Annotated in this window: 79 protein-coding genes and 1 other annotated feature; of the genes, 30 read left to right on the forward strand and 49 right to left on the reverse strand. The window is 47.0% G+C overall.

The genetic code is table 11. The features are described 5' to 3' along the window. Nucleotides 1-314: 314 nt before the first annotated feature. The 3 genes from clpB to rluD form a co-directional block, all read right to left on the reverse strand. Nucleotides 315-2,888: an ATP-dependent chaperone ClpB gene (gene clpB / locus AKJ31_RS16545; protein ID WP_053410199.1), complete on the reverse strand. Its 2,574-nt coding sequence runs from the start codon at nt 2,886-2,888 to the stop codon at nt 315-317. A gap of 112 nt (nt 2,889-3,000) precedes the next feature. After that, nucleotides 3,001-3,729, reverse strand: a complete 729-nt coding sequence (gene pgeF, locus AKJ31_RS16550; protein ID WP_053410200.1) for a peptidoglycan editing factor PgeF — start codon at nt 3,727-3,729, stop codon at nt 3,001-3,003. Between the two features lie 2 nt (nt 3,730-3,731). Next, nucleotides 3,732-4,709, reverse strand: coding sequence for a 23S rRNA pseudouridine(1911/1915/1917) synthase RluD (rluD, locus tag AKJ31_RS16555; protein ID WP_053410201.1), 978 nt, complete (start codon nt 4,707-4,709; stop codon nt 3,732-3,734). 134 nt (nt 4,710-4,843) lie between these two features. Between rluD and AKJ31_RS16560 the strand changes: the two genes are divergently transcribed. The 6 genes from AKJ31_RS16560 to yjjX all read left to right on the forward strand — a co-directional run bounded on the left by AKJ31_RS16560 (nt 4,844) and on the right by yjjX (nt 12,040). Next, entirely contained in the window at nt 4,844-5,569 is a 726-nt protein-coding gene (locus AKJ31_RS16560; protein ID WP_053410202.1) for an outer membrane protein assembly factor BamD, read from the forward strand. Between the two features lie 490 nt (nt 5,570-6,059). After that, the gene (gene hpf / locus AKJ31_RS16565; protein WP_053410203.1) at nt 6,060-6,389 is read left to right on the forward strand and encodes a ribosome hibernation-promoting factor, HPF/YfiA family; all 330 of its coding nucleotides are present in this window, start codon (nt 6,060-6,062) and stop codon (nt 6,387-6,389) included. 127 nt (nt 6,390-6,516) lie between these two features. After that, nucleotides 6,517-6,638, forward strand: a sequence feature (Phe leader region). A 14-nt stretch (nt 6,639-6,652) separates the two neighbouring features. Further along, nucleotides 6,653-7,831, forward strand: a complete 1,179-nt coding sequence (gene pheA / locus AKJ31_RS16570) for a prephenate dehydratase (RefSeq protein WP_053410204.1) — start codon at nt 6,653-6,655, stop codon at nt 7,829-7,831. A 340-nt stretch (nt 7,832-8,171) separates the two neighbouring features. Beyond that, nucleotides 8,172-9,212: a polyamine ABC transporter substrate-binding protein gene (locus tag AKJ31_RS16580; RefSeq protein ID WP_053410206.1), complete on the forward strand. Its 1,041-nt coding sequence runs from the start codon at nt 8,172-8,174 to the stop codon at nt 9,210-9,212. Next, nucleotides 9,196-11,541, forward strand: coding sequence for a putative bifunctional diguanylate cyclase/phosphodiesterase (locus tag AKJ31_RS16585; RefSeq protein ID WP_053410207.1), 2,346 nt, complete (start codon nt 9,196-9,198; stop codon nt 11,539-11,541). Before AKJ31_RS16580 ends, AKJ31_RS16585 begins: the two co-directional genes overlap by 17 nt. Beyond that, nucleotides 11,507-12,040: an inosine/xanthosine triphosphatase gene (yjjX, locus tag AKJ31_RS16590; protein WP_053410208.1), complete on the forward strand. Its 534-nt coding sequence runs from the start codon at nt 11,507-11,509 to the stop codon at nt 12,038-12,040. The genes AKJ31_RS16585 and yjjX overlap by 35 nt, the downstream gene beginning before the upstream one ends. Before the next feature lie 29 nt (nt 12,041-12,069). Here the strand turns inward: yjjX and trpR are convergent, their stop codons facing one another. Then, nucleotides 12,070-12,366: a trp operon repressor gene (gene trpR, locus AKJ31_RS16595; protein WP_053410209.1), complete on the reverse strand. Its 297-nt coding sequence runs from the start codon at nt 12,364-12,366 to the stop codon at nt 12,070-12,072. Nucleotides 12,367-12,385: 19 nt separating this feature from the next. After that, a complete protein-coding gene (gene sltY, locus AKJ31_RS16600) occupies nt 12,386-14,341 on the reverse strand; it encodes a murein transglycosylase (protein ID WP_053410210.1) in 1,956 nt (651 codons plus the stop codon). A gap of 255 nt (nt 14,342-14,596) precedes the next feature. On the opposite strand from sltY, the gene ettA reads away from it, so the two are divergent. The 3 genes from ettA to AKJ31_RS16615 all read left to right on the forward strand — a co-directional run bounded on the left by ettA (nt 14,597) and on the right by AKJ31_RS16615 (nt 17,828). Further along, nucleotides 14,597-16,264, forward strand: a complete 1,668-nt coding sequence (gene ettA / locus AKJ31_RS16605; protein WP_053410211.1) for an energy-dependent translational throttle protein EttA — start codon at nt 14,597-14,599, stop codon at nt 16,262-16,264. A 165-nt stretch (nt 16,265-16,429) separates the two neighbouring features. After that, a complete protein-coding gene (locus AKJ31_RS16610; protein ID WP_053410212.1) occupies nt 16,430-16,801 on the forward strand; it encodes a PilZ domain-containing protein in 372 nt (123 codons plus the stop codon). A gap of 10 nt (nt 16,802-16,811) precedes the next feature. Next, on the forward strand, nt 16,812-17,828 hold the full coding sequence (locus AKJ31_RS16615; protein WP_053410213.1) for a M23 family metallopeptidase: 1,017 nt from the start codon (nt 16,812-16,814) through the stop codon (nt 17,826-17,828). A gap of 53 nt (nt 17,829-17,881) precedes the next feature. On the opposite strand, the gene tyrA is transcribed toward AKJ31_RS16615, so the two are convergent. Then, on the reverse strand, nt 17,882-19,009 hold the full coding sequence (gene tyrA / locus AKJ31_RS16620) for a bifunctional chorismate mutase/prephenate dehydrogenase (RefSeq protein WP_053410214.1): 1,128 nt from the start codon (nt 19,007-19,009) through the stop codon (nt 17,882-17,884). A gap of 26 nt (nt 19,010-19,035) precedes the next feature. Next, a complete protein-coding gene (locus tag AKJ31_RS16625; protein WP_053410215.1) occupies nt 19,036-20,109 on the reverse strand; it encodes a 3-deoxy-7-phosphoheptulonate synthase in 1,074 nt (357 codons plus the stop codon). Nucleotides 20,110-20,346: 237 nt separating this feature from the next. Here AKJ31_RS16625 and AKJ31_RS16630 point away from each other — a divergent pair, with 237 nt between their 5' ends. Together AKJ31_RS16630 and btsR are read left to right on the forward strand one after the other, a co-directional pair. Next, entirely contained in the window at nt 20,347-22,023 is a 1,677-nt protein-coding gene (locus AKJ31_RS16630) for a sensor histidine kinase (RefSeq protein ID WP_053410216.1), read from the forward strand. A gap of 9 nt (nt 22,024-22,032) precedes the next feature. After that, complete coding sequence (gene btsR / locus AKJ31_RS16635; RefSeq protein WP_053410217.1) at nt 22,033-22,752, forward strand: two-component system response regulator BtsR; 720 nt, start codon at nt 22,033-22,035, stop codon at nt 22,750-22,752. 69 nt (nt 22,753-22,821) lie between these two features. Here btsR and nagZ read toward each other — a convergent pair whose 3' ends face one another. Further along, nucleotides 22,822-23,805 (reverse strand): beta-N-acetylhexosaminidase, encoded by a 984-nt coding sequence (gene nagZ, locus AKJ31_RS16640; RefSeq protein ID WP_053410218.1) that lies wholly within the window; start codon nt 23,803-23,805, stop codon nt 22,822-22,824. Nucleotides 23,806-23,829: 24 nt separating this feature from the next. After that, nucleotides 23,830-24,678, reverse strand: a complete 849-nt coding sequence (locus AKJ31_RS16645; RefSeq protein ID WP_053410219.1) for a MurR/RpiR family transcriptional regulator — start codon at nt 24,676-24,678, stop codon at nt 23,830-23,832. Nucleotides 24,679-24,925: 247 nt separating this feature from the next. Here AKJ31_RS16645 and AKJ31_RS16650 point away from each other — a divergent pair, with 247 nt between their 5' ends. Genes AKJ31_RS16650 through murQ form a run of 4 tightly spaced genes read left to right on the forward strand, consistent with a single transcriptional unit; the run spans nt 24,926 to nt 29,440 of the window. Further along, a complete protein-coding gene (locus AKJ31_RS16650; protein WP_053410220.1) occupies nt 24,926-26,524 on the forward strand; it encodes a sodium:solute symporter in 1,599 nt (532 codons plus the stop codon). Further along, on the forward strand, nt 26,521-27,390 hold the full coding sequence (locus AKJ31_RS16655; protein WP_053410221.1) for a glucosamine kinase nucleotide-binding domain-containing protein: 870 nt from the start codon (nt 26,521-26,523) through the stop codon (nt 27,388-27,390). Before AKJ31_RS16650 ends, AKJ31_RS16655 begins: the two co-directional genes overlap by 4 nt. A gap of 2 nt (nt 27,391-27,392) precedes the next feature. Then, entirely contained in the window at nt 27,393-28,505 is a 1,113-nt protein-coding gene (locus AKJ31_RS16660; protein ID WP_416340963.1) for an anhydro-N-acetylmuramic acid kinase, read from the forward strand. Between the two features lie 8 nt (nt 28,506-28,513). Further along, entirely contained in the window at nt 28,514-29,440 is a 927-nt protein-coding gene (murQ, locus tag AKJ31_RS16665; RefSeq protein ID WP_053410223.1) for an N-acetylmuramic acid 6-phosphate etherase, read from the forward strand. Between the two features lie 54 nt (nt 29,441-29,494). On the opposite strand, the gene AKJ31_RS16670 is transcribed toward murQ, so the two are convergent. Then, nucleotides 29,495-29,842 (reverse strand): DUF2799 domain-containing protein, encoded by a 348-nt coding sequence (locus AKJ31_RS16670; RefSeq protein WP_053410224.1) that lies wholly within the window; start codon nt 29,840-29,842, stop codon nt 29,495-29,497. 204 nt (nt 29,843-30,046) lie between these two features. Between AKJ31_RS16670 and AKJ31_RS16675 the strand changes: the two genes are divergently transcribed. Then, nucleotides 30,047-31,531, forward strand: a complete 1,485-nt coding sequence (locus AKJ31_RS16675) for a carbon starvation CstA family protein (protein ID WP_053410225.1) — start codon at nt 30,047-30,049, stop codon at nt 31,529-31,531. Nucleotides 31,532-31,679: 148 nt separating this feature from the next. Here the strand turns inward: AKJ31_RS16675 and ispH are convergent, their stop codons facing one another. The 6 genes from ispH to murJ all read right to left on the reverse strand — a co-directional run bounded on the left by ispH (nt 31,680) and on the right by murJ (nt 39,264). Continuing rightward, the gene (gene ispH, locus AKJ31_RS16680) at nt 31,680-32,645 is read right to left on the reverse strand and encodes a 4-hydroxy-3-methylbut-2-enyl diphosphate reductase (RefSeq protein WP_053410226.1); all 966 of its coding nucleotides are present in this window, start codon (nt 32,643-32,645) and stop codon (nt 31,680-31,682) included. A 23-nt stretch (nt 32,646-32,668) separates the two neighbouring features. Next, entirely contained in the window at nt 32,669-33,100 is a 432-nt protein-coding gene (fkpB, locus tag AKJ31_RS16685; protein WP_053410227.1) for an FKBP-type peptidyl-prolyl cis-trans isomerase, read from the reverse strand. A gap of 122 nt (nt 33,101-33,222) precedes the next feature. Continuing rightward, the gene (gene lspA, locus AKJ31_RS16690; protein ID WP_053410228.1) at nt 33,223-33,732 is read right to left on the reverse strand and encodes a signal peptidase II; all 510 of its coding nucleotides are present in this window, start codon (nt 33,730-33,732) and stop codon (nt 33,223-33,225) included. Nucleotides 33,733-33,796: 64 nt separating this feature from the next. Further along, the gene (gene ileS, locus AKJ31_RS16695; protein ID WP_053410229.1) at nt 33,797-36,628 is read right to left on the reverse strand and encodes an isoleucine--tRNA ligase; all 2,832 of its coding nucleotides are present in this window, start codon (nt 36,626-36,628) and stop codon (nt 33,797-33,799) included. Nucleotides 36,629-36,693: 65 nt separating this feature from the next. Continuing rightward, nucleotides 36,694-37,629 carry a bifunctional riboflavin kinase/FAD synthetase gene (gene ribF, locus AKJ31_RS16700; protein ID WP_053410230.1) on the reverse strand — a complete coding sequence of 312 codons (936 nt, stop codon included), beginning with the start codon at nt 37,627-37,629 and terminating at the stop codon, nt 36,694-36,696. A gap of 72 nt (nt 37,630-37,701) precedes the next feature. Beyond that, entirely contained in the window at nt 37,702-39,264 is a 1,563-nt protein-coding gene (gene murJ / locus AKJ31_RS16705) for a murein biosynthesis integral membrane protein MurJ (protein ID WP_053410231.1), read from the reverse strand. 260 nt (nt 39,265-39,524) lie between these two features. Here murJ and rpsT point away from each other — a divergent pair, with 260 nt between their 5' ends. Further along, on the forward strand, nt 39,525-39,785 hold the full coding sequence (rpsT, locus tag AKJ31_RS16710; RefSeq protein WP_021705632.1) for a 30S ribosomal protein S20: 261 nt from the start codon (nt 39,525-39,527) through the stop codon (nt 39,783-39,785). A 103-nt stretch (nt 39,786-39,888) separates the two neighbouring features. On the opposite strand, the gene AKJ31_RS16715 is transcribed toward rpsT, so the two are convergent. Together AKJ31_RS16715 and nhaR are read right to left on the reverse strand one after the other, a co-directional pair. Beyond that, entirely contained in the window at nt 39,889-40,182 is a 294-nt protein-coding gene (locus AKJ31_RS16715; RefSeq protein WP_053410232.1) for an ArsR/SmtB family transcription factor, read from the reverse strand. 182 nt (nt 40,183-40,364) lie between these two features. Then, nucleotides 40,365-41,255, reverse strand: a complete 891-nt coding sequence (nhaR, locus tag AKJ31_RS16720) for a transcriptional activator NhaR (RefSeq protein WP_053410254.1) — start codon at nt 41,253-41,255, stop codon at nt 40,365-40,367. Nucleotides 41,256-41,665: 410 nt separating this feature from the next. Here nhaR and AKJ31_RS16725 point away from each other — a divergent pair, with 410 nt between their 5' ends. Beyond that, nucleotides 41,666-42,811, forward strand: coding sequence for a Na/Pi symporter (locus AKJ31_RS16725; RefSeq protein ID WP_053410233.1), 1,146 nt, complete (start codon nt 41,666-41,668; stop codon nt 42,809-42,811). Between the two features lie 201 nt (nt 42,812-43,012). Here AKJ31_RS16725 and AKJ31_RS16730 read toward each other — a convergent pair whose 3' ends face one another. Genes AKJ31_RS16730 through rppH form a run of 5 tightly spaced genes read right to left on the reverse strand, consistent with a single transcriptional unit; the run spans nt 43,013 to nt 48,317 of the window. After that, entirely contained in the window at nt 43,013-43,864 is an 852-nt protein-coding gene (locus AKJ31_RS16730; protein WP_053410234.1) for a thymidylate synthase, read from the reverse strand. A gap of 9 nt (nt 43,865-43,873) precedes the next feature. After that, a complete protein-coding gene (gene lgt, locus AKJ31_RS16735) occupies nt 43,874-44,695 on the reverse strand; it encodes a prolipoprotein diacylglyceryl transferase (RefSeq protein WP_053410235.1) in 822 nt (273 codons plus the stop codon). Nucleotides 44,696-44,749: 54 nt separating this feature from the next. After that, entirely contained in the window at nt 44,750-45,541 is a 792-nt protein-coding gene (locus tag AKJ31_RS16740) for a sulfite exporter TauE/SafE family protein (RefSeq protein ID WP_053410236.1), read from the reverse strand. A gap of 8 nt (nt 45,542-45,549) precedes the next feature. Further along, nucleotides 45,550-47,796 (reverse strand): phosphoenolpyruvate--protein phosphotransferase, encoded by a 2,247-nt coding sequence (ptsP, locus tag AKJ31_RS16745; protein WP_053410237.1) that lies wholly within the window; start codon nt 47,794-47,796, stop codon nt 45,550-45,552. A gap of 2 nt (nt 47,797-47,798) precedes the next feature. Then, a complete protein-coding gene (gene rppH / locus AKJ31_RS16750; protein WP_053410255.1) occupies nt 47,799-48,317 on the reverse strand; it encodes an RNA pyrophosphohydrolase in 519 nt (172 codons plus the stop codon). 622 nt (nt 48,318-48,939) lie between these two features. Here rppH and mutH point away from each other — a divergent pair. After that, nucleotides 48,940-49,605, forward strand: a complete 666-nt coding sequence (gene mutH, locus AKJ31_RS16755; RefSeq protein WP_053410238.1) for a DNA mismatch repair endonuclease MutH — start codon at nt 48,940-48,942, stop codon at nt 49,603-49,605. Here the strand turns inward: mutH and AKJ31_RS16760 are convergent. Beyond that, nucleotides 49,602-49,913 carry a DUF6482 family protein gene (locus tag AKJ31_RS16760; RefSeq protein WP_053410239.1) on the reverse strand — a complete coding sequence of 104 codons (312 nt, stop codon included), beginning with the start codon at nt 49,911-49,913 and terminating at the stop codon, nt 49,602-49,604. The genes mutH and AKJ31_RS16760 overlap by 4 nt on opposite strands. 127 nt (nt 49,914-50,040) lie before the next feature. On the opposite strand from AKJ31_RS16760, the gene AKJ31_RS16765 reads away from it, so the two are divergent. Continuing rightward, nucleotides 50,041-51,075 (forward strand): NADP(H)-dependent aldo-keto reductase, encoded by a 1,035-nt coding sequence (locus tag AKJ31_RS16765; RefSeq protein WP_053410240.1) that lies wholly within the window; start codon nt 50,041-50,043, stop codon nt 51,073-51,075. A 67-nt stretch (nt 51,076-51,142) separates the two neighbouring features. On the opposite strand, the gene AKJ31_RS16770 is transcribed toward AKJ31_RS16765, so the two are convergent. From AKJ31_RS16770 to brnQ, 6 genes are all read right to left on the reverse strand, one after another. Further along, nucleotides 51,143-51,394, reverse strand: a complete 252-nt coding sequence (locus AKJ31_RS16770; RefSeq protein ID WP_053410241.1) for a hypothetical protein — start codon at nt 51,392-51,394, stop codon at nt 51,143-51,145. Nucleotides 51,395-51,509: 115 nt separating this feature from the next. Then, a complete protein-coding gene (locus AKJ31_RS23540) occupies nt 51,510-51,635 on the reverse strand; it encodes a hypothetical protein (protein ID WP_281173362.1) in 126 nt (41 codons plus the stop codon). 268 nt (nt 51,636-51,903) lie between these two features. Beyond that, the gene (gene vpsR, locus AKJ31_RS16775; RefSeq protein ID WP_053410242.1) at nt 51,904-53,238 is read right to left on the reverse strand and encodes a cyclic-di-GMP-binding transcriptional regulator VpsR; all 1,335 of its coding nucleotides are present in this window, start codon (nt 53,236-53,238) and stop codon (nt 51,904-51,906) included. A 299-nt stretch (nt 53,239-53,537) separates the two neighbouring features. Continuing rightward, nucleotides 53,538-55,055 carry a lysine--tRNA ligase gene (gene lysS, locus AKJ31_RS16780; protein WP_053410243.1) on the reverse strand — a complete coding sequence of 506 codons (1,518 nt, stop codon included), beginning with the start codon at nt 55,053-55,055 and terminating at the stop codon, nt 53,538-53,540. Between the two features lie 42 nt (nt 55,056-55,097). Then, a protein-coding gene (gene prfB / locus AKJ31_RS16785; RefSeq protein ID WP_157052379.1) for a peptide chain release factor 2 occupies nt 55,098-56,196 on the reverse strand; the annotation gives its coding sequence in 2 pieces (ribosomal slippage) (nt 55,098-56,120 and nt 56,122-56,196; 1,098 coding nt in all). A 161-nt stretch (nt 56,197-56,357) separates the two neighbouring features. Continuing rightward, on the reverse strand, nt 56,358-57,671 hold the full coding sequence (gene brnQ, locus AKJ31_RS16790) for a branched-chain amino acid transport system II carrier protein (protein ID WP_053410245.1): 1,314 nt from the start codon (nt 57,669-57,671) through the stop codon (nt 56,358-56,360). Nucleotides 57,672-57,981: 310 nt separating this feature from the next. On the opposite strand from brnQ, the gene AKJ31_RS16795 reads away from it, so the two are divergent. Then, a complete protein-coding gene (locus AKJ31_RS16795) occupies nt 57,982-58,701 on the forward strand; it encodes a tRNA1(Val) (adenine(37)-N6)-methyltransferase (RefSeq protein WP_053410246.1) in 720 nt (239 codons plus the stop codon). A 79-nt stretch (nt 58,702-58,780) separates the two neighbouring features. Further along, the gene (srmB, locus tag AKJ31_RS16800) at nt 58,781-60,013 is read left to right on the forward strand and encodes an ATP-dependent RNA helicase SrmB (protein WP_053410247.1); all 1,233 of its coding nucleotides are present in this window, start codon (nt 58,781-58,783) and stop codon (nt 60,011-60,013) included. A 290-nt stretch (nt 60,014-60,303) separates the two neighbouring features. On the opposite strand, the gene prfC is transcribed toward srmB, so the two are convergent. After that, nucleotides 60,304-61,893: a peptide chain release factor 3 gene (gene prfC, locus AKJ31_RS16805; protein WP_053410248.1), complete on the reverse strand. Its 1,590-nt coding sequence runs from the start codon at nt 61,891-61,893 to the stop codon at nt 60,304-60,306. A 256-nt stretch (nt 61,894-62,149) separates the two neighbouring features. Beyond that, complete coding sequence (locus AKJ31_RS16810; RefSeq protein WP_000854920.1) at nt 62,150-62,797, reverse strand: LexA family protein; 648 nt, start codon at nt 62,795-62,797, stop codon at nt 62,150-62,152. 117 nt (nt 62,798-62,914) lie between these two features. Here AKJ31_RS16810 and AKJ31_RS16815 point away from each other — a divergent pair, with 117 nt between their 5' ends. The 7 genes from AKJ31_RS16815 to eexS are packed head-to-tail and all read left to right on the forward strand — an operon-like array spanning nt 62,915 to nt 66,590. Then, nucleotides 62,915-63,166, forward strand: coding sequence for a helix-turn-helix domain-containing protein (locus AKJ31_RS16815; RefSeq protein WP_024015942.1), 252 nt, complete (start codon nt 62,915-62,917; stop codon nt 63,164-63,166). Between the two features lie 55 nt (nt 63,167-63,221). Next, a complete protein-coding gene (locus tag AKJ31_RS16820; protein ID WP_024015941.1) occupies nt 63,222-64,091 on the forward strand; it encodes a hypothetical protein in 870 nt (289 codons plus the stop codon). Beyond that, nucleotides 64,078-64,740: a DUF6475 domain-containing protein gene (locus tag AKJ31_RS16825; protein WP_024015940.1), complete on the forward strand. Its 663-nt coding sequence runs from the start codon at nt 64,078-64,080 to the stop codon at nt 64,738-64,740. The genes AKJ31_RS16820 and AKJ31_RS16825 overlap by 14 nt, the downstream gene beginning before the upstream one ends. After that, the gene (locus AKJ31_RS16830) at nt 64,727-65,275 is read left to right on the forward strand and encodes a lytic transglycosylase domain-containing protein (protein ID WP_024015939.1); all 549 of its coding nucleotides are present in this window, start codon (nt 64,727-64,729) and stop codon (nt 65,273-65,275) included. Before AKJ31_RS16825 ends, AKJ31_RS16830 begins: the two co-directional genes overlap by 14 nt. Next, on the forward strand, nt 65,272-65,571 hold the full coding sequence (locus AKJ31_RS16835; protein WP_000210563.1) for a flagellar transcriptional regulator FlhD: 300 nt from the start codon (nt 65,272-65,274) through the stop codon (nt 65,569-65,571). Before AKJ31_RS16830 ends, AKJ31_RS16835 begins: the two co-directional genes overlap by 4 nt. Next, nucleotides 65,568-66,101 carry a FlhC family transcriptional regulator gene (locus tag AKJ31_RS16840; RefSeq protein WP_000566755.1) on the forward strand — a complete coding sequence of 178 codons (534 nt, stop codon included), beginning with the start codon at nt 65,568-65,570 and terminating at the stop codon, nt 66,099-66,101. Before AKJ31_RS16835 ends, AKJ31_RS16840 begins: the two co-directional genes overlap by 4 nt. A 57-nt stretch (nt 66,102-66,158) precedes the next feature. Further along, on the forward strand, nt 66,159-66,590 hold the full coding sequence (gene eexS, locus AKJ31_RS22660) for an entry exclusion protein EexS (RefSeq protein WP_024015938.1): 432 nt from the start codon (nt 66,159-66,161) through the stop codon (nt 66,588-66,590). A 32-nt stretch (nt 66,591-66,622) separates the two neighbouring features. Here eexS and AKJ31_RS16850 read toward each other — a convergent pair whose 3' ends face one another. The 17 genes from AKJ31_RS16850 to AKJ31_RS16925 all read right to left on the reverse strand — a co-directional run bounded on the left by AKJ31_RS16850 (nt 66,623) and on the right by AKJ31_RS16925 (nt 83,681). After that, complete coding sequence (locus AKJ31_RS16850; RefSeq protein WP_053410250.1) at nt 66,623-70,192, reverse strand: conjugal transfer protein TraG N-terminal domain-containing protein; 3,570 nt, start codon at nt 70,190-70,192, stop codon at nt 66,623-66,625. 3 nt (nt 70,193-70,195) lie between these two features. Further along, nucleotides 70,196-71,584 (reverse strand): conjugal transfer protein TraH, encoded by a 1,389-nt coding sequence (locus AKJ31_RS16855; protein WP_025587948.1) that lies wholly within the window; start codon nt 71,582-71,584, stop codon nt 70,196-70,198. Between the two features lie 2 nt (nt 71,585-71,586). Next, a complete protein-coding gene (locus AKJ31_RS16860) occupies nt 71,587-72,531 on the reverse strand; it encodes a thioredoxin family protein (RefSeq protein WP_053410251.1) in 945 nt (314 codons plus the stop codon). Between the two features lie 92 nt (nt 72,532-72,623). Beyond that, on the reverse strand, nt 72,624-73,328 hold the full coding sequence (locus tag AKJ31_RS16865) for a hypothetical protein (protein WP_024023022.1): 705 nt from the start codon (nt 73,326-73,328) through the stop codon (nt 72,624-72,626). An 89-nt stretch (nt 73,329-73,417) separates the two neighbouring features. Next, nucleotides 73,418-74,491, reverse strand: a complete 1,074-nt coding sequence (locus tag AKJ31_RS16870; protein ID WP_024023024.1) for a DUF7146 domain-containing protein — start codon at nt 74,489-74,491, stop codon at nt 73,418-73,420. 91 nt (nt 74,492-74,582) lie between these two features. After that, nucleotides 74,583-74,924 (reverse strand): hypothetical protein, encoded by a 342-nt coding sequence (locus AKJ31_RS16875; protein WP_024023025.1) that lies wholly within the window; start codon nt 74,922-74,924, stop codon nt 74,583-74,585. Further along, complete coding sequence (radC, locus tag AKJ31_RS16880; protein ID WP_425425097.1) at nt 74,924-75,454, reverse strand: RadC family protein; 531 nt, start codon at nt 75,452-75,454, stop codon at nt 74,924-74,926. The genes AKJ31_RS16875 and radC overlap by 1 nt, the downstream gene beginning before the upstream one ends. A 49-nt stretch (nt 75,455-75,503) precedes the next feature. Continuing rightward, the gene (locus AKJ31_RS16885; protein ID WP_053410252.1) at nt 75,504-77,159 is read right to left on the reverse strand and encodes a VWA domain-containing protein; all 1,656 of its coding nucleotides are present in this window, start codon (nt 77,157-77,159) and stop codon (nt 75,504-75,506) included. 69 nt (nt 77,160-77,228) lie between these two features. Further along, the gene (locus AKJ31_RS16890; protein WP_024023027.1) at nt 77,229-77,669 is read right to left on the reverse strand and encodes a hypothetical protein; all 441 of its coding nucleotides are present in this window, start codon (nt 77,667-77,669) and stop codon (nt 77,229-77,231) included. A gap of 61 nt (nt 77,670-77,730) precedes the next feature. Next, a complete protein-coding gene (locus AKJ31_RS16895) occupies nt 77,731-78,684 on the reverse strand; it encodes a DUF3150 domain-containing protein (RefSeq protein WP_000027441.1) in 954 nt (317 codons plus the stop codon). A gap of 98 nt (nt 78,685-78,782) precedes the next feature. After that, nucleotides 78,783-79,550 carry a hypothetical protein gene (locus tag AKJ31_RS16900; protein WP_053410253.1) on the reverse strand — a complete coding sequence of 256 codons (768 nt, stop codon included), beginning with the start codon at nt 79,548-79,550 and terminating at the stop codon, nt 78,783-78,785. Next, complete coding sequence (locus AKJ31_RS16905; RefSeq protein WP_024015927.1) at nt 79,550-80,509, reverse strand: AAA family ATPase; 960 nt, start codon at nt 80,507-80,509, stop codon at nt 79,550-79,552. The genes AKJ31_RS16900 and AKJ31_RS16905 overlap by 1 nt, the downstream gene beginning before the upstream one ends. A gap of 209 nt (nt 80,510-80,718) precedes the next feature. Beyond that, a complete protein-coding gene (locus tag AKJ31_RS16910) occupies nt 80,719-81,735 on the reverse strand; it encodes a YqaJ viral recombinase family nuclease (protein WP_024015926.1) in 1,017 nt (338 codons plus the stop codon). Nucleotides 81,736-81,795: 60 nt separating this feature from the next. Beyond that, complete coding sequence (locus AKJ31_RS23260) at nt 81,796-81,939, reverse strand: hypothetical protein (protein ID WP_015066581.1); 144 nt, start codon at nt 81,937-81,939, stop codon at nt 81,796-81,798. Nucleotides 81,940-82,021: 82 nt separating this feature from the next. Continuing rightward, a complete protein-coding gene (bet, locus tag AKJ31_RS16915; RefSeq protein WP_000414662.1) occupies nt 82,022-82,840 on the reverse strand; it encodes a phage recombination protein Bet in 819 nt (272 codons plus the stop codon). A gap of 79 nt (nt 82,841-82,919) precedes the next feature. Then, nucleotides 82,920-83,339: a single-stranded DNA-binding protein gene (locus tag AKJ31_RS16920; RefSeq protein WP_012368368.1), complete on the reverse strand. Its 420-nt coding sequence runs from the start codon at nt 83,337-83,339 to the stop codon at nt 82,920-82,922. Between the two features lie 15 nt (nt 83,340-83,354). Then, the gene (locus AKJ31_RS16925; RefSeq protein WP_048608521.1) at nt 83,355-83,681 is read right to left on the reverse strand and encodes a hypothetical protein; all 327 of its coding nucleotides are present in this window, start codon (nt 83,679-83,681) and stop codon (nt 83,355-83,357) included. 366 nt (nt 83,682-84,047) lie between these two features. Between AKJ31_RS16925 and AKJ31_RS16930 the strand changes: the two genes are divergently transcribed. Next, nucleotides 84,048-84,650, forward strand: coding sequence for a hypothetical protein (locus AKJ31_RS16930; protein WP_048608523.1), 603 nt, complete (start codon nt 84,048-84,050; stop codon nt 84,648-84,650). Nucleotides 84,651-84,812 lie beyond the last annotated feature (162 nt).

The following is an 84,812-nucleotide window of genomic DNA, read 5'->3' on the forward strand; positions in this document are numbered from 1 at the left end:
GTTTATATTGTTAAAGAGCTTTGCTATGAGACTTACTCAAAGCGGACGGTCATTTTAGCGAGATAACTTATTGTGTCAAACACTTTTTTCGTTATTTCTTTGAAAGTAACTTTGGTTAACTTTCACCGTCTTGCTGCCTTGCTTTTCAGCTCGGTTTCCCGTGACAACGGAGGCGCATTATAGGGAGGAATTCAAAAGGCGCAATAGAAAATATGGAAAAAACTCGCATTTTGGATTCGTTCGTTCACATTTCAACCAAACTGTATTAAAGACAAACAAAAAGGGCCTATCAAGGCCCTTTTTAGTTAACTTAATTACTGATGCGCAATGATCTGGTCGTTGCTAACTACCAACTTAATTGGCTTATCTGGAACTACATTCCCCGCCAATATTTCTTTGGCTAGTGGGTTTTCGACACTTTGTTGGATCGCACGCTTCAACGGACGCGCACCGTATACTGGGTCGAAACCGACTTGAGCAATATGTTCGAGCGCTTTGTCTGACACCTCAAGCACAAAGCCTTTCTCTTCCATTCGTGACGCTAAGCGTTGCAACTGAATAGAAGCAATCGACTTGATATGGTCTTGTCCGAGTGGATGGAACACGACACTCTCATCAACACGGTTAAGAAACTCAGGACGGAAGTGTTTGCTAACAACATCCATCACCTGCTCTTTCATACCTTCGTAATCCAGCGAGCCGAAATTCTCTTGAATACGTGTTGAACCCAAGTTAGATGTCATGATAACCACAGTATTACGGAAATCTACCGTTCTACCCTGCCCGTCAGTGAGTCTACCATCATCCAATACTTGCAGCAGAATATTAAACACGTCCGGATGCGCTTTCTCTACTTCATCAAGTAGGATGACAGAATAAGGTTTACGCCTTACCGCTTCGGTTAGGTAACCACCTTCTTCATACCCCACATAACCTGGAGGTGCACCGACCAATCGCGCCACAGAGTGCTTCTCCATGAACTCAGACATATCGATACGAACCATCGCATCTTCACTGTCGAACATAAAGCTCGCCAGTGTTTTACAAAGTTCGGTTTTACCAACCCCGGTTGGACCTAAGAATAGGAACGAACCAATTGGTCGATTTGGATCAGACAATCCAGCTCGACTACGACGAATCGCATTCGATACCACTTCCACCGCTTCGACTTGACCAATCACACGTTTGTGTAACACGTCTTCCATGCGCAGCAGTTTCTCTTTTTCTGCTTCCAGCATTTTGGATACTGGAATCCCCGTTTGTTTCGAGAGTACTTCGGCGATTTCGTTGTCTGTAACCTTATTGCGTAGCAAGGTCATCTCTTGCATTTCAGCCTGTGTCGCAAGATCGAGTTGTTTCTCTAACTCAGGGATACGACCGTACTGAAGCTCAGACATTCTGTTTAAATCGCCCGCTCGACGTGCGAACTCCATATCCATACGCGCTTGCTCAAGCTCAGACTTGATATGCTGCGTACCAGAGAGGGCTGCTTTCTCTGCGTTCCAAACTTCTTCTAACTCAGCAAACTCTCGCTCTTTCTCCGCCAACTCTTCGTTGAGCATGTTTAAGCGTTTTTCACTCGCGTCATCATGCTCGTTGTTTAGCGCTTGCTGCTCAATTTTAAGCTGGATGATTTTACGCTCCAACTTATCCAGAGCTTCTGGTTTCGAGTCTATTTGCATTCTGATGCTAGACGCTGCCTCGTCGATCAAGTCAATTGCTTTATCCGGCAACTGACGGTCAGAAATATAACGGTGCGACAAGCTTGCCGCTGCAACGATAGCAGGGTCAGTAATTTCTACGTGGTGGTGTAATTCGTAACGCTCTTTCAAACCACGCAAAATCGCTACTGTATCTTCAACCGACGGTTCATCCACCAGCACTTTTTGGAAACGACGTTCTAACGCTGGATCCTTTTCAATATATTGGCGGTACTCATCTAATGTCGTCGCACCAACACAATGTAGCTCACCACGAGCAAGCGCAGGCTTGAGCATATTACCTGCATCCATAGAGCCTTCGCCTTTACCCGCACCGACCATAGTGTGCACTTCGTCTATAAAGAGGATGACGTTGCCCTCTTCTTTCGCCAGTTCGTTAAGAACTGATTTCAAGCGCTCTTCGAACTCACCACGGTATTTGGCACCAGCCACTAACGCGCCCATATCCAACGCCAGTACGCGGCGGCCGCGAAGGCCTTCCGGAACTTCGTTATTAATGATGCGTTGAGCAAGCCCTTCAACAATGGCCGTTTTACCCACACCAGGCTCACCGATGATCACTGGGTTGTTTTTGGTACGACGCTGCAACACCTGGATAGTGCGGCGGATTTCATCGTCACGGCCGATCACCGGATCCAATTTACCTTGCTCAGCGCGTTCGGTCAGGTCAATGGTGAACTTCTCAAGTGCTTGGCGAAGCTCTTCCGCATTTGGATCATTAACTTTCTGTCCGCCACGCACTTTATCGATCGCTTCGCTGATCTTTGCTTCGGTTAGACCTTGCTCTTTTAGCAATGCGCCTAATGGACCACGATCTTCAATCGCCGCCAGCAAAAAGATCTCTGACGAGATATAGGTATCTTGGCGCTTTTGCGCGACCTTATCACACAGGTTAAAAAGAGTGCCCATTGAGCTAGAAAGCTGCACATCCCCACCAATACCACTCACTTTCGGTAGTCGGTCAAGGATTTCGCTCAATTTAGAACGCAGTTGAGTCACATCGACATTAAGCATGGTTAGCAATGGACGGATCGGACTACCGTCTTGATCCATTAATGCCACCATCAGGTGTACCGGTTCGATGTATTGATGGTCGCGGCCTAACGCCAACGATTGAGCGTCAGATATCGCGATTTGAAATTTACTTGTGAATCTGTCAAGACGCATATCTACCTTCCTAACCTCAAATAGAAGAATTCTTTAGTCAGTTAGAAAGATGGTTACGTCAGCGAAGATTTTCAAGGGGAATAGATCGCTTCCCCTAAAATTTAGGTGGGTATTATTGCTCGATCCAGATAAAACTCGCTTGGCGGCCAGTTTTACCGTCTCGGCGGTAAGAGTAAAAACGCTCTGCGTCGTTGTAGGTACATAAATCGCTGTAGTAAACCGCCATCACTCCCGCTTTATTCAAACGTTGAGTCACCAGCATATTCATATCAGCATGCCATTTGCCCTCAATGTTTTTGGGCGTAAACGCTTTTTCGGCTTGAGAGTCAAACGTGCAAAACGCATCCAGTACATCTTTACCGACTTCAAATGCGCTTTGACCAATCGCAGGACCAATCCACGCCAACACCTCACCGTCAAACTTTTGCAGCGCTTGTTCAACGATGCCACCCGCTAAACCTCGCCAGCCCGCATGCACCGCCGCAACTTGGGTCCCTGTGGTGTTGGTGAGCAACACAGGTAAACAATCAGCGGTCATAGCACTACAAACCACATTCGCAGATTGTGTAAACAAACCATCTGCATCCAGAACCTCGTCGGTCGGAGAGCTGACTTCCAATACAAGCGTAGAATGAGTTTGATTAAGCCAAATTGGTCGTGATGGCATATTGGCATGTTCGAACAACCATTGGCGGTTACTCGCAACGACTGCGGCATCATCCCCAACATGGCTACCAAGGTTTAAACCTTGGTAAGGCGCATGAGAAAACCCGCCAATGCGAGTCGACGCAAAAGCTTTAATATTGCTCGGTGCTGGCCAGTTAGGGACGATCATTTCCATGCTTAGTAATCTTCTTCCAAGCCATGTTCTTGCGTATCTTGACGAAGCGCTTCTGCCATTTCAACCATGTCATCAGGTACATCAGCATGAAACTCTAATTGTTCGCCAGTAACTGGATGTTCAAACCTTAGCATCACCGCATGGAGTGCCTGACGGTCGAAACTACGGATCTTCTCCGCCAATTCCTGAGTCGCACCAGATGGAATACGCGCGCGACCACCATAGGCAGTATCGCCCAACAGCGGATGTTGCAAGTAAGCCATGTGTACACGAATTTGGTGTGTACGACCAGTTTCCAAACGTAGACGAATACGAGTATGTTCGCGGAAATGCTCCGCTACTCGGTAATGCGTCACCGCTGGCTTGCCCATTGGGCTGACTGCCATCAGAGTACGTTTGGTAGAATGGCGACCAATGGGTTGTTCAACCTTACCACCTGCAGTCATACGACCAATCGCAATTGCTTCGTACTCACGAGTGATATTGCGTTTTTGTAGCGCACGAACCAAACGCGTTTGCGCTGGTACCGTTTTCGCTACCACCATAAGACCCGTGGTATCTTTATCTAGACGATGGACAATACCTGCGCGCGGCACTTCTGCAATCGCTGGGTAATGATGCAACAATGCATTCAATACTGTGCCATCCGGTGTGCCAGCACCTGGATGAACCACGAAGTCACGTGGCTTGTTGATCACAATAATGTCGTCATCTTCGTAGACGATATCCAAAGGAATATCTTGCGCTTCCCAGCGCTCTTCATCTTCAAGTTCCGCTTGCAGTGTAATGACCTCACCGCCCATCACCTTAGTACGGGGTTTCTTGACAACTTCACCATCGACTTGGACTTTACCTTCCAAAAGCCACTCTTTTAAACGAGAGCGAGAGAAGTCGGCGAATAATTCGGCGATAGCTTGGTCAAGACGCTGACCTAATTGGCTATCTTTAATTGTGTTGGTTAATTCAATCTGCTGAGCCATGTCGAACTTTTTTAAAAACTGAGAGACTAATCGTCACTACTGTGGAAAAATATAATATTTGGACATTGTATCTGTTACCGTCCAGAAAGTAACGGAAGCAACGAAATATTTATCTGAAGGAACCGAATCCTGACATGAAAAAGCATACCTTATCTGGCTTATTGGCGTTATCAGTACTGGTTGGCTGCTCAAGCAGCGACGAGGTCGTCCCAGATGTTCCTCCATCAGAGCTTTACTCTGAAGCTCAAGTTGCACTGCAAAGTGGCAATTGGCTGTCGGCAATCAGTCAGCTAGAAGCTTTGGACTCTCGTTATCCATTTGGTGCTTATTCAGATCAAGTTCAACTCGACCTTATCTACGCTTACTACAAAAATGACGATTTAGCGCTGGGGCTGGCGACTATTGAGCGCTTCACACGCTTAAACCCTACTCACGAAAAGTTAGACTGGGTGTTATACATGCGTGGTCTGACTCACATGGCACAAGATCGCAACTTTATGCACGACCTATTTAACATTGACCGTGCTGACCGCGACCCTGAACCCGTTAAAAAAGCGTTTGCAGACTTCAAACGCTTACTGGAGCGTTACCCAACCAGTCCATATGCAGAAGATGCGCAGAAACGCATGTACGCGCTTAAAAACCGTCTTGCGGAATACGATTTAGCCACAGCAGATTTCTACTTACGACGTGAAGCTTGGATCGCGGCAATTAACCGTGCTCAAGAATTACAAAAGACTTATCCGGATACAGAAGCGGCGCGTAAATCGTTAGACATCCAACTGGAAGCTTACAAAGAGCTTGGGTTGACAGACGCTATTGAACGCACAGAGAAGCTGATGGAACTCAATCCGCGTTAAGCTTGCAAAATTGATAGTCTGAAGCCGCCTACTTAAAGGCGGCTTTTTTTGTGCTTTAGCGAAACAAGCACGTGGTGAATTCGATGAATCCAAGCACTGCACTGTATCAATGCGGCTAAACATATCGCACAACATTCATCGGCATAAATTGCTTAAGAAGACACTGGAATAAAGAGGGGAAATGAAACGGGAGAAGTTCTGGAAGATAATTCACATTTTGAGTTGTTCAATCTTCACGCAATGACTTTTATTGAGCCGAACCCCGCCCCTAAAAAGTAGAAGATTTTTAGTAACTTACTCTTCTCAATCTAATGAGTTTTTTCTTCAAAACAAGCTTTTTTATGCATAAACACAACTACTCTTTGAGTTGGATCACGTTTAAATTTAGTCGGTAAAGCACCCCATAAAATAATGATCTATGTCACATTATTTTGTGATGGGATGGGTAATCTGGAGTTAACCCATGAGGGATTACACAGAGGAAACATATATGAAAGTAAACATCACTGGTAAAAACATCGACATCACCTCTGCAATCCGTGCTCACATTGAGAGCAAGTTTAAAAAACTAGAAAAGTGGCAAGTAGACATCATCGGTTGTCAGGCAAGCTTCAGCGAGGAGCCAAATAAGCAGAAGAAATTTGAAGCTGTCATCACCGTACCAAAAGGCAAACTTGTTGCTTCAGCAGTACATGAAGATTTATACGCTGCCGTTAATGAGGTAGAACAGAAACTAGAACGTCAGCTAAACAAACTACGCCATAAACCAGAAGCTCGCCGAGCAGATAAGCCGGAGCTGGAAGAGGCTGAAACAGAGTAATCCTTGTAAGAATGCTCAATTCGCAGAGGAATCAAGAAGTAGCGCCGAAAGGCGCTATTTTTTTGCTTGACGCTCCATGAGCGGTTGCTTATTGTGTTTGCAGCTTAATTGAAAAGTAACGCATTATGACACCAACTATTCTGTTCTTTTTTGACTTCTTTTTTCTCCACTAACACTGGAGGCTCTCTCGTTTTCGAAAGATAAGTCAAGAACGAACAGAAGGCCTCCCAAACGGGAGGCTTTTTTATTTTAAGGAATACAGGATGACTGAACAAAAATACTCTCTTGAAGAGATACGCTTGAGACTTAATGAGCTTGATGACCAGCTATTAAAGCTGCTCTCTGAGCGCAGAAAGATGAGTATTGAAGTCGCCAAAAGTAAAGTGGAAACCTCTAAGCCTGTGCGTGACGCCTCTCGCGAACAGCAGTTGCTGGTCAAGCTGATCAACGCTGGTCGTGATAAATACGAGCTAGACGCGCAGTACATCACCAAGCTGTTCCACACCATCATTGAAGATTCAGTTCTACTCCAGCAGTCGTACCTACAAAACCTTGCTAACCCAGAACTCAGCCGTAAGCCTTTGGCGCGCGTCGCTTTCTTGGGCTCGAAAGGCTCTTACTCTCACCTCGCGAGCCGTGAATTCTTTAGCCGTAAGAACACCGAGCTTATCGAGCTCAACTGCGAACAATTTAAGGAAGTCGCGAATACGGTTGAATCGGGTCACGCCGACTACGGTGTACTGCCGATTGAGAACACCAGCTCGGGCTCAATCAACGAAGTGTACGATTTGCTACAGCACACCACGTTATACATCGTCGGTGAACTGACACTACCGATCGAACATTGCTTGGTGGCTACCTCAGACATCCGCTTGGAAGAGATTAAAACCCTCTACTCTCACCCTCAGCCTTATCAGCAATGCAGTGAGTTTTTAAGCAAATTAAAAGGCGTGAAGCTTGAGTCATGCGCCAGCACTGCAGATGCGATGCGTAAAGTCCAAGAATTAAACCGTAGCGATGTCGCGGCGATTGGAAACTCTTCGAGTGGCAAGCTATACGGTTTGCAAGCGATCCAAAACAACATTGCCAACCAAACCGAAAACCACACTCGCTTTATCGTGGTTGCCCGTAAACCGGTCGAAGTGTCGGCACAAATACCAGCGAAAACCACATTAATCATGTCAACAGCACAAGACGCAGGCTCACTGGTTGAGACACTGCTGGTGCTTCAACGCTACGGAATCAACATGACGAAACTTGAGTCTCGTCCAATTATGGGCAATCCATGGGAAGAAATGTTTTATGTTGATCTGGAGTCTCACCTGGACTCCGAAGAGATGCAACAAGCCCTAAATGGACTAACCAAGATCACAAAACATCTGAAAGTTCTTGGCTGCTACCCGAGTGAAAATGTGAAACCGACCCAAATCAAGTTGCAGTAAAATAACTCTACCGAGTTCAAATAATTCTATTCTTTAGCTGACACCTCTAATCGATGCTCTTACTATTCATGGCTTAAGTTGCATATTAGTTGTGTGTCAGCCTAATAACTGACGCTGATAAGCATTGATCGACGTAATTGTTTTACCAATCACAGTAAGTAAACGGCCAGAGACAGCACGATAAAAACGCATGAGAACAAGGCGAATTTTTTCGATAAGTAGTGATTCTTCAATCAGCTTACTTTGAAACGAAAAAGTCGACGACGTTAACGAGTGTTTTAACAAGCTAAAATGAACAGTTACTTACTCAGGTTGGTATAAAAGGTGCCAAACAGTCAGTATGAAAACCTCATTCCCACTTATTCTTCTCTTTGTTTCATTCTTTAGCGTTGCCGGAAGAACACCGCTCAACGTTTATTTGTGGGAAGACACACTTTCTCCTCAAGTCGTCGAACTGTGGGAACGCAACAATAACTACCAAATTCAACGCTCTCATTTCGACAATGATGACGAACGCAGTTTGTTGATGATGAAAAGCGTCCAGTTACCTTTTGATATCGTGGTACTGGATAACGTTTCAGCACAAATCTATGGCCGACAAGGCATCTTCGAAGATCTATCTAAACTGCCGAATAGAAAACACAACGCGGCCAAATGGAACCAAGCGTGCGGCACTCACGCCGTACCCTACTTTTGGGGCTCAGTAGGAATCGCATATCGTAAAGACCTGATTGCCAACCCACCTAAAACATGGGATGAGTTTGTCCACCCACCCGCTGAGCTAGAAGGCCGAATCGGCATGATCAACGACAGCGTGGAAACCTTCTTGCCGCTGTTTTATAGCTTAGGCATTGCCCCAACCACTGAAGATGTCTCCCAGATCCAGTCTAGTTATGAGGCTCTCCAACGCTTTAGCGAAAAAGTCCTGACTTTCGATTACATCCTAAGCTACATCCGCAGCCAGAAAAATTACGACAAGTTACAAATGGCACTGGCATACAGCGGCGACCAACATTCGTTGAATCGCTTTTTTACTGGCAACAATTGGGATTTTTCGGTCCCAGATGGTGAGCTTTACATCTGGGTCGATTGTCTGGCCGTCAGCAGTCATTCAGAAAACAAACGCGCCGCGCTCTCGTTTTTGAATCATCTTTCAGATCCCGAAAACGCTGCAAAGAATGCAATCCATATCAAAGCTGCAACGCCCAATTTAAGTGCACTAAAACTAATGCCAGATTGGTACCTAAATGATGCATCATTGTTCCCGGGTGAAGAAAGAGTCGCCAACGCTCATATCGACAGCGAACTTTCGGCACAAAATATTAGCCTAAGAACAAAAATAATTAATCGTATTCTTAAACGTCATGAAGCTCAGTACTAGAGTTCTGTTACTAGTCACGCCAGTCATTCTCCTTAGTGCTGCTGTTTCTAGCTACAGCATATACTCGAACCAAAAAGAAACTCTGATCAAGCGCGAAAACAGTTACTTACAACTGACAATGGAAAAGCTTGCGGGGCACTTTCGTCAGTCAGTTTCCTTAATCAATAGTTACTCATTAACGCTCATTAAAAGCGACATCATCCGCCATTACTTTGGTCAGCCAGAAAATCCCTACCGAGAAATGAAGCTGATCGAGAGCCTGCAAACTACGATTGATGACTTACAACCCAACCAACAAGATGCACTCGCAGTCGCCATTGTCGACAGCAACGAAGAAGTGAAATTCTTTGCTGATAATCAAAGTGACCCTTTTGGTACTTTAGATGAAAACGTCCTGACTTACGTAAAGTACATGTATAAGCACACCGGAGAGCTCTCTCACACGGGCTTTGCACACAATTATCAGGGGCAGAGCATTTTGATCCGCTACGATATTCTGGACAAAAACACCCTAACCTCTCCGCTGAGTTACAACAAAGACCAAATTTTTTTCGTCATCGTTTCGTTGTCGCTGGAAAAGTTTGACGAGATAAAACACGTTCTCGAATTTGATAACGACAGCAGCATCTACTTTTCTCTTGAACCGGTGAAAAAACCCGGTTTAACGCAGTCTGTCGAATTGAAACCCAACCTGTATGCGGTACTTGACCCTGCGCAGTACTTGTTGGATGAGCAATTGAGTAAGATTGAAAACAAACTCCTGATAGCTTTCGGTGCATCAGCGCTCACGACCGTCATTATTTTATTGCTACTGCTTTACCAGCATGTCATCAAACCAATCACCCGTTTGGACGACCAACTGAGAGAAGTCGAGCAACAGCGCCGCACGAATATCGACCGCCTGCCAAACGACAACGAAATCGGCCGTCTGTCGGTGCGCTTCTACGATATGTACCGTGAGCTCAACTCAAGCTACCAAAAAACTAAAGCGATGGCCGAAAATGACCATCTGACCCAGCTGGCGAACCGCTATCAATTCCAAACCTTTGCCAGCCGGAACATCGCCAATAAAATGCTTAACACCCGTGCTTGGATTCTCTATATCGACCTAGACAACTTTAAGTACGTTAACGACAAATACGGCCATAATGTCGGTGACAAGCTGCTAGTTAGCTTTGCCGAGCACATCAAACAAAGCTGTCACGAGTTCGAACGTAACTTCGGCATTAAGTGTCTTGCGGCGCGTTTATCGGGTGACGAGTTTGCTATTTTTGTTTCTTCTTCTCATCGTTCTAATTACGCCGAGCAGATGGCGAATGAAGTGCTCGACCCAATCCAAAATAGCGCTAACTCGCCGCTTGGCAACTTACCCATTACCGCCAGTATCGGCATTGCGTCTTACCCAAAAGATGGCCATGACCTCACCACTCTACTATCCAACGCCGATACCGCGATGTATCAAGCCAAGCGCGCAGGTAAGAACCAAGTCGCGCATTACTCTAAAGAGCTAGACCAAGTGGTTAAACGCCGGACGCAAATCGAGCGAGCGCTGCGTAACGGTGACCTTGATAAAGAATTTACCCTGATGTATCAACCTTACTTCGACCGTAGCGGTAAGGAAGTCAAAGGGTTGGAAGCCCTGTTACGTTGGGAGTCGAAAAAACTAGGTAATATTCCTCCAAGTGAGTTCATCCCTATTTCGGAGCAGATTGGCTTATTTGGCTCTATTGACCGTTGGGTGGTTAAACAAGCTTTCCTCGATTTTGAAGCTATCCAAGCGTGCTTTAATCAACCAGTGCAGATTTCAATTAACCTCTCCTCAGCAGAGCTGGATTCTTTGCAGCTCGCCCAAGACATTATGGCGTTGTCGCGACAATACAAAGTCCAGCCGTATTTGATTGATTTTGAGATCACCGAAACCTTCGCGTCTGACTCGCAAAGTTTCTTGCTGCTGCATAAATTATCCCAAGCAGGTTTTAAGCTGACGATTGATGACTTCGGCTCTGGTTACACCTCTATCACCCAACTGGTCGAATACCCGGTACAAAAAATCAAGTTCGACCGCGAGTTTTTAGGCACCTTAATCAAGACCAATAATCAGGCCGTCGTCAAACCTCTGGTTGACCTTTGTCATTCACAATCTATGCTAGTAACCGCAGAAGGGATCGAGTCTCATGAGATGCACACATGGTTGGCCGAAAACCAATGTGATTACATGCAGGGCTACTATTTATCCGCCCCGTTGTCACTCGAGCAACTGCAAGCCAATAGCCCAAAGATGAAAGGAATGATTGATGTCAGTGAAGAAAGTCGTCGTCGCTTCGCTTAACCCAGCCAAAATCAACGCGGTTAAGAGCGCGTTTCAATCTGCATTTCCACACCAAGCTTTTGAATTTATTGGTATGAGCGTCGAAAGTGAAGTCGACGATCAACCAATGAGTAATGAAGAAACCCGAGACGGTGCGCTTAATCGTGTTAGAAATGCCAAAATCTCGCAACCAGACGCTGACTATTACGTCGGTTTAGAAGCAGGGATCGAAGACAACGTTACCTTTGCCTGGATGATTATTGAGTCAGATACCCACCGAGGAGAATCGCGTTCAGCAAGTTTGATGCTGCCGCCGTTGGTGATTGAAAAGCTCGATCACGCCAATGAACTAGGCGATGTGATGGATGAGGTGTTTGGCACTGAAAACATCAAACAAAAAGGTGGAGCAATTAGCCTGCTCACTCAAGACTTGCTCACTCGCAGCAGTGTCTATCATCAGGCATTGATTTTGGCGTTAATTCCTTTTACCAACCCAGAGCACTTTCCTGCCAACTTATAAAAAAAGGTGCCGATTTGGCACCTTTCTATTTACTTACGTTCCAGCAGTTGAGTGATCACACTCTTTTCTTGCTCAGACTTTGATTTTAATTCATTCGAGCCGCGTGTGATGGTTGCAATCCCGACGCCGAGTAGCTGACTAATCTGTCTTTGCGAAAGCTCACCTTTCAGCAGCTCACGAAAGATGTTAACCCTTGAAATCAGAGACTCTCGCTCATCAGGGCTAAGCAACATAGTTAACAACATTTCATGCTGATTGGTTGCCGTGCTTTCTTTGACTAAATCTAATATTTCCTGCCACTCAGTGTACTCAGGTTGTGTTGCCATCTTTTCTCCGCCTAGGAATTTAATACCTGGTATCGACCTCATTCTGGTTCAAAAACGCGCCATCGACATTCAAGAGATCACGATAGTAGGTTTCGAACATCAAAATGTTTTGCACGTAACCACGGGTTTCATTGAACGGTATCGCCTCAATGAAAGCATAGGCATCCAACTTGCCTTGTGTACGTTCGCGCCAGGTTTTGACTCGATGTGGACCCGCATTATACGCAGCAAACGCAAAAATTCGATTGTTATCGTATTGCTCCAACAAACCTTTTAGGTAGTGGCTGCCAATCTCGATATTTTTGCCGACTTCGTACAAGTCATTACTGCTATCGTAGCTTAGTTCGTATTTACGCGCGGTATATTTCGCCGTTGAAGGCATGATTTGCATGATACCACGAGCGCCAACCGGAGACTTCGCTTCGATGTCCATCGCGCTTTCCTGACGAGCTAACGACATCAAAGTAATCGGGTCAATGCTGTGCTTTTCGCCATAGAAATTAAACCACCAGCGGTGAGCAATTGGGAAACGCAGCTTCAGGTTATCCCACATTTTCGCCTTGATACTGGCAGTAACCGTTAAATGGTGCCAACGCTTGTAGGAAGCATACGCGGCCAACATCTCTTTCTGCTCTTCATTCGCTCGTGCCAGCAACCAGTACCATTCACTTTTTGCCGCAGCAATTTTATCGCGCTCGATCAGCTCTTCAATTCGCACCAAAGACGAGTTAAACGGCTTGATGAGCGCCTTGTTTAACGTCACCGTCGACACAGGGTAATCGATAGAGCGCTTGATCTCTTTCGCCGCGGCAACGCTGTAGAAGTTACGTTGACCGACCAGTTTTTCAAGTCGTTGATGGCCTTTCTGTTTCTCGCCAGTTGCCACTTCACTTCTGCCTAGCCAGTACTGCCAGCGCAATGAGTTCTGCAGCTCAGGAGGCATACGCGCAATCCAGTCCATAACACCTTGCCAGTCCATTTCTTGGATTGCCAAACGCGTTCTGCGCTCCAGTAGCGATGAGTTAGCAGAACCAGCAATCGCGCCATCTCGCCATTGTGCTAGCTCGGCAGAGTCGGTGTTGATCAGACGAATCGCCAGATAATCGGCAATGGATTGACTCTGTTCCTTTGTTAGCTTCTGCGCTTTAACTGCACTGTCAAAGACAGCCTGAGCTTGTTTCACATCTTTACGCGCCAGCTTTTTCAAACCGAGTATGGTTTGCTGCTGATAAAATTCACTCGCGTCATGTTGGCGAGCGAATTCAAGCACACTCTCTGGTTTGGTGAACAACGCTTTCATATCTGTAGCTTGCTGCTTGGCTTGGTCTGATTTGAGTAGCTTTTGCAGGTAATTCATCAAAGCGCCATTACGCGCCTCAAATGCGAGTAGCATACGCTCCATCACTTGCGCGTCGGTTCTTAAGCCCGCTTCGCTCCAAGCGTTAAATAGCGGGTCGCAGGCACCTGAAACACTGCTACCGGACAACCAGAGTTTCTCGGCACCTTTAAACGCTGCGTCGTGCTTGCCTTGCTGATATAGCGCATTGTAGTAATGGCACTGGTAAGTCTCTCCTGCCGGCTCGTGCTGTTGAAACTCGAGTAGCCTTGCCCATTGTTCTTGACTGGCTAGCTGGCTAAGGTATGGCGCACTGATTCGTCTGGAAAACGGAAAGGCCTTATGCGACTCGATAAACTGTTCGACTTCCGCTGGAGAGCGCTCGCCAATATCGACTAAAAACGCACGGTAATCCACGTAAGGCGTTAGCGGGTAATCTTTAATTTGATTGCGAATTGTCTGGTACTTCGCAACATCTCTCGCATCTAAGAGCTCTTGCGCTTGATCGTAAATATCACGTTGTTGCTGAAGAGTCATAGCCACAGCAGAGGTGGCATAACTTGCGCTGCAAACCATCGATGTCATAACCAACAGCGATGAAGGAATGCGATGCAGCGACTTTGAAAGCGTCGACACCATGTTTCTCTTCCCATTGAGAGTAGTGAAATGAATCCCTAATTAAGCTCATTGTAAGCCGTGCTGTAAAGTGAGATGGCGAAAATAAAAATAATTTCACATTACTGTGACATTCGACGAGCCTCATTAAATATTTACTGCCTGAATCATCAACTAAATTAATGATTTTTGTCGTAACCGTTTTCAGGGTAACAAACGCTATCATCTTGGTATAAAATGTCGGTTTACCGTGAATTGAAATGTTAGGAACGATCGGCAATGGCTGAATACGTATATACGATGTCGCGCGTGAGCAAAATTGTGCCACCAAAGCGACAAATTCTTAAAGACATCTCTCTGAGCTTCTTCCCTGGCGCAAAAATTGGTGTGTTAGGTCTAAACGGTGCAGGTAAATCGACGCTACTACGCATCATGGCGGGTATCGATACTGACATCGATGGTGAAGCACGTCCACAACCTGGATTGAACGTGGGTTACCTACCACAGGAGCCGGTACTGGATGAATCAAAGACCGTTCGTGAAATCGTTGAAGAAGCAGTCTCTGACGTAGCTGGTGCACTTAAACGCCTTGATGCGGTATATGCTGCATACGCAGAACCAGATGCCGATTTCGATGCGCTGGCAAAAGAGCAAGGCGAGCTTGAAGCGCTGATTCAGGCGAAAGATGGTCACAACCTTGATAACGCGTTAGAGCGCGCTGCTGACGCTCTTCGTCTTCCAGAGTGGGACCAAAGAATTGCACACCTATCAGGTGGTGAGCGCCGCCGTGTTGCCATTTGTCGCCTGCTACTCGAAAAGCCAGACATGCTGCTGCTCGACGAACCAACCAACCACTTGGACGCAGAATCTGTTGCATGGCTTGAGCGTTTCCTAGTCGATTACTCAGGTACTGTTGTGGCGATCACCCACGACCGTTACTTCCTAGATAACGCAGCGGGTTGGATTCTTGAGCTTGACCGTGGTGAAGGTATTCCATGGGAAGGCAACTACACCTCTTGGCTAGAGCAGAAAGATGCGCGTCTACAACAGGAAGCATCGCAAGAAAGCGCTCGTCAAAAGACCATCGAGAAAGAGCTTGAATGGGTACGTAAGAACCCTAAAGGTCGTCAGGCAAAATCTAAAGCGCGTATGGCTCGCTTCGAAGAACTGCAAAGTACTGACCACCAGAAACGTAACGAAACTAACGAACTGTTTATCCCGCCAGGTGAGCGTTTGGGTGACAAGGTTATCGAAGTGAATAACCTAACCAAGTCATTCGACGGTCGCGTACTGATTGATGACCTATCATTCAGCATCCCTAAAGGTGCGATCGTCGGTATCATCGGTGCCAACGGTGCAGGTAAATCGACGCTGTTTAAGATGCTTAGCGGCACTGAACAACCAGACTCAGGTACGATTGAGATGGGTGATACTGTGAAACTGGCGTCTGTTGAGCAGTTCCGTGACTCGATGAACGATAAGAACACCGTGTTCCAAGAGATCTCTGAAGGCGCTGATATCATTAAGATCAACAACTTCGAAATCCCAGCACGTGCTTACTGTTCACGTTTCAACTTCAAAGGCTCTGACCAACAGAAGATCATCGGCGAACTGTCTGGTGGTGAGCGTAACCGTGTCCACCTAGCAAAACTGCTTAAAGCGGGCGGTAACGTATTGCTACTCGATGAACCGACCAACGACCTTGACGTAGAAACACTGCGTGCGCTTGAGGAAGCACTGCTTGAGTTCCCAGGCTGTGCCATGGTTATCTCGCACGACCGTTGGTTCCTTGACCGTATTGCGACGCACATCATCGACTACCGCGATGAAGGCCAAGTTAACTTCTACGAAGGTAACTACACGGAATACATGGAATGGCTGAAGAAGACCCTTGGTCCAGAAGCAGCAGAGCCACACCGCATCAAATACAAGCGTATCGCAAAATAATACGCTTGAATTATGTGCAAAGGCCGCTTAAATTAGCGGCCTTTATTATTTGCCTCGCATAACCGAGAATTTCGCTGTCGAGTACAAATAATTATTGCGAAGCACTCAGCATAGCGACTAACCTTATTTTGATAATCCAATAATTTCGAGATAAGAGAGATATCTATGCCAGAACGTCGCCATTTTTCGCGCATTGTCTATCGCACTCCTGCCATCCTTGTACAAGGTGAGCAAACGATCAATGCGTCGATTAGAGATCTGTCATTGCACGGTTTACTTATCAAAAGCGATCAAGCCAGCGAGCTTAATCTCGACAAGCAAATTGATGTGGAATTTGCGCTTTTAGGTAGTGATATCACTATCCAGCTTACCGGCAACATCGTCGAAATTAATAATAATATGATTCGTCTTAGCATTGATCATATTGATATTGAAAGTATTGGATACCTGAAGCGTTTAGTTGAACTCAATGTCGGTGACGACGAGTTGCTCTACAGGGATATAGAGCACTTATCCGAACTGGGTGAACATACTTAACGAACAACTTATGTCTAGAAAAATTACTATCTCCATTCCCGGCTCCAACGGTGAAACACGCTTTTATCTTTCGCGCCCCGTTTTCGCCGTTTCTCTTACCGCTTTACTCGCGTCAATTATTTCAGGGGCAGTCTATGTCCATGGCAATATTGAAAAAGACCAAATCGCGCAAGCGAAATACGACGCGCTGATTGATAAACTCAGCCAAGTTGAAAAAGAGAAAGACGATCTTGAACAGCTCTATACCGCGCAAGTGGGTGAAACTCATTCACTCTCGCAAGAGCTAGAAGATAAAAACAACATGATCAACATCTTAGGCCGACGAGTTTACGACGTTGAATCCGCGCTTGGCCTCGCTGACCCATTCGCGAATGAAGAGAGCAGTCTCGAAAACCGTCTCGATGCCGCCGCGGTGGATTCTGCGGTACGTGCAACGCTATTTCGCATGATCCCTAACGATACGCCGATCGATTATCAGCGCATCTCATCCTCTTATGGCAGACGCACTAACCCAATCACTGGCAAACGTCATACCCATACCGGTATCGATTTAACTTGTGACCGTGGTGACCCGATTTACGCGCCGGCTGACGCTGTCGTAGAGACGGTTCGCCCAAGCTCCAAAGGCTTCGGTAACTTCCTGACGCTAAGACACTCTTTTGGCTTTATGAGCTCATACGCGCACCTGTCCAAATTCAAGGTACGCAGCGGGCAATTTGTCAGTAAAGGGGATTTGATCGCGACCTGTGGCAACTCAGGTAACTCTACCGGCCCTCACCTTCATTACGAAGTACGCTTTTTAGGCCGTCCGTTGAACCCGCGCTACACCATGGAGTGGACGCCAGAGAACTTCAACTATCTGTTTGAAAAAGAGAAGACGGTGAAATGGGCACCATTGGTGGACTTGATTGATAATACAGTGCGACTACAGATCAACTTGACCAATAACCCATACGTTGAAAACAACGTGAATACGGTTAAAAACGAAGAAACGCCCGCGAAAGCTGAAATTACCAGCGTGCAATAATCCAAAAAAGAGCTGCCATTGGCAGCTCTTTTTATTTTTCGATGAGCGATAGGTTATGCTCGGTGAATCGAATCGTTGGCCTGCTTCAGCAAATTCTGGCTCTCATGCATAAACTGCTGAGAGTAATCACCAAACCAATCACTCACTTTGTTGAAGTTCTCAACGAATGCCTGCTTATCTTTACCATCCAGAATCGTTAACGCTTCACCAAAGCATTGGTGGAAACGCTTGATCATCTCGATGTTCTCTTCGGAAGAGAGAATAATGTCACCGTAAAGGTTCGGGTCTTGTCCAAACAAACGTCCAACCATCGCCAGCTCTAGTCGATAAATTGGCGAGCTAAGCTGCAGCAACTTATCGATACTTGGGTTTTCTCGGCTTAAATGTAGACCGTAAGCAAACGAGGTAAAGTGACGTAAGGCTTGAATCAAAGTCATGCCATGGTCGTGCTCTGCCGCATCGATATGGCATAAGCTCGCTCCCCAGATCGAGAACTGCTTGAGCAGCCATTCGTACTGCTCTTGACCACGACCATCACAGTAAACAATCACCTGTTTCGCTAAGCTTGGTACATCTGGACCAAACATCGGGTGTAACCCCACTACTGGCCCTTGATGCACCGCCATCATCGCTTGTAGCGGCTTAGATTTAATCGACGTCAAATCACACAAAATGCAGTCTTGTGGCAAGTTAGCGAGCTTTTCAATCACACCCTGAGTGAGATGAATCGGCACAGTCACGACGACTAATCCCGCATCCGCCAAGATCTCATCAGCATGGTCCCAATCTTGGCTACCCAACACTTTTACTTGGTAACCAGACAGTTTAAACATGCGGCCAAACAATCCACCCAGTTGGCCGTTACCCCCGACGATAACCACCGATCGAAGTTCAGGGTTAAGGCACTTAAAGCCCGAGTCTTTTTCACTCGCGTAAGACTCACGCATCGTACGACGCAAAATGTCTTCAATCAGTTGCGGAGGAACGCCCTTTTTCTCAGCTTCTTCTCGGCGAGAGGCCAACATGGCTGCTTCTCTATCTGGGGCATAAATCGGCAAGCCATGCTCGCTTTTAACCTCACCCACTTTCTCTACAAGCGCTAAACGCTGCGCCAGTAGGTCTAAGATCTGCTTATCTACTGCGTCTATTTGGTCGCGCAGCTCGTTCAGTTCAACAGCCATCGATATTCCCTGCTAAATTCTACTTCTTACCCTTTCAGGCGGTCTTCCAAGAATGGCACTAGCTCTTCGTGTGCATGACGCAATAGTGCCTCAGTTGTATCCCAATTAATACAAGCATCGGTGATAGATACGCCATATTGCATTTCTTTTAAAGGAATATCAGACGATTGATTGCCTTCATTGATGTGGCTCTCAATCATCAGGCCAATCACTGACTTGTTACCTTCACGAATTTGATGGATAACATCTTCGGCCACCAGCGGCTGACGACGGTAATCTTTACGCGAGTTCGCGTGGCTGCAGTCAACCATTAACGATGCATCTAAGCCCGCTTTCGCCATTTCTTCTTCACACTCAGCAACAGAAACTGAATCGTAGTTTGTCTGTTTACCACCACGCAGAATCACGTGACCGTTTGGGTTACCTTGTGTGGTGAGTAGCGCTACCTGACCTTCGCGGTTGATACCCATGAAACGGTGACTAGATGACGCCGCTTGCATCGCGTTTATCGCCGTAGCCAAGCTACCATCGGTGCCGTTTTTGAAGCCGATAGGCATAGATAGACCACTCGCCATTTCACGGTGAGTCTGAGATTCCGTCGTACGTGCGCCAATCGCTGCCCAACTGAATGTATCGGCCAAGTACTGCGGACTGATCGGATCCAGCGCTTCTGTCGCAAGTGGGATTTCCATTTCTGCCAGTTCAACCAGCAGCTTACGCCCAACATGCAGGCCATGCTCGATATCAAACGTACCATCTAGATGCGGATCGTTAATCAGGCCTTTCCAGCCAACGGTAGTTCGAGGCTTTTCAAAGTAAACACGCATAACAATATACAGTTGGTCATTAAGTTGAGCCGACAGCTCTTTAAGGCGACGCGCGTATTCCTTCGCCGCGTCCACATCGTGAATAGAACATGGACCACAAACCACAAGTAGGCGGTGATCTTTCTTATGAATAATATTGGCGATCGTCTGTCGGGATTCTTGGATAAAACGACGCGCTTGGTCACTCAACGGGATTTTGGCTTTTAGCTCATCGGGAGTAACTAAAACCTGTTCATCACTGATATTGATATTGCTTAATTCACTTCTTTGCATGACTCTTAACCTGTATATTTTATTTTACACCTAGATAACCCATCTATCTTTATCGGTGAATAACCACACCTTAACAGCCTAAATTTAAATTTCAACCGTAAACTTTAAAAAACACTTAGTGTAAAATTAAATTTACAACACTAAATAAACTCAGCTTTATCCGAAAATAGTAAGATAAACATACTTTCTCTACTCGAAGTTATCTAAAATAAGCCAAAACCACTGACTGAAATCGTTATGGATCTCGTCCTCTCCTTACTACAACAGATGTGTGTCTATCTTGTCTTAGCCTATATGCTGAGCAAGACGCCGATCTTTCTCCCTTTGCTGAACATTTCCAATCGGCGTAGCCATAAACTCAGCGTTTATGTGTTGTTCTCTCTATTTTGTATTATGGGGACCTATTTTGGTCTGCAGATTAACGACGCGATTGCCAACACTCGAGCAATGGGCGCGGTCATGGGCGGCTTGTTTGGTGGACCGGTGGTGGGATTCTTCGTCGGCCTAACTGGCGGGATACACAGATATACCTTGGGTGGTTTTACTGACTTAGCTTGCGCGATCTCGACCACTGCAGAAGGCCTTATCGGTGGTTTACTGCACAGCTACTTACTGCGAAAAGGCAAACGCGAGCAACTGTTTAATCCTAGCGTAGTATTCAGTATCACCTTGGTTGCCGAAGTGATTCAGATGGCGATCATCCTTGTGGTCGCTAAACCGTTCGACCAAGCTTACACGCTAGTGTCGGCAATCTCAGCGCCAATGATCATCACCAACTCGGTCGGTGCTGCGCTGTTTATGAGCATTCTGCAAGACCGCAAAACCATTTTTGAAGAATACTCTGCGACATTCTCACGCCGAGCACTCAATATCGCAGAGCGCTCTGTGGGGATACTGATCTCAGGGTTTAACACCGAAAATGCCGAGAAGATTGCGCGTATCGTTTACGAAGAAACTAACGTTGGCGCGGTTTCGATCACTGACGATGAAAAAATCCTCGCGTTTGTTGGTATTGGCGACGACCACCACCGACCTGAAACCCCAATATCTTCACAAAGTACGTTAGACGCGATCAGCCAAAACGACATCATTTACCTCGACGGCAAAGAGAAAGCGTATCAATGCTCGATTTCTCCGGACTGCAAACTGGGTAGCGCGCTGATCATTCCTTTGCGCGCCGGCGATAAGGTGATCGGTACCATCAAACTCTACGAACCAAAGCGCAAACTGTTCTCAACGATCAACATGTCGATGGCCGAAGGGATCGCGCAATTGCTGTCGAGTCAAATCTTGTTCGGCGATTACCAACAAAAGCGTACGCTGCTTTCTCAAGCCGAGATTAAGCTGCTGCAGGCGCAGGTTAACCCACACTTCCTGTTCAACGCGTTAAACACCATCAGTGCTGTGATTCGTCGTGACCCAGCCAAAGCGCGTGAGTTAATCCAACATCTATCGCACTTTTTCCGCAGTAACCTCAAACAAGATATCGACACCGTTACACTGAAAGAAGAGCTGGCGCATGTAAACGCGTATTTGACGATAGAGAAAGCGCGCTTTACCGATAGACTTGAGGTCAATATCGATATCGACGACGCCTTACTCAATCGCAAACTGCCGACCTTTACCTTGCAGCCTTTGGTCGAGAACGCCATTAAGCACGGAATCTCGAACTTACTGGAAGGTGGTCATGTCCACATCTACAGTCAGAATGTGGTCGGCGGTTATCAGCTGGTGGTTGAAGATGACGCAGGCAGTTATGTCGCACCGCAGGACGACCATGCTGGACTTGGCATGCAAATCGTCGATAAGCGACTCACCAATAAATTCGGACGACTCTCGGCGCTTAAAATTGACGTCGAGCCAAACAAATTCACCCGAATGAGCTTCTTCATTCCGGATGAGAACACGTATTAGGGTATCTACATGCTTTCTGCTTTAGTCATAGACGACGAACTTTTCGCCCGAGAAGAGCTAACGGAACTACTAGAAGAAACAGGACAAATTGAAGTCATTGGTCACGCCAGCAACGCGATCGAGGGGTTGAAAAAAATCAACCAACTCAAGCCTGACGTGGTGTTTCTCGATATTCAAATGCCGCAGATCACCGGTATTGAACTGCTGGGCATGTTAGACCCTGACACCATGCCAAAAGTGGTATTTGTGACCGCTTACGATGAGTTTGCCATTCAGGCGTTTGAAGACAATGCGTTTGACTACCTGTTAAAGCCAGTCGATACCTGTCGATTAGAGAAGACCGTCAAGCGCTTACTGAAATCTGAGTATCAGGAGCAGGCAAGTCCTGCGGTTCTCGCGCCGCAAACTCTCGACCAAGTTCCGTGCATTGGCCATAATCGAATTATGATCATCCCTACCCAAGACGTTGAGTTTGCTTACACCGATATCAGCGGCGTGCATGTTCAAACGCGTGAGCAGAAAGCGACCTCTCAACTGACGTTAAAAGTGTTGGAAGAAAAAACCCCGCTGGTTCGCTGTCATCGCCAGTTTCTGGTCAATATCAAAGCGATCAAAGAGATCAAGTTGTTGGAAAACGGTCTGGCCGAAATCATTACCGTCAGCAACCACCCGATTCCAGTCAGTCGCCGTTACTTAAAAACGCTCAAAGAGCTGCTAGGTTTCCACTAAGCGAGTCGCCAATACAAATCGATAAAAAAAGAGCCACAATCGTGGCTCTTTCGTTCAATTTAGGCTCTCTTAGCCCAGCATGCGCTTCATCGCTTCTGACGCTTGCTTCCACTTTTCACTGCTTTGGAGCTCAGACAAACTAAAGCTTTGCTTTTTAAGCAGTCCTTGCGCCGCTGGCATCTCAAGGATTGGCAAGTTATCGAGTACTTCAATCTGAGCATCTCGCTGATTGCACACCAACAGCATGTCACAACCCGCGACCAAAGATTGGTGAGCACGCTCGGCTGGCCCGCCCATGATCGCTGCCCCTTCCATGGTTAAGTCATCAGAGAAGATAATGCCTTTAAAGCCAAGCTGTTGGCGAAGCACTTGTTTGAGCCAATATTCTGAACCACTTGCTGGCTGCTCATCATAATGCGGATACACCACATGAGCAGGCATCATCGCGTCTAGAATCCCGCTATCGATCTGAGCTTTGAATACCTGCATATCCAGCTCAAATATATCGTCACGCTGATCAAATGGCGTTTCTAAGTGAGAGTCAGCAATCACACCGCCATGACCAGGAAAGTGCTTACCTGTGGTTGCCATACCCACCGCTTTCATACCGTTCATATACGCGGTGCTGTGGCGGATAATGCTATCGACATCCTCGCCAAAAGCACGATTGCCGATCGCTTTACACTCATGTCCTTTATCCAGCACTGGCGCAAAACTCAGGTCGATATCATGAGCGATCAGTTCTGCCGCCATCAACCAACCGCCTAACTCGGCCAGTTGCTCGCCGTTGTTGTGCTTGGCGTATTCCTGTGCGGCGGGAATAAGTGAGAAACCTTCACGAAAACGCTGCACGCGCCCTCCTTCCTGATCCACACCAATCAAGATTGGACGTTTCGCAGCTTGGCGAATTGCCTTGTTCAGCGCGATAAGTTGCTTGTTATCGTGGTAATTTCTTGCAAACAGAATCACCCCACCAACGGTAGGATGCTCTAGAATTTCTTTATCTTCTGCGGTCAGCTCACAGCCTTCCACGTCTAGCCACAACGGTCCCATAAGGTTTCCTTTATTATTTCTAAGCTATTGTTTTAGCGCCGCAACCGCGGACTTACTTTGTTCTATTAGTTGGTCGGCCTGCTCTTCCAATTGAGTTAAGGCAATAAAGAGCAAGTCGGTAATCATTAATTGGCTGTCTCGCGCGGTAATGGACGAGCTACGGATCTGTTCTTCATCAGCCGCGCTGACCAACTTAATATCCGCGTACTTGTCGAGCGGTGTCGGCGCAAACTGGCTGACCGTGATCACCTTAGCCCCTTTACTGCATGCCAATTGGGCGATCTTGATCACCTCTTGGCTGCGCCCAGAATAAGACAAGGCCACCAGCACATCTTTGTCGTTCAACGCCGAAGCATTGGCAATCTGCACATGGGTATCGTGCTCAGCGTGCACCGCATGCCCAATCTTCATCAATTTGAACGCTAGGTCTTTTGCCACCAGTGAAGAAGCTCCAACACCTGCAACCTGAATTTTTTCTGCCAAATGCAAAAACTGAGCGGCATTTTGCACCTGCTCACCATCGTTGAGAATAACGGTTCGCTCTAGCGACTGATGTTTACTGGCCAGCAGTTTCTCCATCACCAAATCAGGGTGGTCGTTGCGGGTAATGGAACCATGGATCATTTTGCGCGAAACAGGCTGATAGGCAAGCTCATTCTCATACAGCTTGAGCTTCATTTCTGAAAAGCCGCGATAACCCAGTTTTTGGCTAAACTTCACAATCGTCGACTGGCTGACACCGATCGCTTTCGCCAACTCGGGGGACGAACTCTTCTTAACCAACTGCGGGTGGTCCAGCAGATATTGGCCTATTTTTGCATCAGAGGGTGAAAGCTTAGGCAACAACGCTTTCACCTTTGCCAGTCCTTTCATAGCCAGTCTCCTTCGCGTCGCTTTCAGCCTGAAACAGGAATAGATTGAGTGTAGCGAATTTTACTTCAACACTGGAATAGGTATTCCTACCCACTATCCCATTTGGAATAAAAATGGCAGAACTCTGATACTCCGCTCACACAATTCAATTGGTCATTATTCCACCAGGGAATAGATTTTGCGAACCGCTATTCATCCCGCCACTCTATACAAAACGACAATAATATATTCATGCTAAGGAGTTGCTATGAATACCCTCTTTACCTCGCTTGATTGGGCAGTGTTTGCGGTCTATTTCGCTGTCATCATCTACACTGGCTGGTACTTCAGCCGGACCAAAGTCACTACGACCAAGGACTACTTCTTAGGCGGGAATAGTATGCCGATGTGGGTCGTTGCGGTTTCTGTTTTGGCTACCTCACAATCTGCTGCAACTTTTCTAGGTGGGCCAGAATCAAGCTACCGTGGCAACTTGACTTACCTCGCGACGAATATCGGTGGGATCATCGGTGCGCTGTTTGTTGCTTGGGTACTGATTCCTCGCTTCTACGAGAACAAAGTTTCAACCGTGTATGAATTACTGCAGGTCCGTTTCGGCGATAAAACCAAACGCCGCGCGGGTAGTATGTATTTGGTCGGTCGTGTCTTTGCTTCAGGTTCGCGTCTGTATATGGCGGCCATTGCGGTTTCAATGATCTTGTTCACCAACATCGACCCACAAAGCGTGATCATGTCAGTCATTATCTTGGTTGCGGTCGGTCTCGCTTACACCTATATGGGCGGCATTCGCTCGGTAATTTGGAGTGACTTGATCCAGTTGATTGTCTACGTTGGCGCCGCGATTGCGGTAATTATTTATCTGCTTGGTCAAATCCCGGCGGATATGGGACAAATCGTTAATGCACTGCAAAACCCTGGCGGTGATCAGCAATCAAAACTGACCTTACTGGATTTCCGTCTTGATTTTGGTCCGGCGGGCACGTTCAGCTTCTGGGCATGTATTACTGGTTTTGTGTTGTTGAACATTGGTGCATTCGGCCTTGACCAAGATATGACTCAACGTGTGCTGACGTGTAAAGACGCTAAACAAGGTTCGCGAGCGATGATCAACTCAATCATCTACTCTATCCCTGTGGTTCTGGTCTTTATGACTATTGGCCTGTTGCTATACATCTTTTACCAACGACCAGAACTAATGGGCGGCGGCGATAAAGAAGTGGTGCAGAGTTTTAACGGTGAAAACGTGACGATCTTTATGTATTACGTGCTGAACGAAATGCCTGCAGGCTTGCGTGGTCTCGTAACGGTTGGCGTCGTCGCAGCAGCGCTTTCAACCCTCAACTCTGGCTTGAACTCGATGTCATCGGTAGCAATTCAAGATATTTACCGTCCATGGAAAGAAGCGCGTAGCGGCAAACAAGCAGAGCTGCACTATGTAACAGCGGGTCGATTCGGTATGGCGGCGGCAGCGATTGCGCTTGGTAGCATGGCCATCCTTTGTTACTACTGGCAGCAGTACACAGATATGCCATTGTTGTCGTTCGCATTAAGTGTAATGGTGTTTGCTTACACGGGGCTACTGGGGGTGTACTTTACCGCCATCTTCACCAACCGCGGCAGTGAGTCTTCGGTTGCCATGGCGCTTGTATCAGGCTTCTTAACCACTTTACTACTGCAAGCATACATCTGGGACAGCGTGATGAGCATCATCAACCCTGACTGGGTCGGCGTAAGACTCGCGTTCCCTTACCAACTATGTATTGGTACTGCGGTATCAACCATTGTGTGTTTGATGGGTAAAGCGCAAAATCAAGAGCAGAATCAACTACAGGCTGCCAAAGGATGATCACCCATTACTTAGCCGTGGATGGCGGTGGTACCAAAACCGCCATCCAATTAACGCCCGCAATTCATAACGGGGGCGAACACGCAATCACTCTGACGACAGGCCCGTCTTCGTTGACCCAACAAGGCGAACAAGGCATACAAACCATCGTCGGTGGATTACGAGAGATACTGCAACAACACCAACTTTCACCAGCTCAATGTATGTTGGTGGCAGGTGTGGCTGGCGCAAGCAATAGCGAGCTAAAGCAATTACTTGATGACGCGCTCGCGCCATTTCCACATCGCTTGGTCACAACGGATGCACATATCAGCTTGGCGGGCGCTAGAAATGGCAATGCGGTCAACTGCATCGCGATTGGCACTGGCACCGTTGCAACTCGCTTAAACCCCGACAGTAGTGTCTCTTTGATTGGCGGCTGGGGCTTTCCTATCGGCGACCAGGGTGGCGGCGCTTGGCTTGGTTTTGAAGCGGTTCGCGCGTTAATTCGCTCAATAGATACCGGCCAGTCGAGCGTGTTGGCCAATGTGATTCGTTCGGCAATCGGCTCACAACGTTCTGAGATTTTAAACTGGGTTAAAGCGGCCAATGCCACGCGCTATGCGCAGCTTGCTCCTGCGGTAACCGACAGCGCAAATCAGGGTTGTGGAGTGGCTAAAGCCATCATCCAGCAGGGCGTTGAACATATCGAATCGCTAGTAAAAGATTGTTGTCAAAATAATGACTTAGATATCGTTTTCCTTGGTAGTCTAGGTCAATACTATCAACCAAAGCTTGCAAACCAATGGCAGACTCGCTGTATTGCACCACAGGGAAATGCACTAGACGGTGCGACCCTGCTGGCGAGCCAGTTATCAGGAGAATGAACATGACTCAAGAGTTGTATATCGGTGTGATGTCCGGCACCAGCATGGACGGCGTAGACACTGCCTTAGTCGCTTTTGACGGCAACCAACCGTCGTTACTCGCACATGATGAATTTCCGATGCCAGAGTCATTAAAACAGCGACTGCTTGACGTGTGTATTGGTCAGCAAACAAATCTGATCGAAATTGGCGAGTTGGACCATCTCCTTGGCCACTTATTTGCGGATGCGGTCAATCAACTGCTGGATAAATCCGGCTACCACGCTGAGCAAATTTGTGCGATCGGTAATCACGGCCAAACGGTCTACCACCAGCCGCAAGGCGATGTGCCGTTTACCATGCAGATTGGTGATGCCAACATCATCGCCGCTAAAACCGGCATCGATACCATTGCCGACTTTCGTCGAAAAGATATGGCATTGGGCGGCCAAGGCGCACCGTTAGTCCCTGCTTTCCATCAAACCATTTTCCATTCGCAAGACTCAAGTGTTGTGGTGTTGAACATCGGCGGCATCGCCAATATCTCGGTGATTCAACCTCAGCAAAAGGTGCTCGGTTACGACACTGGACCGGGCAATATGTTGATGGACAGTTGGTGCTTACGCCATACGGGTAACAAGTACGACAAAGATGCCGCATTTGCCAAAACGGGCAAAGTCAGTGCTGAGCTGTTAAAACAGTTGATGAACGAAAGCTACCTTGCTCAGCCTGCACCGAAAAGTACCGGGCGAGAGCTGTTCAACTTACCTTGGTTAGACAAGCAGTTGAGTCTGTTCGATTTAGCAGCCGAAGACGTTCAGCGTACCCTGTGCGAATACACCGCACAAACCATCGCCAACGAAGTCGAGTGCTATGCGTTTGGGCCTCAACCTGAGCTTTTGGTATGCGGAGGCGGTGCAAGAAACCCGCTCGTTATGGAAAGGCTTACAGCCTTGTTACCTAACTGGAACGTGGCGCCAACCAGCGACAAAGGCGTCGACAACGACTACATGGAAGCGATGGCTTTTGCTTGGCTTGCTTATCGCCGTGTTCACAATTTGCCAAGCAATTTGCCCGAAGTCACCGGAGCCAGTAAGCTAGCTTCGCTCGGTGTGATGTACTTTGCGGATAAATAAGGACCATTATGACTAACGATGCGCTCATTGCAGCCCTATCTCACTTAGTGTCTGAGGGACGAAACCCAGACACCATGGATATCGACTTGCTGCCGTCTCTCGAAATCGTTAAACGTATTAACCAACAGGATAAACAAGTCCCGTTGGCGGTAGAAAAAGTATTACCGGAAGTCGCGCAAGCCGTCGATAAAATCACCGCCGCATTTAAACAAGGTGGTCGTCTGATTTACATGGGAGCTGGCACCAGTGGCCGACTCGGGGTACTCGATGCCTCTGAATGTCCACCAACCTTTGGTGTTTCAGACCAAATGGTGATTGGCTTAATTGCTGGCGGCCCAGAAGCGATTCTCAAAGCCAAAGAAGGTGCGGAAGACTCACCAGAGCTTGGCGTTGAGGATTTAAAAAATATCGATTTCAGCGCCAAAGATGTGGTGGTTGGCATTGCAGCCAGTGGCCGAACGCCTTACGTCATTGGTGCTTTGGAATACGCTAACGCGATTGGAGCAACAACAGTAGCGCTCTCTTGCAACCCAGATTCTGCTATTGCCGAAGCTGCGCAAATTGCCATCAGCCCGGTGGTGGGGCCAGAAGCGTTGACCGGTTCAACACGTTTGAAATCGGGCACGGCGCAAAAGTTGGTGCTTAATATGCTCACCACCGCGTCGATGATTCGTTTAGGCAAAAGCTACCAGAACTTGATGGTTGACGTAAAAGCAACCAACGCCAAGCTGGTCGCGAGAGCAGCTCGCATTGTGATGCAAGCGACAGATTGTGATAAAGCGGAAGCAACAGAAGCATTACGCCAAACCGACTACGATGTGAAATTATCGATTCTGATGATTTTAACCGGATTGGATATCGAGCATGCGCGCGAACAGCTTCATCGCCAAGATGGTTTCTTACGTAAAGCGGTACAAATCCATAGCCAAGATTAAGTTGAGTAATACGAAAACAGGGAGCGTTTTGCTCCCTGTTTTATTTTTTATCAATTACTGAGACAGGTTATATTCACTCCAGCCTCGTTGCCATTCCATACGGAATTTCTGCGCTTGTTCGGTGCCCTCACAGACGCCTTCATAGTTTTGTCCAGATAACCCCATTTGGTATGCAAAGTCTGCGTTGCAGTATTCGGCAACGCCCTCTGAATAGCCTTGTTCATAGTCACTTTGATTAACGCCACCAAGAGCTGACATTTCTTTGTACGAACGCTGGGTATGCCCTGCGACGCCATCTTGGTAACCAATTTGGTACCAGTTTCCATCTTTAGCCAATTGTTCTGTGCTTACTGCACATCCTGCTAATGACGCTACCGCTGCTAATACGACTAGTTTTTTCATTGTTATACTTCACGTTTTGTAAACTAGATTAACTAAACCACTAAATCTTGTTAATTGCCACTCGCCGTTGACAAAAACCACTCAACCTCACTTAAAACCACTCAATACCGTATACGACCACTCACTACATTAGCGAATGCTTATTGCCATCGTGGTGCGTAATATCCAACCTGAGCTTATAAAATTTACCAAGGAACAAGTGTTATGTTGTGGTTTTTAACCTGTGTTGCCGCACTGATTGGCGGTTACTTTATCTACGGTGCTTTCGTTGAGAAAGTATTCGGCATCAACGAAAAACGTCAAACTCCGGCGCACACTAAGCAAGACGGTGTTGACTACGTACCAATGTCGACCAAAAAGGTTTATCTAGTTCAGCTACTTAACATCGCGGGTGTTGGTCCAATCTTTGGCCCTATCATGGGCGCACTTTACGGTCCTGCGGCAATGTTGTGGATCGTCATGGGTTGTATCTTCGCGGGTGCAGTTCACGACTACTTCTCAGGTATGCTGTCTGTTCGCAACGGTGGTGCTTCGGTACCTACGATTACGGGTCGCTACCTAGGTAATGGCGCAAAACACTTTATGAACATTTTTGCCATTGTCCTACTGCTTCTTGTTGGTGTGGTTTTCGTATCAGCACCCGCTGGCATGATCACTAACCTAATCAACGATCAAACTAGCCTGAATGTAAGCATGACAACAATGGTTATCGCGATCTTCGCGTACTACATCATTGCGACTATTGTTCCTGTTGATAAGATCATCGGCCGCTTCTACCCACTGTTTGGCGCGCTGCTCATCTTCATGTCTGTTGGTCTAATGACTGCGATTGCTTTCTCAAGCGAGCACACAGTGATGGGTGACTTCCAAGTGTCAGACATGTTCACTAACCTAAACCCGAATGACATGCCATTATGGCCTGCGCTATTCATCACTATCGCATGTGGTGCTATCTCTGGTTTCCACGCGACTCAGTCTCCTCTGATGGCGCGTTGTATGGAAAACGAGAAGAACGGTCGCTTTGTATTCTACGGTGCAATGATCGGTGAAGGCGTTATCGCATTAATTTGGTGTGCTATCGCGCTATCTTTCTTCGGCTCTCTAGATGCACTATCTGAAGCAGTGAAGAACGGCGGTCCAGGTAACGTTGTTTACAGCTCTTCGTTCGGCCTACTAGGTGTATTCGGCGGTATCATCGCGTTCCTAGGTGTGGTTATCCTACCAATCACTTCAGGTGACACAGCGTTCCGCTCAAGCCGTCTGATCCTTGCTGAATACTTCAACATGGAACAGAAAACACTACGTAACCGCCTACTGATGGCTCTTCCACTTTTCGTTATCGGTGGCATCTTGACTCAAGTAGACTTCGGTATCATCTGGCGTTACTTCGGCTTCGCCAACCAAACAACTGCGGTAATGATGCTATGGACTGCGTCGGCTTACCTACTACGTCACAACAAGCTGCACTGGATTACGACTATCCCTGCAATGTTCATGACTACAGTGTGTGTAACTTTCATTCTGAACAACAGCACACTAGGTTTCGGTCTACCAATGCAAGTGTCGACTATCGCAGGTATCCTGTTCACGCTAGCAGCAACGGTATACGTAATTAAAAGCTCAAAAGGCAAAGGTGACATCGACCTTGCAGATGAGGAAAAACCACAAGCAGTGACAGAAACTGCCTAACCTCTTACATCACCTTTGATAATCAATAAGGGCTTCTTCAGAAGCCCTTTGTTTTGCCTGCTTTGTTTGTGGATTAAAGCCATTAGATTGAGGCAATAAAAAAGCCAGTGTATTCGCACTGGCTTTGTTCTCTCTGCAATGAGTAGGATTAGTCGACCTGTTTAATCTGTAGCTCTTTTGGCACTTCAAAGAACATGTTTTCTTCACGGCCTTGGATTTCTTCCACTGACTTAGTACCAACGATCTCTTTGATACGTTCCAGAATCTGGTTAACCAACTCTTCAGGAGCAGAAGCACCAGCAGTCACACCTACTTTGCTCTTGCCATCAAACCACTCGGTCTGGATGTCTTCAGGGCAGTCGGTTAAATAACCCGGTGTGCCTAGCTTTTCTGCTAACTCTTTCAGACGGGTTGAGTTCGATGAGTTCTTTGAACCCACCACCACAACCACATCCACGTCTTCCGCCATATCGCGCACCGCGTCCTGACGGTTTTGCGTCGCGTAACAGATATCATCTTTGCGTGGGCCTTGAATGTCAGGGAACACACGACGCAGCTCTTCAATCACATCAGCGGTTTCATCCACTGACAGCGTTGTCTGACTGACGTAATGTAGGTGGCTTGGGTCTTTGACCATTTCACGCAGCTTTTGCACATCTTCTGGCTTCTCAACCAAATACATACCACCAGTGTCGCTCGCGTACTGCCCCATGGTGCCTTCCACTTCTGGGTGACCAGCGTGGCCAATCAGAACCACTTCCATGTTCTTTCGGCTTGCGCGCGCTACTTCCATATGCACTTTGGTCACCAACGGGCACGTAGCGTCGAACACAGTCAACGCGCGCTCTTTGGCTTCTTTGCGTACCGCTTGCGACACACCATGAGCAGAAAAGATAACGATATTGTCGTCTGGCACTTCACTCAGTTCTTCAACGAAAATGGCGCCACGCTGCTTTAGCCCTTCCACAACAAAGCGGTTATGTACCACTTCATGGCGAACGTAAATCGGCGGTTGATACATTTCTAGTGCGCGCTCAACAATACTGATGGCACGGTCAACACCAGCGCAAAAACCGCGAGGGTTGGCTAACAGAATTTTCATTTCATTGCTCATGGTTCTATGTTCTATTCGGTGGGCTATTCTACTGACAAAATCTCGACTTCGAAAGTCACGTCTTGCCCTGCCAGAGGATGGTTGAAATCTACAGTCACAGAGTCACCTAAGATTTCCGTAATGATACCTGGAATTTCCATACCGTCTGGGCCAGAAAATGCCATGATGGTGCCGACTTCTACTTCTGCATCACCGACAAATTTCGTTCGGTCCATGTGATGGATATTATCTGGGTTTGGCATACCAAATGCGTCTTGCGCTTTTAGCTCAATCGCTTTGCTGTCGCCAGTGCTTAAACCCAACAGGCATTGCTCGAAATTTTCACTCAAGCTGCCGTCACCAATGACTAACTTCGCTGGTTTCCCCATGTTATGGGTACTGTCCGCCACGGAGCCATCTTTCATTTTTATTGTAAAGTGCAAGGTTACTGCTGAATCTTGGGCAATTGTAGTCACGTTACTGCTTCCTTGAAGTTATTGTCGATACTAAAGCGTAATCGAACTTTCAGTTGTTCTTATATTAAAAAGCGCTCTCCGGATCAACGGACAGCGCTTAGGGTTATTCGCTAAAACAAAGCTTATGCGGCTGAGTTTTCTTTTTTGCGAAAGCCATCCAAGATGATCATCGCTGCACCAATACAGATAGCGGTATCTGCAAGGTTGAAAGCGGGCCAATGGTAGTTGCCCCAGTAGAAGTCTAAGTAGTCGACAACAAAGCCATGTACCACTCGGTCAAATACGTTACCGACTGCGCCGCCGATGATCATCGCATAAGCGCTGTTGTTCCACTTTTCTTTCGCTGGCAGTTTACTCATCCAGTACGTCAGCAAACCCGTCACAAAAAATGCGATTCCGGTGAACAGCCAACGTTGCCAGCCCGCTTGGTCACTTAGAAAACTAAACGCCGCACCGTAGTTGTGTACGTAAAGCAGGTTAAAGAACGGCAGAACCTCGATGCGGTTCGCCCATCCGTAACCCATGTTGTCAATCACAACCAGTTTGATGCCGATATCAGCAATAAAAATCACAGCCGCCAGCCATAGCCAACGTACGCCTGATTGTTTCAATGTTAGTGCTTTTTCACTCATTACTTTACCTAAAAACAGCCCCAGTAAATACTGGGGCTGTTAAAACTAATGAAAGTTCAATGAATTAAGCGTACTTACGCTCTTCACCTTCACCGTCAACGTTCGATACACAACGACCACAGATCTTCTCGTGACCCGCGATAGTGCCAACGTCTGGCGTGTGGTGCCAACAACGGTCACACTTCTCTGATTCCGTCGCTTTCACTTCAACAAACAAACCGTCAACGTCAGTCGCTTGCGCTTGCTCTGTCTTCTCGCTCAGTGGCTTAACCACAGCAGCAGATGTCAATAGCACAAAGCGTAGCTCGTCTTCCAGCTTGTTGATCTTCGCTGCCAGAGCGTCTTCAGCAAACAGAGTGACTTCTGCTTGCAGTGCGCCACCAATAGTCTTTTCACTACGAGCTGCTTCAAGAAGTTTGTTTACACCGCTACGAACCGATTGGATTTCAGTCCAGAAGTCGTTGTTTAGCTCTTCGCCTTCAGCCAGACCAAATAGACCATCGAACCATTCGCCAGTGAAGACAAACTTGTCACGTTGACCCGGCATTTCGTTCCAGATTTCGTCCGCTGTGAATGACATGATTGGTGCCATCCAACGAACCAAAGCTTCAACGATGTAGTAAAGCGCTGTCTGACAGCTACGTTGCGCATGACCACCACGTTTCGCTGTGTACTGACGGTCTTTGATCACGTCTAGGTAGAAAGAACCCATTTCGATCGAACAGAACTGCATCAAACGCTGCGTGACTGCGTGAGTGTTGTATTCGCCGTACGCTTTCACAATCTCTTCTTGTGCTGCTAGTGCGCGACCTACAGCCCAACGATCCAACGCTACCATTTCGTCAGCTGGAACAAGGTCTGTTTCTGGGTTGAAACCGTTGAGGTTTGCAAGGAAGAAACGAGCCGTGTTACGAATACGACGGTATGCGTCCGCGCTGCGTTTAAGGATTTCATCCGATACTGCCACTTCGCCAGTGTAGTCTGTTGACGCAACCCAAAGACGCAGGATGTCTGCCCCCAGCTTGTTGGTCACATCTTTAGGTGCCACAACGTTACCGATAGATTTCGACATCTTACGGCCTTGACCGTCAACCACGAAACCGTGTGTCAGTACTTGCTTGTATGGCGCTTCGCCTTTCATCGCGATCGATGAAATCAGTGAAGACTGGAACCAACCGCGGTGTTGGTCAGAACCTTCTAAGTAAAGGTCTGCACTGTGGCCGTTGTATTCTTCACGAGCATCAACCACTGAGAAGTGAGTCACACCCGAGTCAAACCATACGTCGAGTGTATCCAGTACTTTTTCGTAGTTTGCTGCGTCTTCTTCGCCCAGTAGTTCTGCCGCATCGACATCCCACCAAGCTTGAATACCTTTTTGTTCAACCAGTTGAGCCACTTTTTCAATCAGCTCAGACGAGTTCGGATGAAGTTCTGCTGTTTCTTTATGAACGAACAGAGCAATTGGCACACCCCAAGTACGCTGACGAGAGATACACCACTCAGGACGACCTTCGATCATGCCTTCAATACGGCTTTGGCCCCATTCAGGCATCCACTGAACACCTTTGATTGACTCTAGTGCTTTTGCACGTAAGCCAGCTTGGTCCATAGAGACGAACCATTGTGGTGTTGCACGGAAGATGATTGGAGTCTTATGACGCCAGCAGTGTGGGTAGCTGTGCTCGTAAGCGTGGTGATGTAGCAGAGCACCTTTCTCTTGTAGCGTTTCCACAACTGCAGCGTTCGCTTTAAATACGTGTTGGCCAGCAAATAGCTCAGTGTCTGGTAAGTAAACACCGTTTGAACCTACTGGGTTCGCAACTTCTAGACCGTATTTTTGACCAACTGCAAAGTCTTCTTGACCGTGGCCAGGTGCTGTGTGAACCACACCAGTACCTGAATCTGTTGTCACGTGATCGCCAAGGATCGCAGGAACAGTAAAGTCGTAGAATGGATGGTTGAACTGAGCAAGCTCTAAGTCCGCGCCTTTTGCGAAGCCAAGGTTATGGAAGTGCTCGATACCTGCACGGTCCATGACGTCTTTCGCTAGCTCTGAAGCAACGATAATACGCTCTGGGTTGTCACCCTCAACTTGGATTAATACGTACTCTAGATCATCACGCAGACACACAGCACGGTTTGCAGGCAGTGTCCAAGGCGTTGTAGTCCAAATAACGATAGAAATATCGCCGTGACCTTCATGGCCTTCGCTTAATGCAAATTTAGACAATAGCGCAGCTTCGTCTGCCGCTTTGAAGCGCACATCAATCGAAGGTGACACTTTGTCTTTGTATTCTACTTCTGCTTCTGCCAATGCAGAGCCACAGTCTGTACACCAGTGAACCGGTTTAAAACCTTTCAACAGGTGACCTTGGTCAGCGATTTTACCCAAAGCACGGATGATGTTCGCTTCCGTGTCGAAGTCCATAGTGCGGTAAGGTTTGTCCCACTCGCCCATGATGCCAAGACGCTTAAAGCTCTCTTTTTGGCCTTCAACCTGACCTGCAGCGTAGTCGCGACATTTTGCGCGGAACTCAGCAGCAGTAACTTTTTGACCTGGCTTACCAACCTTTTTCTCTACCATTAGTTCAATTGGTAGACCGTGGCAGTCCCAGCCAGGAATGTAAGGAGCGTCAAAACCTGAAAGTGTTTTGGATTTAATAATAATGTCTTTAAGAATCTTGTTTAGTGCGTGACCAATATGAATGTCACCGTTGGCGTATGGAGGGCCATCGTGTAGAACGAAAGATTTTTTGCCTTTCTTCGCTTTACGGATTTCACCGTAAAGGTCTTCTTTGTACCAACGCTCAAGCATTTCTGGCTCGCGGTTCGCCAGATTGCCGCGCATCGGAAACCCTGTTTCAGGAAGGTTCAGGGTATCTTTATACTCACTCATCGATTCTTAATTCCGTTGTGTTGGGCGAATGTTAGACATTATGCTAAGTCGGTGGACTAAACCACTTAGCGATTAAGCTGACGCAACCACACCCTTGCTGCCTCAGCATCCAATTCAATTTGTTGTTTCAATGCTTCAAAAGACTCGAACTTTTGTTCGTCTCGAAGCTTATGTAAAAGTACAATTTCTAGCTGTTTGCCGTATAAGTCGGCATGAAAGTCGAATAAATGCACTTCTAATTGTTGGCGAACACCATTTACTGTTGGTCTGTTGCCAATGTTTGCCACGCCACCAATTGGCTGCTCGCCTAAGCCCAAAGCTTTGACAACGTATACGCCAGATACTGGTGAAACACGGCGTTTCAGTGGAATATTGGCGGTTGGGAAACCGATCGTTCTACCAAGCTTACGCCCATGAGAAACACGCCCACTGATACTGTAATCTCGCCCAAGCATTTCTGCTGCGACATCCAGTTTATCTTGCGCTAACGCATCACGAATCGCCGTGCTACTCACACGCAGTTTCTGCATACAGAAACTTTGGGTACTGACCACTTCAAAACCGTATTTTTCGCCGGCTTGTTTTAGCATGTCAAAGTTGCCCTTCCGGCCGCGACCAAAACAGAAATCATCGCCTACGACCAGAAACTTAACACCCAAACGCTTCACCAACAAGTCACTAATAAACTCATCCGCCGTGAGATTGGCAAATTGCTCGTTAAAATTGACACAAAGCAGTCGCTCAAGCTTGAGTTTACTAAGCTGAACAAACTTATCTCTTAGTCGGGTTAACCGAGCGGGAGCTTTCTCTTTAGCGAATAACTCCAATGGCTGTGGGTCAAAGGTCATAATCGTGGAAGGCAAGCCTAATTTCTCTGCTTGCTCAGACACTTGACGCAATACTGCTTGATGACCTAGATGCACTCCGTCGAAGTTTCCGATCGTCAATACACACCCGTAATGGTGTGGTTTGATATTGTGAATACCTCGGATTAATTCCATTGGAAGTTACTAAAACCTGTGTTTTTTATTATTTACGCTGCGTGAAACTGACGGATTATATACTAATCGCCATCAGTCTGTCGCTGCTTTTAGATCTTTTAAACGCACGCCCATTATGACAAGCGACAGCAAATAAACCGCTGCACCAAGCGCGATTAAAATCGCTAGGCTGGTTGAGCGCTCCAGTAAGCTCCACTGCAACCACACTGGCATCTCTTCCAGTTGCCATAAGATAGCCGCAACCATGAAACCACCAGCAATCGCGAGTTTGATCGCGAATACGATGGTTTGACGTGTCAGCCGATAAACACCAGCGATGTGTAAGCCTCTATATAGTAGAGACATGTTGACCAGCGCCGACAACGCCGTCGCCATTGCGAGGCCAACGTAGCCGTAGAACCAAGCGAAGATCGCATTGAAGACCATATTCGACACCATAGCAATGATGCCGTATTTGACTGGTGTTTTGGTGTCTTGGCGCGAGTAGTAACCTGGCGCAAGCACTTTAATCAACATGAAATTCAACAAGCCAGCAGCGTAAGCCATCAACGACATAGAGGCAAACTCAACGTCTTGTGGCGAAAACTCACCGCGCATAAATAGCACCATCAGCATCGGTTTAGCGAGTACGATCAAACCTAACATCGCCGGCACACCAAGCAAGCTGACCATACGCACACCCCAATCCATGGTATGCGCAAAGCCTTCCCCTTGAGCGTCAACGTGTTTACGCGATAACGCAGGCAGAATCACCGTTGCGATTGCAATACCAAACAGACCGAGTGGGAACTCCAATAAGCGGTCCGAGTAATAAAGCCAACTGATTGAGCCGGTCTGAAGAAAGCTGGCGATAAAGGTATCAAACAGTAAGTTAATCTGGCTGACCGAAACACCAAACAGTGCAGGAATCATCAGGGTTCTGATTTTCACAACCCCAGGGTCACGCCATCCCCATTTAGGGCGCACCATCACGCCTGCTTTAATAAGGAAAGGAAGTTGGAAAAAGAACTGAACTAATCCACCTAAAAAGACCCCGATCGCTAAACCTATTTCAGGTTGTGCTAACTGCGGCGCGATAAACCACGCCGACAGAATGATCATCACATTGAGAAACACCGGAGTAAAAGAAGAGACGGCAAACTTGCCCAAGGTATTGAGTATCGCCCCAGAAAGCGCGACAAAGGTAATAAACCAAAGATAAGGAAAGGTGATTTTGAGCATCAAGCTCGCGAGCTCAAACTTTTCAGCCGATGGACCACCGTTAAGCCAATCTAAGAACCAACCAAAACCAAACATTGCCGTCACGACGCCGGAGCCAAGTACCCCGAGTATTGTCACAACCGAAACAATCACACCGAGCGTACCCGCGGCTCTCGCAATCAACTGGCGCGTTTTGTCCATATCACCGCTGGCGTGATATTCAGTAAGTACCGGCACAAAGGCTTGCGAGAACGCCCCTTCGGCAAATAGTCGGCGTAAAAAGTTGGGAATTTTATTGGCAAAAAAGAATACATCGGCACTTGCCCCTGCACCCATTAAATTTGCTACTACGACATCACGCACCAATCCTAAGACGCGCGAAATCAAAGTCATAGCACTCACAATCATGCCTGACTTGAGGAGACGTTTACTCACAGTTACCTCGGGAGTCCTCTAATACTAAATGCAAAGCGCTTCTCTTTAGCATGAATAAATGCCTGAGAGCAGATTAGTATTAGCATTGAAAAAAAAATACTGTTAGAATCCCCGCCATCTTAACCGTGAAGACCTTTCTAATCCAAAATTTGTTTGGTTTCGATTGGTTTTTGCACAAATCATTTGACATTTAAGCGCAAATAGGGGATAGTCCTCGCCCTTAAATTGTCACCGAACTAAAGTTTTTGGGAGTTAGACCCTTGGCAAATAGTAAATCTGCTAAGAAGCGCGCTATCCAAGCTGAGAAACGTCGTCAGCACAACGCTAGCCGTCGTTCTATGATGCGCACTTACATGAAGAAAACTGTTGCTGCTATCGAAGCAGGCGACAAAGCTGCTGCAACTGAAGCATTTGCTGCAGTTACACCAATCCTAGACCGCATGGCGACTAAAGGCCTTATTCACAAGAATAAAGCTGCACGTCATAAGTCTCGTTTCTCTGCTGCAATCAAAGCTCTTTAATAGAACTCTGATTACTCAGTGAAAGAAAAAACCGGCTCTGCCGGTTTTTTTATACCTGCTAAAAATAAAAAAGAGGCTCAAGGCCTCTTTTTTGTTTGTTCGATTAGCTGCAGTACATACCATGAAGTAATTGGATCATCGCTTTTACTTCTTCACTGCTGAGTGTGTAGTAAACGGTTTGTGCTTCTTTACGCGTTTCAACCAAACCATCGCGTCGCAACCAAGCAAGGTGCTGAGACAATGCCGACTGGCTGAGTTCGAGCTTATTACACAATTCGCCGACCGACAGTTCGTTATTGTGTAGCAAACACAGTATCTGCAACCGTCTCTCGTTGGCCATTGCTTTCAGTAGTACTACCGCTTTTGCAGAGTTTTGTTCCATCGCTTGTAAATTCATCGGTCAGTACCCTTTGAAACCACACTAAAATACATCTGTAGACTACTTTCAAATCTAAATCGCTGAGCCAGAATTGTGTTAGCAATCTAAAACTAAAATCGATTTAACTGTTTATGTAGCGCTATAGCACCGTTGATTTTAATCGATCTGTAATAACTAATCTATTTCTTATACAGAAAAGGTTATTTAAACAACGAGGTAAAGTCAGCATCACACACGTTTTTCACCGCTGGGTGCTGAATCATACGCTCGGCGAAAATAACGTAATACTCTTCTTTGAGCTCTTCGATATGACCGATCAACTGCAGTGCTAAATCACTGTCCACTTCCGTGACATAGAGTGACGGAGCAAGAAAGATGACATCATCATGATAACGGGCAAATGCCTTCATTAATGCGACATCATCAAATTCTCCCAACACATTAGGTTGAAGGCCTTGGCGGTCGAACCATTGTAGGACTTTGCGCCCCATCGCCGTGCGGCTACCAGGGATCAGCAGTTTTCTCTGCTCCAACACTTCAGGGAATTTGACGCTATCGACTTTACCCGCACAGAAAAAGCTCATATTGCACTCGCCTAGCTTTTTACTGTACAGACCAGGGCTTTGACTGGAGTCCACTGGGCAATCAGACAAAATCATATCGAGCTTATGTTGTGATAACTGCTCTAACAGCATTTCGTGGGTCGATTCGAAACAGCGTAAGTGAATGCTGTTATCTTCAGGCACGGTCGTCATCAGTATCTTACTGACCAAGCGTTTTGAGAGTGCGTCCGCGACACCGACATCAAACAAGATATTGGAACGCTGACTGTAGTTAACGATATCCAACATTTCGTAACTCAAGCCAAACATACGGTCTGCGTACTTGAACACCAACTGCCCCAATTCAGTAGGCTCGATGCTCCTACCGTTACGTTTAGTCAGCTTACCGTCCATTCGGTCTTCTAACGCTTTAATTTGTCCGGTGACCGTTTGCGGTGTCAGGAAAAGTGCATCTGCAGCTTTCGTGACTGACCCTTGTTTGCACACCATCCAGAAGTAATAGAGATGGTTGTAATTTAAGTGCGACATGACTCTGAACTCGAATTGTTTATCGAAGATAGCGTTATAGCAAATGCGCCTAATGACAACAACACTTCGGTAAAAACGAAAAATATCAACAGTAAAGCTATCTTTACCGAACATTGAAAATCACTTTATGACAGTTCAGTGTCATCTTGTCATAAAAGAGCCATCTTTTTAGCAAAAAAATCGGCAAATTTTCAGACTTAAATCACAATTTTAAAGCCAACAAAAACCATTAAAAATCAAAAGCTTAAACATAAAACAAAACCAAGATTTCGAGAATATTATCCGGAGTCACACAAAATCATCCCCATTACACATAACTGTAATATTACTGAAATATTTGCCCTCTAACATCGCCCTCAGTTTCAACAACAGACCACTATTCAGATTTTATCGGTCCACGGAGAAAAATTATGAACCAAGCTACTACTACAGCGGCTCCTATTTCGAGCACGACTCGCTGGTTGCGCTGGGCTAACTTGGCATTCATGTTATACCTACTGCTTCTGGCTGTATCTATGGTCGGCAGCGGCTTCAAATGGGCAACTGGTGATCAAGCAAAAGTTCTCTTTGAATTTGCCTCTCACCCTGTAGCTGGCTTAATGATCGGCTTAGTTGCAACCGCTCTTATTCAATCTTCAAGTACAGTAACGTCTATCATCGTGGGCCTTGTGGCTGGCGGCTTACCGGTAGAAACGGCTATCCCTATGGTTATGGGTGCAAACATCGGTACAACAGTCACCAACACGCTTGTGAGCCTTGGTCACGTTCGCTGTAAGGAAGAATTCAAACGCGCATTCGCAAGTGCAACAATCCACGATTTCTTTAACTTATTAGCAGTTGCGATCTTCCTACCATTGGAAATGATGTTCGGCATCCTTGAGAAAATCTCTCATTGGTTGGTTTCACCGCTACTTGCAACGGGCGATATGAGCCTCAAAGGCTTTAACTTCATTAAGCCAATTACCAAACCAGTTGTAAGCGCAGTTAAAGAGCCACTATCAACATTTGGTGATACTGTAGGTGGCGTAATGCTTATCGTACTGGGTATCGCAACTATCTTCGTCGCAATTACTGTGATGGGTAAGCTGATGAAGAGCCTAATGGTTGGCCGTGCTCGTGAAATTCTGAAGAACGCCATTGGTCGTGGCCCTATCCACGGTATTATGTCTGGCTCTATCGTGACAGTATTGGTTCAGTCTTCTTCAACAACCACTAGCTTGATGGTTCCTCTTGTAGGCTCAGGTGTACTGAAAGTTCGTGATGTATACCCATTCACTCTAGGTGCAAACATCGGTACTTGTATTACCGCCCTACTGGCAGCAACTGCAGTATCAGGTGAGTTCGCAGTGTTCGCACTACAAATTGCTCTGGTTCACCTAGTGTTCAACGTAATGGCAACCGTATTCATCTTCGGTATCCCGTTCCTACGCGAACTGCCAGTAAAAGGCGCAGACCTTATTTCGGACATGGCAGTGAAGAACAAAGCCGTCGTTGCGGGTTACCTACTGAGCGTATTTGTGGTTCTACCTGGCGCTATCCTTGCGCTAACAGCATAAAAATAAATACCAATTACACCATCGCTTGCGAGCCCCTAACGAAAGTTAGGGGCTTTTTTCATTCTTCGGTAAAGCAAACTTATCTACCCCTCTCAATATCTAGTTACTCTTTGCTATCCACCCAACTTGCTGCTGTGATTCGATAAACATCAAGCAATAAAAAAGGCTGCACACTGGCAGCCTTTAATCATATATCATTGATTAGACAGAGAACGGATACTTAATCGCATCATGATGTTCATAACCTTCTACCCAGAAGTCATCCAGAGTGACCCAAGTTTCCAAATCTTCTAGAGATTTGATTTCTGGGTTAATGTGGAACGTCGGTGATTTCAACGGCTCACGCTTCAGCTGTACGTCTCGCATCAATTCAAGTTGGTCTTCGTAGATATGAGCATTCACGATCTTATGGTACGCCTGACCTGCTTTCTTGCCGGTGATCTGCGCCATAATCGCTAAGAACACGTAAACCTGAACCATATTGAAGTTCAACCCGAGCGGCACATCACAAGAGCGCTGGGTACTATTAAGGTACAGCGTGTCACCCAATAGTGAGAAGTGGTGGCTGTACATACATGGGCGCAAACAGCCCATATGGAACTCACCTGGGTTGTAGAAATTAAGGATCTCACCTCGATCATCCACACCACGAGTTAGGTCATCGACAATCTTGCGTAGTTGGTCGACATGGCCGCCATCTGGTTTTGCCCAAGCACGACCTTGGACACCGTATACACGCCCCATATCGTCCTCGCCTTTGCGATAAGGGTTGTTAAGCCAAGCATCATTCAGGTTGGCATTCGCATCCCAAGTTTTGGTGCCCAGTTTGCGAAAGTCTTCAGCATTGTCGTAACCTCGAATGTAGCCAAGTAGCTCGGCCACCGCCGCTTTCCAGAAGCTTTTACGCGTTGTTACGAGCGGGAACTGGTTGTTGCCAACATCGTAGGTCAAGTCAGCATTGATAACCGTCAGACAACGCTTGCCTGTACGTTCATTTTCAACCCACTCACCTTGCTCAACGATTCGTCGACAGAGATCTAAATACTGTTTCACACCAATTCCTTACTTCGTCTGTTGTGGTAGTTCGTCTTTGTAGTGACCGCGTTTGTATGCCCAAACCATCATCAAAATGCCGATGATAACCATAGGAAGTGACAAGATTTGTCCCATAGAGATAAACCCGCCAAACAAACCTAAGTGCGCATCCGGTTCACGTACGTACTCGACAAGGAAGCGGAATGTACCATATCCAGCTAAAAATAGCCCTGACACCGAACCCAGTGGTCGAGGTTTCTTGATAAACCAGTTTAGGATAAAGAACAGGACGACACCTTCTAACAACATTTCGTATAGCTGAGACGGGTGACGAGGCAACGGTCCGCCATTAGGGAAGACAAACGCCCAAGGCACATCGGTAACGCGGCCCCAAAGCTCGCTGTTCATAAAGTTACCTAAACGTCCAACGCCCAGCCCAAATGGCACGAGTGGTGCGATAAAGTCCGCCACACCAAAGAAGGTGCGACCGTTCTTTTTCGCATACCAGAACATAGCCGTAATGACGCCAAGTAAGCCGCCGTGGAATGACATGCCGCCAGTCCAAACCTTGAAGAGATAAAGCGGGTCTTGCAGGAATAAGTCAAAGTTGTAGAACAGCACGTAACCGACACGGCCACCCACAACGACACCTAAAAAGCCAGCAAACAACAGATCTGACACTTGGTCTCGAGTCCAACCACTATCTGGCTTGTCTGCACGGCGATTCGCTAACCACAGTGCGAACGCAAAACCGACTAAATACATTAAGCCATACCATCGGATCGACAACGGACCGATAGAGACCAACACAGGATCTATATTTGGAAATTCAAGGTATCCCTGAGACATAGGAGCATTACTCTTTAGAAATTCAAAATGTTGAAAGGTATAGATGAGAGTGCGTCACAGTAACATAGTTCCAGCAACGAACATTAAAAATACTGCAAAGATTTTCTTTAGCCTGACGGTCGGCATGCTGGTCGCTAACTTCGCCCCGATACGAGTGGTCAACATAGAGGTCGACGTAATGCCAATTAACGCGGGTAGATACACGTAACCCAAACTATACGCAGGCAGCACGTCCGCTTTGTAACCGTTGAGAATAAACCCAACCATTCCCGACAGCGCGATAAAACAGCCACACACAGAAGAAGAACCCACCGCGCGTCGCATCTCAACGCCGTGGCGGTTTAAAAACGGCACGGACAACGAACCACCGCCGATACCGGCTAAGCTCGATACCATACCAATCCCCGTACCGATCACAACGGTTGCCCCACTACCCGGCATCGCGCGTTCCGTTTTGCCTTTAATGGAAAACAACATCTGAATCGCGAGTAACAAAACAATCACGCCAAACACTTTAGGTAGGTATTGCGATGGGATCCAATCGGCAATGTTCGCACCTAGAAATCCCCCCACCACCACGCCGGGCATGAGCCATTTGACGACGAACATGTCGACGTTACCCAACCGGAAATGGTTAAAAGCAGAAGAGCCGGAAGTGACGATGATAGAGGCCAGCGACGTCGCCAGAGCGATGTGCATGCTGATCGACGGGTCAATCCCAGCCATCGGCAACAGAAACAACAACGCAGGAACCACGATAAGACCGCCCCCAATCCCAAGTAACCCAGCCATGATTCCAACAAAGCCACCCAGCAGGAGCAGTAAGCTCAAAAACTCAATGTTCACGGTATTTCCTATCGTTTACCAGCGCGAATAAAACCTGCAAATCCTTTCTCTTCAAGGAAAGTCTGCATCATTGTATAAATATCATTGCCGTAAGGCTGCATTAATGCTTTGTCTGCCAAAGCTTTTAGTTCTGTACTGTCGGTATGACAAAGCAGGTATTTTACTTTTGCCACGTTGGAGGTGTTCATACTTAAACTGCGGTAGCCGAGCCCGACCATCAATAGTGCGCCAATGGGATCACCAGCCAGTTCACCACAAATACACACCGGTAAGTCGAGTCGAGTACACACTTTCTGGATATGGTCGAGCGCCATGATCACCGCAGGGTGCATCGATTCATACACATCGGACACACGGGCATTATTACGGTCAACCGCGAGCAAATATTGAGTTAAGTCGTTGGTACCGATTGAGACAAAATCCACTTTGTGAGCGATCAATGGCAGCAAATAGATCATCGATGGCACTTCAATCATCACGCCGATTTCAGGCATCTGGACCCGCTCATCGAGCTCAACCACTTCTTGATAGGCACGCTCGATAAGCGCAATTGCATCATCCAGTTCTTGAGCCCCTGAAACCATCGGCAATAAGATACTGAGGTTTTGACTTTCGGCACTGGCGCGTAGCATCGCGCGGATTTGCATCAAAAAGATATCTGGGTGGTCGAGTGTGAAGCGGATACCACGCCAACCCAAGAATGGGTTGTCTTCATCGATAGGAAGATACGGCAACGCTTTGTCACCACCGACGTCCAAAGTACGCATGACCACACGCTTGTTTGGGTAGGTGTTGAGTACCATTTGATACTGCTGCGTCTGTTCTTCTTCGGAAGGAAAACGGTGCTGGAGCAAGAACGAGATTTCAGTCCGGTACAAACCAACACCATCTACACCTTGGTTTTCAGCGATATTGGTATCGGCACTCAAACCGGCGTTGAGCATGATTTCGATACGTTGATTGTCTTTGGTACACGCAGGCTCAAGGATGCGCTGGTTAACCATGCTGGCTAACTCACGCTCTTCATTCGCCAGCGCGCGATATTCTTTAAGCAACTGACGGTTAGGTGAGACTAAAATCTTACCACTGTAACCGTCGACAACGCCTTTTTTGCCGCTGATTGCGCCAAGATTAACGCTCACCCCCATAACCGCTGGAATGCCCAGCGCGCGCGACAAGATCGCCGCGTGAGAGTTCGCCGCCCCTTCCGTCGAGACTACCGCCAGCAATTTATCTTTCGGGATCGACGCCAAAATCGACGCCGTTAGCTCTCGCACCACCAAGATGATTGGCTTCTCGAGCAGTGGCTGCTCTTGCTCGGTATTGTTGAGGAAGTACAGCAGACGATGACCAAGCTCACGAATGTCTTGCGCTCGTTCACGCAAGTAGACGTCAGACATTCGGGCAAATCGGTTGGAGTAACTCTCGACAACTTGTCTTAACGCCCAGTCTGCACGGTCACCTTTTTGGATTTGCGCTTTAAGATCTTTACGCAGCATCGGATCGTTGAGCAAGTGGGTGAACAGATCGAAAATAGCCAGTGCGTCTTTGTTGATTTCGCTGTCGAGCTTTTTACGCATCCGACGAAAATCGCTTAAGGCCGCTTCAATTGCCAATGCCAGCAGTTCTTGTTCACGCTCGATATCTATGGTCGATGCAGGACACACCTCTGAAAGTTCAGGTTGGGTATCGTCTAGCCAAAACTCGCCAATCGCCACACCAGATGACGCCGGTACACCGCGAATCGCTTGTTGTTTTTTCTCAAGACGCCATAAACCTTGTGTTTGTGCATGGGCAATGATCACCGCAAGCTGAGCCGCTAGCGTTACAAGAAATGACTCTTCCATTTCGTCAAACTGGCGCGGCTGCTTTTGCTGCACCACCAGCACACCGAGGACTTGCTTGCGATAGATGATCGGCGTACCGAGGAAGCTTTGATAAACCTCTTCGCCCAGTTCAGAGAAGTATTTAAAGTGAGGGTGTTTAGACGCTTCAGCTAAGTTGAGTGGTTCAGCCGTTCGCTTAACCATGCCAACTAAGCCTTCACTGAAGCTGATATGAATTTTGTCGCCTTTGAAGCGCAGACCTTGAGTTGCCATTAGCTCAAGGCGCTGCATCTCTTCGTTAGCAAGATAGACAGTACAACACTCCGTGCTCATCGCGCTGCACGTTTGCTTAACCAAAATATCTAAAGCCTGGTGGACATCTTCGACTTTAGATACCTGTTCAACTATGTCCCTTAGTTGAGAAAGCATGTCTATCCTCTCCTGTGTTTACGCTTATTCTTGGCTCTACGCTCTCTAAACGGCATCGCCATCGATGCAAATTCTTTCATCGCACGTCGGTAAACGTCACGCTTAAAAGACACCACTTGTCTAACTGGATACCAATAACTTACCCAACGCCAACCATCAAACTCAGGGGAGCTACCACGTAGCATATTGATCTTAGATTCGTCACAATCTAAACGTAGTAGAAACCATTTCTGTTTCTGACCGATACAAACAGGTTTTGAATCCCAGCGTACAAGGCGTTTGGGTAACTTATATCTTAGCCAATGACGACTTGTCGCTACGATCTTTACATCTTTCTTTGTAAGACCAACCTCTTCATATAACTCCCGATACATTGCTTGCTCTGGAGTTTCACCTTCATCGATTCCCCCTTGAGGAAATTGCCATGAATGTTGTCCGTATCGCTTAGCCCAGAAGACCTGACCATGGTTGTTACAGATTACAATTCCCACATTTAAGCGGTAACCATCGCCATCTATCACTGGCCAACCTCTAATAAAATCTTTAATTACAGTGATTTTTCCACATATCCCCAATCGGAGCAAACTTACTAGTGTGACTAAGGCGTAAAATCTCACCTTAGCCCTCCATATTGAATAAGTTTTAGCCAAAATAGAGGTTATACACACCAATCTGAGACATAGCCCACATTTATACACCTTTTCTGTGTATAACCATGTGAAGAATCTTTGTTAAAGCGATCAACCAACGAGAAAATGGAACACTTACAACTAATAGTGAAAACTAAAAATAGTTATTTTATCCCTTAAAAACATACAATTAAATTCACACCAATAAACTCACCTCGTTGAAATTACTTGGTCAAAACTGGTGAAAATCCGATCGGTCAAAGATCCACCAACCATACTCTTATCCACAAAACGTTAGCCCAGATACAACTTTATCGTGTTTTATCAAGTGGAAACTTACGACAAAAGTACTGTTAATTCATACATACGCACAGAAAAATGAAAAAAACTCGCCACCAACTGTGGATAAGTTATTGATGAATGATCCAACCATCAAAATGATCAATTTTCGCACAACCATCAAACTAGGTTTTCCGTTACAATAGTGGCGAGTGGTAATGGGTAACAAACAAATATGAAGTCGGAACCAAGATCGGAACAAGAACTGATAGAAAGAGCAATGGACATCGCGGGTGTCACCTTTGCTGAACTGGCCGAAGAAGCCGGAATGCCAGTGCCTCCTGATCTGCGTCGAGACAAAGGTTGGGTTGGGCAATTGCTAGAATGGCACTTGGGCGCAACGGCTGGCAGTAAACCCCAACAAGATTTTGAACAACTAGGTATCGAGCTAAAAACGATTCCGATCAGCTACAGTGGCAAACCGCTAGAAACCACCTTCGTTTGTGTTGCTCCTTTGATGGGGGTGCACGGTTTAAAGTGGGAAAACAGCCACGTCAGAAACAAACTCTCTCGCGTACTCTGGATCCCGGTAGAAGGAGAGCGTGAGATCCCGTTGGCAGAGCGTCGTGTCGGATCACCGTTGATCTGGTCACCGACAGCAGAAGAAGAGCTGCAACTTAAAACCGACTGGGAAGAATTAATGGAAATGATCGTGATTGGTCAGGTTGAACAGATCACCGCACGCCATGGCGAGGTACTGCAACTACGACCTAAAGCCGCGAACAGTCGTGTCTTAACAGAGGCTTACGGTGCCAGTGGTAAACCGATAAAAACACTCCCGCGCGGCTTTTACTTACGTACCCAATTTACCGCAAAAATACTAGAACAAAACTTCGCCTAGTGGGTGGTTAGAGAGAGTTCAAGGTCGTGATAAAGTGGACCATCCCCTGCCCCACATTCATCATAAGCATTGTGCAGCCTTAGATAAGCTCTCTCTACGCCCAACCTACTGAGCTCTTCTTTCACCTGATCTAATGAATCGAAGTGAATCGGTTCGTCATTAATTTTGAGCGGCTCAAGCCGATGCTTGTACTCCACCGCCAAAAGATACTGCGATAGATCTGAACAGCTAATCACAAATACCTTAGGGGGCTCATAACTCGATTTGTGGCTTCCATGAATCCACTTGTCCAACTGAGTTTTTTGCATAACTTACCTCCGTCTATCCAGTGTAGACAACGAGACAAATTTTGCTAAATTGTTAATTCCATCCATGTTTTGCGACAGTGTTATCCCCTATATTGAGGAGACAATGAGAATAAAACAAGGAAGGCTCATGCAATACAATAAGTTACCGCACTCAACACTCGAAGTGAGTAAGATCTGCCTTGGTACTATGACCTTTGGAGAACAGAACACTCAGCAAGAAGCCTTTGATCAGTTGGACTATGCACTGGAGCGAGGCGTCAACTTTATCGACACCGCTGAAATGTACCCAGTTCCTCCTAAAGCAGGAACCCAAGGTCGCACTGAAGAATACATTGGTAACTGGCTTAAGCAGTCCGGAAAAAGAGAGAAAGTTGTCCTCGCGACCAAAATTGCCGGACCGCGCAACGTGCCTTACATCCGCGATAACATGAGCCTAGATAGACGCAACATCCACTTGGCAATTGACGACAGCCTCAAACGCCTACAAACCGATTACGTGGACTTGTATCAACTCCATTGGCCACAACGACAAACCAACTGTTTTGGTCAACTAAACTATCCCTACCCTGACGCACAAGAAGAAGTCACGCTGATCGAAACCCTAGAGGCGTTAGCAGAGTTAATAAAAGCGGGGAAAGTCAGATACATCGGCGTGTCTAACGAAACCCCTTGGGGCGTGATGACGCTGCTGCGCCTAGCGGAGAAACACGAACTGCCACGTATCGTGTCAATTCAAAACCCGTACAACTTACTCAACCGCAGCTTTGAAGTGGGCCTATCTGAAATCAGCCATTATGAGGGAGTAAAACTGCTCGCCTACTCACCACTAGCGTTTGGCTGCCTGAGTGGTAAATACCTCAACAACCAACGACCAGAAGGCGCAAGATGCAGTCTGTTTGAGCGCTTTGTGCGTTACTTTACTCCGCAAGGTATTAAAGCGACCGAAGCGTACGTCAATTTAGCCAGAGAGCACGGTCTAGATCCGGCACAAATGGCACTCGCGTTTGTCAATCAGAGACCGTTTGTCGCATCCAACATCATTGGTACGACAAACTTAGAACAACTTAAATCAAACATAGATAGTTTAGAGGTCGTATTGAGTGATGAACTGCTTCAGGGTTTACAAGAGATTGGGACGACTTACTCCAACCCTTGTCCTTAGGTAATAGACCAACTCGACGACGTTGGCCAAAAATCTACGGGGCTGGTGAAGCAACCAGCCCCTTTTGTTACGTTGGTATTCGAGCACTTAATACACGACGAAGGTGACGAATACGACGTTCTGCTTTAACAGCATCAGGTTCAGTATGACCCGTAAAGCGACCTTCTTCATCTAGACCAATATCTTTCAACAAGTGTTTATTGTCCCAAGGAATCGCGTACGCGCTACGTCTTACTTTACGTTTCCACGCACGCTCTTCACGACGAAGGTCTGCCTTTACTAGTACTGTCGCTAATTTTAGGTATACAGAATGACTCATGATAATTCTCCAGGTGTCGAGAGCTGGGAAAAGATCAACGAATCTTAAAAAGGGAAAGTGATTTTTAATTCGCTGCTTTTCCGCAGCCAATTAAAAATAAAAGGATACGGATTAATTACATATCTGATTTAGAGGTAGATTTACGATCTGTTGCGGTAGCCATAATGCTGGCGATGGCAGCCATATGAGCAGATAGATCATCAGACGCACAATCGAATGAGATAACGTTAAATAGTTTCATTGTGCGCCTCCTAGCTATGTATTAATCCAAATTGAGATTTTTGCAGATATGAGCCTGAGCTCATGGTTAAATTCTAAGCATTGATGATGCTATTTCAACCACTTTATGCCGTTAAATTTTAAAACAATTTTTTAACCCAAAAACAACCGATATATCACTTAGGGAATAAGATATTCAGCCTAGAAATATATTATTCGCGACAGATAATGTCGGATAAAAAATAAGCCGCAACCAAAGTGGTTGCGGCTTATTTAGATAAAACAAACAGTTAAACCGTCATATCGCTGATCAAATTGTGTTTGTTGAGTAATCGGTACATAGTTGCACGCGAAACACCGAGTTCTTTCGCGGCCATCGAAACCTGACCAGAGTGTGACTCCAAGACCAATAGCAGAGCATCACGCTCGCTGCGCTCACGGATACTTTTCAGGCTACGTTTACCGTCACTGCGTTTCGGCAGGTCAAGATGTTCGTCGTCCAACATCACTGTATCCGACATCAAAACCACACGCTTGATCTGGTTCATCAGCTCACGAACGTTACCTGGCCAATGGTAGCGAGTCAAAGAGCGTGCGGCTTGTTCAGTAAAGCTGCGAGCCTGCGCGTTGTACTCTTTTGAGTATTCTTTAAGGAAATGACGCGCCAGAATAGTGATATCGCCAGCGCGTTCTTTCAAGCTCGGTACGTTAATACGCAGTACATTGATGTAGTGGTAAAGCTCTTCGTTGAAGTCTCCGTCAATCAGTGCTTTCTCGATATCAGACGAGTTTGCCGCCAAGATACGAACATCAATTTCTTTACGACCTTTTTCTGTATCGACCGTCCCTTCTTGCAAGAAGCGCAGCAAATTGACCTGCTGAGATTTTGGTAGCGTCAGAATGTCATTGAGCAAGATGGTGCCACCGTGGGCTTTTTCCAGTATCGACGGTTGAGTACTATCTTCACGATTAATACCAAACAGGTCGCTCTCAATGCGTCGTTCAGACATCGCTCGACAATTGACCGAAATGAACTCTTTATTAGCACGTGACGAGGTTTTATGTACTGCTCTCGCAACGGTCTCTTTACCCGTTCCGCTTTCGCCGTAAATAAGAATACTCACGTCTGTAGGACCGATACGTTTGATTTGATCACGCAAGCGCTTCATCGGGATAGAATCACCGATAAGTCCCATATCGCCATTATTTCCGTAGTGAGGCCATACTTTTTTCTCTAGTTTGAGCATGCCTAACTGGTGACCAATCGTGCTCAACAGCTGAGCATCCGGAATCGGTGCGGTAAAGAAATCGATACAAAAGTTGACGATAAACTGGCAAATCGTATCGGAGCTAAGTTGAGATTCACGGATGAATGCAATCCAACGAACTTGCTTATGGTTACTTACCAAGTTCGCAATCCCGTTCAAACTAAACTCATCGTGACTGAGGTCAACAATACCGATACACGGACCGGTTTCATTGAATAATTCATCTGCTTTGCGTAAATCGGCGCATTGAGTGCATCGCCAACCTACCTGTTCCAAAACTGAAAGCCATGGTTCGTATGTGCCTCCGACCACTATCAGAGACCCCGGAACCGAATCCATTCTGAACTGACTACGCATACTGCTTGATCCTTATTATTTTTCTAACGTTCACGCAGTGCCACTGCGGCACATATAACTTTTTCTGTTACATTATAGAGACTAGGACAGAGAATCTGTCTCATTCATAAGATTAGGGGGCAGTTAGTACTTTTTCCACCGTCGATGGAATGAACTTCAAAAGTTTTTTTCCGCTCTAAGGGAAAATTTCCCCATTCAGTATTCCATCTTGCGGCGTACGCTGTAGGTAATAATGTGCTCAGTTAGGTATAAAAAAAGCCACCCGAAGGTGGCTTTTTGACATGATTTAAACCAGTTAGTTACGCTTGTGGGCGCATCGCTGGGAACAGAATCACGTCACGAATCGTGTGCGTGTTGGTAAATAGCATCGCTAGACGGTCGATACCGATACCTTGACCTGCTGTTGGCGGAAGACCGTGCTCTAGTGCAGTGATGTAGTCTGCATCGTAGTACATTGCTTCGTCATCGCCCGCGTCTTTCGCGTCAACTTGCGCTTTAAAGCGTGCGTCTTGGTCTTCTGCATCGTTAAGCTCAGAGAAGCCGTTCGCCACTTCACGACCACCGATAAAGAACTCGAAACGGTCAGTGAAGAATGGGTTGTCATCGCTACGACGCGCTAGTGGAGAGATGTCCGCAGGGTAACCAGTGATGAATGTTGGTTGAATCAGTTGAGGTTCAGCCGTTTCGCCGAAGATCTCTTCTAATAGCTGGCCACATGTCCAGAATGGTTCCACTTCAACGTGTACTGATTTCGCAATCGCAACCATCTTTTCACGGTCTTGTAGATCAGCTTCCGTTAGGGCTTGGATTTCTGCGTGCTCAGGGTTGTAGTGTTTGATCGCTTCAAACATGCTCATGCGCGCGTAAGTACCGCCAAATTCAACCGTCTCTTCGCCGTAAGGCATTGATGTTGAACCTAGAACTTCCATTGCCACTGTGCTTAGCATCTCTTCAGTCAGATCCATCAGATCTTTGTAGTCCGCATAAGCTTGGTAGAATTCCATCATAGTGAATTCTGGGTTGTGACGAGGAGACAGACCTTCGTTACGGAAGTTACGGTTGATTTCGAATACACGGTCAAAACCACCTACAACCAAACGCTTCAGGTAAAGCTCAGGAGCAACACGTAGGTACATGTCGATATCTAGTGCGTTGTGGTGAGTGATGAACGGACGCGCAGTCGCACCGCCAGGGATCACGTGCATCATCGGCGTTTCAACTTCTAGGTAGCCTTTTGAGCTCATGAAGTTACGAATCGCAGAAACCAGTTTAGAGCGAACGATAAACGCTTTACGTGAATCTTCGTTCACGATTAGGTCAACGTAACGCTGACGGTAACGCATTTCCTGGTCAGTCAGACCGTGGAATTTTTCTGGTAGAGGACGTAGTGCTTTGGTTAGTAGCTCGTACTCTTCCATGTTTACGTATAGGTCGCCTTTACCAGACTTGTGCAGAGCACCTTTCACACCGATGATGTCACCGATGTCTAGACCTTGGTACTTCTCTTTAAGCTCTTTCTGTACATCTTTTGCAGCGTACGCTTGAATGCGGCCAGAAGTCTCTTGGATGACTAGGAAAGGACCACGTTTCGCCATGATACGACCAGCGATCGCAACGACGTGGTTAAGCTCTTCTAGCTCTTCCTTCGTCTTCTCACCGAACTCTTTTTGAAGGTCGCCCGCTAGCGCGTCACGACGGAAGTCGTTTGGGTGGCCATTTGCTTTGCAGCTCTTACGGATCTCGTCCAGTTTCGCGCGGCGTTCTGCAATTAGCTTATTCTCTTCTTGTGCGTTGTCGTTTTGAACAGCATCAGTCATTTTTCGATGTATCCTGTTTCGATTTGAGTGTCGGTGAAAAGCTTAAAGACCTGATTTCAGGCTAGCTTCAATAAATTTGTCTAGGTCGCCGTCGAGAACCGCTTGTGTATTACGGTTTTCAACGCCGGTACGTAAATCTTTAATACGTGAATCATCCAGTACGTAAGAACGGATCTGGCTACCCCAACCGATGTCAGATTTCGCATCTTCGTTGGCTTGCTTCTCAGCATTCTGTTTTTGAATCTCAAGTTCAAACAGTTTTGCACGAAGCTGCTTCATCGCTTGGTCTTTGTTCTTATGTTGAGAACGGTCGTTCTGACATTGCACCACTGTGTTGGTTGGAACGTGGGTAATACGTACCGCAGATTCCGTGGTGTTAACGTGCTGCCCACCCGCACCCGATGCGCGGTATACGTCAATACGTAGATCAGACGGGTTAATGTCGATCTCAATGTTGTCATCAATCTCTGGGTAGACAAACGCAGATGCAAACGAAGTATGGCGACGACCACTTGAGTCAAATGGAGACTTACGCACCAGGCGGTGAACACCGGTTTCTGTACGTAACCAACCGTAAGCGTACTCACCGGAGATCTTAACCGTTGCACCTTTAAGCCCGGCAACCTCGCCTTCAGACACTTCGATCACTTCCGTTTTGAAGCCTTTCGCTTCAGCCCAACGCAAGTACATGCGCAGCATCATTGAAGTCCAGTCTTGTGCTTCTGTACCACCCGAACCTGATTGCAGGTCGATGTAGCAGTCTGACGAATCGTGGTCGCCCGAGAACATACGACGGAATTCAAGCTGCTCTAGCTTCGCTTCAAGCTCAGCGAGTTCTGGCTCGATCTCATCGAAGGTCTCTTGGTCTTCTTCTTCAACCGCAAGTTCCAATAGACCTTCAACGTCTTCTACGCCTTGCTCTAGTTGGTTGATGGTTTCAACCACCGCTTCTAGTGATGCACGTTCTTTACCAAGCGCTTGTGCACGCTCAGGTTCGTTCCATACATCCGGTTGTTCCAGTTCTGCGTTAACTTCTTCTAGACGCTCTTGTTTGGCGTCATAGTCAAAGATACCCCCTCAGGACATTCGTGCGTTCAGACACGTCCTGTAAGCGGTTTTTAATAGGATTGATTTCAAACATGTTTGCTCAACATTTATGAGTAGAATTTAACCGAAGAATTGTACTGAAAAGTGTGACGAAGATACAGGAATATTTTGAAGCTGAATAATCTTTCATTAGATAGAAAAATCCCCTGTCACGCCTTGCATGACAGGGGATTAAATTACATCAAGAGCAACTAATTATGCCGTCTCTTCAACCAATACTTGTTCGTTTGATTTTGAGACAAAGAACATGCAAACAATGGCTGCGGCTGTTGGAATCAACCAACCCATGCCCACATCAAACAATGGCAAAACACTCAGTGCTGAAACATCGAAGCCAGCAACTTTCGCTGCGTCAACCATTGCGAATAGTAGCGACACTAAGATAACCACACGGTAAGCCACTTTTGGATTAGGCAGTTTGCTACGAACGAAAGTCAATGCAACCAATGCAATCGCCACAGGGTAAAGAGCGAACAGTACTGGCACCGATAGGGAAATCAGCTGAGATAGACCCACATTTGCCACGACCGCACATGCAGTACCCACAATGATCACCCATCCTTTGTACGATACTTTTGAGATTGACTTAAAGTAATCTGAACAAGCAGAAATCAGGCCGATAGCGGTAGTCAAACACGCTAATAGAACGATTGCTGACAGAACTAGCTGACCGTACGGACCAAATAGCGCCTGAACGTAAGCACTTAGGATCGCGCCGCCGTTATCAGCACCAGCAGCGACAGCGGAACTAGTCGCGCCTAAGTAGAACAGTGAAATGTAAACAAATGCCAAACCAGCCGCTGCGATAAACGCTGCGCTAATTAGATATTTTGTTGTCGCTGCACTATCAGTAATGCCTTTGCTACGCAGTGCGTCAACAACCAATACACCAAACATTAGCGAAGCGAAGGTATCCATAGTGTTGTAGCCTTCTAGGAAACCTTTCTGCAGTGGGTACGCTAGGTACTCACCTTGTGCCGCTAGCACTTCACCTTGAGGATCAAGGAATACGCCTACCGCAAGAGTAATTAGACCGACAAATAGAACTGGTGTCAGGATCTTACCGATCATGTCGATCAGACGACCTTGGAACCATGCAAATAGCATCGCGACCGCAAAGAAGATGATCGAAAACGCAGTTAAGTGGAACTGGCCCGCATCAGCGATAAACGGTTTAACCGCCATTTCGTAAGCCACTAGACCAGTACGCGGCGCCGCGAACGCAGGACCGATAATGATAAAGATCAGTACTGCCATCACGATAGCTGCACGCTTAGGCAGATCTTTGGTCATGTGTTCCCAGCTACCACCAGCTAATGCAATTGCAATGATAGTGATCAGCGGTAGACCTACCGCAGTTAAAAGAAAACCTGTCATGGCTGGCAAAAGGTTGTCACCGGCAAGTTGCCCTGCAAACGGTGGAAAAATGATGTTGCCTGCACCTAAAAAGAACGCGAAAAGCATAAAGCCTACGGCGATAATATCTGTTAGTTTTAAAGTCTGTTTCACTAGAGACCCTTTACTTATTCTTCAGTGGATGTTGTGTGCGCTAGATAGTACAAATTTGCTATCCAGTCGATAGATTTACACGAGCATAATGACGAAACGCTCATCTATCCGCAAGGTAAAAGCAAAAAACACCATATAAATTTATACAAGCAGCAATAAACCAGTCAGTTCGACTAGATTAAATAATTTATACAGCACTTAACCCTACACAATCAGGTAAAATAAAAACCTAAAAATAGAACAAATAACTATACATTGCGTTAACAACCCCACTAAATAACCGATTAAAGACAAATATACAGAATAAAAAATGAACAAACAGAATCCCAAAACTAAGAGCTTTACGTTTAAACAGTTTGCCATTCAAGGCGGAGATTCTGGGATGCCTGTCAGTACGGACGGCGTACTGCTTGGCGCTTGGACCGACGTGACAAAAACGCACCGTTTACTCGATATTGGAACAGGCACTGGGTTGTTGGCTTTAATGTGTGCTCAGCGATCACCAGATTGTCAGATAGAAGCGATCGATATCGATCCGCATGCCATCGAAGCGGCGAGTTTTAACTTCGCGCAGTCTCCGTGGTCAAAGCGCATCACTCTTCACCAAGGAGATGTGTTGAGTTATTCATTTTCGGCGTGTTTCGACACCATTATCTGTAACCCGCCGTATTTTAATAACGGTGAGCAAGCTCAACTAAGCCAAAGAGCGACGGCAAGACACAGCGACCAACTCGCCCATTCTGCACTGTTATCTCGTTGCTACGAGTTACTCACAGAACAAGGCACAGCAAATTTCGTCTTGCCAATCACCGAAGGTAACCAGTTTATCCACTTGGCTTTAAAGAATAATTGGTATCTAAGCCGCGTGTGCCACGTGCAGCCAACGGAGAGCAAAACGGTCAACCGCTTATTGATTTCGTTAGTAAAAACACCATGCCAAAGCAAACAACAGCCACTGATCATTCGTAAGAACAACCAGTACAGCAACGAGTTTGTTGCACTGACCAGAGACTTTTATTTAAAGATGTGAAAATTAAGGTGTGATCCTTGTCACCGAACACACTATAATACGCCCCCTTAAACCAATTGTTGCTTGTGGAGACACCAGAGTGATCAAAAATTTTGCTGAATTAGAGTTAGACCCGAACTTGCTCGAAGCAATCGAAGAAATGGGTTACACCCGTCCAACACAGATTCAAGCTGAAGCGATCCCACAAGCTTTAGAAGGTCGTGACATCCTAGCCTCTGCGCCAACAGGCACAGGCAAAACGGCTGCGTTCGTGCTGCCTGCACTACAGTTCCTGCAAGACTTCCCACGCCGTAAACCAGGGCCTGCTCGAGTGTTGATCCTGACGCCAACTCGTGAACTGGCGATGCAGGTTGCTGACCAAGCGCGTGCACTGGCAAAAAATACCAAGCTGAATATCTTCACCATTACTGGTGGTGTTCAATACCAAGAGCACGCCGATATTCTCGCGACCACGCAAGATATCGTAGTTGCGACACCAGGTCGTTTGATGGAATACATCGAAGCAGAGCGTTTTGATTGTCGCGCGATCGAATGGCTAATATTAGATGAAGCTGACCGCATGCTGGATATGGGTTTTGGTCCAACAGTAGACCGACTCTCTTCTGAGTGTCGCTGGCGTAAACAAACCCTTTTGTTCTCCGCAACACTGGAAGGCAAAGGCGTAGAAGGTTTTACCGCTGACCTACTGAAAGAACCAGCAGAAATTGATGCTGAACCGTCTCGTCGCGAGCGTAAAAAGATCGCTCAGTGGTACCATCGCGCCGATGACATGAACCACAAGCTCGAGCTGCTGAAGAAGATCATCACTGAACAAGCTGAACGTTCGATTATTTTCCTTAAAACACGTGATCGTCTTGCCGAGTTGCGCGTTGAACTAGAGAAAGCACAAATTCCGTGTGCTTGGATTCAAGGCGAAATGCCTCAGGATCGTCGTAACAACGCGATTGCACGTTTCCGTGATGGCACGGTCAACGTACTATTAGCCACTGACGTTGCTGCGCGCGGTATCGACTTACCGGACGTTAGCCACGTAATCAACTACGACATGCCACGTAGCGCCGACGTTTACCTACACCGTATCGGCCGTACAGCACGTGCGGGTAAGAAAGGTAACGCGGTTTCTTTGGTAGAAGCACACGACCAACCGATGATGGACCGTGTTGCACGTTACGTAAAAGAAGAAATCAAAGAGCGCTTTATCAAAGAATTGCGTCCTAAACACAAAAAACCTGTGTTTAAGAAAAAGAAAAAAGACGACAAGAAAAAGACCGCTACAAAAACGAAAAAGAAAGTCGTAAAAAAGAAAAAGTAACTATTACTGTTTAGCTAATAAAAATGCCGCTTCAATCGAAGCGGCATTTTTTATATTGGTATGTAGGCGATGAATAATCGAATCCGGCTATTCGTCACCTCTTCAAAGCATTTGAAGCTAGAACAAGCGACAAGATTCACGCCTAAAGAGCCCTTCGCTAGACGCTATACTCAAAATAGTTGGTGCTATAGCAAGGCAGCAATCGAATCTGACCCCAGGAGCATAGTACGCTATGTGACTGGGGCGGATGAGTGAAGCTAACGCATCTAGAGCTCCAAATATGAAGAGTATTAGTGTTCGCGGGTCGCTCGGAACTCAACCTCTGGAAAACGCTCTTTCGCCAAATTCAGATTTACCATCGTTGGTGCGATGTAACTTAGGTTATCACCACCATCCAACGCTAGGTTGCTCTGGTTCTTGCGCTTGAACTCTTCCAGTTTTTTCTCGTCGCTGCAGTCAACCCAACGGGCGGTTGCTACGTTTACGCCTTCGTAAATCGCTTCTACGTTGTATTCTGCTTTCAGACGCGCAACAACCACGTCAAACTGAAGCACACCAACAGCACCCACGATAAGGTCGTTGTTTTGCAGCGGACGGAACACCTGTACCGCACCTTCTTCTGAAAGCTGTACTAGACCTTTTAGCAACTGCTTTTGCTTCAATGGATCTTTTAGGCGAATACGACGGAACAGTTCTGGCGCGAAGTTAGGAATACCTGAGAATTTCAAACTTTCACCTTGTGTAAAGGTATCACCAATTTGGATCGTACCGTGGTTGTGTAAACCAATAATATCGCCTGCATAGGCGTTTTCTGCACGCGAACGGTCACCCGCCATAAAGGTTACCGCGTCAGAGATATTGATCTGCTTGCCAAGACGAACGTGGTTCATCTTCATACCTTGGGTGTACGTACCCGACACAATACGCATAAACGCGATACGGTCGCGGTGTTTAGGATCCATGTTTGCCTGAATCTTAAATACAAAGCCTGAGAACTTCTCTTCGGTCGCTTCGACTTCACGTTCATTTGCCTGACGAGGCATTGGCGCTGGCGCCCACTCAGTCAGGCCATCAAGCATGTGGTCGACACCAAAGTTACCCAATGCTGTACCAAAGTACACTGGCGTGAGCTCACCCGCTAAGAACATCTCTTGGTCAAACTCAGGACACGCACCAATAACAAGCTCAAGCTCTTCGCGCAATTGCTCTGCTAGCTCGGCACCCACTGCTTCATCTAGCTCTGGGTTGTCCAAGCCTTTAACAATACGCAGTTCTTGAATCGTATGGCCTTGACCTGTGGTGTATAGAATCGTTTCATCACGGTGAATGTGGTAAACACCCTTGAACTCTTTACCACAACCGATTGGCCATGTGATCGGCGCACAGGCAATAGAAAGCTCGCTTTCTACTTCATCCAGTAGTTCCATTGGATCACGGATATCACGGTCAAGTTTGTTCATGAAAGTGATGATCGGCGTGTCACGCAGACGCGTTACTTCCATCAATTTACGGGTACGATCCTCAACACCTTTTGCCGCATCGATAACCATCAGACATGAGTCAACCGCGGTTAGCGTTCGGTAGGTATCTTCTGAGAAGTCTTCGTGTCCCGGAGTATCAAGTAGGTTAACCAGACACTCGTTGTATGGAAACTGCATCACAGAGGTTGTTACCGAGATGCCACGCTCTTTTTCCATTTCCATCCAGTCGGATTTCGCGTGTTGTGCTGAACCACGACCTTTAACTGTACCCGCAGTCTGAATTGCGCGTCCGAAAAGCAGTACTTTTTCAGTAATGGTTGTTTTACCCGCATCCGGGTGAGAGATGATAGCAAAGGTCCTTCGCTTATTGATTTCATTAAGAAAATCTTGGTTTGCCATGTATAAATTCTTTTAGTTTGTACACGGATTTGTACACACTTTTGGAAGTACTCTCTTTTCAGTTCTTCGCTTGTCAAATCCGTCGTGTTAATCGTAATTGGCCGCTATTTTCGCTGATCTTGACTTTATAAACAATCAATGGTTATCTAATCGGTTACCATTTACTCTCAGCGTGCACCAATGCTCAGTTGTAGCTGTTTGCAATCGTTGCTTCTTCAGCTAATGAACAACTGTGGCTAAACCACAAATTCCTTCGCTACCAGAAATCGATGATAGCTTGTCGTACTACACCGATGATGGTGCAGTTGCCGTTGATCGGTATTGCAGGGTATTGCGGGTTCAAAGGTTTTAGATACTTCTGTTCACCATCAATAACCAACTGCTTAAAGGTTGCTTCTTTCGAATCATCCAAACGCGCAACAACCAATGAACCTGAAGAGTAAGGTAACTCAGGATCAACAACGATCACTGCCCCCTCAGGTATGGATTTTTTTCCGCTTGGATTTTCCATACTGTCGCCTTTTACGCGAAGTGCGAAACAACCCTCATGTGCTTTCCCAGTGACTTCACGCCACTCCTCAGCATCTTCATGGGCAAATCCCTCCGCTATTTCAGTCCAATCACCGGCCTGAACCCAGTTAATGAGAGGAATTCTTCCCTTAATATCAGGCCCGACTTCTACATTACCGACCCCCAAGCCAATCTCGCCATCACCTGTGGCGAGCCAATGAGCATTCACGCGAAGCGCCTCCGCGATCTGCATGGTGTAACGAGACCTAGCCGATTTACCAGAGCAAATCTGGCTGATCGACTGCTGTTTGATACCAATGCGACGAGCCAACTCAGACTGAGTTACCCCAGTAAGCTGCAAGGCATGGTTTAGTCGTTCGGATAAAGTTTTCATAAGCCCGCATTCTACAAATAAAACTGTAGTCTTTCAACAATTTTAACTGTTGACTTATCTACAGTTTAAACTGTAACATTCAATCTTGTAACAGTTATTATTGTAATAGGAGACGGTATGGAAGTGTTCAAAACGACACAAAAACATCTCCGCCGTGCCATTGACTTGGTCGGCGGGCAATCAGCATTAGCAAGAGCCATCAACTCAAAACAGCAAAACGTCTGGTTTTGGTTGAATAAATCAGGGCGTGTTCCCGCTGAATTCGTTTTACCCATCGAACAAGCTACGCAAGGACAGGTAACCCGATCTCAGTTAAGACCGGACATCTATCCCGAATGCCCAAGCGAGCTGAAAGCCAGTAACCAGTAGGATTAAGGGCAAGTAATGGTCAGCATTTTACGTAAACACAGAAGCGAGTACCTCCATGCGTGATTATGGCAAGGTCTATACCCGCTTTTGGCTAAAGCAAAACGTTTTGTCCTGGAGTGACTCTGCGAAGTTGCTAGGACTGTATTTGCTTACATGCCCACATTGTAATTTGCTTGGCTGCTTTCGACTGCCGATTGGTTACGTTGCTTCTGACTTGAACTGGGATGAGCAACAGGTTGCCAAGGCGTTAAGTGAGTTAGAACAAGATCAGTTCCTGATTCGTTGCGAGGGATCTGGTTGGACTTTGATTCGAAGCTTTCTGAAGCACAACCCAATCGAAAACCCAAACCAAGGTAAGGCAGCCTTTCGGTTGCTTAAAGATGTACCTGCCGACTTCGTTGGTATGGCATCGCTTTTGAAATCTCTTGCCGCTTTTCAAGCTCGGCTTCCAGAAGAATTTTCATCATTGTTTATGCCTGATGGCAACCCGGTAAGGGACTCTCAACGGTCGGATGACTCTGAGAGAAGCAATAAACCAACAGTTAAAACTGTTGACCAGATACAGTTTGAAGACTTCTGGGATGTACAAATACGCAAAGAAAAAAAAGCGAAAGCCAAAGAAGAATGGCTACGCATGGGCCTCAATGAAGACCATGAACTCGCCTTGGAAGTGCTAACACGCTGGAAAGAGCAACGAGACAACCGATTGCAGTATCAAGATCGGACTAAGACCCCTATGCCACATAACTGGCTTTTAAACCGGCAATGGGAAGACGAGTACGTTCGCATTGATGAAGTACAGCAATCATCGACGAGCCTAAAGGGCAGCAATCACCAATTGAATATTGAAGAAAGCAATCGCCGCATTGCTGAAAGCTGGGCCGGACCAGGTATTCGGGAGGTTCGTTCAAGTGCAGGAGGTTGATAAACGCGAGTTTGCTGAAATTTGGGGAGCAGCTTGGGCCATGTATGGCAAAAGCGTATCACCGCAATTGCTATCCATCGCATTTGAAGCCCTTCGTGCTTATAGCATTGAAGAAGTGCGAATCGGTCTGACTCGGCATATTCAATCACCGGATACTGGGCAATTTTTTCCAAAGCCCGCTGACGTCATCAAGCATATCGACGGCAACTCAGGTTCAAGAGCCATGGTTGCTTGGAACAAAGTTGACAAGGCTGTTCGTCAGGTTGGCGCTTGGACATCCGTGATGTTTGACGATGCGCTTATCCACCGCGTGATTTCAGACATGGGTGGATGGGTTGAACTCTGCAAGGTTGATGACAGGGAATACCCCTTTAAGCAAAAAGAGTTTTTAACACGCTACCAGGCTTACTTGCTGCGGGACGAAGTGGGTGAATACCCAAGGCTATTACAGGGTATTGCAGACCATCAGAACCAGCAAAAAGGATTTGATATGCAAGCGCCGGTTGCCGTAGGCGACTGGTCAAAAGCGGCACAAGTTTATACGAGAGGCATCGCCGACTTTAGCGCAGTGCCATTAAAAAGAATAAGCCCGAAAGCCATTCAGGCGCTTCTCGGAAATCAATTAGAGGACAAAAATGAAAACGATTAAAGCAAAAACCATTGCCCTAGTGATAGCCATGTCCGCAAGCACTTCAGTCTATGCGTTTCCGGGCTATCAGTGGGAAAAAGCAGCACATAGCGTTGGTATTGATCCAGTCATGCTCTACGCCGTTGCCTTGGCTGAGTCGGCCTCACATCGTGGTCTCAACATGACCAGTCCATGGCCATACGCAATTCGCAATGGTTCAAACGCAACCTACGCCAAATCTAAGACAGAAGCAGAGCAACTGTTAAACCAGGCACTGCAAGAGACTGAAAAATATCAGCTCGATATTGGCCTTATGCAAATCAATTTGCATTGGCATGGGCATCGGGTGAGCTCAGCAGCGGAACTGCTAGACCCCATCACCAACCTTACGGTCGGCTCAAGTATTTTGGCCGAAGCAATCAAGTCTTCACCAAATGATTTAGAGCTTGGCATAGGCCGCTATCACAGTTGGAACGAAGAGCGTGCACGCTGGTATGGGCAAAGAGTGCTTTCTATCTATCGCAATATTTTACATGAACTGGAGGTCCGTCAATGACAACCAATCAACAAGACTTCTATCAATTAAATTTGGCGTACCTACACGCAGCACGAGAATTGGCGCGAATTGATCCGCAAGAGGCCGTCTTGCGCTTTGGACTTACACGCGACGTGGTTGATGCTCTGATTAATGCTGGTGTTGACGACCTGCAACGAGTGGCGACCTCATCATTCATGCTGTTTCAACCAAGGGGTAACCAAAGCCAACTGATTGAGATGGTGAAGAGCAAAGGCACAGGTATCCCAAGAATCGCTTATTTATTATCAACCCTAAACAACAAGGGGGATGCATGATTGATAACCTGTCCAAAAGTGAGCTATTTACCCGAGCCTCGCTGCTTATTAAATACGGATTTCGAACAACCATTATCGCGCTCGATACAGGTTTGCCAATCCACATTATCAGAAGGCTCCACAAAGAAGTGACTGGCAAGTCACCTTGTCCTGGTCAATTGCCAGAATCTGATGCCATCGTCAAAAGCAGAAGAGCATTAGTTGAAGGCTCCCTGCTTATGGCGCTTTATGTCAATATTGGTGGTGATAATGTCTACAAGCAATTAAATATCGATGCTTTGATGAAGGCTTACGATGCGTATTTGGTTGCAAGAAAAGAAGCAGATCTTCCAGCTGAGATCCCCTGGAAAAAACTGACCATCAATGAAGGTTGGGTTCTAGCTCGTGATTTAAGATCACAGCTTGCATCCTTACACCGGTGTCGATGCGGCAGTCTGTATTTGACGGTATCACAACAGCGCATTCAGCTTAAATGTCCTGTGTGTGAGATTATGGCCGAGCAAACCACTAGAGCACTTTTTGAGAACTAACATGCAGATGCATGATTTGATTGTGCACCTCCCGTGCACTTTGAGAGTACTAAGAAGATGACAAACTTACTTAAATCTTTACCAGCACGCTGCTGGTTTATATCACTGGGGCTTTTTCTGGCGACTTTGGCTGCGGCTCATTTCTTTCCTTCAGAAATATTAACGGCATCTGCCAAGTTAGCGGCTTTGCCATTTCTGTTCTGCACCGTCGTTTTTTTCAGCTACTTGGGTTTCAAAGCGACCTGTAATCCCATCGGACTTATAGCCATAATCACTATGCTTGTAGCAATCGCATATTGGCAAGCGAGTTGGACAATTGTTGGTTTGGGACTCTCTTTCTTAGCTATTTGTACTGGAATTAGATTCTTGAGTAGCCAAGTTAAAGATTCGGGTAGAACTTTGAGCATTGAAGAAAAATGGTATTGGTATAAGCTCCATTCGTTTTTTGATGGCTTTTATCCAAGGTATCCCAAAAAGCCAAAAAAATAGCCAGCCAACCACAAGCTGGCTACCTTCTATTTTCAGTTCCTTCCTGATGCCTGGTTATAAGCCCTAATATCGATCAAGTTGTTCTGAGCATAATCTCCCGCAAGCGATGCATTTGAGATCACCGCTATCTGCTTATCCACAAATGCTTTATCTTCTTCGGACACACTGTCAGGAATGTAAGCGCCACTCTCATCCTTTTGACGATACTCATTTAGCATTTGCTCCCTTAGACCTAGCATTTCAGGCGACCAACTCGATGAGTCTTCAGAGTTGAATACGCGCCCCGCCAAACCTTCATTGAAAGCTTGAGCAAACACTTGACTTTGAATCGGGGTCAATCCCATTCTCTGCCCTTCGCTGTATGCTTCCTGTTTAAAATCATCGGCGTACTGTTCTAAGAACTCACCGTATCGATTGTTAACTGCCGCACCGAATGCCCCAGCCAACATGGCTTCAGACTTAGTGCCCCAGTTAACTTCGGAGGCATACTGCGAACTCGATCCACTGTATGCATCATTAAACGCCGTCAAAGGATTTTCCAAAGAGGTTCCGGCATCAACGGCTGCTTTTAACCCATCCCATGTTGATTTGCTGGCCACAGTTGCATTGTGCAAGAAACCTCGTGAGCCAGGTTCTGCAAGGGCTTGCTCCTTGTAACTCTCATAGTCTTCGCCAAAATGATTCAAGGTATGCAATGCTGCATCAGTATGCTTGCCACTGAAATCACCAATAGCACTGGCGCTGTTGAAGAACATTTCAGCACCAGAGACTCCGCTATCATCAGCCATAATGCGAGATCGCCACTGAGAGCCAGCTTCACTGTTTAGTCCAGATTGATATGTACTTGTGTCAGAAGCTACGGCCTGCTGGGCTTGTTGCTGATGCGCATTCAGCTGTCCATCTACACCAGAAAGATTGGTTTGGTAAGCGGATTGAGCCGAATTGAACTGCGTTTGAACTGTTGCAGCATCCTCATAGCCTCCCAGAACACCGGATTCAACTTGGCTTTGAGTGCCACCAAAAGTAGGCGCCGTTGATGACAAGCCTTCATTAGAGCGTGGCTGAATAGATCGTAAATCGGCTCCGGTAGCCATGGCCATAACAGTCATTGCTGCTTGATAGTCATTGTCTCGTTCAGCGGGCGTCGAGGAGTTGCTATAGGTTAAAGACTCCATAGCTGCGGCCACATACGCCTGATTATCATCAGGTAGCAAGCGCTGATACATTGGAAGGTTTTCACGTAATCGGTTACCTGCTTCAACATGCTGGTTCATATAGCGACCTAAATAATCCATGACTTCAGGATTATCCGCTGCTAATCGAGTTAACGTCGCACCATCCGTGTTCCTTTGTCCTGATAGACTGTAGCTGGCCTGATCAAGCTCACTAAAGCGGTTTGATGCCGTGATAACGTCTTGTGCTGAACTCTGAAGTGACTGATAGTCTTGATTAGACAACGACATCTCAACGCCAGAGCGTCTTGAATCTGAAAGGTCCTTAACCATCGCATCGCGAAACTCAGCACGTCGTGAATCACTTGATGCCAAGCTTTGCATCTCCCCAGTGAGCGTATTTGCGGTCGTAGATCGAGAACTGCCCTCTGATGACTCAACTTGGCCACTAAAGTTACCACCTAAATCCAAGCCTGCTCGTACCCTTGATAGTTTTGGTACACGAGATGAGTCTGGCTTATCGACTCCGGGCAAGTTGCCCTGTGGAGAATCATTGCCGCCAGTACCAAGAAGCCTTCCAAGAAAGCCCTTATCAGCAACTTCTTTCTCACCGGGATTAGTAATAGTTCCATCGCCACCGACCCTTAGGCCTCCCGATAGCACGCCAGATACCAAGCCACGTACAGCGTCTTTTTTATCGTCTCCGAAACCATACCGTGTTTGCAGGTCATCAGTGACCTGATTAACAACGGCGCTAGATGCGGAATTAGAAGAACCGATCTGACGTCCAACCGAAGAAAGGTTGTCGTAACTTAGCTTTTCACCAAAGGTTCGACTCATGGTATTGCCAACCTGACGGCTAAAGGCTTGAGTTGCCTGAGTCATGGATTCTTTTGCAGAGCCGACCATTGAACCCACTGCGTTTCCGACAGAGAAACTGCTTAGTAAGCTTGACGCGCCGGTCATTGCAGAACCCGTGAGGGCTGAATTTTGGAACATTGACTGTGATTGCATCACCGGGGCATTTTTCGCGACATCTGGACTTGCCAGCTTTTCATCAATGGCATCGCCGTTTTGAAGACGTCCAGCCAAGTGGGTAGCGGTTATTGCTGAGCCATACACGAGCATGAGCGAAATCGCCGGAACACTCGACGCCAACATGCCGCCAGTAGCTATCCAGGTTTGCAGCACTGAATCCATCTGCATCATCCCAGCAAAAGATGGCACTTCTGTACCTGCAAAGGCATCAAGAGCCGACATTTTCCCAGCAACGGTTAAATGGATATATAGGTTAATGATGGCCATGACGGGCATCCAAAGTTGAATCCAAAGCAGGATTAACAAGTACTTCCCGGCCATTCGCATCCCGATTTGGCCAAGGGCAATCACAAAGGCCATCAATGGGGTGATGGCGTAAATGAACCCCTCAAAAAACGTCATCATCGGACGTACGATACTTTGGAACAGGGTCTGCTCCGCCGCCCATTGTGTATTGCGCTGCTCAATCGCTTGGTTAACCATCACGGCTGCGGTGAAAGCTTGATCATCCATATACTTGCCTGTCACGCTTTGCTCATAAATAGGCAAAAGCACTGACGCGGTCATGTACTCTTGGGTGTTAACCGAAGCTAAACCAAGGTTATTCAGTGCATTTCGGATCACGTCATCAGTGTCCGTTGCAGACGAAGTCCCCAATGAGGCTGACAGAACCTGTTTAAGCCTTGGAATGAAGGTTGATTCTGTCATGAGTTTCAGCTGACTATAGGCATCGGTGCAGTCCAAATCGCTACTGCTACCACTGAGCATGATGCGCGTGCCATAAATGCTAGAGTCAAACCTAATCGCAGTCATCGGGTTAGGATCACTCAGCACCTGATCGAGGTTCTTTTGGCCGATGTCGATACCAATCAAGGTGCACTCTTTGATGTAGTTAAACCACGATTGTTCGATATCTGAGCCACCGACACGATTTGCATCACCCAACCCAGAGCGATCCATCACCTGTTTTCTCACTTTAATCAGTGACTGTAAACTGGATGCAAAGCCGTATTCCGTCATGGCGGGAGTTGAAAACGCCGTTTCAAACAATCGCGTGATTTGAAAGCCAACAGTCGAAATCGTACTACCTGCGGCAGCAACACCGATGGGCACATTATCAACCACTCGAACTTGTCCCGTGTACGCATCCTCAATGCTCACGCGGGTACTGGGTCCAAACATGGTTGCAAAGACTAGCCATGAGACTAAAACGTGTTGAAAGTTAATCCCACGACCACCTTGCATTAAGGCCTGAACAGAGACCATCAATACCCCAATGAGCAAGCCAATGCGAACCATTGAAGTAAAGTCGCCTGTACCAGTGATCATCGCGACAGCGTTCAAGACCTGCTCTAAAAAAGCCGAATCCCCGATGGAATAGATTTCCCACATTATCTATTCCCCCAGTGCCGTAGATTTAACGGTGTAATAACGCTGCTTGCGAATGGTCTGAATCACCTGATTAAAATGCGCCAGCAATTCTTGCTCTGAACCGTATCTTCGCTGTAACGCGGCGTATTCCTCATTGATTTGGCGACGTGCACGTTCAAGGTCTTCAGTTAACAACTTCGCATAGGCATGATCTTCTACACCAGAGGTGCTTCTAGCTGCATTGAGCATGTCTTCAACCAATGCTCGGGCCATCTCAACAGCAATAAATGGCGCCGCTCGTGAAGCAAACGACCTAGCAGCCCCTTCATTTAATGCAGAAAGTGTTCGAATCATGCCGCCAATGCTCGCAGGAGCCGATGTCATAAAAGCCTTTTCGGTGGTGCTAGCAGCTCCTGTATTTCGAGCAAACTTAAAAATAATGCCGTTACTGGAACCTGTACCAAGAAGTAAATTTTCTACTTGGGTTGATAATCCCGTCAGGGTCACGTTAGTGATTGTCGGATTCAGACAGCCGTCTTGTGTCACTGTGTCACATCGGTACATAGCGACGTTACCGCCGTGAATTAGATGCTCAATAGTCACTTTATTGCCATTCAGTCTGGTCAGTTTTGGGGCTTTACCTTGGCCATCAGCGGCATTCGCTAAATCACCAACGATAATCGAACCAGTCACCGACATAACCGCTTCAAGAAAACGGTCATCCCCCGATGCAAACCAGCTTGATGCCGAATGACGTTTCAGTGCTCGCCAAACCAAATTACCTTTAATCGTTCTGTTTACATCAGATGCCGCGACACTCGAAGCGTTCTCATATGGGTTCTTACCATTGGACTCACTCCAACTGGTAAAAACGTCTCCAGCCCCTTTAAGTGAGCTCAACATGCTGGCTTCTGTTTGCCCCTTTTTACCAAAAGCAGCCAGGGTATCGTTCACGACTCCCTGAGCCATTTGACAGGAATTGCCAAAATACTCGTTCAACTGCTGGATTTTCTTTTGCAGTGTCTCCATGTGCTGGGAGCATTTCTCACACATAGCACTGAGCGCCAATTGGAATGCGTACCCCTTGGCGTTTGCAGCAACAGAGCGAAGTAATTGAACAAACTGATCCGCGTTAACAAATGACAAACTTCCCGCGAACATATCAATGCCGCCACAACCAGCTTGGAATGACGGAGGCACCATAGAGACGAGGTTTTCGTTCATGATCCTGTTACGAACAACAACGCTTCCGCCAGATATCACACCACGCCGCTGACTCTCGAATACACCAGGCGCAGTGGTGTTGGTCATTGAACCAAACAACTGGTTCATCTCCTGTTGCAAGCTTGCTTGGCTCATAGATGAAAAACCAATCGCACAGGCGATTAGCGATACTCGGAATACTTTTTTCATCGTTATAACCCTCCTTGTGCACGCAGATAGCGAACAAGGAACTCAGGGTCCTGTAATATCTTTTCGTTAAGCTCTTGGGCTGACATCGCGAGTGACACGCCGGGTTGAACAGGTCGGGTGGCATAGTAAGTTTGATCGTCAATCCAACCGGCTTGATGGGCTGCGAGAATGATTCGATTATTGAGCTCATCAAGGCTCATTGCGCCTTGTCCAATCGGAGTAATAACGTTAGGCGGGTCAACTAAGAACACGGCAGGGACAGTCGTAACGGACAAGGATTGGGCTTGTCCTGAATCGACTTTGTAATTGGGAAACTCTCCACCGGGTAAAGGCAAGCCATCGACAGCAATAGCAAACACCTCGAACCCATAGTTCAAGGCCATAGATTCGATGATAGGCGCTTGAGCATGGCAATAAGGGCAATCCGAACGATAGAAAAAGAACAAACCAGCCCGCTTCGCTACTTCACCTAAAGCTACATCACGTTGAGTGCCAGCTTCTCGATCCATCCGATTGGCAGCATAGGTCGCCAAGGGTCTGCGACTGATTTCATCCAAAACAGGATCGCCCATGACCACCTGCTGACTAACATCAGCAAACTGTGAGCCCTTATCCATCATGACGCGCTGGAGATACAGATAGGCTCTGACGTTCTCATTCGTCGGCTCATCAATTGCCTTGTCCATGAACGACTGCATGTGCTCACGAAACCAGGCAGCACTGAAAGGCTTTAGCCCGTCCTTAGTGGGCTCCACAACACCAGATTTCGGCTTCATTAGGTCTTCAGACTCGGCTGGCTCGGGAATGACCTGATACCAAAACCAACCTTCCTGACCACGCTGATAGAATTGCCCATCACTAGCATAGGCGGGCAAGATGAATAGAAAGAAAATAATGATTGGGATGGTCACCCATAGGATGAACCAAGGTAACAAAGGCGTTCTCATTGTCAGCTCCAGAAATTTCACAGAGCTAACATGCTAAAGATCCCCGTAAGAGCGATTGGCCAGATAGATGAAGGAATCGTGTGTGTTTCTGACTATCTATTAAACACTGTTACTAACGTAAGTGCTTTGGCTGATGGCACCATCACAAAGTGCATACCAGAGCTCCCATGACACCAAAACTCTGCCTGTACGAAATATTTTTTTGCTTTCTTTGAAGCTATACATTCTGGCAATAAAGATTTTGCCAATTCTGTGCTACACAATTTAGCGCACAAAGCCTTCCAAGGATGCTTAGGTACACCGCCTGAAAGCCGTTCCACAAACCTTTCCAGTGCATGACGAGTCACCACGACAGGCCCAATGTTCGGAACGTTGATGACCTCATCGATTTCTCTCACGGTAGCATTATCGACGCTGTATTCTTCGAAGGAATATGAGAGCCAATCTTCCCGTTTCTCTACCGATATCTGTGCTTCCTGGTATCGAGTGAGCAAAAACCTAGTCAGGCTGTAAAGTGAATGCTGAGTTGAGCGTTGTTTCTGTAACTTTTTGATAGCTCCTTTACTGACCCGGATTTGAAGCCCATTACCGCTTCGGTTACTCCCCATCACCTCTTTCACTGACAGTAGGTGATGAATCGCATAGAGCTCAGCTGCAATTGGCTTTTGCTGCTCAGTTAGCTTGTCGTATTGCTCACCTAAATCGACCTTTAGTTCACCACCTCTTCGAAGGCCGGTCTTCCAGTAAACCGTAAACTCACCATCAATCTGCTTTGTTAACAGGGTTAATACCATCATGTTTGTTTCTCCTATTGGTTATCTATTTTTCATTCTCCATGATTTTTCAAATATGCAAGGCGCAAAAAAAGGGGCCGAAGCCCCTTAGATCAGATATGAACTTTCGGAAAGCCCATGGCTCCGTAAACATTCAGCACATCATTCCAATCCCAACTTTTCACGCCAAGTGACGTTGGTATCGGAGGGATCAGAACTTGTGTCAGAATGCCTTTTTGCCAGGCTTTTTTCTTGAGTTCATTCGCTGCATTCAGGCCGGTCTCAGAGAGATCGTGATCTGCCCAGATGTACAGCATTTTCACATTACTTGGTGGTTCAAACCTAGCCAGTAGCGTTGCATTCACAACCGACCAACATGTCTGTCCCGTAGCTCTGGTAACCGCTAAAGCTGTTTCGATGCCTTCAGAAACACCTAATACCTCACCAGGCTCACCTATCGGAATGGCACCACCAGTGATTGTTCTGTCACTTGGTATCGGCATCATCTTTTTAGGCTTTTCAACCGGCGCTTTGAATCCATCTTCACTTAGGTAGATCCGATGAAACGTGGCCGAACGCCCTTGCTGAGTAACGATTTTACCTAGCAGCGCTGGGTAGCTATCGATAAACAAGCCATCTTCATCATGGTAAGGCAAGTTTGGATGATACCTCAGCACCGAATCCCATTCAGGACGAAGCCGGGTAACAATGCCACGACGATGCATGTAGTTCCAAACTGGTTGCGCACGAGTATCTGCAAGAGAAAACGTTTCTCCCCAGGTTTGATTCAAGCGATGGATAATCGCTTTGTCCTCGTCCTGCTTTCTAGCCTTCCAATCAACTGCGTTACTCGGTATTGGCCGAATAGGCGCTTGTATTTGTCCGGGTTGAATACCAAGAACCTGGCCGATTGCTTCAATAGACTGAGCAAAGTTCCATCCATTAATCCAAGACAACAGTTCAAAACCATCATGAAAGATACCGCAGGTGTTACAAACGCCACCTCCGGTATATTCAGCATCTTTGAATAGCCTAAAGCCATCACGACCGCCATGAACAGGACAAGCCACATGACGGCCCTTTCGAGCAATGGCGGCATCAAGTTCTGGCACCAATACCGCTAATACTTGAAGCCATTGGCCATTAAGATATGGCCTTACTGTTTCAATTTGTAAAGGTAACGCCATATAACCTCCTTAAGTAAAAAGCCGACTCCTACCACTGGTGGTAAAAGTCAGCTTGGGTCCTGCATTGAGCCGTTTGGTTAATGCAGGAACGTTAGTCAAGCTGGATACCATGTCGTCTTAATAGCCACATGATGGAATCACGAAGCACATCAGGATCGACAACCGCAGCCATCGCGCAAACACGAAAGCAAAATGGCGTTAATTCGTCATTTTGAATCCACGACAACACATCCCTTCGCAATCGAGTACTGACACGACCGTCCAGCAATACACGGATCGCATCCAATAGAATGCCTTCGCGTAACTGCCAGATTTCCGTGTCAGACCAAGTGACTGGGGCATCATCAAACTCAAATAGAAATTCGAGCTGTGATGACGTGTGTTGATAGGACTGCTTTTGTGATGAAGGAGAATGGGCAATGCGCCCATTCATTAAAGATAACCGCGTTCGGCAAGCGAAACGCAGCCCTCGGATGCGACCACGACATGGTCAAGCGTTCGAATATCAACAAGTGACAAGGCGTCACGGAGTCGATGAGTGATGCGTTTATCAGCTTCACTGGGTTCAGGATCACCCGATGGATGGTTATGAACCAGTATCACTGCTGCCGCATTAAGTTCTAGCGCTCGTTTTGTTACTTCCCTTGGATAAACGCTCGCTGCATCTAAAGTGCCTTTGAACAGCTCTTCAAATCGAATAACGCGATGCTTTGTATCAAGAAACAGTACGCCAAAGACTTCGTGCTCATACTCGTGCATCAGTGTTTGCAGGTATGAGAACGCCGACGATGGCTGTTCAATTTTTCGACCTTTACTCAATCGACCACGGGCAAGCTTGAGCGCCATATCTAAGATATCCGCTTCAGTCACTTGCTCAGGAACGATGTAAGTACCGGCTTCTTCGCCAGCTAAGAACTTTCTGTTTTTCATAGGAGTCTCCAAAAAAAACGGAGACGAACCCATGCCCAGGCGGGGACGGAATCGTCCCCGCAGGGTGGTAAAATGGATGTGGTTACTGAATTATCAGTTGTTGTGTTACTTCGAATAACTCACGCTTCAGATCTTTGACGTCGTTAATCACGATGCTTCGAGGAAAGAATTTCTCAACACTGCGTGTTTGAATCCCGATCCCCAGCAGCTCAAAGCCACTGCGTCTGCACCGGTCAACAATGTCATGCGTGGCAGCCCAATCATCTGGGTCACCATCCGTTAGCACTATCATTAGCTTTCGCTTCTGTTTTTGTGCCAACAAACTGTTTGCCGCAAACCACATAGCTTGTGCCATAGGCGTACAACCTCTTGGTTTTTGGTCAAAACAGGCGGCCCGATGTCGAACCGATTGCTTGGGCAATAACGCGATAGAAACTTCCTGATGAATACCAGGAAAATAACTGACCGCAGGTACAACACCCGGTATACCTTCCAATGCCATGGCTAAAGCCAAAGCGGCTTCATTGGCAACATGAAAATACTTGCGATTACCTTCGCCAATGGGCTTACCCATTGAGCCCGATATATCGACAAGCAAGTGCACAGCAGCATTAGGCGCAATGCGGGGCTGCCTTTGAATAAACAATCTCGACTCACCTGCTTGTGAAGCGGCAAGACGATGAGTTGCCACTCGAAGACCGTACCGTTTGGCATGATTCCGATTGTCCTGACTGGACTGAACCATGCCCCTAAGTCGGGCTCGAATTTGAGCCGACTCAGACGCCGATAAGGTCAAGATAGCCTCATCACCCAACATAGCTTGCTCTGCTTGGGGCAAACTGAGTGGAGTGACGCCCTGATGTCCTTCTGCTTGTTCCGACAACACTTCTGCCACTTGTGCAAAGGTATCGGGTTCAAAGTGAGCGGCACTGGCCTCTAAGGCTTGTCGCAAATTATCAGCTTGATCAGAGTTATCTGAATCACTCGTTTCAGCAGCATCCCCTGTTGCAGACGAACTTGTTTCCGGGGTTTGACTGTCACTACTGCTATTGCTGTCATTACTCGCATCTTGTCCAATGTCATCACCGCCATCAGCATCAGACTCATCCTGTGGTGGACGAGATTCTTCTTCCAACATGGCAACGATGGCATCGACAAGTTTCAGCACTTCACCTGTAGATGCCAGGCTAGGCACTGCTGTCAGCATGGCGCTTAACCGGCTCATCGCTGCGGCAGGAAAGAGTTGTCTCACTCTTTCATCAACAGCTTGATACAAAGGCGTCAGCGCTTTCTGGCCCAGAAAATGGCATCTCAAGCGAAACAACAACCAGGCTTGCAAGTTAGATGCAGGCTCAGGCTGTTCAGGTACACACATTTGCTGTGTGTCCACCATGTACTCAATCACTTGCGAAATACTGCGCCGGGTTCCGGGGTAATCCTTTGCCAATTCGTTTTCAATGCGCACATCCTCAATAATATTGAGAAGTGCCTTACGGATCGGCTTAGACGACGCCTTCTTCACCATGTCAAAATTGGTATGCCGAATATGCGCCGCTTCATGAGCCAGATAACCCCAAGCTATTTGTTGATAGTGTGGGTCGTCTGGGTTTGCTGTTGGGATCACAATCCGCTCACCATCGGTAAACGCATCTTGTCCTTGAATAAGCACCTTCACACCAAACTTTTCGCCATAAGCGGCGGCAACGATTGGCAGTGCATTTTTTAATGGATGATTCATGGGAGTCTCCTAATCATTAGGGGGAATACTCCCTCAGCGGGAGCGTTTCCCCGCTGGGAATGTAAGTGTTTAAACCTGTGCTTTTAGCTTAACCAGGTCGTATTTTTGACCTAACCAAGCCACCAATTGAGCGGTACTCTCGTGCTGCTCAAATGACGTTTTAAGCTGGTCTAAACTCAGGATGTCATCCAATGTCAGACCATACTGGTCTTGTAACTGAGTAGACACCTCGTGTTGATATTGCAGCCAGGCCCGCTCATGAGCGGTTTGCTGCAATGCCATGTTTGGAACAAACACCATGGCCGTTACCCAAACACCTTGCCCGTCCGCATCTGCGATCAATACAGGGTTCTTGGGGATCACGACACTATGTGTTGAGTACGATCGTTGTACTAACGTTCGACAACACGCCACTTCTGGTATCGATTCACTTTCAACCGCATCAGTCACACCACGAAAATGCGGTTCAAACTGGTTCAGTTGGCTGGGGTTATGGATGGTTGATTGCATAATTTCCTCTTACATAGTTCAGAGGACATGCGCCCTTAAGGGCAACATGCCCTCAAGGACGTTAGAAATAAAATGAGTTTGGTACAGTCGAACCAAGGTTTGGTCTGACGGTTGGTTGTGGTATTGCACGTAAGTTATCTGCCTGAGCAGATACTGGCTGTGCGGGTTTAGGTTCAGGTTTGGGCATCAGTTGTCTGATATCCAATTGACCTTCACCGTGCATTCTCATCTTGTCTGGATCAGACAAAATTAAAATGGTCGCCATCAGTTCGTGATAGAGATTGTCTGTCACAGGGCCGGTCTTCGGCAGACGAACAAATAAATTGTCCATCGCTTCAACCATCGGCTGAACTCGATGATCCAGGAATGACAAACCATCCAACTTGTCTCTTAATCGCTTGAGAGGATTAAGGGCACGCTGACTGATTTGATTCTTTCCTGCAACGGAACGCTCAAACAGTTCATTAGCATCACGAGCCACCTCCCTAAATAGGGTGTGTCCCATGCCATTGACCTTGTCATCTAAGCCACCAGCTTGTTCAGCCGGTTGCATTCGATAGATGGCATAATCGAACTGAAGCCGTTGTTCCACGTCTTCGATGGGTGACAGCGCACGCCGAATTGCATCTGCAAATTCCGGGTGTTTCGCAACCCAGTCAAACGTCACCTGATCATAGTTGTCCAAGAACAACTGCTTGCACTGCGCAAACTCCTGACCGATCCTGTCAAGCTCTGGAACAATCTGATCAATTCGGTCTTCAGGGACGGCATAGCCACCTAAAAACCGCACACCGACTTGCTCACACAAGCGCTGCGCTTCTTTCTTAAGCCTTTCAAAGTTCGCCAATGCCTCTGGGTCGCAAATTTTTTTACTCCCTAAGCTGGCAACATCCTTCGGTGGAAGTTGGCTGCCATTGGCTAATCTGAAATCTTCAGGCCTTAGCTTTTTTCTACCGCTCCAGATGGAACAGTCGATGTGACAAATCAACAGTTTGTCGAGGGTTTGAATACTCATAGTGCATCCTCATGCGAGATGGGGACGCACCACTCCCAACAGGAGCAATGGCCCCCGTTTGGGTGGTAGTAGTTGACGCGCTAATGGCAATACCACTATCAGAAATAGTAATTTTGCGAATCAGGCGACGATTGGTTGAGATCGATTTTCACAGGCATTAAGTCCAGTGCTTCAGCTATCGGGCGAACCCGCTCTAAATCACTGCCTAGCAACCGCAATACATCTTTTTCCAACTTCAGTTGGTCGGATACTTCTATCCCTTCAGGACTCGCTACTGTGAGCGAACACAGTGGTGGTAATTGACGCTTAAAAGCCAGTAACAGCAACAATGGCCACGGGCCATCATCAGTGTTAACAATGCCAGCGCCTTCACCTGACACCATGCTGATTTGATTGGTACTAGGTAATCCGCTTTTGCAAAACCCTAATGACCATTCTCCAATCCTGACTTGGTTATCATCAATAACAGCCAAGCCATAGGCTTCAAGCAGCTTTGCCATATCGAACAACGCTTTTTTCGCCAGCGATATTTGGCCATTGACGTCCTTGCGAGTACGAAACTCCCAACTGACGTTATTGACGCACGCGACACTATCTAGCGCATTTGAGAGTTCAAATGGCCGCCCTTGATGATCAATGCCGACTTGTCCAACCAATCGATAACCCTTGTTGATTTTCTCATTGATTCGTCGGTCTGCTTCAGCGTTAGGATCAGTCGAATCAATCAATCGCTGCTGCGACAATTGACCGGCTTTTCCAAACCGAACTTCAATCTCCTGGGTATCCGATCCAACGTAAATGGCCCATTCTTTGGCTGTCCCATCAGAATGACGGTAACGGTAAAGAGCAAAGCACTTATCCATCATCAATCCTCCCAATGGTCACCGAAGACATCAGCGGCAATACGGTGAATGGCTTCTCGTTGCTCCAACTCAGCACGAGCCGTCAAAGACCGAACCAGTGCATACTCCACTGCGTTAGGAGCGCCTTTAAAAGCAAGTGTTAACTTTGCCCAGCGCACCAAGGTCCGAGTGGACATAGTGATACTAAGCTCAGCACCACCATCCGCGCCCCCAATAAAGAGACGACGAATGTCACCAGCCACTTTCACCATTTTTTGGCGAAAGACTTCTGGCAAGCCCGGCGCAACGTTCTCCAGAATGGCTTCCTCTACAGAAGGCTCTGCATAGGTCGCTTCGATGATTCTAAAGCGATCAAGAAAAGCCAAATTCTGTTGGAGCACACCTTGATACAAGCCCGTTTGGTCACCGCTGCCCGCACTGTTGCCGGTAGCGATAAAACGAAACTTGGTATGTGGCATGATGATCTCACCGCCATTTTGTGCGATGACCAACGGGGCACCTTCCAAAATGTCATTGAGCCCAGCCAGTTCAGCAGGCTCAGCAAGATCCATTTCATTAATGATCAGCAAATGGCCATGCTTGACAGCCAGTGCCAGCGGCCCATACACAAAGGTCATGTTGCCATTAACCAGTGTGTGGTGACCGATAAGATCGGACAACTCCAATCGACCGTGCGCAGTAATTTGCTGAACAGGCCAATTCAATCGAGAAGCAACTTGGCAAATTAGCGAGGTCTTACCGCATCCAGTGGGGCCTGTAATATACAAACCGTCACCGTCTGGGTGAGACAAGAACGCCAATACGTCACGTAAGTCTTCTTTTCTAAAAACATACTCGTCCTTGCGAACGGGAATGTTTGGATGGGTAGTGTCGGCACTAAATCCTTCCAGAACGAAAGCATCAGGAGCCGGGACATTAAACGCTTGATTCACTTGAACCAAAAATGGGGATTGTTCTGTCATGGTAAACCTCATTAGTTTTAACGAGGCCCCATGCCCCAACAGGGAATGAAGTCCCCGTCGGGTGGTGTGTTGATTGTGGTATGGCTGTGTATGTAAGAGTTCAGCTCGCTCTATCATTCGTACCCAGCATTGGCTACGAGTGAAACTGCTTTCTGATGCACTCGATGTAAGCGCATGAGAAAGGAGCCGAAATCGGCTCCAAGTGAACGTTAAAAGTAAAATGAGCTCGGCGAGTCACCTGGCAGAACCAAGTTATCTTGCTCAAGACTGATTTTGATTGGTGTTTCAACGGGCTGCTCTGGCTTATTGGTGCTAATGCGCAACCGCTCTTGTGGCGCTTTTCGGTAAGCGGCTAAAACCTGTTCATCCAGCTCGCCTAACTTATCGGTGGCCAATTGCTTATAGTCCACCGTGCCCGCCATCATGTAGCGGCTGAGTTTGACCCCAGCATAGTCGGCATGAGCGTAGTTACCCATCATGGCGACCAATTTTGACTGGGCGTCTCGCATTTCCTCTTTCAAAGATTTAATGTGATTTTCCAGTCGGACCACTTCGGCATGTGCTGAGCAATACTGTCGAGACAGCGATGTCCAACGGTATTGGGCTTCACCCTTGGGAACAAAACAATCTTGCTCAGGGCATTTTGACGGCTCTTTTTTGGTCTGTACTAACTCCCAAAACTGAAGCGCTGTTTCTTGCAACTCAGTTAAGAACGCCGCGTCTCGCTGTATTTCAAACTCAATCAGTTGATCCTCAAAATAGAAAACCAACCAACCTCGCGTGCTATTGGCGACCAGTATTTGATGCTGTACTTGCACCCAATACAACTGGTACGCCTCGCTTTGTTCTCGGTGAGCTTGCACATCCTCAAAAACTGACTGGCAAGGACATTTCAGTTCAACGGGTTCGCCCGCATCGTTGATGCCATCAAAGCTGGCTCGAAAGATTGCGTTATGATCGGCTTCTGCACATGACGGCAGAAGAAAGTCATTATGCGCATTCTCAAATGCTCGCCTTGCTTGAGGCTCCAACCTTATACCACGAAGCACATTTGGATTATTCGACAGGTCTTCCGGTAATACGAATCCGGTTTTTTCTGCCCATAATCGCCAAGGTGTTTTGTAGGGTGAACGCCCCATAATAATTGGGGCTTCAGATGCCGTAACCCCTGCAATGCGCCACTGGTGCCATGCAGGAGTACGTTGTGATAGGTCGATAACCTTCATATTGCCTCCTTTGAAGGGAGACTCCCCTGAAGGAGAGAACTCCCCTTCAGGGTTAAGTGGTTACTTTGCAGCTTGTGCTAACGCTGTTTGGTGCTGAACAACACTTGCTTGAACCGAATCAATTGCCGCTTTACCGGCTTGAATCGAACCTAAGACAAGGGCAACAACCAATACCAAGCGAAAAAGTGAGGCTGATTTAGTCATGGAAGATCTCCAAAAAAAAGACGAGACCTTCCCCCTGACGGGAGAATAATCCCGCCAGGGTTAGTAAAATGAATGCGTGGCGCTAAGAAGCTAAAGGCTGTGTGAGCGCTTTGGCTGCTTGTTGCTGAGCATTAAAGATTTCTTGCTTCGCAAACGTCAGCTCAACACCTTGAAAATGTTCATTGGCATATTCCAATGCACTATTCCAAGCGTTTGAAGCTTCCGCCCGCTCGATAAGCTTGTAAACAAGCCCTCGGGTTCGATCATCAACTTGCTCGGGTGGAATCACAGATGGCTCAACAACGTGTGTTGCTTGGCCTTCGATAATTCGCTCCGCTTCGTCTTGATCGAAAATTCCCACAAAGCCAAACGCAATGCGGGAACACTGGATCATGGATTTATGTCTTAGCATTCGCTTAGTGTGCGTCTGCCATGGACCATCTACACGGTAAGGGCCATTTTTGCCATTACCTTCAAAAGGCGGTCGATAGACTTCATCCAGATACTCAGTGATTTTGACTGGGTGCGAACGGTCGCGCCGATAGATGATGCATTCCATCCATTCAGGGCATTCTTTCGCGCCATCCAGTGAGACTTTGTTTTCTGAAGTCTTGAACTCCATGCCATCAAACTGGTCGTGTTGATTGATGATGCGAGACCATCCATCGACACCTACCACTGGGATAATCCCAGCTTGTTTATCAGGGAACGCAAAAATCTCTTTGGTGAAAGGGTTCAAACCGTACTGATCTGCAACCACCAAGAGCGCCATCATCTGCTCATTGGTCGGTGCACTACCGTCACGTTGCTTGAATGCTGTTGCTTTTAGGGTATCGAACAACTTGTTTGGATCGACACTAAAGCGCTCAGCAAAGCGTTGGATTAGCTTTGGTTTTTCCATTATGGACTCCGACAATCAAAGTGGGAGTCTGCCCCTGACGGGAAAGTACTCCCGGCTGGGTTAAAGCGTTATCGCTCGGTTAAAAATCTGGTTCAGGATAAGTTTGTGCCCAATTAGCTTGGGAGCTCGCATCATCCGCCGGTGATGGCTCAGATGCTTTGTTCACACTATCAAGAAGCAGAAACTCATCCGCGTCCACTTCGGTCAATCGATGCTTAATGCCATCTTTCTCCCATGAGCGCGTGCGCTGAGGCCCTTGAACAAAAAGCTTCGCTCCTTTTTGGATCAAATCTTTTGCTCTTAGCCCTAACTTAAATCCACCACGATCTCGAAAAACGACCCGATGCCATTCCGTATGCTCTTTGAGCTCATTGGATTGACGGTCGCGCCATTTCTCAGAAGTGGCCAGTGAAATGCTGGTCACTAAATCACCTGATGGATAGGCTCGCGTCTCTGGCTCAGAGCCAACGTAGCCTATGAGTGTTACTTGGTTTTTCATGATGTTCTCCTCGTCTTAGTTGAACTCTGTGCACACAGTTGCTTCTACCCGACTGGGCAAAGAAGACTGACGACGCAGATAGGTTGGTATTTCGAGTAAAGCCATGTCGTACTGATGTGGCTCTTTGTAAAACGCAGATGTCAAACGGGGCATACCAGGAGCTTTAGGCACTGCCATTGGACGACGTTTTGATGTTGGTGTGAGCAATCGCTTGATTTGAGTAAGTACAAATCGAAACGGGCGCACGGTTTGACGAGCAAGTAATCGCAAAAGCGACCAGCTCAGTTTTGCAAGCAACATAATGCCTGCGATTTGGATAATAAATCCGAAGATATATTCCATTGGTGACTCCTTAATTTGGTTGTGAAGGAGTCACCCCAACTGGGGAAAACTCCCCCAGTTGGGTGGTGAAAAGGCGAACCGTAAGGAACGCATGGTTGCGCATGTAAAAACATGCAGGCTATTTGTTTAAGGAGGCTAGCTACCTCTTAGTACCACTGAGAAAACTCAGCGGCGGGCTTCCTTTGAGCTCATGCTCTCAGGCGCAGATATCACTGAAACAGATCAGCAATATTTGATAGTCAGTGTAACCGTCTTATCCAGACAGGATAGTTAGAAAGATGCTCAATTCTTCCACCTAGCTGAAAGGCCATTACCGCACAGAGGATTAGGCTAGGGACTGATTATTGTCATATCAGGAGCAAACTTATGGCCCAAGCAAGACCCAATTACTCAAAACCCATCTTTGAACAATCATTCACAATTAATAGCTTACAGGCGCAACGTGTCGTTGACCGTGTTTTTAGACGGACGGTCAGTGCGCTTTACGGAATCGATGTCATCCTGCGCATCATCGGCGATGAGAACGAAATTGATGAAGTGGAACAGATCATTAGCCAGTTGATCGAGGATTGCGCTAAGGCGGTAGACAACGAACAAGCTCGTTTAGACAAATTGATGGAGTCCAACGGTATCGATGAAGTACCTGACTACACCGACCCGATTACCTTCAACGCCAAAATAAGCTCGCCTCAGGTTGGCCAGTTTGTCGGCTTAGTGCGCAAACTCGATGCGTTAATGATCTCAATGGACACTCTCTGGTTGTCTAGCGTGCTTAGCAACAAGCAACGCGTTGATGGCAACTACGCATGGCAACAGCGCATTATCAAACTTGCACGACGCATTATTGATATCGAAATTCGAGCACGAAAATCAGCCCAAGCTAAGGGTAAAGAAGCAGAAGTTGAGCAAGCGGTGCCTTCAACCGATGACGATATCACTGAAGAGGAAACAGATAACCCCGCCAACTAGCCAACTAGGCTCCCATCAACCAGCCCCTCTCGAAGGGGCTCTTCATCTTGCTGTATTTTCTATCAAAATCATTAAAATGAATTTAACTGTCATTTTTGGCCAAGCTACATGAATAGAACTAATTTTTTCGTTACTTTCTTTAGGGTAAGCGGATTAAATGGT

It is taken from the genome of Vibrio hepatarius (genome assembly GCF_001274785.1).
GTDB classification, from domain to species: Bacteria; Pseudomonadota; Gammaproteobacteria; order Enterobacterales; family Vibrionaceae; genus Vibrio; species Vibrio hepatarius.

Excerpts from the sequence above, each read along its gene's own strand:
- AKJ31_RS16910 (WP_024015926.1), bottom strand. The coding sequence starts at position 81,735 with ATGAAGGTTATCGACCTATCACAACGTACTCCTGCATGGCACCAGTGG.
- AKJ31_RS16725 (WP_053410233.1), top strand. The coding sequence starts at position 41,666 with ATGAACCAAGCTACTACTACAGCGGCTCCTATTTCGAGCACGACTCGC.
- yjjX (WP_053410208.1), top strand. The coding sequence starts at position 11,507 with ATGTCAGTGAAGAAAGTCGTCGTCGCTTCGCTTAACCCAGCCAAAATC.
- murQ (WP_053410223.1), top strand. The coding sequence starts at position 28,514 with ATGACTAACGATGCGCTCATTGCAGCCCTATCTCACTTAGTGTCTGAG.
- AKJ31_RS16615 (WP_053410213.1), top strand. The coding sequence starts at position 16,812 with ATGTCTAGAAAAATTACTATCTCCATTCCCGGCTCCAACGGTGAAACA.
- nagZ (WP_053410218.1), bottom strand. The coding sequence starts at position 23,805 with ATGGGACCGTTGTGGCTAGACGTGGAAGGCTGTGAGCTGACCGCAGAA.
- AKJ31_RS16830 (WP_024015939.1), top strand. The coding sequence starts at position 64,727 with ATGAAAACGATTAAAGCAAAAACCATTGCCCTAGTGATAGCCATGTCC.
- mutH (WP_053410238.1), top strand. The coding sequence starts at position 48,940 with ATGAAGTCGGAACCAAGATCGGAACAAGAACTGATAGAAAGAGCAATG.
- AKJ31_RS16840 (WP_000566755.1), top strand. The coding sequence starts at position 65,568 with ATGATTGATAACCTGTCCAAAAGTGAGCTATTTACCCGAGCCTCGCTG.
- prfC (WP_053410248.1), bottom strand. The coding sequence starts at position 61,893 with ATGGCAAACCAAGATTTTCTTAATGAAATCAATAAGCGAAGGACCTTT.
- AKJ31_RS16820 (WP_024015941.1), top strand. The coding sequence starts at position 63,222 with ATGCGTGATTATGGCAAGGTCTATACCCGCTTTTGGCTAAAGCAAAAC.
- AKJ31_RS23260 (WP_015066581.1), bottom strand. The coding sequence starts at position 81,939 with ATGACTAAATCAGCCTCACTTTTTCGCTTGGTATTGGTTGTTGCCCTT.
- rluD (WP_053410201.1), bottom strand. The coding sequence starts at position 4,709 with ATGGCTCAGCAGATTGAATTAACCAACACAATTAAAGATAGCCAATTA.
- radC (WP_425425097.1), bottom strand. The coding sequence starts at position 75,454 with ATGGGTTCGTCTCCGTTTTTTTTGGAGACTCCTATGAAAAACAGAAAG.
- ileS (WP_053410229.1), bottom strand. The coding sequence starts at position 36,628 with ATGAGTGAGTATAAAGATACCCTGAACCTTCCTGAAACAGGGTTTCCG.
- AKJ31_RS16715 (WP_053410232.1), bottom strand. The coding sequence starts at position 40,182 with ATGAATTTACAAGCGATGGAACAAAACTCTGCAAAAGCGGTAGTACTA.
- AKJ31_RS16860 (WP_053410251.1), bottom strand. The coding sequence starts at position 72,531 with ATGAGAACGCCTTTGTTACCTTGGTTCATCCTATGGGTGACCATCCCA.
- vpsR (WP_053410242.1), bottom strand. The coding sequence starts at position 53,238 with ATGCGTAGTCAGTTCAGAATGGATTCGGTTCCGGGGTCTCTGATAGTG.
- AKJ31_RS16660 (WP_416340963.1), top strand. The coding sequence starts at position 27,393 with ATGACTCAAGAGTTGTATATCGGTGTGATGTCCGGCACCAGCATGGAC.
- nhaR (WP_053410254.1), bottom strand. The coding sequence starts at position 41,255 with ATGTCGCACTTAAATTACAACCATCTCTATTACTTCTGGATGGTGTGC.
- eexS (WP_024015938.1), top strand. The coding sequence starts at position 66,159 with ATGACAAACTTACTTAAATCTTTACCAGCACGCTGCTGGTTTATATCA.
- AKJ31_RS16875 (WP_024023025.1), bottom strand. The coding sequence starts at position 74,924 with ATGAATGGGCGCATTGCCCATTCTCCTTCATCACAAAAGCAGTCCTAT.
- btsR (WP_053410217.1), top strand. The coding sequence starts at position 22,033 with ATGCTTTCTGCTTTAGTCATAGACGACGAACTTTTCGCCCGAGAAGAG.
- AKJ31_RS16850 (WP_053410250.1), bottom strand. The coding sequence starts at position 70,192 with ATGTGGGAAATCTATTCCATCGGGGATTCGGCTTTTTTAGAGCAGGTC.
- sltY (WP_053410210.1), bottom strand. The coding sequence starts at position 14,341 with ATGGTGTCGACGCTTTCAAAGTCGCTGCATCGCATTCCTTCATCGCTG.
- AKJ31_RS16795 (WP_053410246.1), top strand. The coding sequence starts at position 57,982 with ATGAACAAACAGAATCCCAAAACTAAGAGCTTTACGTTTAAACAGTTT.
- ribF (WP_053410230.1), bottom strand. The coding sequence starts at position 37,629 with ATGGAATTAATCCGAGGTATTCACAATATCAAACCACACCATTACGGG.
- AKJ31_RS16920 (WP_012368368.1), bottom strand. The coding sequence starts at position 83,339 with ATGAAAAACCAAGTAACACTCATAGGCTACGTTGGCTCTGAGCCAGAG.
- AKJ31_RS16765 (WP_053410240.1), top strand. The coding sequence starts at position 50,041 with ATGCAATACAATAAGTTACCGCACTCAACACTCGAAGTGAGTAAGATC.
- bet (WP_000414662.1), bottom strand. The coding sequence starts at position 82,840 with ATGGAAAAACCAAAGCTAATCCAACGCTTTGCTGAGCGCTTTAGTGTC.
- AKJ31_RS16905 (WP_024015927.1), bottom strand. The coding sequence starts at position 80,509 with ATGACAGAACAATCCCCATTTTTGGTTCAAGTGAATCAAGCGTTTAAT.
- AKJ31_RS16760 (WP_053410239.1), bottom strand. The coding sequence starts at position 49,913 with ATGCAAAAAACTCAGTTGGACAAGTGGATTCATGGAAGCCACAAATCG.
- AKJ31_RS16890 (WP_024023027.1), bottom strand. The coding sequence starts at position 77,669 with ATGCAATCAACCATCCATAACCCCAGCCAACTGAACCAGTTTGAACCG.
- lspA (WP_053410228.1), bottom strand. The coding sequence starts at position 33,732 with ATGAGTGAAAAAGCACTAACATTGAAACAATCAGGCGTACGTTGGCTA.
- ispH (WP_053410226.1), bottom strand. The coding sequence starts at position 32,645 with ATGAGCAATGAAATGAAAATTCTGTTAGCCAACCCTCGCGGTTTTTGC.
- AKJ31_RS16930 (WP_048608523.1), top strand. The coding sequence starts at position 84,048 with ATGGCCCAAGCAAGACCCAATTACTCAAAACCCATCTTTGAACAATCA.
- AKJ31_RS16895 (WP_000027441.1), bottom strand. The coding sequence starts at position 78,684 with ATGAGTATTCAAACCCTCGACAAACTGTTGATTTGTCACATCGACTGT.
- lgt (WP_053410235.1), bottom strand. The coding sequence starts at position 44,695 with ATGTCTCAGGGATACCTTGAATTTCCAAATATAGATCCTGTGTTGGTC.
- AKJ31_RS16885 (WP_053410252.1), bottom strand. The coding sequence starts at position 77,159 with ATGAATCATCCATTAAAAAATGCACTGCCAATCGTTGCCGCCGCTTAT.
- clpB (WP_053410199.1), bottom strand. The coding sequence starts at position 2,888 with ATGCGTCTTGACAGATTCACAAGTAAATTTCAAATCGCGATATCTGAC.
- AKJ31_RS16650 (WP_053410220.1), top strand. The coding sequence starts at position 24,926 with ATGAATACCCTCTTTACCTCGCTTGATTGGGCAGTGTTTGCGGTCTAT.
- AKJ31_RS16655 (WP_053410221.1), top strand. The coding sequence starts at position 26,521 with ATGATCACCCATTACTTAGCCGTGGATGGCGGTGGTACCAAAACCGCC.
- AKJ31_RS16610 (WP_053410212.1), top strand. The coding sequence starts at position 16,430 with ATGCCAGAACGTCGCCATTTTTCGCGCATTGTCTATCGCACTCCTGCC.
- ptsP (WP_053410237.1), bottom strand. The coding sequence starts at position 47,796 with ATGCTTTCTCAACTAAGGGACATAGTTGAACAGGTATCTAAAGTCGAA.
- AKJ31_RS16870 (WP_024023024.1), bottom strand. The coding sequence starts at position 74,491 with ATGGCGTTACCTTTACAAATTGAAACAGTAAGGCCATATCTTAATGGC.
- AKJ31_RS23540 (WP_281173362.1), bottom strand. The coding sequence starts at position 51,635 with ATGAAACTATTTAACGTTATCTCATTCGATTGTGCGTCTGATGATCTA.
- hpf (WP_053410203.1), top strand. The coding sequence starts at position 6,060 with ATGAAAGTAAACATCACTGGTAAAAACATCGACATCACCTCTGCAATC.
- AKJ31_RS16865 (WP_024023022.1), bottom strand. The coding sequence starts at position 73,328 with ATGATGGTATTAACCCTGTTAACAAAGCAGATTGATGGTGAGTTTACG.
- AKJ31_RS16810 (WP_000854920.1), bottom strand. The coding sequence starts at position 62,797 with ATGAAAACTTTATCCGAACGACTAAACCATGCCTTGCAGCTTACTGGG.
- tyrA (WP_053410214.1), bottom strand. The coding sequence starts at position 19,009 with ATGGCTGTTGAACTGAACGAGCTGCGCGACCAAATAGACGCAGTAGAT.
- AKJ31_RS16580 (WP_053410206.1), top strand. The coding sequence starts at position 8,172 with ATGAAAACCTCATTCCCACTTATTCTTCTCTTTGTTTCATTCTTTAGC.
- AKJ31_RS16900 (WP_053410253.1), bottom strand. The coding sequence starts at position 79,550 with ATGATGGATAAGTGCTTTGCTCTTTACCGTTACCGTCATTCTGATGGG.
- AKJ31_RS16855 (WP_025587948.1), bottom strand. The coding sequence starts at position 71,584 with ATGAAAAAAGTATTCCGAGTATCGCTAATCGCCTGTGCGATTGGTTTT.
- AKJ31_RS16560 (WP_053410202.1), top strand. The coding sequence starts at position 4,844 with ATGAAAAAGCATACCTTATCTGGCTTATTGGCGTTATCAGTACTGGTT.
- ettA (WP_053410211.1), top strand. The coding sequence starts at position 14,597 with ATGGCTGAATACGTATATACGATGTCGCGCGTGAGCAAAATTGTGCCA.
- AKJ31_RS16645 (WP_053410219.1), bottom strand. The coding sequence starts at position 24,678 with ATGAAAGGACTGGCAAAGGTGAAAGCGTTGTTGCCTAAGCTTTCACCC.
- AKJ31_RS16675 (WP_053410225.1), top strand. The coding sequence starts at position 30,047 with ATGTTGTGGTTTTTAACCTGTGTTGCCGCACTGATTGGCGGTTACTTT.
- AKJ31_RS16835 (WP_000210563.1), top strand. The coding sequence starts at position 65,272 with ATGACAACCAATCAACAAGACTTCTATCAATTAAATTTGGCGTACCTA.
- AKJ31_RS16625 (WP_053410215.1), bottom strand. The coding sequence starts at position 20,109 with ATGCAAAGAAGTGAATTAAGCAATATCAATATCAGTGATGAACAGGTT.
- lysS (WP_053410243.1), bottom strand. The coding sequence starts at position 55,055 with ATGACTGATGCTGTTCAAAACGACAACGCACAAGAAGAGAATAAGCTA.
- pgeF (WP_053410200.1), bottom strand. The coding sequence starts at position 3,729 with ATGGAAATGATCGTCCCTAACTGGCCAGCACCGAGCAATATTAAAGCT.
- AKJ31_RS16770 (WP_053410241.1), bottom strand. The coding sequence starts at position 51,394 with ATGAGTCATTCTGTATACCTAAAATTAGCGACAGTACTAGTAAAGGCA.
- pheA (WP_053410204.1), top strand. The coding sequence starts at position 6,653 with ATGACTGAACAAAAATACTCTCTTGAAGAGATACGCTTGAGACTTAAT.
- AKJ31_RS16925 (WP_048608521.1), bottom strand. The coding sequence starts at position 83,681 with ATGGAATATATCTTCGGATTTATTATCCAAATCGCAGGCATTATGTTG.
- AKJ31_RS16585 (WP_053410207.1), top strand. The coding sequence starts at position 9,196 with ATGAAGCTCAGTACTAGAGTTCTGTTACTAGTCACGCCAGTCATTCTC.
- AKJ31_RS16815 (WP_024015942.1), top strand. The coding sequence starts at position 62,915 with ATGGAAGTGTTCAAAACGACACAAAAACATCTCCGCCGTGCCATTGAC.
- AKJ31_RS16630 (WP_053410216.1), top strand. The coding sequence starts at position 20,347 with ATGGATCTCGTCCTCTCCTTACTACAACAGATGTGTGTCTATCTTGTC.
- trpR (WP_053410209.1), bottom strand. The coding sequence starts at position 12,366 with ATGGCAACACAACCTGAGTACACTGAGTGGCAGGAAATATTAGATTTA.
- AKJ31_RS16670 (WP_053410224.1), bottom strand. The coding sequence starts at position 29,842 with ATGAAAAAACTAGTCGTATTAGCAGCGGTAGCGTCATTAGCAGGATGT.